The organism is Streptomyces sp. NPDC057950, assembly GCF_042887295.1.
GTDB lineage: Bacteria > Actinomycetota > Actinomycetes > Streptomycetales > Streptomycetaceae > Streptomyces > Streptomyces kaempferi.
Window position 1 is genome coordinate 68,951 of sequence record NZ_JBHVPP010000016.1, and the last position, 115,343, is coordinate 184,293.

Here is a 115,343-nt window from a genome sequence, read left to right on the forward strand (position 1 = left end):
GTGCACCGGGTACCGACGACCCGGTGCACCACGCCGACCCCGGGGCTGGGCCCCGGTCATCCGTCCCACGCGCACGCACACTAGGGAATTCCTCGTGACGAGTGCCGCAGGCTGTCTCCTGCCGAAGTACGGATCATCACGAGAAGGAGACAGACATGCGCTCTCGCTGTGCCGCCGTGGTCACGACCGCGACTCTCGGGGCCCTCGGCCTCATCCTCGCCACGGGGGCCGCCGACGCCGCCTCCCGGCCCGCGGTCACCAAGGCCGAGTGTGCGGCGACAGGGGGCGTGGTCTTCGACATCCCCATGAAGACGACCTTCTGTCTCTATGACAACCACGACGGGACGATCGACATCGCCCCCATCGTCCTGCACTGAGGCATCGAGCGACCACGGTTGGTGACCCGCAGCGGGAAAGCCCGGTGTGTCCGGGCCCGCCGGGCTGTGACCAGGCGGAATCACCACGTGGTCGAATGTCGCCTGATGGCGCCGGGTACGGACTGGCACAGTTGGGCACGGGCCGATCGGGGGTCGACGGGGACCGTCACGACGCCGCCGATTACGGGCCGCCCGGGGTCCGGGGCGAGCATGAGTCCGCGGGGTTGCCGGACCGGTGGCGGCGGCAGGACCGTGCCTGATGCCTGATGCCTGATGCCTGATGCCTGATGCCTGATGCCTGATGCCTGGGCCGGGACATGGATCTGGTCAGCACCTGCGTCGGTGGCTCGGAGGCGCCGATCGCGCGGCTGCCGGCCGCCTCGGAAGGGACGGTGTACCGGGTGGCGCCCGGCGACACGGTCGGCCGGGTCCGGGCCGTGGAGTGATCCGCGGGGTCGTCCCGCAGACGACGTGTCAGTCGGTCAGGGCGGAGGCGAGCTCCCTCGTCGCCTGGACGACCTCCTTGTCCGGCTCCGCGAGCAGGCGCTGGAGGGTCCCGTGATGGTCCCGTACGGCTCGGCGCGCCTCGCGCTCCCAGCCCACGTAGTTCTCACGGCGGTTGAGCAGCTTGGGGTAGGCCATGGCCGTGCTCTCCCACTGCCGGGCGTCGGCGATGTTCTTCAGCAGCCGGAGGATCTGCACGCGGCAGGCGACCTGGGGAAGCTGGGCGAGCTCCCACAGGAAGGGGACCGTGGCGGCGGTCGCCTGGTCCACGACGAAGCCGTACTGGCAGATGCGCTGCCTCAGACGCGCGAGCGCGTCGACGGCGGTCTCCGCGTCGCCCGACGTGATCGCGGTGAGCAGCGAGGGGATGTCCGTGGCCGCTCCGGTGGAGTCCTGGAGCTCGCGCCACGGGACGCGTTCGAGGTCTTTCAGGGCTGTCTCCATGTCCGCTCCCGCGCGAGGAGTTCCGTGACGAGGTGCGACGGGACGCTCCGCCGCAGCGTGCGTCATGTCAGGCCGTGCCAGGCCGAGGGCGTGGGCCGAGGAAGCGCCGGCAGCATGGCCCAGACGGTCTTGCCCGCGGGCGAGAGGGTCCAGCCCCAGTGCTCGGACAGTGCTTCGACGATACGCAGTCCGCGACCGTGGACCTCCAGAGCGCCGTCCGTACGGGGGCACACGGGCGGACTTTCGCTCTGATCGGTGACCGCGCAGACGAGGTGGGCGCGGCGAAGGGTGAGCTTCAGCCACACTCCGGTCTGGTCGGCACCTGGCCGCGGAACCGCGTGCAGCACCGCGTTGGTGGCCAGCTCGGTGACGACGAGGGCGGCGTCGTCACCGCGGTCGCCCAGCGCCCAGCGGCCGAGAGTGCGGCGGGTGAAGTCGCGTGCCTGGGCGAACCCCTGGGGGGATTCGGTGATGCGCAGGCTCGCGGATCTGGGCGCGTTGCCCGCGGGCTCGCTCCTCCCGGGCCGCTCCGGTCCGGTGACACGGGTGGGCGCTCCGTCCGAGGGCGACGCGGCCAGAGGTGTCCGAGCTGCCCACGGCACGGCCTTTCCACCTGCGGGACTTGGTGCTTGGCGTGCGGATAACGACACGACATCTCCCTGATGCGACGTCAGGTCCGGTGCGCCAACGGTGCGGTTGACGCCCGAGCTATTATCCATCCTGTCGACGCCCGTCGTGCAATTTCACGGGAAATTGCACAGGTTGTGGCTGGAACAGGACCGCGCGGTACCGGTCCGACCCAGGGGGCGACCGACGTGTACACCGTGGTGGAACGTGAGCGAGGAGAGTCCGGTGCCATCAGCGCGAAACGGAACGCGGGCCAGTTCGCTGGGTGTCCGCTGGATGAAGAGCCGGCACAGCAACGCCGAGGGCAACTGCGTCGAGGTGGCGCCCCTGGGCGAGGGAGGGGTGGCGTTGCGCAACTCACGTGATCCCGACGGCCCGGCACTCATCTACACGGCCGCCGAACTGGCCGCCTTCCTCGCCGGGGCGAAGGACGGGGAGTTCGATCACCTGGTGTGAAGCGGAGCCATACGGTTCCACTTCTGCCGGAATATGCGAGACAGGGCCGAGAGATGCGAGGATGGGTTCTTCTCGTCTGCCGGTCCACAGGGAGTAAGGATGTCCGCCGAGTCACCTCGTATCTCCCGCCTCGAACCGTATCTGAAGCGGACCGAGCCGGCCCCGACCCTGCTGAAGATGCTGGTCGGCGTCCAACTCGCGGGTATCCGCGAGGATGTCGGCCTCTCGCAGGAACAGGCCGCCCGCGCCATCGGGTTCAGTCCGGCGAAGCTGTCGCGCATCGAGGCGGGCAAGGGCCGTCGGCCTCCGACGGAGGGGGACGTCCGCGCGCTGTTGGACCTCTACGACACCGACGGCCACGAGGCTTCGGTCCTGCTCCAGTTGTTGCTGCGGGCCGGCGAGCCCGGGTGGTGGCAGCGCTACGACAAGCGGTTGATGCCCGAGTGGTTCGACCGGCTGGTGGGGCTGCAGGAGGCCGCTGCGGCCATCCGCACCTTCGAGATCCAGTACGTCCCCGGGCTGCTCCAGACTCCGGCCTATACCAAGGCGGTTGTGGAACGGGGTCTGCCCACGGCACCGGCCGGTGAGGTGCAGCGGCGTGTCGAGCTGCGCACGCGCCGCCGTGAGCTGCTGCGTCGTGACGACGCGCCACAACTGTGGGCGGTCATCGACGAGTCGGTCCTGTGGCGGGTGCTGGGCAGCCGCGACGTGATGCGCGAGCAGTTGCAGTACCTCGTGGACATGGCTCAGCGGCCCCACGTGACGCTGCAGATCGTTCCCCTGGACGTGACGAACGCGTCCGCGCCCGCCATCCCCATCACCTACCTGCGCTTCGGCGGTCTCGACCTGCCCGACATCGTCTACCTGGAGCACATCAGGAGCGCGAACTTCCTGGAGGACCGGGACGAGACCGAGGAGTACCGCCTGGCCCTGGACCGGCTGGGAGACGAGGCTCTCACCCCGCGGGAATCGCTGACGCTGCTTCAGAAGACCGCCGACGAGCGGTATTCCGCCTCGTGAAAGCGCTTCGGCTCCACCGGCCGGCACCGGTGGAGCCGAAGCGCTGACGACATCTCTTACCTGAGCCGTCCGACGCCGCCGAACTCAACCCACTCCTGGGTCAGTTGACGGGGCGCAACCTCGGTGTCGGGGCGCCAGGTGGACACCTCCACCAGACCTGGCTCCAGGACGTCGAGGTCCTCGAACCACTCGGCGACGTCCTTCTCCTCACGGACCCTGCCCCAGTGGCCCTGGGTCGCCTGGTCCATGAAATCGGTGACGAACTCCCGGACTTTCGCGTCCTCGCTGACCAGCTGGCACATCACCATGCAACTGCCGGACACCAGCTGTTCGGCCACCCGGCGTGACACGGCGACAGGGCCGTCGGTCTCGCTGTCCGGGATGCAGTGGAAGACCGAGTTGAACAGCACGGCCACCGGCTTCGAGAAGTCGATCAGGCGCTGGGTGTCCGGGTGGGAGAAGATCTTCTCCGTCTCGCGCAGGTCCGCGTGGATGACCGTGGTGCGGTCGTTCTGGTCCAGCAACGCCCGGCCGTGCACCAGCACCATCGGATCGTTGTCGACATACACGACCCGCGACTCCGGATCGACACGCTGGGCGACCTGGTGGACGTTGTCCTGGGTGGGCAGGCCTGACCCGTGGTCGAGGAACTGCCGGATGCCGTAGTCGGCCGCCAGCGTCCTGACGACCCGCTGCAGGAAGCGCCGGTTGTTCAGCGCCAGGGCGCGGGTGCTCGGAACGACCTTGTCCAGTTCGGCGCAGGCCGTTCGGTCCGCAGCGTAGTTGTCCTTGCCGCCAAGGTAGTGGTCGTACATGCGGGCGGCGGTGGGTACCGTGGCGTCGATCTTCGTGGACAGCTGCTTTCCAGCCTGCATCGTTCCCCCAGCTCCAAGCTGCTTCAGGTGGCTTGGCTTGACAGACAATACATCCTAGGCAAAGGGCATTTGGGGATGCCAGCCTGTTGACCAAGGTTCTCGGAACGGGCTCGGCCGGCCTCCTTCCGCGTTCCGGTCCACCGCGCGGCCCGTCAGTCGGTGGGACCCGGTGCCCGCACGCCACAATCGAGACGGGCGGACACCGGGTCGACGAGAAGGGCTGCAAGAAGGGCTACTGCCTCCGCCGGAGTGGTGCCGGAACCCACGGCCCGCGCGTGTCGGACGCGCAGACCGCCGCGCCGTGCGTGGAAGGTGAGGCCATGCGCGTCGACTTCGATCCAGAGGCCATGGACAGCACGTCCTTCTACGGACTCATGACCTCCGTCGTGGTGCCCCGTCCGATCGCGTGGATCTCCACCGTCACACCGGACGGGGCCACCGAGAACCTCGCACCCCACTCCTTCTTCACCATCGCCAGCACCGATCCGGCGATCGTGCAGTTCACCTCGATCGGTCGCAAGGACTCGCTGCGCAACGTTGAGGACACCGGCGAGTTCGTGGTCAACTTCGCCTCCGAATCCTTGCTCCACCAGGTCAACGCCACCGCCACGGACTTCCCGCGGAGCGTGAGCGAGTTCGGCTACGCGGGGATCGAACGGGAACCCAGCCTGCATGTGCGACCGGCCAGGGTCGCCGCCTCGCCCGTCGTCCTGGAATGCCGGTCGCACACGACGCTCCGTCTGGGGAACTCCACGGTGGTCTTCGGACGGGTGCTCCACATGGCGGTCCACGAGGAGTTCATGGCCGGCCGACGGCCGAGTTCCGCACGCCTGCGCCCGTTGACCAAACTGGGCGGTGACGAGTGGGGGACCCTCGGCGAGGTCCTCCATCTCTCGCGCATTCCCTACGAGGAACTGCGCGGGACGGACTGAGGGCCCCGGCCGTCCCCGCACGGGGAGTGGGCCGGTCCCGCTCCCCGTACGGGAGGCGGGCCGGTCCCGGTCACACCCCCGAGGGACCGTCCGCGCGGTCACCGCCCTTGACGGGGTGCAGGTGGACGGTGAGGTCCTCGTTGGTGGGAGCGGGGGGGAGCGGCCGGGCACCGTCCGGTCGCAGGCCGTCCAGGAAGATGCGCACGTGACGGGCGGCGAGCGCGCTGGCCTGCTCCACGGGGAGGTGGGGGAGCGGGCGGCAGGAGAGCGCTCCGGTGGCGATCAGATCCACCGCTGTCGCGTCCGGACGGATCACGCCCTGGGCGCGGGCCGTGGCCAGGAGCTCCTCCAGGGCGGCCACGATCTCACGTTGCAGGGCCGCGGCCTCGGGATCGTCGGTGACGGGCCCGCCGATCAGCGGCAGGACGAGCATCTCCCGCTCGTCCACCAGGGTGAGCAGGAATTCCCCGATGGCGGACAGCGGGTCGCGGGCCGAGGTGTCGACCGCCCGGCGCACGGTGCGGAGCACCAGGGTGAAACCGTCGACGACGACCTGGCGGATGAGTGCGTCACGGTCGGCGAAACGCCGGTAGAGCGTGGCGATGTTGACCCCCGCGCGGCGGGCGATCTCGTCCAGGGGGGCGGCGGTGCCCAGCTCCCGGAAGGCGGATCGCGCTGCGGCGAGGATCTGGTCACGGTTGCGCGCGGCGTCCGCCCGCAACCGCGGTCGGCCGTCTTCTCGCGATGCGCTGGGAGTCACCGGGGGCCCGTCGCCTTCTGTTCTGTGCGGTCTGTACTTGCGGACGTGTCGAGATTACGGCAGTGGCGGTCCCCACAACGCAACAAGTGCAGGATTTGCTGCGTTTAGTGTACCGTCGACGAGGTCGGCCCGGACGCCACGCCGTGTGTGCGTCCTGTGGTGCGGGGTGCTCCCCCCGCTCCGTGGGCCGGTGTTCGTCGCGGGCGCCGACGGTGTCTCTCGCGGCACTCCTCACCTGTCGCGAGAGAAGAGAAGCGGTGACGGCCGTGCAGTTGGCACAGTGCAAGGGCAGGGCGGCGGCGATCGGCCGGCGTGGCGCCACAGTGGTGATCGGCGCACCGGTCGTCGAGTGCGCGCTTCGGGGCACCGGGCGGTCGCCGTGCGGGCCCACGTCGTCGCTCCGGGGCTGACACCGGCGGCGATCGAACCGTCCGCCGATGGCCGTCCGCCGATGGCCGTGTGACGCCTCTCGTCGGACGCCACCGTCAGACGTCGGCCGCCGGCCCGTTCGTGAGGCCGAAGCCCTCCTGACGCGGGGGTGAGAGGGGCCGCCCGAGGCGCTCATGACAGGCCGGACAGGGGCCATCCATCCCCGTCTGCCCGGATGCGCCGCCCCTGGAACGCCGGCCGCGCCGCGACCCACTCCCACCACGTGGGCATCACCACCCCGCACACCTCCTGACCACCGGTCGCGTCTCGGCCGAGATCACCTCCCGCGCATGCCGCGGACACCCAGAGAGCCCCCTCCTTCATGCAGCCCAGTTCGGAACTCCCCGCCATCGCCTCACCCGACGGCACCCTGCACGACCCGAACGCGCATCCGGCGGGACATCGCCCCGCGCACGCCCGCCACGCGCTGAACGACACCGAGCCGGGCATCCCCGCCCCGGTGCTCGACGCGGCCGCCGGAGTCCGCAAGGCGATGCTGGTGCCGGTCGTCACCGCGCTGGCGATCGGGACGATATTCGTCGCCGTCTATCTGGCCGCCTTCCACGCTCCCAGCGCGCGTCATCAGCCGCTCGGCATCGCCGCGTCGGACACGGTGGCCGCCCGCACGGAACTCGCTCTCAACAGCGCGGCGCCGGACGCCTACACCTTCCACCGCTACGCGGACGCGGCCGCCGCCCGTCGGGCCATCGTCCACGACGAGGTTCCGGCCGCCCTGGTCGGCGACGTCCACGGCATGCGTCTGCTGGCCGCCGGCGCGCAGGGCCCCTCCGTGGTCTCCAGTCTCGCCACGGCCGCCACCCAGGCGGTCGGCCACCCCGTCCCCGTACGGGACGTGCGGCCACTGGCCGCCGGGGACGCCCGCGGACTGTCGGCCTTCTACGCCGCGTTCGGCGTCGTGCTCGCCGGGTTCCTCTTCGCGGTCTCCTCGTACCAGATCGCCCCGCGCCTGGCGCTCTCGGCGCGGGCGGCGTCGATGCTGGTGTTCGCCGCCGCCTCCGGTGTGACGGTGGCGCTCATCGCGCACTCCGGGTTCGGCGCGCTCCCCGCGTCCTTCCTCACCGTCGCCGTCGTGGTGGGACTGCTCGCCTGGGCCACCGCCGCCGCGACCGGGGTGCTGCTGCGGCTGTTCGGCCCGCTCGGCATGCCGGTCGCCTCCGTGCTGCTGCTGATCCTGGGCAACGCCACCTCCGGCGGCATCCTCCCGGCCACCTTCCTGCCCGCCTGGCTCTCCCCACTGGCCGAGCTCCTGGCGCCGGCGGCCGCGATCCAGGCCCTGCGCGACGCCGCCTACTTCGACAACGCGCACCTCACCGGATCGCTGCTCGCCCTGGTCTCCTGGGTCGTGGGCTGCCTGGCCCTCCAGTACCTCCTGGACCGGCTCGCCGCGCGCCGGGAGGCGACCGCGCTCTCCGCCACCGCCGTGCTCGGCCACTGAGGCACCAGCCCTCTTCGCCGGCGGGGAAGCCGGGCGCGGTCGAGGCCGGGGGCACGGATCATCCGTACCCCCGGCCCCGGTGCTCCGACGGACTGGACAGGCTGTGTGAGGAGAGCGCCGCGGCGGTCGCGGTGCCATACCGGAGAGCGGCGAGCACCTCGGCCGTGGCCGTTCCTGACGCGGCCTGGACGCCGTTCCCGCGGGCGGCCGAGCTGGCCATGGTCGGCTGAGTGGCACGGCACGGGATGGACGTACGGGGGGCACGTGGACGGCGACGTGGCGTTCCACGCCGGAGCCGTGCCGATCTGTCAGGGCCTGGGCCGACCCATCACCCGATCATCCGAGCCCGGGGAATCGGACGGTCGCCGGGAGATCGAGCGCGTCCGCGGCGTGATCCTCCCTCAGTTCGTGCGCAGCGTCGCGGCGGCCTTGTAGGTGCGCAGGACCGGCGCGGTCTCGATCCGGGCGATCGCCCGCAACGCCACCTCGCGCGTCAGGTACCGGTGGAGTTCCTCGGCGTCCCGGCACAGCGCGTGCGCGACCAGGTTCGTCGGTCCCGTCGTCGCCGCGACCACCGCCAGCTCCCGGTGTCCGGCCAGCTCGGTGGCGACCGCGTCCAGGTGTGCGGGCGCCACCTGCATCCACAGCAGCGCCGACACGGTCACCCCCAGGTGGGACGGCTCGATGTCCACGTCGAAGAACAGCGCGTCGCGCGCCCTCAGTGCCGTGAGCCTGCGGGCCACGGTGGACGCCGTCGAACCTGTCGCGGCGGCGAGCTCGGCGTAGCTGAGGCGGGCGTCGTCGCGCAACGCGGTCAGCAGGAGCCGGTCGGCGTCGGTGAGCTGGTAGGCGGAGTCGCGCGGGTCGGGTTCCGCCGTGCTGGTGCCGGTGCCGGTGTTCGTGTCGGTGCCTGTGTCTTTTCCCGGAGAAGGGCCTGGCGTACTTTCCGCCCGCAGTCGGGCCTGCTGGGCGGCATCGAGGGTGGCGACGCGTCCGCGCCACGCGGTCGGGCCGCCGAGATAGGTGTGCAGGAGGTAATGCGCGGACACCGCGGTGATCCCGGCGGTACGCGGGATGTCACGCAGCAGCAGTGCGTGCGCGTCGGGGCCCGACGGCGTGGTGTGGATGATCGCGACGATCTCGGTACCGCCGGAGGTCAGCCGTACCCACGAGGTGTCGGGGCGGCGGGCGAGCGCGACCGCGATGTCGTGCGCGGTCCGCGTCGCGGCGGTGAGCCGTACGAACCACTGGTGGGTGCCGGAGCTGCGCGGCGACGGCAGAGCGACCACGCGAAGTCCCGCCTGCGCGTACAGGCGGCGGTAGCGGCGCACGACCGTCTGGGTGGAGGAGCCGAGGATCTCGGCGACGAGCGTGAACGGCGCCCGACCGTCCACCTGGAGGGCATGGATCAGGCCGCGGTCCAGATCGTCCAGCGTGAGCGCATCCATCGATCCGACCCCCGTTGGTGGAAGTAATCGTCGAGTTCCGTCCAGGACATGGAACCACGTGCCTGATGGACGGGACGGTGGTCGTCGGCCGTCGGCCATCGGTCGCAGATCGCCCGCTCGGCGGCCAGCCGTCCAGGACACACAGCGCCCGCTACACAGCGCCCGACAGACCGCGCCCGACCGACCGCGCACGACAAGCCACGTTTCGCACACCCAGGGGGAGACGCATGTCCCACAGCACCGGTCAGGGCACGCCGATCGGCACCGGCACCGGCACCGGCACGAAGGGCGAGGACCAGGGCGGGCAGCCGGCCCGGAAGGCTTACCGGTGGCGGTGGCCCGCGCTGGCCGCGCTGCTGGTCGCCGAGGCGATGAACCTGCTGGACACGACGATCGTCCAGGTCGCGGGCCCGGTCATCCACACCGATCTCGGGGGCGCGGACGCCGCCGTCCCGTGGTTCACCGCGTCCTACACCCTCGTGTTCGCCCTGGGACTGCTCACCGGCGCCCGGCTCGGCGACATCGCGGGGCGCCGTCGTGTCTTCCGCATCGGCGTCGCGGCGTTCGCGGCCCTGTCCCTGGCGTGCGCGCTGGCGCCGAACACCGAGGTGCTGATCGGGCTGCGCGCGCTGCAGGGCGGTGCCGCGGCGCTGGTCGTCCCACAGACGTTCGGCCTGATCCGGGCGATGTTCGACGGCGACGAACTGTCCAGGGCGCTGGGCACGATAGGCCCGGTCATGGGCCTGTCGGCGGTCCTGGGGCCGGTGCTCGGAGGGGTCCTGACACACGCCGACCTGTTCGGCACGTCCTGGCGGGCCTGTCTGTTGGTCAACCTCCCGCTCGCCGGCGTCGTCCTGTTCGTCGCGCGGCGACTGCGTGAGGACCACGCACCGGTCCGGCCACGACTCGACCCGGTGGGGACGCTGCTGGCGATGGCAGGCATCGCGCTGGTGGTGTGCCCCGCGACGACCGGCACACCGGGACCGGCCGGATGGGCGGCGGTGTCCCTGGGCGCGGCCGTCCTGGTGCTGTTCGTCGCCCACCAGCGCCGCGCCGCGCGCCGCGGCCGGGCTCCGCTGATCGAACCGGCTCTGCTGCGCGGTCGTGCGTTCCCCGCCGCGCTGGCCACCTCCACGCTCTTCTTCGCCGTCATGAACGGCGTCATGATCACCGTGGTGCTCCACCTGGAGCTGGGCCTGCACCGGGGCCCGCTCACCGCGGGCCTGACCCTGCTGCCGTGGTCCGCCGGGCTGGCCGTCGCGTCGTGGACCGCGGGCGCGCACCTGGTCCCGCGGTACGGGACCCGTGTCCTGCACGCGGGGGTCGCCGCCCTCGCCGTCGGGCTGGCCGGCGCGGTTCTCGCCTACCGGTCCGCCGCGCTCGACACGTACCCGGCGGCGCTGCCCTTCGCACTCGCCGTCGCGGGCCTGGGCACCGGTCTGTTCACACCGCCGTTCTTCACCGCCGCGCTGAGCGGTGTCGGCGCGCAGGAGACCGGTTCGGCGGCCGGGCTCCTCAACGCCGTCCAGCAACTGGGCGGCACGCTCGGTGTCGCGGTGATCGGCGGTGTGTACCTGGCCGGCGACGGCACCCCGCGCGGCGCGGCGCAGGCGGCGCTCGGCACGGCCGGGGCCGTCCTGGCGGCGACCGCGGTCGCCGCGGCCACGATGACGGCGCGGCCGCGCAACGGGGTCCATGACCGCGGCCGGGCGTGAAACCACCATGGACGCACGGCCTTCACAGGGCGGCGTGCCGCTCCACGGCGTCGTGGATGTGGCGGCCCAGCAGGGCTCCGCCGAAGACGACGAAACCGACGCCGATGAGCCACGACTGCACCACGAGGACGGTGCCGACGGTCCCGTAGCTGATCGCGTTGTTCACGATCAGTGGCGAGAACACGACGTACGAGAACCCGCGCAGGCCGACCAGCCCCGCCATCGTGGCCACCGCGCCCGGCAACAGCGCCGACCACCTCACCCGCTCGCCGAGCAGGAAGTGCTGCCCCCACCAGAAGAAGAGGATGCCGAAGAACACGGTGAGCACGACGCGCACGATGGTCTCCGTGAGGCCGCCGACCAGCACCGCGCCGCTCTCCGCCTCGCCGAACAGATACGCCGTCAGGGCGGCGAGCCACACCACGCGGCGCCACGCGTGGTGCCACGGGCCCGCGGGGATCTCCCAGATGCGCTCGTAGCCGTTCTGCACGCTCGAGGCGAAACTGAGACCGAACAGCGCGACGGCGAGCACACTGAAGGCGCTGGTCGTGCTCAGTACCCTGCGCGGTGCCGAGAACAACTTCTCCACGGCGTCCGCCGGGTGCCCCGACAGGCTCATGCCGTCGATCACCCACAGGGCGAAGCCCCGGTGTTCGAAGGGGGCCGCCGCCGCGACGACGATCAGCAGCGGCGTCAGGGTGACCATGCTCAGTGCGGCGAACCCCATGGCCCGGTGCAGCAGTTCCAGTTCGCCGCCGTGCTGCCAGAGACGTCCGAGGGCCGAGTCGTGCCAGACGGCTCGCGGGGTCCGGCGCCGGCGCCGTCCGTTGCGCGGCACGTCGGAGGAGTCCGTCATGTGCGCCTCGCTTCCCGGTGCCTCCGAGGCCTGTGGTTGCCTCCCGCGCGCCGAAAGGCTCCCGGCATCTGGCGCTCCTTCCCTGAGCCGGCACCCACGGACAGCGGTGCCGGAGGTCCGGCCCAGCCGCCTGGGGGAACGTTGACGGTTTCCCGCCCCGCTCCTGGGCCAAACGTGCCCCGCCGACCGATCACCCTTCCGGCCGGTCGATCACCCTTCCGGCCGGGCGGTCCCCTCCGTCCTGCGCGGCGCGGGGCGGAAGGCCGGGCCGGCGCGTCCGTGCCGTGACGAAGCCGGGTGTCCCGCGGCGTGGGGACCCGAGCCCGTCGGCGGAGTGGCGCCGATGTACCCGGCCTCATCGGCACCCTCCGTGAACTCACCGTCGTCCGCGGTGCGTTGGTCAGGGGATTCCCTGGTGGTCGGGCTCGTGCTCCCGGCGTGCGGGAGGCCGGGGACGTCCCGGACCCTGGAGTTCGATCGCGATGGGGACGGCCGTGAAGACGGAGGAGTACGTGCCGACCGCGAGGCCGATGAGCAGGGCGAGCGCGAAGTCGGTCAGCGAGTCCCCGCCGAGGACGGCCAGCGAGGTGAGGATGAGCGCCGCGCCCATGCCCGTGTTGACGGTACGGGGCAGCGTCTGCAGGATCGCGTGATCGGCGAGGTCCGGCAGCGGTTCGGCGGCGTCGCGCCGGTGCAGTTCCCTGATCCGGTCGAAGACGACGACCGAGTCGTTGACCGAGTAGCCGACGACGGTGAGAAGGGCGGCGAGGAAGACGCCGTCGACGGGCTTGCCCAGCCAGGCGAAGACGCCGACGAGGATGAGAACGTCGTGGGCGAGCGCCGCGACCGCCGCGGTGGCGAACAGCCAGCGGAAGCGGGCCGCGAGGTAGAGCAGCTGGGCGCCGAGGGCCACGGCGAGCGCGATGAGGGCGTTGCGGCGCAGTTCGTCGCCCAGGCTGGGGCCGATCAGCTCGTCGCGGACCTTGTCCGCACCACCGCCGAGCGCGTCGACGGTCCGTGTGACCGTGGCCGCCTCGGTGGCGGTCAACTCCTCTGTGCGTACCGTGAGTCCGGTGTCGCCGGAGGACTGGACGACCGCTCGGGCGACTCCCGCGCGGGCGAGGTCGGCGCGGGCGCGTTCCGGGTCCACGGGGACGCCGGTGGCGTACTCCATCAGGCGGCCGCCGGTGAAGTCGATGCCGAGCTGAAGGCCGCGCACCGCGATGCCCGACGAGGCGAGGACGAGAACGGCGGCCGAGGCGGCCAGCCAGCGGCGCGGTCGGCGCATCAGGGCCGGACCGCGGCGCATGAGCCGGTCGCGGACCCGGCCGGGCGTCGCGATCCCGGTGAGACCAGGATGACGGCGCACCCAGGGGCGGGATGTGGCGTGGTCGGCGAGCACGCGGGTGACCACCAACGCGCTGACCATGGAGGCGACGACGCCGATGCCGAGGGTGACACCGAATCCGCGTACGGGCCCGGAGGCGAGGAAGAACAGCAGCACGGCCGCGATCAGTGTGGTGACGTTGGAGTCGGCGATCGCGCTGAAGGCGTTGCGGAATCCGGCGGTGAGGGCCGAGCGCGTACTGGGTCGTCGCCGGGTGCCGTACTCCTCGCGGGCGCGTTCGAAGACGAGCACGTTGGCGTCCACGGCCATGCCGATCGCCAGCACGAAGCCGGCCAGGCCCGGCAGGGTCAGCGTGGCGCCGACGACGGCCAGGGCGGCGTAGGAGATCAGGGCGTGGCAGAGCAGTGCCACGACCGCCAAGAAGCCCATCAGCCGGTAGACGGCGACGATGAACAGCGAGGTCAGGGCGGTGCCGATGGCCGCGGCCCAGGCGCTGGCCGTGATGGCGCGCGCGCCCAGGGTGGGCCCGACGGTGTGCTGTTCGACGGTCTCGACCGGTACCGGCAGGGCGCCGCCGTTGATGAGCAGGGCCAGCTGCCGGGCCTCGGTGTCGCCGAAGGAGCCGGTGATCCGCGTGGAGCCGCCGGGGATGCCCGTCCCGCAGGACACCGACGGGTCGATCCGCGGAGCGGAGATGATCCTGTCGTCGAGGACGATGGCGACGCGGCGTGCGGGGTCGTCCGCGGGCCGGCAGGCCGCCTGTCCGGTCAGCCGGGCCCACCGGTCACGGCCGGCGTGGTCGAAGTCCAGGGTCACGTGCCAGCCGGCCCCCGTCTCCTGGTCGAAGCGTGCGGCGGCGCCCTCGACGTCCTTTCCGGTCAGGGCACTGTGCGCGGCGAGGCGCAGGGGGTGGCCGGACTCGTCGGGCAGGACGAGGTCCCCGGCGTCCTCGCGCCGGTTCACGGGTCCGTCCGCCGTGCCGAGCACCGGGTGGAAGGCGAGCTGAGCGGTACGGCCCAGTACGTCGGCCGCCTCTTCGGGATCCCGGACGCCCGGCAGTTCGACGATGATCCGGTTGCCGCCCGAGCGGACGAGGGTGGGTTCCGCGACGCCGAGGGCGTCGACGCGCCCGCGCAGCACCTCCAGAGTGCGGTCGGTGGCCTCCCGGTCGGCCTCGGTCGTCGGCGTGGAACGGGTTTCCAGCACGATCTGGGTGCCGCCGCGCAGATCGAGTCCGAGACGGACCGGCACGGTGCGGGCGATGTACAGCGATACGGCGATCACGGCGAGGGCGAGCAGTGCCCTCACCCGGGCGGAGCGGATCAACGGTGGCCTCCGGCGGGCACACCGCGACCGCGGTCGGTGCGGTCGCGGCGCGGGAACGGGGAACGGGACGGGGCGTCAGATGCCGGAGGACGCGGGAGGTGCCCGCCCACGGTCGTGGACCGCGGGGCCGGAGGAGTGGGGCGCGGGCACGGAAACGGGGGGTGTCCGTACGACGGTGGCCGGGGGGACGGCCGTCGCGTCGGCGATGGTGGCGGGGTGGGAGGGCGGCGTCGGCCGTTCGCCGTCGAACCCATGGCGTCCGGACGCCCGGATGGAGCGGACGGCGGCGCACTCCTCGTGCTCGCGCGGGACGACGCCGGGACGGTGATCGGTCGCGTCCGTGCCGGGACGGTCCCCGGTCGCGCCCTGGGGGACGTGGAGGCCGGCCGACACCGTACCGCCGCCTACCCGGTCGGCCCGCCCCGCGGGTGGACCGCCCACGGCGAACGTGGTGAACAGTGCCAGCAGGACGGCCACCAGCAGGGCGCGGACCGTGGGGCGCCGGCCACCGGTCACGTGACGAGCGGTGCCCGAAGCGTCGTGCATGCTCCGTCCTCGTTTCGATCGGGGGGCGTCCGGCGGCGCGGCCGAGGCCGGTCAGGGTTCGACGAGACCGGCCCGGATGGCGTAACGGGTGAGCTCCAGACGATCGCGCAGACCCAGCTTGTGCAGCAGGTTGGCGCGGTGCCGCTGGACGGTCTTGACACTGATGAAGAGGAGGCCGGCGATCTCCTTGGACGAGTGCCCCTCCGCGACGAGTTTGAGGACTTCCTCCTCGCGGGGCGTCACCGCCCCGTCGGAGAGCTCCTCGCCGTGACGGACGCGGTCGAGGTAGTTGCGGATGAGGGCGGCGACCGCGCCGGGATAGAGAAACGGCTCGTCCCGCATCGTGCTCCGGCAGGCGGCCACCAGGTCCCGGTCCGCGACCGACTTCAGCACGTAGCCGCAGGCCCCGGCCTTGAGGGCCTGGAAGAAGTACTGCTCGTTGTCGTGCATCGTCAGCATCAGGACGCGCAGATCCGGCTTCAGCGACGCCAGTTCGCGGGTCGCCTGCAGTCCGGTCAGACGGGGCATCGCGATGTCCAGGACGGCGAGGTCGATGTCGTGGGTGCGGGCCATCGCGATCGCCTCCGCGCCGTCCCCGGCCTCGGCGACCACCTCCAGGTCGGGTTCCCGGTCGAGGATCAGCCGTACCCCGCGCCGTACCAGCGCGTGGTCGTCGGCGAGCAGGATGCGGATCCTGGTGGCGTCGGTCATCGGCACGGCCGTTTCCCGGGGACCGGCGCGGTCAGCCGGATCCGGGTACCGGTGCGGGTCGCGGGGGTGATGTCGAGGGCGGCCCCGATGAGCAGGGCACGCTCGCGCATGCCGCGGATACCGGCACCCTCGCAGGCGGCCTCGATACCGCGGCCGTCGTCGGCGACGGCAAGCACCACGGCGCCGTCCGTGTGACGCAGGCTGACCTCGGCCCGTTCGGCGTCGGCGTGGCGGGCCACGTTGGTCAGGCTCTCCTGCGCGACACGGTAGAGAACCAGCTCCGTCTCCGGCTCCAGGGCGGGCAGATCGGCGTCGAAGTGACGCAGCACGCGCAGCCCGGTGTGGGTGGCGAAGTCGTGGGTGAGCGAGGTCATGGCACTGACGAGACCGAGATCGTCCAGCACGCCGGGGCGCAACCGGCGCACCAGACGACGGACCTCGTCCAGGCTTCCCCGGGTGATCTCCTGAGCCTGGTGCAGCTCGTCACGCAGCGGCCCGTCCGCGTCGTCCGCGGCGCGCTTGAGAGCCAGCAGGATCGCGGTCATGCTCTGGCCCACCTCGTCGTGCAGCTCGTGGGCGATACGGCGCCGCTCGGCCTCCTGGGCGAGCAGGACGCGGGCGCTGCTCGTGGCCCGTTCCTGTTCGAGCCGCTCGAGCATGGCGTTGAACGCGAGGATCAGCTCGGCGACCTCACCGCCACCCCGTGCGGGCAGCCGCTGACCGGGGCGCAGCAGGTCGACGGTGGTCATCAGCCCGGTCAGCCGGACCAGTGGGGCCAGGCCCCAGCTCAGCAGCGCGGCGTTGGCGACCAGCATGACCACCAGACCGCCCACCAGGATGACGGCCTCCGTCAGTACGACCGGTACGGAGACGGTCACCGGAGCCCAGAGCAGCAGCCCGGTGGCCGTACCCAGCACCACCGCGTTGAGCCCGAAGATCCGCCAGAACAGGGACACCGGGGTCGAGCCTCCTTCTGCGACGCGGCCCGTACGGCGGGCATCGCGCACCCCGGACGAGGTGCGGCCCCTGGTCCCGAACCGGCCTGCCGCCAGCCTGCGCGTCCCCGGGCGGCCGGGTCCATGGGGTCCAACGCCCATTTCCCGAGGCCCGGCCCACCCATGCCCGTACGGCGTGGATGCCTCGACCCTATGGGGTTCCGCGGCCCGGACGACCAGGCTCGAGGCATGCCGCAGCCCGCCGCAGACCAGGCCCCGCGAAAGGAACGCACCATGTCGCTCGACGTCACCCGAACCGAACCGCGCCGCGACCGTCCGACGGCTCAGGAGGCCCGCCGGCGTCTCGAGCACGCCCGGGGGACCAGGCTGGTCCAGCTGCGGGCGCTCACCGACACCGGCCCGACCGCCGACGACCATCTGACCTCCGCGCAGAAGTACTCCATCGAACGCGTGCTCAAAGAGATCGACGCGGCCTTCGCCCGCATCGAGGACGGCACGTACGGAACCTGCCTGGGCTGCGCCAGGTCCGTCCCGGCGGAGCGGCTGGAGATCCTCCCGTACACGGGACACTGTGTCGCCTGCCGGCGCCGGGCGGACTGAAGGCCGACCGTCCCCTCTCCGACACCCGTCAACTGCCCTGCCCAAGGGGTGAAGTGATGAACGACCAGATCATCGGCGCCCGCGACACACATCTCCCGCCCGAGGACCTCGACCTCGTGGCACTCCGCGACCACCTGCTCGAACAGCGCCTGTTCCGCCAGGAACAGCTGCGGCAGATCGCCGCCACGGCCCGCTCGGACGCGCCGCCCGGACAGCCGGCCGCCTCGCAGGCGGAGGTGCGCGTCCAACTCGCCGCCTCCGCCCGCATGGTCCTCGCCGACGTCGACGCCGCTCTCGTCCGCATGGACGAGGGCGGGTACGGCGTCTGCGGGCTGTGCCGGCGCCCGATCGAGAGCGAGCGGCTGGCGATCGTGCCGCAGGCGCGCCACTGCACCCGCTGCCAGCAGGCCAGGGAGGCCGGCCGGTGAACAGGGCACGCCGCTTCCGCGTCGGAGTCGGTCCCGCCCGGCACCGGCCGTGGCCCCTCTGCCGGAAGTGCTGCGGGATCGCGCTCGACATGGGCAGCGCCCGCACCCGCGCCTGGATCGCGGGCCGGGGCCTGGTCCTCGACGTCCCCACGGTCACTTTTCCGGGAGCCGGTGTCGTGTACCCGATCCGGCGCGGCACCATCGTCGACACCGCGGGAGCGGCCCGGATGCTGGAGCGTCTGCTCGGCCACCGGCTGCCCGGCGGCACCCGCCCGCTGATCGTCGTGACCGCCCCCGTACTGGACGGCGTCGCCTACCGTACGGCGGCTCGCACGGCCCTGGAGGTGCTGCGGCCGCGCGGTGTGATCACCGTCCCCGGTGCCCGTGCCATCGCGCTGGGCGCGGGCGCCGACCTGTCCCGGCCGCTGCTGGTCATGGACATCGGCGCCCACCTCACCGAAGTGGTGCTCCTGGCCGACGGAGCCGTCGTCGACGCACACCGCACCGCCCTGGGCACCGCCGACCTCGGCACCGTCGCGGCGTCCCGCATCAGTGAGGCGGTGGCCGTCATGGTGACCACGATGTTGCGGCAGGACCCCACGTCACTCACCCTGGACGCCCTGGAAGGGGGCGCGCTGCTGGCCGGCGGAGGCGCCCTGCGCCCGGAGATCACCTATCGCCTGACCCGCAGGTTGCGTACGCCCCTGCGCACCGTCGCCGCGCCGCACACCGCCGCCGTCCGCGGTGCCGCGGCCCTCCTGCAAGCCGCCCACGCCCACCCCTCGGTGACCGGATCCGTCGCCTCGGCGGCGGACCGGCCGTGAGCCCGGCCCCGTCCCCACCGCGCCCCGTCCCCCCCTCTCGTCGCGCCCGCCCCCCCCGCCTCCGCGTCACGAGGTCCGCCCCCCGCCTCCGCGTCACGAGGTCCGGCGCGCGCCACCGCACCCCGGTCCGGCGCGCGCCACCGCACCCCGGTCCGGCGCGCGCCACCGCACCCCGGTCCGGCGCGTGCCACCGCACCCCGGTCCGGCCGCCCGTCCCCTCGTCACGGCGGCTGCCCGAAAGAATGAATCGGCTCCCGATTCCCGCGTGTCCCGGCGCCGGAGACCGCACTGTGAGGCGGCGGCACGGCGGACCTCCGTCCGGCACGGGCCGTCGCCGCGGTCACGCGGTGCGAGGACTAGGGGTGGGGTGGGATTGGAACGGCTGGAGGAGCCGCGGCCGGTTTCGTTGCAGGACCGGGCGCGTTACCGCTTCGACCGTACGCTGGCCCGCAGTACGGGCACCCTGATGGGCTGGCTGGTGATCACTTGCCTGGCCGTCGTGGTCCCGGTGAGCGCGCTGCTCGTGTGGACGGACCCCGGTTCCCCGCGCTCGCTGCCGGGGCGGCTGACCGCGGTGTGGCGGACCAGCGCGGAGACGCTGCGCCTCGGCGCGGTGACGGGCACCCCGTTGCGCATGCTGCTCGCGGCCCTGCTCGGGCTGGTCGCCCTGCTGTGCGTGTCGACTCTCGTCGGGGTCATCACCACGGGCCTGGCCGACCGGCTGGCCGAGTTGAGCCGCGGCAGGTCGAGGGTGATCGAGGAGGGGCATGCCGTCGTACTCGGCTGGTCCGACCAGGTGGCCACGGTGGTCGGCGAACTGATCGCCGCCCAGGCCGCGCACCGGCCGCGGGCCATCGTCCTGCTCGCCGACCGGGACAAGACCGAGATGGAGCGGACGCTGGCCCTCCAGACCGGTCCGCCGGGGCGCGCCCGGATCATCTGTCGCAGCGGCCCGGCCAGCGACCCCGACGTACTCGCGCTGGTCAGCCCGCGCACGGCGAGCACCGTGCTGGTCCTGCCGTCCGGGGAGCCCAGGGCCGACGCCGAGGTCCTGCGCGTCCTGCTGGCACTGCGAGCGGTCCTGGGCGACGGGCCGGACGGGCCACCGGTGCTGGCCGCCGTGCGGGACGACCGCTACCGCGCGCCGGCCCGGCTGGCCGCCGGTGCCCGGGGCACGGTCCTGGAGACCGACACGGTCACGGCGAGGCTGATCGCGCAGTGCGTCGGCCGCCCCGGCCTCTCCGTGGTCCTGCGCGACCTGCTGGACTTCGCCGGCGACGAGTTCCACCTCGCCGACAGTTCCGCGTTCCACGGGAGCCCCTTCGGCACGGTCCTGCTCGGCCACGCCACCTCCTGCCTGGTCGGGCTGCTCACCCCGGAGGGACGTACGCTGCTGAATCCGCCCGCCGACACCGTCGTCGCGCCGGGCAGCCTCCTGATCGTCCTCACCGGTGACGACGACTCGACGCGGCTGGAGGACTGCCGGCACCTCGTCGACCGGGCGGCGATCGTCACCGACCCGCCACCTCCGGACGCCGCCGCCCACTTGTTGCTGCTCGGCTGGAACCGGCGGGCGCCTCTCATCGTGGACCAGCTGCGGCGCACGGCCCACCCGGGTTCGGTGCTGCACGTGGTCACGGACCGGGCCGTGCCGGGACCGGCGCGAGAACCGGAGACGGCGGCCGCCGCCCGGCTGACCGTACGGTTCCAGTCCGCCGATCTGTCGCGCCCCGAGACGCTGCTCGGGTTCGATCTCGCCCCGTACGACGGGATGGTCGTCCTCGGCCCCGATCCGGGCGACGGTCCCGACCGGCCCGACGACCGGACCCTGGTCACCCTGCTGGCCGTGCGGCTGCTGGAGGACCGGACGGGACGGGAGATGCGCGTGGTCACCGAACTCATCGACGACCGCAACCGGCCGCTGGCACCCCTCAACCCCGGTTCCGACGTCATCGTCAGTGGCGAGCTCACCGGACTGCTCATGGCACAGATCGCGCAGAACCGGCACCTCGCGGGCGTCTTCGACGAGTTGTTCTCCGCCGACGGCAGCACCATCTGCCTGCGGCCTGCCGGGTACTACGTCCGTCCGGGTGGCGAGGCGAGTTTCGCCACCGTGGTGGCCGCGGCGCGCGATCGCGGTGAGTGCGCCATCGGGTACCGCCGTCACGACCGGCGCGCCACGCTCCCGGACCTCGGGGTCCGGCTCAATCCCCACAAGGGGGAGCGGCGCGAGTGGAGCGCCGAGGACCAGGTGGTCGTCGTGGCGTCCGAACCGGCCGCTCACGCCGGCCCGTCCGAACGGGACACGGAAGAACTCCGGGCCGAGCGGCGGGACGCCAGGTCACAGCAGCAGTGAGCGGAGGCGAATTCCGGAGAAAGTGACCTAAGTGCATCAGTTGTATCGTGCTATGAGGGACTGACGCCTGCGGGTTGATGAGGGTCGGAGTCGAATTGCGACTGATTGATAGACTCGGCGGTCATGAGAGCTGACGCCGCACGCAACCTTGCCGCGGTCCTGCGCACCGGGGCCCGCCTCCTCGCCGACGATCCGGGCACCTCGATCTCGGCCATCGCCGCCGCGGCGGGCGTGGACCGCACCACCGTCCACCGTCGTTTCGCCACCCGTGAAGCCCTGCTCGACGCCGTGTTCCAGGCGAAACTCGACTCCGCGGCACGAGTCCTCGACGAGGCCCGGCTGACGGAGGCGCCGGTGGCCGTCGCACTGCACCGCTACGTCGAGGGGATCATTCCGGTCAGCCGGGAGTGGCCCGTCGACACACGCCGCATGATGATGGCGGACCCGAAGGCCCGCGGCCGACGTGAGGAACAGAGCCGGCGGCTGGACGACTTCCTCCAGCGCGCGGCCGACGAAGGCTTTCTGCGCACCGACATCCCGGAGGCGTGGGTGAGGGGTGTCCTCGACGACCTGGTGGACAGCGCCGCTCACCGATTCCCCGACGTCGAACCTCCGCAAGCGGCGGACCTGGTCGTGGACATGTTCCTCAACGGGCTCGGCAGGCCCTGACGCCGCACCGGCCCACGCGTGAGGGATCTCGAGGAGTCGGGAGCACCACGGCCGGCGACGGGCTCGGCGGGACCGGCCTGTACCCCGAGCGCGACAAGGTGCCCTTGGGCTTCGCCGCCTGTCCGCCGCAGAGCCGGGCGAACCTGCCGGCGGTCACCCGACGGCCCGCGGCCACCACCGCGTTGTGCGCAGCCGTCACACCCGTCACCCCGCCCCGTCGATCCGCACCGCTCCATGACGCGCATGTGACGATCCATCAAGTCCCGAACCCCATCCCCTGTCGCTCCTCCGTGACTGAACGTACACTGACAAGTCATAGGACTTCGGGCGTGATTGACTGGGGGAGCCGTCATGTCCTGGGATCACAACGACATGCCTGGCACGTTCGCCGTACCGCCGATGCCCACCGCGCCGCCGCGCGCCCCGGCGGACGCCTCGCGCGCGGTCGCGGCGGCGCTGCTGAACCTGTCCGGGCTGGGCCTGGGGTACGCGCTGATGCGCCGTTGGGGCCTGACGGCCGTGTGCTGGGTCGCGACCGCGGTTCTGCTGCTGGTGGCCCTGCCCGCGGACCCCGACGGCGTGCCCGGCACGGCCGTCGTCCTCTACCTGGTTCTGCTCGGGCTGGCAGGCGTCCACGGAGCGATCCTGGGTCTGCGCACCCGCCTCGTGCGGCCGTCGCGCGCCTGGCTCGCGATCGTGCTCGGGGTCGTCCTCCTGGCCGTACCGGCGGGAGGCGTCGCCCTGTACGGCGACGCGCGGGACAGGGCGACGGAGGCGATGCTCATGGACCGGCTGGAGCGGGCGGACAAGCTGGTCCGGGCCTCCGGGCAGCAGTCGTTCACCACGGCGGAGTCCGACTACCGCCGGGCACTGGCCGCTTACCGGGGTCTGCGCAGCGACCACCCCGGCTCGAAGGCGGCCGACCGTGTGCCCGACCGGCTCAAGACCTTCTACGCCACGGTCGGTTCGCCCTACGCCCAGAAGAACTACTGTGACGCCATAGCGCCCTTGAAGTACCTCCGTACGGTCCCGGGAGCCATGGGCAAGAGGGAACTCGGAGCACTGTCCACCTGGCCCGACGACCGGCTGGCCACCTCGCTCTACGAGTGCGCGTCACAGGCCCTCGGTCACGGGGACGCGGACTGGACGACCCACTTCGGCGACCTCCTGTCGACCTTCCCGCGGTCCGCGCCGGCCGGGAAGGTGGAGCCCGCGGTGAGCGCCGAGGTCGACAGGACCGTGAAGCAGGTGGGCGGAAGCGACCCCTGCGCGGCCGTCGAACACCTCAGGAGCCTCGGCACCCAGGTCACCGCACTCCCGGGAGAGCAGGCGGGTGTCGCCGAGGCCCTCGGCAAGGACGCCGACCGGGCGGCGGCGAACGCGGACTCGGGTACGTACGACTGTGGCGTGCGTCAGTACAAGGACGGACGGTTCGCCGAGGCCGTCACCTCCATGAACGAGTTCGTCAAGAACGATCAGCATGCGAGGAACCGGGCCCGCGCACAGAAGATCGCCATCGCGGCGGAGATCGCCCAGACGGTTCCGGCGGCGGGCAGGCGGCTGCCGACGACGGCGTCAGGCGGCAGCATCGCCGTCACCGTCAAGAACGACAGCCCCGACGACATCACGGTGATGTACACCGGGCCCGTGACGGGCAGCTTCTCCCTCAAGGCATGCGGGAGTTGCACCACCTACTCCCTCACCAGCACGTTGCTGGCGGGGTTCACCCCCTGCCACGACAGCGGGAAGAACTATCCGCGGCGGACCATCCGGCTGCCCGTCGGCACCACGTACTTCGTCCACAAGTCCCGGACCGGCACCGGGAAGTCCCCCGCCTCGGACACCGCCAAACTGAGGCCCGGCTACATCTACACCGAGTGTGCCTACATGACGAGTCTCGGCTACTGACGACGGGGCACCGCTCGTGCGCGGGCGGCGCCCCGTCGGACCGGTGGGCCCGCGTGAGCCCCGTCCGTCACCGTTTCGGTCTCGGCCCCGCCAGGATCAGACTTTCGATGGCCTCGTAACGACGGCGTTCGCGGGCGGCTCTGCGGCGTCCGGAGAGCACGCTGCCGAGCCATCCGAAGGCGAATCCCAGGGGGACGGAGACCAGCCCCGTGGTGGTGAACGGGAACCAGTTGAAGTCCGCGTGCGGAAACGCGGACGTCGGTGAGCCGGACACGAGTCTGGTGCCCGGCATCAGCAGAAGGACCGAGAGGGTGCCGCCGATGAGCGTGCTCAACAGGCCGGCGCGCGTGAAGTTGCGCCAGAACAGGCTGTAGATCAGTGCCGGGGCGATCGCCGAGGCTCCCAGACAGAAGGAGAGGGTCGCGAGCGGCTGGAGGCTGCGGTGCTGGACCAGGGCGGCGAGTACGACGATCGGAGCCCCGACGACCACGGCGGAGACGCGGGCCAGCATCGTCTCGTGGTGCGGCGCCATGCCGGAGCCCCGGGTGGCGAACACGTCGTGGGCGAGGGAGTTGGCGCAGGCCAGTGTCATACCGGCCACCGAGGCGAGCAACGTCAGGAAGATCGCCGTGGTGACCGTGGTGAACACGAGGGTCTCCGCCCGCGACATGTCCGCACCGAACGCCGCCCGGGAGCTGAGCAGGTAAGCGGTGTGTCCCCACGGGTCGGCTTTCGCGATGCCCGCCCGGCCGATCAGCGCCGTCGCGCCGATGCCGATGACCGTGGCCACCGCGACGAACAGGGCCACCGACGACACCGCCCACGACATCGAACGCCGCACCTGACGCGCGCTCTTCGCCGTGTACATGCGCATGGTCACATGAGGGAGGCAGGCACCGCCCAGCACGATGGCCAACTGGGTGCTGAGCATGTCGAGGTGCGGATGCGGTCCGCCGGCGAACTCCAGCCCGCCGTGCAGGAACTGCTCCCGCGCACCACTGTGGTCGGCGGCCGCGCCGAACAGGGTCCCCGGGTTCCAGTGGAAGGTCCGCAGGATCAGTACCGCGACGGTCACTCCGGAACCGAGCAGCACGACCATCTTCAGGGTCTGGATCAGCGCGGTGCCCCGCATCCCGCCGATGGCCGCGTAGGTGATCATCAGCGCGCCCACCCCGACGATGCAGCCGGTCTTCATGGCACTGTCGGAGAAGCCGAGGATGAAGGCCAGGAGCTGTCCGGTGCTGGCGAGTTGGACGAGCATCATCGGTACCAGCGCCACGATGGTGACCGCGCACGCCGTGATGCGCACCGTGCGTCCGGGCATGCGCCGGGCGAGGGCGTCACCCATGGTGAACTTGCCCGTGTTCCGCAGGGGTTCGGCCAGCAGGAACATCAACAGCAGAAGGGAGAGCAGGGTACTGAGGGCCAGGACGACGCCGTCGTATCCGCAGAGCGCGATGACCCCGCCGATGGTGAACACGGTCGCGGCCGAGATGTAGTCGCCGGCGATGGCGAGGCCGTTGCGGACGGGGGACAGCGATCGGTAACCGGTGTAGAACTCCTCGAGGTCGTCGCTGTCGGGACCGGTCAGTACACACAGCAGGAGGGTCACGGAGACGGCGATGCAGAAGGCGACGAGGGACCAGGACCGTGCGGAGTCGCTGAAGTCCGTCATCGCTCGCTCTCCTGGTCGCCGCCGGCCCAGGGCGCCTGCCGGTTCACCCGGCGCGCCAGCGGGTCGACGTAGCGGCGAGCCGTGCGCTCGTACAGCGCCACGGCGAGCCAGGTGACGGGGAGTTGGGCGAGGGCGAGGACCAGGCCCGTCGGCAGACCGCCTGTCACGGGTCTCGCGATGATGTCGGGGCGGCCGACGGAGAGGGCGAGGAAGAGGGAGAAGTAACCGAGCGCCGCCAGTGTGGTGAGCCATCGCTGCCGGCGGTAGGCGCGGCGGAGGATTCGTAGGTCGCGGTGGTGTCCGGTCCAGGGGCGAGGCGGGGTGCCGCCGTGTAACGGTTCCCCGGAGGGAGCCGGGGGCGCGGGGTCGCGGGCGGGGGAGGAGTGCTGTCCGTGGTGCGGTCGGGCGGAGTTCGAAGCGGAGCTGTCGTAGGACATTCCGGGTCTCCTGGCGGGTTCGGTACCGACGGACATGGACCGCGCGAAGAGGTGGAGGGAGTTGCTCGGGTCCTCGCACGCTATTCGGCGGGCCGGGCAGTGCAAAGGGTTTTTCCTCAAGTGCCTGGTCGGGCACTGTCCGGGCCTCTGACCTCCTGTGTTACTGCTGTCATGGCTGTGACGGGCGGGGTGCGGGCTTCGAGTGAGGCACATGTGATCGGCGGCTTCCCGGTGCGGGGGTTGGTCGGTCGCGGGGGTGACGGCGGTGTCCTCGACGGGACACCGGTCGGCGGGGTCGGCGGTACGGAACGAACATTTCGCGGCACGCGGGGTATCGGCCGGCTCGGCCCGCCGCGCGGTCTCGGGAGGCGACGGCCGCTCAGGAGGCATCGGTCAGCCGGTGCAGAGGTGTGCCGTGCGCCCAGCTCCTGAGGCGCGGGCCGTCGATGAGGTGGATGTCGCCCTGCCGTCGCGCCCATTGGACGTCGCGGTGACTGAAGGTGCCGCGGTGCACTACGAGTCGCAGGGGAATGCTCGCCCGGCGCCCGGACCGCGCGGGTGCGTCCTCGTCGGGCAGGGGCTCGGCCACGGGGCGGAACGCCACCTCGATGCGGTGTCCCTGACCGTTGCGCGCGCGCACGTGTGGCCGGTCCCGCACCCTGGACGGCGGGAGCACGAACCAGCCGTCCCGGCGCAGCATCCGGGACACGGCCAGGGCGAGCCCCTCCGTGTCCAGTTCCGCGAGTTCCTCGGGTGTGTAGTGCCCCAGCCGCCGACGGGCCAGCGGACGGTGATGCCGGACCGCGAACGGGATGGTGACGGCGAGGAGCGTCAGCGCCCCGACGAGCACGCCGGCACCCAGGGCGCGGAAGGCCACGGCGAATCCCGCCACCACCCCGCACACGACCAGCACGACCACCACGAGCGCGGGCAGCACCTCACGGAGGCCGGGCCCGTAACGCCCTTGGTCGCGCAGTGCACGGATCGCCAGTCGTCGCCGCGTACGGCGTGACGGAATGCTCTCGGGCCCCTGTCCCCTCCATGCCACCCGGGTCGGCTCCTCCCACCCCGCGTGCACCGATGTGCCGGCGGTATGGCTACCCAGCTGAGACGGGCCGGTCGTACGGAGGGCGGGATCCGGCCACTAATCCGGCTGAAGTCTTTCGCCGCGCTTCACTCGCGAGCCACGACGGGCCCCGGGTACGCGAGGTGTCGGGCCCGCCGCGTCAACTCAGCCCCGCGGTGCCGGTAAGCCGGACGGGTGAGCTCACGGGGGCCGGTCGTGCGGTGACCGGTGTTCTCGGCCCGAGGAGGGGAAGACGCACCGCATGCAACTCGGGAACCCCCATGATGCCGGTGATCCGGCGGGCGAGGGGGCGCCCCGGTCGTTCTCGTAAGGAGTTCCCGTGACCACATACGTCATCACTGTCCCCGGCACCTTCGTCCACGGCATGTCCGACGGGGCCCGCTCCGACATCGAGCGCAGGCTTCGGCCCCAGGACCCGAAGAACACCGATCTGGGCGAGAACGAGGAGTTGAGCCTGCTCACCGTGGAGGAGGACGGGAGGTTCGCCGCCCGCGTCGAGGTCGAGGCCGCGGACCGCTCCAGCGCCGAGCACGAGGCCGTACGACTGGTGTCCGGGGCGCTGCGCGACAGCGGGCTCGCCGAGGACGACGCGATGCTGGGGGCGGCGGTCGTGACCGGCATCGACACCGGTATCGACCGCGAACTCTGAGGCGCGGCGCCCGGGAGGGCGGACTCCGTTCCTCCTCCCCGGCCGCGTTCACCGCACCGCGTCCCCACGACATCTCCGCCGAGGACCAAGGAGGTTGCCCCCGAGCGGCCCGCGAACCGCGGGCCCTCCGGGGCGGTGAACACCGCGGACGTCCGGCATGCCGTGCCGCGCTTTCCACGTCCGCGTGCGCCCATGGCATGATCACAGTCGCTTTTGCCGGAAGTCGCTGTGCCGTGCGGGGAGTCGCGTCCCAAGGACCACGGCGCAACTGGTAAATGACCCGCCCGAGAACGGGGTACAGGTATACGTGGTGCCCAGCACCGACGTGCACCCCGCCTCCCCTAACCGAAGGACTGCCGGTCTTGGACCTCGCGTACCCCGAAACACCCGCTGCACGCCGCCCGGGACGGACGTGGATCATCCGGGTCTCCGGCCACAGCGACCGTACCGCCTCCGTGTCGTGCTCGTCGTCGTGCGCAATGCCGCCCCGCTCCCGCGACCTGACGGCACTTCGCCGTTTCGCCGAAGCCCACGCGGCGGCACACGCCCGCGCCGCAACCGTGCGTCCCGACGCGGCCTGCGCCTGCCGCCAGACACAGTGCGCTGCCCACGAGGGCACGCACACGCACTGCGCGGGCGGCGTGGTCCTGGTTCTGCGTCACGACCCCGCGGTCGGGCAGGTCTGGACCCTGCTCGAGGTCTGCACCGCGTGCGCCCCCCTGATGACACTCTCCCGCGTGGTGGGCCGCGTGCTGCCGCGCACCCGCGAGGCCCCCGTGCCGGCCGCCGCCGCGCCGGCGCACGCCGAGCCGGCGACGTCACCAGCGGTGCCCGGCGGCTTCAGCGCCCCCTCCGGACCGGGCTTCAACAGCGCGGACGCTCCTCCCGCGCCGTCGCGTCGCCGCTCCGGCGTCCGCGGGCGCCCGCAGCCACGACAGGGCCGACGGGACCAGGGCGGGTTTCCGGGCTGAGAGAGCGGGCCGGAGTCTCACCGCTCCGGTTCGGCACGCGGGTGCAGGCGCACCCGGCATCGCCCGCACACCCGGTGGCCACCCGTGCCCAACGGCTCCCGGCCCCGAGCGGCCAGGTGCCGGCCCACCGGCCCCGGGCCCGCCGGGGCGGCACCGTCGGCCCTGTTCTTCAGGCCGTGCGGCCTGCCCGGTTTCACGGACCGGCCGGTGCGGTCGGAGGGCGTCACGCGGGCGACGAGGTCGTACCACTCGTCGCTCACCGCGTCACCCCACAAGGGCGCCGTGCGAGCCTGCGGGGGGTCACACGGCATGGGCACGGTGCGACTCGTGCCGGCTCGTTCGGCGACGAGCCGACCGGGCCGGACGTTCCAGCGGCCGTCTCGCAGGGTCAGGGAGACCGTGGACAGGGGTGGCACCTCGAAGTGCCAGAAGGCTGTCGCGGGCGCGGACAGCGCGTGGACGAGCGCGGCCCGGACGACGGCCGGTTCGGTGATGACCAGAGCCTGGTCCATGAACGGCGGCACGGTGCCCATCCAGTGCGCGACGCGGCGGCAGAGCTGTCGTACGGACTCGCCTCCGTGCGGTGTGGCATCCGGGTCCGTGAGCCGACTGGCGTAACCGTAGGGGTCGTGTTCGACGACCTCACGGACGGTGCGGCCACGCCAGGCGCCGTAGTCGACATCGCGCAGTGCGGGCTCGGGCGTGGCGTCCAGTCCGAGCGCGTCGGCGGTCAGCGCGCAGCGGACCGACGGCGCCCGGACGACCGAGGAGTACGGAGGGAGCGTCGCGCAGACGGCACGCGCCTCACCCAGGCCGTGCTCGCTCAGGGGGCCGTCACCGAAGACCGCGCTCCCGCTGGTGCCCCCGGCTGCCGCGCACATGAACGTCAGGCGGACCGACATCGGCGTACCTCCTAGCTGGCCCGGCTCGGGTGCCGGATGGTGTGAGTTCGCCGCCGACCGCGGGTGCCGTCGGGAGGCCGTGCCGCGTCAGGGGGTTCCGGCCGTCCACCGAGGGACCGGCGCCGGGACCCATGTGGACCGCGAACACGCCCAGCACCGCCGGGCGGCGGGCCAGGCCCAGAACGGGCGCCGCCCCGGGCGGTACGGCCTCCGACACGTCGCGCGTCATACGCTCCAGGGTCGAAGACGCCGCGCGCGGCAGACATCCGGCAGGTGTCCGGAACCGCCCCGCCGACTGGCTGGCGCACTCCCCGCCGCCTGACCGTATCCGGTGTCGGACAGCCTCGGGGCGCGTCCGGCATGGTACGAATCGGACAGTGGTCCGACGGCGAGTGGAGCACCTGTGATCCGCGTATTGGTGGTCGACGACGAGGCCATGATCCGTACGGGTTTTCAGCACATCCTCGACGCGGCACACGACATCGAGGTCGCGGCCGCGGTCCCCGGCGGCCAGGCCCTCCGCACGGCCCAGGACACGCACCCTGACGTCGTACTCCTCGACATCCGGATGCCTGACGTCGACGGCCTCACCGTCCTCTCCGGCCTCCGTCGGCTGCCGCACCCCCCGGTGGTGGCCATGCTCACGACCTTCGACATGGACGAATACGTGGCGACGGCGCTGCGCTCGGGCGCGGCGGGCTTCCTGCTCAAGGACACCGACCCCGAGGAGCTCCCGTTCCTGGTCCGGACGCTGGCCGCCGGCGGCACCGTCCTGTCGTCCAAGGTCACCCGGACGGTCGTGGACGGGTACCTGAGCGCGGGCCCCCGGGAAACCGCCGCCCACAGCCTCGCCCGGCTGACCGACCGCGAACGGGCGGTGCTCGTCCTCATCGCCGAGGGGCTGTCCAACGTCGACATCGGCACGCGGATGCACCTCAGTACCGGCACGGTCAAGGACCACGTGAGCGCGATCCTCGGCAAGCTGGAGGTGGACGGACGGGTCCAGGCCGCCCTGCTCGCCGAACGGGCCGGCCTTCTCAAGGAGCCGCGGGGCGAGGAGGGGGGATGAACCTCCGCCGGCTGCGCGCACCGCTGATGCTGGACGCCGCCCTCGTTGCCGCGTCGCTCCTCGACGTCTGGGTCAAGGTCCACATCGACGAGCCGCTCCGGCTGTCCTGTGCCCTGGTCGCCGCCTTCTCCCTCTTTCTGAGACGTCGCCGACCGCTGCTCACCTTTCTGCTCACGCTGCCCGCGGTCCTGGTCTCCGACGCCGTCTTCGCCGCGCTGGCCGCGCTGTACACACTCGCCTCGTTCACCCGGCACCGCGCCATGCTCGCCTTCTGTGTCACGGTGTTCACGATCTGTGACATGACCAGATGGCCGTCACTGAGCTACGACTTCGCGAAGACGGCCACCGTGATCACCTTGGGGTACACCGCGGCGACGGCGGCCGCTCCCGTCTTCCTCGGGCAGCTCGTCCAGGCCCGGCGGGACCTGTCGCGGCAGCTCGCCGAGATCTCCGAGGCGCGCGACCACAAGCGGCTGCTGACCGCGCAGAGCGTGCTGGCCAAGGAACGCGCACAGCTCGCCCGGGAGATGCACGACGTGGTGTCCCACCAGGTCAGTCTGATCGCGGTACGGGCCGGAGCACTTCAGGTCGGTACCCAGGACGCCGAGGTCAAGGACGCGGCCGCCACCATCCGGCGGCTGAGCGTCCAGACACTGGACGAGCTGCGGCACATGGTCAGCGTCCTGCGTGCCTCCGGGGGGCGCCCCACGGAGCTGACACCGCAGCCGTCCCTGGCGGATCTGCATCGGCTGGTCGACAACAGCGGTATCGAGACCGAGCTGCGCACCGACGTGCCCGACGACCTGCCGGCCACCGTGCAGCGAGCCATCTACCGCACGGTCCAGGAAGCGCTGACCAACGCACGCAAGCACGCCCCCGGAACCACCGCGACGGTTCACATCTGCCACCACGACGGCGCCGTGCGTGCCACGGTCACCAACACCGCACCGACCCACCCCCCGCTCCCGCTTCCGAGTGCGCACCACGGACTGGTCGGTCTGCGGCAGCGCGCGGCACTCCTCGGCGGCACCGTCACCGCCGGCCCCACCGCGGACGGCGGCTACGAACTGCGACTGGAGCTCCCGGCCGAGACCCGGCCGTGAGGGCCCCGGCGGTCCGGGGGCCCGCCGACCGTGCTCTCCCCGTGTTTGCGGCTGAATATTTGCGGGGACTCGGCGCTTAGGGGGTCAAGCTTCCCCGACCGGAGGAAAAGATGATCATCCTCGGAGTTATTCTGCTCGTCATCGGCCTCGTGGCAGGCATCGGCATCCTATGGACCATCGGGGTCATCCTGGTGATCATCGGAGCCGTTCTGTGGATCCTGGGAGGCATCGGACACGCGGTCGGCGGCCGACGGCACTACTGGTGACGGCGCGCTCCCGCGCGGCGCGTCGCCGAGCGGGTCGACGCTCCTGGTGAAGGGCGAGGACGAGATCTGAGAGGCGCCGGCGCCTCTCAGATCTCGTCCTCCAGCCGAATGACGTTCCTGAGGTCTTCGTGGGCCTTTCCCGGGCTGCCTTCCTGTGCCTCGAGCAGGGCGGCGGCGATGGCGTCCAGCTTGCGCTGGACAGCGCGGTCCGCCCGGAGTTCCGAGTTCTTCAGCAGGGCGAGGAGCATGAGGGTCACGGCGGTCATGGATTCGCCGGCGAAGAGCAGCCAGGTCAGTTCGACGCCCACGATGTGGAGCACGACGGTAAGGGAGACCAGCGCGAGGCAGAACGCGAAGAAGACCGGTGAACTGGTGAATTTCGACGCGGACTCGGCGAACCGTTCGAACTTTCCGCGTTCGTCGCCGCCGCGGTCCGCGGGGTGCTCGATGGTCATCATCCTCTGTGCTCTCCGTCGCGGGGTTTAGATCCTCCGTCCCCCAGGGCCGGCCGTCCAGGCAGGGGGCGTCATGTCCCCGGCGGGGCGGGGTGTCGTGCGCGCTCCCGCACGACAGCCCTGACGTCCGCCGGACGCAGCGGTGGCGTCGGAGGCCACCCGCCCTCAGTGCTTGGCCCGCCTGCGAATTCGGTCCGCGGCCTTTCCGGTCATCTCATGGGCCTTGCCCCGCAACTGTTCGTTACGGCCCCTCCGCTGCATGGATTTGTCTCCCAGGGCCTTGCCCAGGGTCTCCCGCATCCTGCCCGTGAGCTGTTTCGTCCTGGCGTTTCCCTTGATCATCACGATCGCCCTCTTCTCGAATCGCCGACGCGTGCGTTCCCGTAGGGACGGCGCACCTTTCTTCACCGTGTGGCCGCTGGGCGGGTGACGCAAACCGGCATCGCGCCGGCGGTTCAGCGAGCGCCCGCGGGTCCGGCTTCGCTGATGCGTACCACGCTTCGCGGGCCGCCGCTCCCCGCTGTGAAGCCTCGCCGCCACGGGGATGGGGGCGACGAGGCTCCCCTGGCCGTGTGCCCCGGCCGACGCCGTCCATTCCGCGTGCTTCCCGCCCCGGCGCACGGACCGGCCGGTTGACCCGCCACCGACTGGCTGACGGCCCCGCACGCCCACGTCCGCCGGAACCGGACCGGACGCGGCGGTGCCCCTGTCCCGCCGCCGGTGTGCGGTGGGACAGGGGCACCCTTGTACTGGTCGGTCAGGGCTGCGCGGTGAGCGTGAAGCTCTGCGCGGACGAGCCGTCGCAGGTGCGCTGGGTGAGCTGCACGCTGTTCGTCGCGGCGCTCGCCGCCGTCAGGCACTTGCCGCTGTGCCGGGCGCTGAAGTGGTAGCGCCCGGTGCTCTCCTTGACGGGCAGCCATTGCTGGTTCTGCCCACCCCCGTAACTCCACAGCTGTAGTGGGGCGTTGTCGGCGGTCGAGACGTCGGTCACGTCGATGACCTGCTGCGGGTTGCCGCGGATGCCTGCCTGCCGGTAGCCGCCGTCGGTCGAGCGGAACTGGAACTGCTGTGCCTGCGTGCCGTTGCAGGCGTACTGCTGGATCGCGGTCCCGTTCGCCGTGGCGGCCGCGCGTGCGTCCACACACGTGCCGTTCCCGGCGTTGGTCAGCGAGTACCAGGCCGTCTCGGAGATCGAGTCCGCCGGCGGGGTCGTGTTGTCCGCCCCGCCCAGCCACTTCAGGCCGTCCAGCACGAACCGGTTCTGCGTCTCACTCGCGAAGGTCGACGACAGACGGGTGTTTGTCGAGTAGTCCATCGCGTTGTGACCGAAGTTCGCGTACAGCATCTTGTACTTGGAGTTGGTCCACAAAATCGGGTAATAGCCGCTGTACCAGCTCTGGTTGGGATCCGTGCCCAGCGGGAAGCTGCTGGGATCGACGGACGCCAGGATCTTGATGTCCGGGTTCTTCCGCAGGTCGTTGGACCAGCTGTACCACTCGCTGACCGCCGAGGTGAACGTGGCGGGCAGGTTCTTGGTGGCCGGGTGCGTACGGTCCTCGACCTTGAGGACCGCCGTGGTCGGGCCCCAGGTGTTCGACTGGAAGTTCCCGCTGCCGAGGAACTGGTTGTGGTACCACGGCCAGTCCGAGGCACTGGTGGTGAAGGCCGACACATGGAAGCCCATCCAGGCGCCGCCGTTGCGCATGTACTGCTCGAAGCCGGTCCGTTGGGCCGACGTCTGCGGCAGGTCGTCCAGGAACAGCACGACTTGGTAGGCGTTGACGCCGCCGTTGCCGAGCAGGTCCCAGTTGGTGCTGGCCGTGTAGGTGAAGCCGTTGGCGGCGGCCTGCCTGGGGAACCAGTCGTTCGCCTCCTTCTCGAAGTCGATGTGCGCCGCGTCCCAGGTGCCGCTGTAGAGCGCCAGCACCTTGAACGGGGTAGCCGTCGTGCTGGCCTGCGCGGCGGGCGGTGCCGCCACGGCGAGCAGCGTCGCCAGCAGCAGCAGGACCCGCAGGACCGCGCGTGTCGGTCCGGATCTGTTGGTGTGCATCGGGTGATCAGTCCCCTCTGAGCGGGTCACGGGTAGCTGACGAGGTTGGCGACGTTGCCGGCGGAGTTGGACGGGCCGCCCCGGTCGTTGACGACGTGCCGGATCGTGCCCGTGCCGCCCAGGGAGACCGTCACCATGTCCTTGAACTTCACGTTCGCGTTGTTCGGCGCCTCGATGGCGTGCTCGGCGGCGACGGAGGAGTTGACGTTGAAGTAGCAGTAGCTGCCGAATCCGTACACCTGGTGACTCGTCACCGAGTTCGCCACCTTGTAGGCGGCGTAGCCCTGTGTGGAGCCGTTCATCCAGGCGGCCTGGTTGGGCGGGTCGTACGGCATCTCGTTCTGGTAGAAGTACGTGCGGCCGCCGTTGCCGTTCCAGAGGGTCTGGTACTTCTGGTAGTGCTCGACGAACAGGCCGTACATCGTCACGTCGTCGCCGTTGACGACGAGGCCGGTGTCGGCGGTGTTGCTGGTCCAGCCCACACCGCTGCCGTGGTCGGCGCGCCACAGCCACAGGTGGTCGCCGATGACGTCGTCACTGTTGATGGTCAGGCTGGTGGTGGCCTTGCCGACGCCCGCACCGCCGATGCGGAAGAAGACGTCGTGCAGAGAACTGGGGTCGGCGCTGTGGTCGGCGGAGGAGCCGCTCGGACCCATCTCCACGAGCTGGGCGGAGTTGGTGGTCCCGGCGTCGATCAGCAGACCCGCGAGCTGGATCCCGTCCACGTCCGCGACCGTCATCGCCGTGATGCCGTTGTCGGGGATGAGCGTGGCCAGGCCGAGACCCAGGACGACGGTGTCGGGCCGGGTCACCTTCAGCGTCTGGTCGAGGTGGTAGACCCCGGGCGTCACCAGCAGGTTCTTGCCCTGGGCGAGCGCGTCGTTCATCTGGGCGGCCGTCGCGCCCGGCTTCACGACGAAGAAGTCGGAGAGGGGCAGGGACGCGCCCGCCGGGGTACCCGCGCTCCACGTGGTGCCGCTGGTGTTGGTGCGTACGGAGGGCACGAACACCTTCCAGGCGCCCGCGGAGTCGACGTAGAGGAAGGGCTTCTCACGGGTGACCGGCGCCTGGGCGACCGTGGTGTAGGGCGGGTTGGGGAAGCTGTTGGCGGGGGCGTTCTTGGACCCGACGAAGACCATGTTCCAGTTGGAGCCGGTCCAGCTGCCCCATTCGGTGTTCCGTGACAGCCACTGCTGCTGCGAGCCCGAGTTGACCTGGCCGTCGATCTTCGTGTCGGCCATGTAGCCGCCGCTGGACCAACCGCCGTCGTCCAGGGCGAGGTTGCCGCGCAGATGCATCCGTCGGTACGGGGCGGCCTGCGACACCGCCCAGCGGTCCGAGCCGCCCGTCGGAGTCACCGACAGGTTCTCCGCCGAGCGCCAGAAGTTCTGGGTGGCGTTGCCCTGGAACCAGTCGGCCTCGGCGTGCACCGCGCCGCGGATGTTGACGTCGTCGGGGGAGAGGCCGAGGCCGGCGACCTGGGTGTAGAAGCCGACGTTGGCGTTGGCGTCGTAGGTGCCCGGCTTGAAGAGGAATGCCTTGCGGGCGGTGCCGAACTGGTTGGTCTCCTGCTGCGAGAACGCCGAGTTGAGGCTGCTTTGGATCGTGGCCGCGGGCGTCGACGGATCGAAGACGGTGACGTTCGGGCCGAGGTCCGGGGTGCCGGGGGGCGGTGTCGCGTCGACGGGATTGACGAAGAACGACTGGGCCGCGGTGCCGTTGCACGTGTACTGCTGGAGCTGCACGCTGTCCGCGGTGGACGCGCTGGGCACGTCCAGGCACTTGCCGCTGTTGCGGTTGACGAAGTGGTAGGAGCCGCCGGAGTCCGCCACGGCCTGCCACTGCTGGTTGTTGCCGCCGCTGTACGTCCACAGCTGCACCGGGGCGCTGTCCGCCGTCGAGACATCGGTGACGTCCCACGCCTTGGTGGCGTCGGCGCGGTTGTCGACCTGGGAGTATCCGCCGGACGTGGCCGCGAGCTGCCACTGCTGGGCCTGGCTGCTGTTGCACGCGTACTGCTGGACCGCGGTGCCGTTCGCCGTCGCGGCCGCGCGCGCGTCGACGCACTTTCCGCTGGCCGCGTTGACGACCGTGGCCCAGCCGGTGGGCAGCGCGGCGGCCGCGGCGGTCGCCTCGTTCTGCGTGGCGGCCGCCAGGCCCGAGACGGTGGTCGCCACGAGGGCGACCGCGGTGAGCGCTTTCGGTATCCGGCGACGGCCGGAAGGTCTTGTAGATCGGAACACGGGGCTCTCCTGCGCTGGTGGGGGTGGGGGGAAGGTCAGCCGGTGTACTTCGCGAGGACGCGCGTGTAGTCCCAGTCCTGCTGGCCCACCCCGGAGCAGCTGTCGGCGACGCCGCTCGTGCAGGGGCGGTCGCGGTTGACCGACCAGAAGGTCAGCCGCGCCAGGTGGTGCTGCTGGGCGTAGCCGAGGATGGTCTGGAAGTCGGCGACGGTGACCGTCTCGTTCTGGTCGGTGATCCCGTTCATGGAGGAGATGCCCATGTCCCGGTACGCCTGGTCGTCGCTGTAGCCGTAGGCGTTCTTGAGTGCCGTCTTGAGGCCCTCGGCGGCCCGCTGGGTGAGCGTGCCCATGTTCTGGCCGGCGCCGCCGAAGTCGAACGGCATGATCGTCCAGCTGTCCACGGTCAGGCCGGACGACGCGGCCCGGTTGATGAGTCCCGTGTCGGGGCCGTTCTGCCCGGTTCCGATGGTGACGTACACCTTGATGCCCGGGTTGTTGGCCTTGACGGTCTTGAGCGCGTCCACGGTGCGCTGTTGGACCGTCGTGTTGCTGTAGGCGTCGGCCTCGATGTCGATGTCGATGGCCTTGAGTCCGTACGCGTTGATGACCTTCTGGTACGCCCCCGCCAGTTCCCCGGCACTGGAGCAGGAACTCTCCAGCTTGTTGCCGCTGTAGCCGCCGAACGACGGGATGATGTCACCGCCGCCCGCGCGTACGGTGTTGACCGTCTGCTGGTCGACGCCACCGGTCAGGGCGCGGCCGCCGTCCCACTGCGGGTTGCAGTAGCCGTTGCTGAGCACGAAGGCCAGCGTGAACCACTTGACGCCGGTGGCGTTCATGACGGTGGTGGGGTTCGGCGGGCTGCCCCAGCCGTTGTAGAGGTACGGGGCGACGGCCATCGGCGCGGTGGGATTCGTGCCGCCGCCGCCCGCGGCGGGCGTGGTCCACTTCTGGTTGGCGCCGCCCGTACAGGTCCAGATCTGTATCGGGGCACCGTTCGCCGAGGTGTTGCCCGTGACGTCGGCGCACTTGTCGGCCTGCGGATTGACGATGTCACGGGCCGCGGAGACCGTCCACCTCTGGTTCGCGCCGCCGGAGCAGTCCCACAGCTGGAGCCTGGCCCCGTCCGCGGTCGAGTTGCCGGTGATGTCGAGGCACTTGCCGAGGGCCCGTAGCGTTCCGTCGGAGCCGACCGTCCACTGCTGGGCGGCGGTCCCGTTGCAGTCGTAGAGCTGTACGGCCGTTCCGTTCGCGGAGTTCGCCCCGGCCACGTCGAGGCACTTGCCCGCGAGACCCGTGATCGTTCCGGTGGCCGCGGAGGCGGGTGTCGCGGTCAGGGCACCGGCCGGGAGCGCGAGCAGTGAGGTGGTGAGCGCGGCGCGCAACACGGTTGAGCGCGTGCGGCGTTGGCTGGTCATCAGGGGGGATCACAGCCCTTCAGGTGAGGCTGATGGTGGGGGAGTGTTCACGTTCCTGAACGATGGGTGCATTCATGGAGCCGTGGTGATCGGGAACCTAAAGGTCTGAACCAAAGTCGTCAAGAGATGAAGCAAAGGAGTCTGTGAATTGGGCGCGGAGCGCAAGGAGTTGAACGGGGCGGGGCCCGCTGCCGGGGAGTCGAGGATCCGGCCGCGCGATACCCGGTGCGGTCGCGATTCTGAACGCCCATTGATCGCCTATGCGTTCGAGCCTGGAATCGTCGGCCGCATCTCCCGGAGCTTCGTTCGGGACGCCGCGATCGCGGACGGAGTGGGCCGACCCTGCCTGCCGGTGGCGGGAGGCGGGAGCTCGCAGGTGGGGGCCGGGCGGCATCACCGATCGGATCCGACAGGGTGCGGTGGGAGCGCTTGCGCGCTGTTCACGTGTGCGGTGTTTTCTCGAACGGTCGTCCTCTTTTGCCGTCTTTCGGGTGGCGCACGACTGGCCCAATGAACGTAACGATTCTGCGCTCCCGTTGCTGAGCTGGCCTTTTCCGGTCGATCGGCATCATTGGTTCTTTCGTTCGAATCTCGTCGCGTGGCGAGGTGATCTTGATCCGATCTACAGTCATGCCGCTCGTTCAAGATCACTCCCCACCGAGGCGTGTGTGACTCACCAATTTCCTTGCACCGAAGCTTCTTTGGCGATCCCGCTGCCGGTCCCGCCCACCGAGGCCGCCCGGTGACGACGGCCGTCCTCGAGGGCATCGCCGGATTCGTTCCGCCGCGTACGGTGGCCAACGCCGAGCTGCCCGTCGCCTGGTGTGTCGACGACGCCTGGGTGCGCAGACGCAGTGGCATCGGTGAGCGACGTCGGGTCGCGCCCGGTGTCGCCACGGGCCATCTCGCCCTGGAGGCCGCTCGCAAGGCGTTGTCCGTCGCGGGCCTTCCGCCGGTCGACGCCGTCATCGTCGCTACGTCCACTCCCGACCGGCCCATGCCGGCCACGGCACCCTGGCTGGCCACCCGGCTCGGGCTGGGCGGGGCGGCCGCGTGGGACGTATCCGCCGCGTGCAGCGGATTCGTCTACGGTCTCGCCACGGCCTCCGGTGTCCTGGCGTCCGGGTGTGCCGACCGGGTCCTCCTGGTGGCCGCCGAGGTGTACTCGACCCTGATCGATCCGCAGGACCGTTCCGCCGGAATCGTGTTCGCGGACGGTGCGGCGGCGGCCGTACTACGCGGGGGCGGCAAGGGCGAGCCGGGCAGCGTCGTCGCGTTCGACCTCGGCAGCGACGGCTCGGAGGACACCCTGATCCAGGTGCCCGGCGGCGGAGCGCTGGAGCGTGCCCGCCCCGACGACTACCGGCCGGAGGACCGCTACTTCCGTATGCGCGGACGCGAGGTGTTCCAGCACGCGGTCACCCGGATGGCACAGTCCGCGCGGACCGTGCTCAAGCACGCGGGCTGGTCGGCCGCGGACGTGGACCGGTTCTGCGCCCATCAGGCCAACGCCCGGATCCTTTCCGCCGTCGGAGCCCGCATCCCCGTACCGGCTCACCGGCACGTCACCAACATCGAGCGGGTGGGGAACACGGGCGCCGCCTCCATTCCGCTGGCCCTGGCCGACGCCGCGGCCCGGGGTGAACTGCGCGGCGGGCAGCGCGTACTGCTGACCGCCTTCGGAGCCGGACTGACCTGGGGATCGGCCGCGCTGCTGTGGCCGGAGCTCCCGGCCGTGCCCCAACTCGACGGCGTCATCACGCCGGTGGCGGTCCCCGCCGCTCCGGCCGTCTGACCCTCGGTCTTCCCCGAGGCCCCCTGCCCACCTTCCCCCCTCGTCACCTTCCGTGTCGTCACCGTCAGTTGTGTCGAAAGGACCGTCCATGTCCCCCGTCCAGACCGCCGTCACCACCGTACTGACCGAGAAGTTCGAGGTCAGCCCCGAGAGCATCCGCCCCGAGGCCACCCTTGAGAGCCTCGACCTCGACTCGCTCGCACTCGCCGAACTCGCCCTGGCGCTCCAGGAGCGACTGGGCGTCCCCGTGGAGGAGGACGAGGCGGCCAAGCACAGCACCGTCGGTGGGCTCGTCGCCGCGCTGAACGCCAAGCGACCCCAGCAGGGCGTCTCGTGACGTCACGTCAGCCCGTGGTCTCGATCACCGGCCTGGGGTTGATCACTCCGGCCGGTGTCGGCCGGGAGACGACCTGGGAGGGGATCCTGCGCGGTCGTTCCGCCGCCGCGACGGACCCCGAACTCAAGGACTGCCCCGCCGACTTCTCCTGCCGCATCCCGGCCATGACTCCGGATCAGGCCCGCATCGGCGGCGGCAAGGCCTGGCGCATGGGCCACTTCAGCCGGCTCGCCGTGCTCGCCGCGCGCGAGGCGGTCGCCGACGCCGGCCTCGACCCCACCCGATGGGACGGTACCCGCGTCGCCGTCGTGATCGGTTCCGGGCTCGCCGGAGCGGCGCACCTGGAGGAGCAGACCCTCCGCCACCACCAAGGCGGCCCCGAGCTGGTCTCCCCCGCGCTGGTACCCATGCTGATCCCGAACATGGCAGCCGGAGAGGTGCTGCTGGACCTCGGCGCCCATGGGCCCTCCCTGGCCACGGAGACGGCGTGCGCGTCCGGCGCCAGCGCAGTGGCCACGGCGCGCCAGCTGCTCCTGGCCGGCCTGTGCGACGTCGCGGTCGCGGGTGGCGCGGAGGCGGCCGTCACCCCCGTGATCACCTCCGGCTTCCAGCGGATGGGCGCGCTCTCGGCCCGTACCGGCGACCCCGGAGCGGCGTCGCGGCCCTTCGCGGCGGACCGGGACGGCTTCGTGATCGCCGAGGGCGCCGCCGTACTCGTACTGGAACGGGAGGCGGACGCACGGGCCCGCGGCCGGCGCGCCTACGCACGGCTCGCGGGAGTCGGCCTCTCCTCCGACGCCCACCATCCAACCGCCCCGGCCCCCGGCGGAGTTCACGCCGAGGTGGCGCTGCGGGCGGCGCTCGCCGAAGCGGACCTGCGCGCGGCCGACGTCGATCATGTCAACGCGCACGGCACCTCCACGCCCCTCAACGACCTGACCGAGGCCGAACTGATCGGTCGGGTGCTTCCCCACCGGCCCAGCGTGACCGCGCCCAAGGGAGTGCTCGGACACAGCCTCGGCGCCGCCGGCGCGATCGAGGCGGCGCTCACGGCCCTGACCATCCACCGGTCCACCGTGCCGCCGATCGCCAACCTCACGGCCGACAACCTCCCCTTCGACCTGGACTGCGTGACGGACCGGCCGCGCACCCAGCGCGTCCGCGCCGCCGTGAGCCAGTCCTTCGGGTTCGGCGGGCACAACGTCGTGCTGCTCCTCACCGAGGACTGACGTGCCGCCCTTCAGCGAGGACCGAACCGAGGACTGAACCCATGACCGTTCACAGCAGTATCGTTCACGCGACCGTGCACATCCCCGAGGGACGGCAGAGCGTGGCCGCGGTCGAGGACCGCTTCCGCGAGGGCAGTCCCGCCGTCACGCTGTCCCGCGGAGTGCTCCAGCGCATGTACGGGCTGGCCGAGCGCACCGTGGCCCCCGACCACGACCAGCCCTCCGACCTGGCGGTCCACGCGGCGCGGCGCCTGCTCGCGGACACCGGCACCGATCCGGCCGATGTCGACCTGCTCCTCTACGCGGGCATCCTCGCCGACATGGAGGAGCCCGCCACGGCCCATGTCGTCGCCGACAAGCTGGGCCTCGGGTGTCCCGTGCTCGACCTCAAGAACGCCTGCAACGGCGTCCTCAACGCCCTGGAGGTCGCCGACGCGTTCATCCGGGGCGGCCGGTACCGCAGGGTGCTGGTGACCACCGCGGAGGTCAGCACCCGCGAAAGCCGCTGGGAGGTCGACGACCCGGCGGACATCCTGAGCGCGCTGCCCAGCCTCAGCACCGGCGACATGGGCTCCGCCCTGCTGGTGGAAGCGAGCGGCCGGCCCGGCATCGTCGGTTCGCGCTTCTTCGCCAACTCCTGGGGCTGGCGCGCGGCGACGCTGCCCAACCCCTACGCGCAGCACCGCAGGCTCGGCCATCTGCGCATCGACTCACAGCAGTTGGTGGACTCCTTCGAGGGACTGCCCGACAAGGTGCGCGGAGCGCTGAAGGAGATCGGCGTCGAGAGCGACGACCTGGACCTCGTCTGTGTGCACCAGCCGTCGGTGCCGTTCACCCGGGTCGTCTGTGGCTGGGTGGGCGTGGACCCGGCCCGCATCCTGGCCACCTTCCCGGCCCACGGCAACGTGGCGACCAACACCATCCCGCTCCAGCTGGCCACCGCCCTGGGGAACGGGCGACTGCGACGCGGGGACCTGGTGGGCATGTTCGGCTTCGCGAGCGGGGCCAGCGCGGGAGTCGTCGTCTGCAGGTGGTGAGCCGCTGTCGCCCCCGGGAACACCCCCCCGTCCGACTCCGTACGCATCCGAAAGGCACCCTCATGACCTCATCACCCGCATCCGTCCGGGTGGCCGGCCCTCCCCGTATTCCCCCGCTCCCGCCGTCCGAGTGGCCCGCGTCGCTCCGGTCCCTCCTGGCCGACTCCCACAAGGACGGTGCCGGGCGGGTCAACCTCTTCGGTACCCTCGCCCACCACCCCGTCCTGGCCCACGCCTGGCTGTCCCTCGCCCGTGTGCTCACCCATGAAGGAACGCTCGGTGACCGCCGGCGCGAGCTGATCGTCCTGCGCACCGCCCACCGGCTCCGCGGGACCTTCGTCCACGAGCGCCACCGCACGCCGGCGACCGAGGCCGGGCTGACGGCGGAGGAGATCCGAGCCACGGCTGCGGCCCCGGACGCCCACCCATGGACGGACGAGGAGCGCGCACTTCTGGAGACCTGCGACCTGCTCGCCGCCAACTCCACGCTGCCCGACGGCCTGTGGCAGCGCCTTGCCCGCGAACTGGACCCGGAGCAACTGATCGAACTGCTGGTCCTCGCCGGCCAGACCGCGGCCATGTCCACCACCCTCGGCGTCCTGCGCACCCCCTGCGACGACGCCGGGACGGGAGGCCCGCACCTCACCGTGCGCCTGGACAGGGAACGCTGCCGCGGCGCCGGACGGTGCGCCGGATCCGCGCCCGAGGTGTTCGAGCGGAGCGACACGGACGGGCGCGTCACCCTCCTCGTACCGGAGCCCGGTCAGAAGTACGCCGACGATGTGCGCCTTGCCGCGGACCGGTGCCCCAGCCGTGCCATCACCCTCATGGACGCCACGTGACCCCCCACCAGGAGACGACCCGGCTCATGACCGTCACCGCGCCCGCTCCCTTGCTGAACCTCCCCGGCTCCTACGGCACTTGTCCGTTCGATCCACCCCCCGCGTACACGGCCGCCGCGCAGGACGCCGCCGTCACCCGAGCCGTACTGCCGGACGGCACGGCGTGCTGGCTCGTCACCGGCTACGAGGAGGTACGCGCCGTGCTGGCCGACCCCCGCTTCAGTGCCGACGCGCGCACCCCCGGCTTCCCGTTCCTCTCCGCGGGTCAGCGCGAACTGGCGACCGCGAGGCCCAGCTTCATCCGCATGGACGACCCCGAACACGCTCGTCTGCGACGCATGGTCACCAAGGACTTCCTGGTCAAGCGCGTCGAGGAACTCCGCCCCGGAATCCAGGACATCGTCGACAGGGCCGTGGACCACATGACGGACGGACGCACCTCGGCCGACCTCGTGGCCGACTTCGCCCTTCCGATCCCGTCGCTGGCCATCTGCCTGATGCTGGGAGTGCCCTACGAGGACCACGATCTGTTCCAGTCGCTCAGCCGCACCCTGCTCGACAACCGCACGACCCCCCAGCGGGCCGCCCGGACGCATGCCCGACTCATGGACTATCTGGCCGAGTTGGCCGAACACAAGCGTCGTCACCCGGCGGACGACATTCTCAGCCGACTGGTGGCACGCGACGACCTGACTCCTCAGGAGACGGCGTCACTCGGGTTCCTGCTGCTGGTCACCGGACACGAGAGCACCGCGAACATGGCGGCCATCAGCGTGCTCGCGCTGCTGCGCGACCCCGCGCAGACGGCACTCCTGCGCGACGATCCGCAACTCGTCCGCGGAGCCGTCGAGGAGCTCCTGCGCCACCTCACCATCATCCATCTCGGCCTGGGCCGCGCGGCGACGCGCTCCGTCGAGGTCGGCGGGGTCACCATCCCGGCGGGCGACGGCGTGATCTGCATGCTGTCCACCGCAAACCGAGACCCGTCGCTCTTCGAGACGGAGGGCGGCACCTGTCCCTCCGACTTGGACGTCACGCGGGACGCGCGGCGCCATGTGGCCTTCGGTCACGGAATCCACCAGTGCCTGGGCCAGACCCTGGCCAGGGTCGAGCTTCAGATCATCCTCGCCACCTTGCTGCGCCGCCTGCCCGGTCTGCGCCTGGCGACACCGCCGGACCAGCTCGTCTACCACCAGGACGCCATCGTGTACGGCCTTCGCGCCCTGCCGGTGACCTGGTAGCCGTGAGCGGAACGCGCCGGGCAAGGAGTGCTGCCCGGCGGCTGGTTCGTGCCGCGCGCATCGCCCGGGGCGCGGCATCCCGTCCGCGTCAGTCGTCCGGTGCCCCGTGGCGGCGCGCGCTGCCGGTCCGCGCCTCCAGTGCGTGCAGTACGGCCACCATGTCCTCACCGCCGTGGCCCTGGACCACCGTCTCGTCGAAGAGCGCGTGGCAGACGTCGAGGAGCGGGGAGGCGAGGCCGGCCTTTCGGGCGGCCTCCGCGATCAGGCGGTTGTTCTTGAGGACGTCCGTGGTCGCCGCCTGGACGGTGAAGTCGCGCGCGAGCAGTTTGGGCGCCTTCACGCGGGACACGGCGCTGGCCATCGGGCCCGCGTCCAGGACGTTCTGGAGCAGGCGTTGGTCCAGCCCGTGCCCGTCGGCGAAGTGGAAAGCCTCTGTCAGACCGGTGACGAGCGTGATCAGGAACAGGTTCACCGAGAACTTCATCAGCAACGCGCCGGGGACGGGACCGCAGTCGAACTCCTCACGGCACAGGGGAGCGAGCAGCGGGCGCACGGCCCTCAAGGCTTCGGTGTCGCCGGCCAGCATCGCCACCAACTGCCCACGCTCCGCCGGGACTCGGGATCCGGAGACCGGCGCCTCGACGTACCTTCCGCCCGCGGACCCGATGTCGTCCCGCAGGCCGACGGAGTACTCCGGAGAGACCGTGCCCATGTGGACGACGGTGTGTCCGGCGACGCGGGCGGCGAAGTCCGGGGTGCCTCGCCCGAGGACGGTGTCGACGGCGGTCTCGTCGGCCAGCATGAGAATGACGGAGTCCGCCCTGTCGAACACCTCACCCGGGTTCGAGGCGACCTCGACTCCGGCGGAGCGCAGGGGGTCGCATCTCGCCGGGCTGCGGTTCCAGACGACGAGGGGGGTGCCCGCACGGGCGAGGTTGAGGGCCATGGGCTGTCCCATGACCCCGAGGCCGACGAAACCCACGTACACCATGCGCCACCGCTTCCGCTCCACGCCGAGGACACCGGGGACACACCGGGGACACCGAGGACACCGACGACACCGGGGACACCGAGAACACGGGGCCGCCGCCCTTCGTGATTATGACAGCGGTCATAGTAGTCGTTCTATGGCGGCGGTCATAGGGTGGATCCGGAGAGTTCACGGAACGGTGGTGGAGGTCAGGGATGGCGGTGTCCGAACGGGGGCCACGGGAGCGGATGGTCTTCAGCGCGGCCCAGCTCATCCGGCGCCAGGGGGTCGCCGCCGCGGGGATGCGGGAGGTCGCCGCGCACGCCGGGGCGCCGCGCGGTTCGCTCCAGCACTATTTCCCCGGTGGCAAGGAACAGCTCGTCAACGAGGCGGTCGGTTGGGCGGGTCGGTACGCGGGCAACCGTGTCGCCCGCTTTCTCGCCGCGCTGCCCGAGCCCACGCCCAGTGGCCTCTTCGCCGAGATGGTCCGCCAGTGGACCGAGGAGTACCGGACGGCCGGTTTCGCGGGAGGCTGCCCGGTGGCCGCGGCCACGGTGGACTGCGCGGAGCCCACCGCCTCCACACGGGAGGCCGCGTCCGCTGCCTTCACCACCTGGACCGGCGCGGTGTCCCGGGCGCTGGCGGACATGGGGGTGCCCGAAGGGCGCGCCGACGCACTCGCCACGCTCATGATCAGCGCCCTGGAGGGGGCGATCCTCATGGCCAGAGCCGAACATGACCTCCGCGCTCTGACGACCGTGTGCCAGGAACTCGGCCCTCTTCTCGATGCCGCGGCCGGCAGGGCGGAGTGACCGCCGTCTTCACTTGGGGCGCCACAAGGGAGTGTTGGGGGAGTGGCCGGGGCGGGACGTGATGCTTCGTGACGCGTCGTGACAGGACGGGGCCGCGGTGGCGGTCAGGGAAGAACACCCGCGGTGGTCCCCGCGGTGTGACGCAGGCGGGCGGCGTCCTGGCTGGGAGGCGCCCCGAACTGGCGGCGGTATTCCCGGCTGAACTGTGACGGGCTGTCATACCCGACGCGATGGCCGACCCCGGTGACGTCATGGGGATGGACGGCGAGCAGCAGCCGGGCCTCCTGCAGCCGGATCTGCTTCTGGAAGCGGATGGGGCTCATCGCGGTCACCGCCTGGAAGTTGCGGTAGAAGGCGGAGACGCTCATGCCCGACAGCTGCGCCACGTCCTCGACCCGGAACGGCTGCGCATAGTGTTCGCGGATCCAGCGCACGGCCCGCGCGACGTGGCTGAGGCTGCTGTCGGCGAGTCCGAGCTGGCGCACGATGCCGCCCTGCTCACCGGTGATCAGCCGCCACAGGATCTCGCGCTTGACCATCGGAGCGAGCACCGTCCGGTCGCGCGGCTCGTCGAGCAGGCGCAGCAGCCGGACCACCGCGTCGAGCAGCTGGTCCGAGGCGTCGCTGACGGCGATGCCCGGCAGCGCACCCCCGCCGGTGCGGGGAGAGTCCGCGGATCCCGCCTGCAACAGCAGTTCGGCGACGGCCGACGGTTCCAGCGTCAGGCCGAATCCCAGTGCCGGGCGCTCGATGGAGGCTCCGACGAACTGGCCGGTCACGGGCAGGTCCACCGACGCGACGAGGTACTGCCCAGCCCGGTACTCGAACATCCGGTCGCCCAGTGCGAGACGTTTGGCGCCCTGGGCGATGACCGCCAGCACCGTGCCGGACATGGAGGGTGCCGGTGGGTCGGAGCGCTCCACCTTCGAGATGAGCACGCCGTCGATGGCCGTGGTCCAGTCGGGCCGCACATGCCGGTCCAGCAGGGTGCGGAGCTCTTCGAGGTACATGCCCCCATTGCAGCACACGCCGCGCTCATCGCTCCCGTAAACGAGAGGATCGTGCAAGCGGTTGGCAGCATCGTTCTACCGTTTATGCAGGTCAGGCAGATTCAATGGAGTCACTGGAATCCCGGATGAGGGCGGAAACGCTCCACTTCGGGACAACAGACGTCCAACCCTCGTCCACGGAAGAAGGCAGTCATGACCGCCCGCTACGGATTCAACGCCACCCTGACCGCGAAGCCCGGAACGGGTGCGCGGCTGACGGACCTCCTGCTCACCGGTCTGAGCGCCGGCAATCCCGGCGCGAGCGAGTACTGCGTCGTCTATCTCGTCTGCCGATCGGCGTCCCACCCCGACGTCGTGCACGTCACCGAGGGCTGGACCAGCGAGGAGGACCACCACCGGATCTTCGCGGGCGACGCCGCGCAGGCGATCGTGAAGCGGATCGACGGGATGCTGGCCAAGGAGCCCGAGTACACGGACTACGTACCGGTACGCGGCAAGGCCACCTTCTGAGAACCCGCCGCTCGGTCCCGCCCGGCCCTCACCCACCCCACCCCTCACCCGCCCCACCCCTCACCCGCCCGGACCGCCGCCCCTGCCCGTTGGTCCTGAACATCACTCCGGCACAGCCCGACGAAAGGTGACCCCGTGACGACCGTACGACCCGACATGGACCCCGAACTGCGCGTTCTGCTCGCCGACATGCCGCTCATGACGCGGCTCGACCCCGAAGTGCTCGCCCAGCTGCGCCGGTTGCCGTCGGCACCGGTCGAATCCCTCCTCGAAGGCCGCCAGATCGACCGGCGCGAGGTCACCGTGCCCGGTGAGGGCGGTGCGCGGATTCCCCTGTCGGTCCTCAGGCCGTCCGGTGCCACCCACGTCACCGGGGCGCCGTGCGTCCTGTGGATGCACGGCGGCGGAATGGTCATGGGAGACCGCTTCTCCCAGATCGACATACCGCTGGAGTGGCTCGACCTGTTCGGTGCCGTGATCATCTCCGTGGACTACCGGCTGGCGCCGGAAGCAGGTGGCACGACACCGGTCGACGACTGCTACCGGAGTCTCCTCTGGGTCGTGGAGCACGCCGACGAGCTGGGCATCGATCCCGCCCGTGTCGTCGTGGCGGGAGTCAGTGCCGGCGGCGGCCTCGCCGCGGGAGTCACGCTGATGGCACGCGACCGGGGTGCACCGCCGATCGCGGCACAGATGCTCGTCTGTCCCATGCTCGACCATCGCAACGTCACCACGTCGAGTCGGCAGTACTCCGGCGGCCCCGGTGTCTGGACCCGTGAGATGAACGAGTTCGGCTGGCGCTCGGTTCTGGGGGGCCTCCGCGACGACGAGGTGCCCGGCCATGTCTCACCCGCGGTGGCCGAAGACCTCTCCGGGTTGCCGACCACGTACATCGACGCCGGCTCGGCCGAGGTGTTCCGGGACGAGGGCGTCGCCTACGCCACCCGGATCTGGGCGGCCGGCGGCCAGGCGGAACTGCACATCTGGGCGGGAGGATTCCACGGATTCGACGCGCTGTACCCGCGGGCCCGCATCTCGGCCGATGCCCGCCGGACACGCAACGACTGGCTGGCTCGAGTGCTGTCGCCGGCGGAAAGAGCCTCGTAGTGCCCCGACGGCCATCGGATGATCGGAGCACGGGACGATCAAGGGGCCGAAATCGGGAAGGCGTGCGCCGCGCCGGACGTTGATCCTTGTGACACCGGCCCTCCGGCGTCACCGCTCACCGCGAAGATCCTCCACATCTTCCAGAAAATGGAAAGAAGATTCCATGTTCCAGCGCATCCTGGTCGCCGTCGATCCCAGCCCCAGCCGGCTCTCCGCAGTACGCCTGGCCGGTGACCTGGCCCGGCAGTCGGACGCACAGGTCCGGGTCGTGCACGTCGTGGCCTCCACCGCGACCCTCGCGGCCGTCGTCCCGCTCGAGGACGACGCCCAGGCGAAGGTCATCGTCGACGAGGCCCTGGCCGCGCTGCGCGACAAGGGTGTCAAGGCCGACGCGGCCCTCGCCCACGGACTGACCACCCAGATCGCCACGGCCATCTCCGAGGCGGCGGCGGAGTTCGACGCCGACCTCATCGTGCTGAGCCCCCATCACCGCGGAACCGTCGAGGCGTTGTTCAACCCCCGGATCAGCGACGCCGTCGCGCACGCGAGCCGCGCCGCAGTCCTGCTGGCCCCGGAGGACGGCACGGAGGCCTGATCCCACCGAGGAACACGCCGGTGTCAGGCGACGGACACCGACCACGAGGCCACGGCCCGCCCCGGAAGTGATGTCCGGGGCGGCCCGGCACCGGCCACCCGTGCACCGGCGGACCGGGACGGACGAGCCTGCCGCGGGGCCGTTCAGGGGCGGCGGCCGGGGCTCGTCTTCGACGGCCTTCGACGGGCAGGGTGCTGAGCTCGCCGCCGGCGCCGAACAGGATCGAGCCGTCGAGGGTCATCGGGGCAGGTCCGCCGGCGTACACCGGGGTTCGAGGCTCTTTCGCGCGGCCGTTCAGGGGCGGCGGCCGGGAGGGTACCCGCCCCGGCATGACTGTCCACGGCTTACAGGCCCCGCACGAACAAGTCCCGCCCGCGGACCTGCTCGACGCCGTGGTGCGGGCGGAACACGCGGGATTCGCCGCCGCCATGTGCTCGGACCGCTTCTCCCCGTGGAGCGTCCGCCCGGGGGAGTCCGGATTCGCCTGGTCATGGCTCGGCGCCGCGCTCCGGGCCGCCGAACAGATGCCGTTGGGCGTGGTGAACGCCCCGGCCAGCGCTACCATCCCGCGATCATCGCCCAGGCGGTCGCCAGCCTCGCGTCCATGTACCCGGGCCGGTTCTGGGTTCCGGCTGTTCGCCGAGCGCTACCGAGAGGCTCCCGAGCCGGCCTGGGGCGAGTACCGCGTGGTCGAGGCGGGGGAGCGCGCCCTGCTCGCACACATCGGGTGCACCACCGACGGGACGATCCTGGCCGTCCACAACTTCGCGGACCGGCCCGTCACCGCGCGGTTGCGGCTGCCCGAGGCCGGACCCGGCGGAAGGCTCACGGATCTGCTCGACGAAGGACATGCCGGGATCACGGTGCCCGACGACGGCCCGCTCCCCATCGAACCGCCCTCTACGGGTACCGGTGGCTGCGCGTCGGTACCCCGGCGGACGAATCCGAAAGGGTCGCGGCCGACTGACACGGCGTCCTGGAAAGGATCATGCGGTGAGCGGCTGTGATCGTGCCGGCCCACTCACCGTTTCATCGTGCCCGTACCCTGGCAACATGCGCATGCGCCCGACTCTGAGCTGGACTCCAACCGGGGACCTGCCGCCCGCCACCATGGATCTGGCGCCGATCACGGACATGCTGACCACCGGCGGTGTGCTGGTGCTCAGCGGAGCGGGTATCTCCACGGAGTCGGGCATACCCGACTACCGGGGAGAGAACGGCAGCCTGAGCCGGCACACCCCGATGACCTACCAGGACTTCACCGCGGGCGCCCAGGCCCGCCGTCGGTACTGGGCGCGCAGCCACCTCGGCTGGCGGACCTTCGGCCGCGCCCGCCCCAATGACGGACACCGGGCTGTCGCCGCGTTCGGGCGGCACGGCCTGCTCTCCGGGGTGATCACCCAGAACGTCGACGGACTGCACCAGTTCGCCGGCAGCGAGGGTGTCGTGGAACTCCACGGAAGCCTGGACCGCGTCGTCTGCCTCTCCTGCCGCGACTCCAGCTCGCGCCGTGAACTCGCCCGGCGTCTGGAGGAGGCCAACCCGGGCTTCGAGCCGGTGGCCGCGGCGATCAACCCGGACGGTGACGCCGACCTCGCCGATGAACAGGTGGGCGACTTCCAGGTCGTGCCCTGCACGGTCTGCGGCGGCATCCTCAAGCCGGACGTGGTGTTCTTCGGGGAGACCGTCCCACCGTCGCGGGTCGAGCACTGCCGCCGCCTGGTCCGCGACGCCACGTCGCTTCTGGTGCTGGGTTCGTCGCTGACGGTGATGTCCGGTTTCCGGTTCGTCCGCGAGGCGGCCCAGGCCGGGAAGCCGGTGTTGATCGTCAACCGGGACCCGACCCGGGGCGACCAGCACGCCCTCACCCGGGTCGCGGTTCCCCTGGGAGCAGCCCTCACGACCGTGGCCGGCCGACTGGACATCCCGCTGGTGGGCTGAGGCCGTCGCGTGGGCGGCGGCAGATGGTCCCCCGAGCGTGGCGGCGGCGCGGACGGCGCGCCCCGACCGACGGAGCGCGGCCGGGGCCCGGTTCACACGGGCTGATTCCGGCACGCCGCCGGGTCTGTGTGGGCCTGCGTGAGCGCGGCGACCGTGACACGCGGGTCGTCGGCGTGAAACCGGAGAGTGCGGGCGCAGCCCCGCGCACCGAGTGGCCGTACGAACTCCACCGGTTCTGTCGGTTCCACCGTCGCCGTGGTCTGGCCGCCCACGGCGAGGTCGAGCACCCCGTCCGCGCTCAGTCGCACCAACCCTCCGTGCGGGTACCGCCGCTCGACCCGGGCGGTGGCGATGGCGGCGGCCGGACCTACAGGTCGAACAGCGTGCCGTAGCGCAGCCGCGGCGAGCCGTCCGGTCCCACGACATGGGGCCGGACCACGCAGCCCGCGCGCAGGGCGAGGAGCAGCACCACTGCGTACACGTCCGCGACGAGCAGGACCGCGTGAACGAGCGGCCACGGGATCACCATGGCCGGCAGGGTGGTTTCGATGACGGAGACGAAGAGCAGCCCGTACATCATGGCGGTCCGGGGTCCGGTGTACGCCACGGCCCGTGCGTCGTCGGGGACCTGGTGGCGTCGGCGCAGCACCCACAGGCCCAGGCCGTGCAGGGCCCGGACCTCGTGCGCGACGAGCCGGCACGCGACCACCGGGACCAGGGTGTGCGGCGACTTCCCAGCGGCGTCCCGGCGGCCCACGCCGGTCCGTCGTCCGGTGGCGTAGAGCCGCCACAGGACCACGGCCTCCCCCGCGAGCACGGTCGTCACCAGCGCTTCGGCTCCCACGAGAACCGCTCCGGGTATCCGTACGCCTGCGACCGCGCACACCGGGAGAGCCGCCTCGGCGGGAAGCGACACCCACACGGCTGCCCGAGCGATCCGCGTCCTCATGACGGCCTCTGGTTCATCCGGGCGGTCAGCTCCGGCAGCACCCGGCGCACCATCTCGGCCTGGGTGGGCGGGCAGTCCGCGAGCAGCGCCTGTGCGATCCCCGTCCGGGACCGCCGCCACCACCTCGTCCGGCACGGCCGCGGCCAGGTCGCCGGCCAGTGGCGCGATCCGCGGATCGTCCACCGCGGCTTCGTTCAGTTGGTCCAGCCGGTCGTACAGCCGGAGCATCGCGGGGTGGTCCTCGGCCAGCGGCCGCAGAGCCGCTCACACCGGGTGCCCGCCGGTTGTCGCGTCCAGCAGAGCCAGGAGTTCGCGGTCCTTGGCGGCTGCGGGCGATCCGGTGGCGGGCGCGGTCTTCAGGAGCTCGACGAGTGCGGGAGACAGCGGCGCGTCCGGTGTGAGCGGGCCTTCCAGCAAGCCTGCCGGCACCCTGCGACGCTGCTGGACCTCGTGCTCCTGGCGGGCCAGGTCGGCGTCGAGTTCGCCCAGGACCTCGGCCAGTTCGCGTCCGGCGTCGTCCGCGAGGACGTCCCTCACCTCGTCCAGGGAGAGCCCGAGTTCGGTCAGCCGTCGGATCCGGGCGGGAAGAACGGTGTCACGAAGGCTGTACGCGCGGTATCCGTCGGCCTGCCGCAGCGGCTCAGGCAGAAGGCCGATGTGATGGTAGTGCCGCACGGTTCGGGAAGTGACTCCCACGAGCGCGGCGATCTCTCCGATGCGCATGCCGCCAGTAGAAACCCTGCCGCTGCGACAAGGTCAAGTACGGCACGGGCGGCCATGCCGACCTCGGCACTTGTGGAGGACGGCGGCTTCGCGTCCCGTAGGTAAGCGGATCGGGGCCCCAAAGCGTAGGAGGAGTGTGAAGCACCTGGATTTCGAGGAGTTCTACCAAGCCGACCGGGACGTATGCCTGCGGGCAGTCCTGGCGAGCGTGGGTGACCGCCAACTGGCCGAGGATCTGGTGGCCGAGGCCTTCACCCGCGCGTGGACGTCCTGGACGAAAGTGGGCCGGCATCCGTCACCGCGGGCGTGGGTCGTACGGACCGCGCTCAACACCCGTGTGTCCTGGTGGCGGCGCCGACGGCGGGAGGTGCGGCTGGCCGAGGACCACGAGGTCGTGGATCCCACGGCCACCGACGCCGGACTTGACCCCACGTTGCTGAACGCACTGCGCCAACTGCCGCGACGGCAGCGGGAGGTGGTCGCGTTCCGGGTCTTCCTAGATCAGGACACCGCGGCCACCGCCCACGCCCTGGGGATCGCTCCGGGAACCGTGACCGCCCATCTCGCGCGGGCCGTCGCCGCGTTGCGCGGGGAACTCGTATCCGTACCGCGACAGGAGGACCTGACATGAACGACACGGAAACCACCCGGCTGCTGGACGCACTGAAGCGTTCACTGGACGACGTCCGTCTCACCACGCCGGTCGAGGAGATCGTTGCCGAGGGGCACGCACGCAAGCGGCGCCGCCGGGTCGTGGGCGTCACCGCGGTCGCTCTCACCGCCGGCCTGGCCGTCGGAGCGTCGGTCCTCTCGCGCCCGTCGGCCGCGCCACCGGCCGTCGCCACGTCGGGTGCGGACGTGCACATCCACACCGTCGCGTACACCGTGGACACCCAGAAGGACGGGACCATCCACGCCACCTTCGACAAGCAGCGGTACTTCACCGACCACGCCGGCCTGGAGGCGGCCCTGCGCAAGGCGGGGTTCCCCGTCCTCATCAAGACCGGTGTCTTCTGCAAGGGACCTGACGACGACGGGAAACTGACCCCGTCGGGCGAGGGAGCCGGGGTGGATCGCGTACGGGAAGGAGTGCGCGAGGACGACGGGAGGGTCACGTTCATCTTCAAGCCGGAGCACATGCCGCCGAACACCCAACTGTTCATCGGCTACCTCGATCCGGCACAACTGGCGGCCGTGCACGGCAATCCCGGGTCGGTCGAGCGCCTGGTGCCCAGGAACACCAAGCTGATCTGCGACACGGTCGCACCCCCGGAGCACGTGTACCGGTAGGGCCACCCCTGCTTGAAGAGGCCGCCCGGCGCTTCGGCCCCGGCCACCATCTGGGCGGCACCCGGCCCGGACCGTCACTTCACCGTCCGGCGGGGACGGCGCGCGGAAGAGCAGGTCCGGGACGTACCGCGCCCACCGCGCCCGGCCGATGGGCTCGCGGCCGCTCAGGGGTCCCGACGGGCCGGGGACCGGCGGGCCCCCGGTGCCCGGCGACGGGCTCGTCCCGCGCCGAGGTCCGCCGGCGTACGAGGCCCACGAGAGGCATCGGCTGACGGTGCCTCACCCCGGGGGTTCCACAACCGGGTGCCGCGCACGTCGTCTTCGCGGCGCCCGGCGCGCGCACGATGTACGAATGATGTTCGCCCACTGGACGCCTTCTGCGTGTCTGATGGCGGACGGTCGTGAACGCGGCGGGGTGCAATCCGGTGAGACGGTGCAATCCTGGGTGTCCACTTCCGTCTCACTCTGGGTCGCACGCCCGGTGCCCCGAGCTGACAACGTTGTCTTCTGGTGAGCCCCTACCGTGCGTGCGTACAGCGACGCTGGAGAGGTTACGTGCCCATCAGATCCCAACCACCCGTCCCCCGCGCGATCGTTCCGAGAACCGGGCGGCACCGCCGGCCACTGCGCGCGGCGGTCGCCGCGCTGCTCACCGGGGCGCTCGGCGTCGCCGCACTGGCGGGTGGCGGCGCGGCCGCCGCGTTGCCCGCCACCACCAAGTCCGCGGGGACGTCCGGCGGTACGGACTACACGCGACTCGTCGACCCGTTCGTGTCGACCGCCGGTGACGACGGCAACGATCTGCCGGGCGCCCAGGCACCGCACGGTCTGGCCAAGGTCAACCCGATGACCACGCCGGACCGCAACCACACCGGGTACGACTACAACGAGGACCACATCGCGGGCTTCACCGCGACGAACCTCGACGGCGTCGGCGGCTCGGGAGGCGGCGGCGACCTGCTCGTCGTCCCGACCTCCGTGCAGTACGACAAGCGTCCCGCCCCCGGCACGTACGCACACACGTACCGCCACGACGACGAGAGCGCGACGCCCGGTTCCTACCAGGTGGGGCTCGGATCGCTCTCCGGGACCGCGTCGTCGGTGACGCAGGACCCCGGCACCGTCAAGGCGGAGATGACCGCGACGACGCGCACGGCGCTCGAACGGTACAGCTTCCCCGCCGGGTCGAACCCCGAACTCGTCCTGGACCTGGCGAACAACTTCACCAGCCGCACCCGTTCGACGATGAAGGCGACGAAGCTCCCCGACGGGACCTCCTCGATCTCCGGGCTCATCGCGGGATCGTTCAACGGCGCCGCCTACCAGCTGTACTACAACGCCACCACGAACGTCCCGGTGACCTCGCTGAAGAGCTGGGGCAACGACGGCAGGCTGAGCGACGCGACCACGCAGGACGGCTCCGACACCGGCGCGGTCCTCGGGTTCGACAAGGCCGCCGGGAACGACGTCGAACTGCGCATCACGCTGTCGCCGATCAGCGCGGAACAGGCGGCGACCGACCAGCGGAACGAGGTGGGCAAGCTCACCTTCGACCAGGCCCGCGCGCAGACGAAGGCGGCCTGGAACAGCGCGCTCGGCGCGGTCGACGTGCGCTCCTCGGCGAAGTCCGACCCCGGGTCGACGCTCACCAAGGAGTTCTACACGCACCTCTACCGCATGTACGCGCTGCCGGTGAACGCCACCAGCACCAGCGGGACGTACCGCGGCGCCGACGGAGCGGTGCACAAGGCGAACGGCTTCACGTACTACGACGGTTGGTCCACCTGGGACGACTTCCGCAAGTACTCCGTCGAGGCGTACATCGACCCGGCCACCTACCGGGACATGGTGCAGTCGCTCGTCGAGCTCTTCGCCGACGCGCGCGCCTCCGGCAAGAGCCTCGGCAGCCTCACCCACTCGGTCCTGACCGTGCGCTGGGAGCGCTCGGCCGTGCTGGTCGCCGACGCGCTGTCGAAGGGCTTCAAGAACTTCGACCGGCTCGACGAGGCGTACCCGGCGCTGTTGGCCTACTCCGGGTACTACACAGGGGCGCAACTTCGTCAGGGGTACGTCACCGGGGATCCCGGTACGACCGTCCAGCGTGGCTACGACCAGTGGGCTCTCTCCGTCATCGCCGACGCGCTCGGCAAGAAGGCGGACGCGAAGAAGCTGCGTACCCAGTCGACCATGGCGATCGACAACCTCGTGAAGTCCGACGCCTGGACCGCGGCCGCCGGCACCAAGGTCGGTCTGCTCACCCCGCGCGCGTCCGGCGGCGACTGGCAGGGCGTGGACTACGAGAAGTTCGAGGCGGCCGGCCTGTACCAGGGCACGCTCTGGCAGTACCACTGGTACGACGCCTACGACATGGGCGGCCTCATCAAGGCCATGGGCGGAGACAAGGCCGGCAAGGCCGCGGTCAAGCACATGTTCGGCGAGGACTCCGGCGTCGACGACGGCTCGACCATGCTGCACTCCAACGCGAACGAGATCGACCTTCAGGCTCCGTACCTCTTCAACTACGTCGGTGAGCCGAGCCTGACCCAGAAGTGGGTGCGTGCCATCTACACCGGCACGACCTGGAACCGCTACATCGCGACGGGTTCCACGAACGAAGCCCCCAGCTCCGGCGGTCAGTTCACCCCGCCGGTCAAGACCCAGGTCTACAAGCTCTCCCCGAACGGCTTCCTGCCGACCATGGACAACGACGCCGGCACCATGTCGACCATGTTCGTCGGTGCCGCCCTGGGCCTGTTCCCGGTGACCGCCGGTTCCAGCCAGTTCCAGATCGGCAGCCCGTTCTTCGACTCCACGACGATCAGCTACGCCAACGGCAGCCGGTTCACGGTCAAGGCCGACGGCGTGTCGCCGAGCGACTACTACGTGCAGAGCGCGACCCTCAACGGCAAGCGGTTCGACAACACGTGGCTCGACTACTCGCAGATCATCTCCGGCGGGACCCTGGACTTCACCATGGGTTCCAAGCCCTCACAGTGGGGCGCCCGCACGAAGCCGGCGTACTCCCTGAACACCGACTCGGGCGACACGGGTGACGGCGGCGCGGGAACGGGCAAGGGCGACACCGTCGTCTCCGCCCGTCCCGGCACCGTGCGCACCGCCGCGGACGGCACCGTCGACGGCGGCGTGCGGCTCACCCTGTCCGGACCGGCGTCCTTCGCCGCCCGCAAGGGAACGAGCCTCACCAGGACGGGGGCGGCGACCGTGACCGGCCTGCCGGGCGGTGTCACCGCGGACCTCCGTGTCACCGGCTCGCGCACGGCCACGCTGTCGCTCACCGGCACCACGCAGGTCGACGCGCACCTCGGCATCACGTTCGCCGACGCGGCCTTCGCCCACGGCGTGCGGGCCTCGACGGTGCGCGGCACCGGAATATCCCCGACCGACCCGCTCGTCATCTCCGCCGCCGCGGTGCACCGCGAGGCCCTCGGCGCACTCGTCGACCAGGCGTCCCTGGTGCGCAGCGGCAATTACTCCGACGGTTCCTGGAACCTGTTCCGGTCGGCGCTCGAACGCGCGCGGACCGTCCTCGCGGACACCGCCTCCGCGACGGGCACGATCATGGCCGCAAACGACGCGCTGCGGTCCGCGGTCGACACGCTCACCATCGACGAGGGCGGCTACGCCGTCCTGCAGGCCGAGTCCCCCGACCAGAAGGAGGGCCCCAGCCTCGTCAGTGAGCGGAACAACTCGGACGGCAACCTCGGTGGCGTCACCGAGGGCTCGTGGGAGCGCTACTCCAAGCTGGACTTCGGCGGGGTCGCCCCGCGGACCGTCTCGGTCCGCTACGCCAACTCGCAGGCGACCAACGCGAAGCCGAGCAGCGTCGACATCCACGCCGGCGCCGCCGACGGTCCCGTCGTCGCCACCGTCCAGCTCCCCGGAACCGGCGGCTGGCAGTACTACAGCACGGTGCAGGCGGCCGTCACCGACCCGGACGCCCTGCTGAACGCGTCGAGCGCGACGCTCGTGTTCCACGCGCCGGCCGGCCAGCAGTGGGTGTCGAACTTCGACTGGTACCAGTTCTCGCCGTACGAGGTCTCCACGTCCCCGACGACCACGCTCGCCACGCTGTCCGCGGTCAACAGCACCGCGACCGGCGGCGGTTCGGCCCCGCTCAACCTCTCGAACGGCATCTTCGAGAACGTGACGAACGGCGCGTGGGCCGAATGGAAGGACACCGACCTCCGCGACGGCGCCGACACCGTCACCGTCCGCTATGACAAGCCCCAGTCGCGTGCGGCCTCGGACTCGCACATCGAACTGCACCTGGGTTCGAAGGACGGCCCGAAGACCGTGTCCGTCCCGCTCGACTACAGCGGTGCGGGCTGGGGAACCATCGCCACCACGAGCGTGCGTCTCGACCCGAGCGTCTTCAGCGGTGTCCAGGACGTGTACGCCGACTTCGTCTCCAGCACGCAGTCCGCGTCCCAGCCCTACGTGGGCAACGTCTACTCGCTGACGCTGACGCAGGACACCAACGCCCCCGTCGGTTTCGACGCCACCGCGTTCCGCGCGAACAGCGGCGGCGGGCTCAAGAGCGAGCCGGTCGGCTGGACCGGCTCGGGCTCCACCACCGACCTCGGCGGCACCTACAACGGAGCCTGGCTCACCTACGGGGACGTCGACTTCGGCGCCTCCCCGAAGAGCACCGTCACGATCACCTACGTCAACAACTCCGCCCGCTGCGGCACCGGTTCCGCCGTCCAGCTCTACCTGGACTCCTTCGACACGGCCAACCCCGGCACGCCGTACGCGACCGTACCGCTGCCGGTCACGGGAGCCGCGTGGTCGTCCGGAGGGACGACCAGTCTGACGCTGCCCAAGGCGATCACCGGCACGCACACCGTCCACCTGCGGCTGACGACGACCCCGGACTCCTCGCACCCGTACGTCGCGAACCTGGGCCGGATCACCTTCAACCACGTCGAGACACCCGCCGTCACGGACAAGTCCGCCCTGCGGAAGGCGATCGAGCAGTACGAGGGGCTCTCCGCCGACGCGGCGCGCTACGACACGATCGACTTCGGTGTGTACCGGCGCGAACTCGCCGCCGCCCGCACCCTCGTCGACGCCGACGGCGTGACCCAGCTCGAGGTCGACACCCGGACCCGCAGCCTCACCCTCGCCGCCAAGCAGCTCATCCCGGTGCCGAGACTGCGACTTGAGGACCTGGTCACGACCGCGTCGGCCCTCCAGGACGCGCGCTACACGGACGCGTCGTGGAAGGCGTTCACCCACGCACTCGCCGAGGCGAGGACCGAGGTCGCGAGCGACACGGCCACGGACGCGACCCTGGGGGCGCGGTACGACGCGCTCCAGCGGGCCATGTCCGCGCTCGCCACGAAGCCCAGGACGGTGCCTGCCACGCCTGACACGGTGTCGGCGACGTCGTCCGGCACGAGCGTGACCGTCGCCTGGGCCGCGCCCAAGGACACCGGCGGCTCACCGGTCACCGGCTACAAGGTCACTCTGGACGACGGCCACCAGGTCGAGATCCGCGATCCGGACAGCCGGAGCACGACGTTCACCTGGCTGCGGGCGGGCAAGTCGTACACGGCACGCGTCCGCGCGGTGAACACGGTCGGTACCTCGAGCCCGAGCGCCGCCACCGCGCCCGTGGTGACCGCGGGCGGCAAGCCGCAGAAGCCGACCGTCACGGGCGTGGTCACCGACGGCAAGCAGGTCCGGGTGACCTGGCGGCCGGCCGGCGACGGCGGGTTCCCGGTCATCGGCTACACCGTGGCCCTCGGCGACGGAACCACCGCGCACCTCTCCGCCACGACGGACACGGCGCTGCTCACGACCGCGGGCAAGGCGAAGGCGCATACGGCCACCGTCACCGCGATCACCCTGGCCGGCACCTCGGACGACCCCGTCGTCACCGACCCGGCGGACAACTCCGTCGCGACCGCCCCGGCGGACGCCTCCGACCCGTCGTACGTGCCGTCCCCCTTCCCGGCCGAGACGCTGAACGCGGCCTACACGTCGGACAAGTGGCCGGGGACCGGCGACGGGACCGACTACTTCTACGACCTGCTCAACGGTATCGGTGACCTCGGCTCCGGCATCCTCGGCGCCAACACCAAGGTGTCCCAGGGCACGCGGCCGACCGCTGAGAACGACCGGATCGCCGTGCGGATCAACAACGCGGCGACACAGAAGGAGGTGGACCGGGCCGAGGTCGACGCGACGAACAGCTCCACCGTCACGATGGCCGACAGCCTCGGATCCAGGCTCGGCCAGATCTACGGCGACGCCCTGAAGGGCGGTCAACTGCCCAAGACCGACGCCCTGTTCTCCCGCGTCACGCAGAACCTCGACAAGGTCGACGCGGCGAAGAACCACTACGGCTACCTGCGCCCGTACGTGCGCCTCGGGTTCGTCGGCGACGGCGGTTCCGTCTACGAGTCGCAGGACGGCTCGTTCGGCAGCCTCGCCACCAGCGGCTCCTACCCGAGCGGCCACACCTACGGCGGCTACGAGGCCGGCACCATCCTGGCCACGCTCCTGCCGGAGCTGGCCCCGTCGATCCTCGCGCGTACCTCCGAGTACGGGGACAACCGCATCGTGCTCGGGTTCCACTACCCGCTGGACGTCATGGGCGGCCGGATCTCCGGCCAGGCCACCGTGGCGCACCGGTGGGCGGACCCCGACTTCGCGAAGTTGCTGACCCAGGCCCACACCGAGATGGAGAACGTGCTGCTCGCGCAGTGCGAGAAGGAGGGATACGGCGACACGCTCGCGGCCTGCGAGGGCGACTCGTACGCCGGTCTGAGCAAGGCGCAGGACGTCGACCTGTACACGCGGCGCCTGACCTACGGGTTCTCCCAGGTGGGCAAGGCCGGGCAGGCTCTCAAGACGCCGTCCGACGCGGCGGCGCTGCTGATCACGGCCTTCCCGGACCTCACCACCGAGCAGCGCACCCAGATCCTGGAGCAGACCGCGACGGACTCCGGTTACCCGCTCGACCTCACCGCCGACGGCGGAGCGAGCTGGCAGCGGATCAACCTCGCGGCGGCCATGGCGGCGAAGGTGGTCGTGGGCGCCGACGGGTCGGTCACGGTGAAGAACTTCGCGGACGCCACCAAGGCCAGTGTCGCCGACGCGAAGGCGGTCACCGTCGGAGGTACGGCGATCGACGGGTTCGACCCGAACGTGTCCACATACGTCGTCGACTGGCCGAAGAACGCCAGGATCCCGGCCGTCTCCGCCGTGCCGGCCCAGCCCGGCGCGCGGGTGAAGGTCACCGACGGCAGTTCGGTCCTCTCGTCGAGCGGGCACAAGTTCACGACCCGCACCATCAAGGTGACCTCGGCCAACGGTTCGGTCATCCGGACCTATACGGTCCGGTTCCAGCCCACGGACCGGGACGACCGGCCGGTCGCGGCCGGCGGCACCAGCGGATACCGCGACGCCGAAGGGGCGAGCCTGTGGTCCCTCTCCGGTCTGCCGGGAGCCGCAGGCACCGGCGCGGGACTCGTCGGCGGCGCCGGAATCTGGTCGCCGGGCGCGGAGTGGGCGCGACCCATGGGTGTTCGCGGGGTGAAGGGCACGATGTGACCGCCTGACGCGCCGTGAGCCGCGAAGCCGGGGCGGGATCCTGCCGGGCTTCGGGTGTCACAGCCGTACGGCCGGCCCCTCCGGAAGAACCACTGAGGTTCTTGCGGAGGGGCCGTTGTCGTGACGGCACGGCCGTTGACGCCCGGATCGTCGGTCCCGGAGGGTTCGGGCATTGGCCGGGGGTTGTGCGAAGGAGCGGAGGCCGTCGCCGGCGGTCCCCGTGGAGATGTCCAGGGCGACGGGATCGGCGGGCAACGGAGCGGCGCCGTCGCTGACTTGCGTCACGGCGGCCGGCCTCGGGGCCGACGGCAGGCGGGTCGACGCGGTCGACCGCGGGGCCGTCGACCCTACGGTGTGGTGGCCGCGGTGCGGTAGAACTCGGCGGCGGTCACGGTGGCGGGGACGCCGAGTTCGGCGGCGACCGCGGTGATCGCGGCGGCTCCGACGGTGAGGTCGGCCTGGCCGTCCGTCGTGAAATGCGGGGCGATGAACGTGTCGTAGTGGGCCCGGACCTCGTCCGCGGTGTGTCCGCCGAGGAACGTCCGCATGTGCCGCACCGTGGTGTCGGGGTCGTTGCGGATCACCTGCAGAGCACGCCGGTGGGCTCGTAGGACGGCCTGGACGGCGGGGCCGTCCGGGTCCGTGTACGTGGGGTCGACGGCCAGGCCCACGGTGGGGATCTGGAGGTGGTCGCCGACCCATGCCAGTACGTTCCAGCCGTGTTCGGCGGCCACGGCCTCCGGTGCCATGGTGCTGCCGACCAGGGCGGCGTCGATCTTGCCCTCGTGCAGCAGGCGCAGGTCCATGCCGTAGTCGCCGGGCGGGCGGACGACGGTGTGGAGGTCGCGGTCGGGGTCGAGACCGGCCCGGCGCAGCACGATCCGGGTGAAACAACCGGGTGCGGTGTGCGGGGCGTGGACCGCCAGTCGCCGGCCGGCCAGGTCGGCCAGCGAGGTCAGGCCGGGGCGGGCGAGGAACCAGAACAGCGGGCGGGCGGTGTTGACGTTGAGCGCGACCCAGGGGGTGCCGTCGGTCAGGCGGGACAGCAGTGCCCTGCCGAGTCCGATGGTGGCGCCGCGGCGCAGCCGCTCTTCGCCCCAGGTGCAGCCGTCGCGCAGTGCGACGTGGACGCCCTCGTCGGCGTAGTAGTCCTGCTGGTCGGCGATGTAGGCGGCCAGTTCCTCGTGCAGGCCCCGCCCGACGTAGGCGAGATCGATCGTGTGCATGAACGCCTTTCCTTGATCGTGTAGCCGCGCTGTGCCCGTGCGTGCCGCAGGGGGAGGGCGCCGCGGCCCGTGGTGCCTTGGTGACGGTGTGCTGGAAGCGGTGCGGCCGAAAGCCGAAAGCCGAGAGCCGAGAGCCCACTGACGGATCCGGGTGGTGGTGCGGCGCCGTGCGTGCGGGACGGACGGGTGTCAGTACATGGCCATCCCGCCGTTGACCGCGGCCGTGGTTCCGGTCATGAAGGAGTTGTCCTCGGCGGCGTAGAAGGCGATCGCCTGGGCGACGTCGTCCGGATGGGCCAGGCGGCCCAGAGGAGTGGCGGCGATCTGCCGCTGCTTGTGCGCGTCGTCGAACACATCCGTCATGCGGGCCATGCGGGTGTCCTCCACCGGGCCGGCCGCGACGATGTTGACCGTGATGCCCTGCGGGCCCAGTTCCTGGGCGACGTACCGGGCGAACTGCTCCAGTGCGGCCTTGGCCGTGCCCAGGGCGATCATGTTCTCCCGCGGCCGGCGGCTGAGGCCGGTACTGATGTAGATGAGACGTCCCCAGCCCTGTGCGGCCATGGCGGGCAGGACCGCTTTCGTGACCGCGAACGCCGCGTGCATCTCCGCGTCGAGCTTGCCGCCCAGTTCGTCCCACGTCATGTCCTGGAACGACTTGACCGCGAACGGGATCAGCGCGTTGTGCACGAGCACGTCCACGCCGCCCCAGGTCGCCCGTACCTGCTCGACCATGCTGTCGATCGCGGCCACCTCGCGCACGTCTGCCTGCACGGCCATGGCCCGGCCGCCCGCGGCCTCGATGCCGGCCACGACCTCCTCGGCCGCCGTGGCGTTGCGGAGGTAGTTGACCACCACGCGCATCCCCCGCGCCGCCAGAAGGCTCGCGGTGGCCGCACCGATTCCGCTGCTGGCCCCTGTCACCAATGCCACCCTGCCGGTAGCCCCGGTCATGAGCTCACCTCCTGCTGGTCATCGCGGGCTGTCGGAATGACCGCCTCGCGTCGTGCGTCGTCGGGATGTGCCGGGCGTATCGCCCCGTGGAGCACGGTGTCCACGGTCGCCCGCAGCAGATCGGCCGCGGTCCAGTCGAGTTCGCGCGGCAACTGCGAGCTGAGCAGCCGCTCCACCGCGCCGCGGGTGATCTCACCGAGCAACTCGGGCGCCGTCGCCAGCAGACCCTGCCGGTGCCCTTCACGGAACAGTTCGTCGAGCCGTCCGTAGACCACCGCGTCCACACGCTGCTCCACGTACTGGCGGAGCATCACATCGCCCACCCCCGAGGCGAGTTGGGCCGCGCCGATGCGTCCGAGCTCACCGCCCGCCGCGAGCAGGAACCGCTGCACCCGCACGCCGAACGGCCGGCCTTCCGTCTCCGCGGCAGCAGCCATCAGCTTGGCCTCCACCGCCGCGAACTGCCGGTCGAGCACCGCGGTCAGCAGGCTGCGCTTGTCCGGGAAGTGACGGTAGATCGTCTTCTTGCTCATCCCGAGCTCACGGGCGAGATCGTCCATGCTCACGCGGGCGAGACCCGGTGCGAAGAACAGTCGGCCGGCAGCCTCCACGATCACGTCGGCACGCCGCTCGCCCTTCTCGGAAACTTGCGAAACTGCTTGAGTTTCCATAGTTTCCATGCTTGCTTTCCGTTCCTCCGCTGTCAAGGCATGAGAAGCGGACCGAGGCGAAGGGGGTCCCGGCGACACCGCGGACGCCGGGCGCCCTTGCGGGTGTCCTATCCGGCGGCGACGAGCCCGATGAGCAGCAGGGCGATGTCGTCCGTCCGGGTCGCGGTCCGTCGCGCATCGTCGATCAGGGCTGTGGCGAGGCGGTCCATGGGCTGGGGCCGGTCTGCCTGGGCGAGTTGGACGGCGAGCCCGCTCATGGCGGCGTCCAGGTCGACTCCGGGCGTCTCGACGAGTCCGTCGGTGTACAGGGCGAGGACGGTCCCGGGTGGCAGCGGGATCTCGGTGGTGGGAAAGTCCGCGTCGGGGTCGATGCCGAGCAGCAGTCCGGGCGGCAGGGCGAGGACCTCGGCGTGTCCGTCCGGGTGACGCACGACCGGCGGGGGATGCCCGGCAGTGGCCAGGACGGCCCGATGATGTGCGAGGTCGAGATGGGCGTACAGGCAGCTGACGAACCGGCCCGGGTCCATGTCGACCAGCAGACGGTTGGCCTGTGTGAGGGCGTGCGCCGGTGTGGCCCCGGCGAGGGCCTGGGAGCGGATCGCGGGGCGGACGCGGCCCACGAGTGCGGCGGCGGTGGCGTTGTGGCCCTGGACGTCGCCGATGACCGCGGCCGCGGTGGTGTCGTCCACCCGGACCAGGTCGTAGAAGTCGCCGCCGATGTCCATGCCGCGGACGCTGGGCAGATAGCGGGCGGCCGCGTCCAGTCCCGGAAGGTCGGGCAGCGAGTCGGGGAGCAGGGCCGCCTGAAGGGTCTGCGCGAGATCCTTGCTGGTGTCGTAGAGGCGGGCCCTTTCCAGCGCCTGCGCGATCAGCCCCGCGAGTGCGGTGAAGACGACCCGCTGCCGGGCGGGGAACGAGCGGGGACTGTCGAAGGCGAACACGCACGAACCCACCGGGCGCCCGGAGGCGATCAGCGGCAGAAAGGCCCAGGCGTGCAGACCGTCCTGGGGGAGGACGGCGGGATAGGCCCGGGACAGCTCTTCGAAGGTGGTGAAGAAACTGGGCACGCCGGTGGCGAGGACCCGGACCGCGGGTACCGGGAAGGTCAGCGGCGCTCCGTCGAACTGCTGCAGGAGCCGGGCCTGGTATCCGCGGCAGCCCATGACCCGCATGCGGCCGTCCTCGGCGGCGAGCAGGGCGACGGTCCGGGCCCCGAAGGCCGGCAGCATCTCTTCGGTGATCAGATCGATCACGTCGCACACGCCCACGGCTTCGGAGAGGGCGGCGGCCAGGTGCAGCACCCGGTAGACCTCACCCAGCCGGATCGGCTCGCCCTGGAGGGCCCCCGTCCACGCGGGCGCACCCGGCGGGGCCCGGTCCGGATCGGTGGGTGAGATGCGGATGCTCACCCCGGATCCGTCGGGATAGAGCTCGAACGCGAGCCACCGGTCCGGCGGGGCCATGGCGGTGTAGTAGCCGGGCTCCCGGCTCACCACGGCGGCGCGGTAGTGGTCCTCGAAGGCGGGGTCGGCGCACCAGGACAACGACTGCCAGGGGTGCGTGCCGATCAGATCGGGGACGCTGCCGCCGAGGAGGGCGGCGGCGGTGGCGCTGACATAGGTGAATCTGCCCTCGAGGTCGAGGGAGCAGCTGCCCTCCGGCAGGCGTTCGACGAAGGCCGCCGCGGCCAGTGCCTCGGCCGGCCCCCGGCTGCGGGCGGGCGGCTGCTGCAGGCTGCGTGGTGCCGGTCCGGGTCGGACGGCGTGGCCGGTGCCGGCGGCGTCACGCAGGAACCGCCCCAGGCGCCGGCCGGCGGCACGGACCCGCTCGGGGCTCGGGCCGGCGGGCCCGGCGGTGTCCGAGCCGGGCCAGATCAGCAGCAGCGCGCCCCAGTCCGCGGTGCCGGTGAGGATCGGCGCCGCTGCCACCGCGTGGTGGTACGGCAGGGCGATGGCCGCGCGCGGGTACCGCCGGGCGATCTCCTGGGGATCGCCGAGCCAGACCAGCCTGCGTTCGCGCAGCGCGTCCGCCACCGGAACGGGACTGGACAGCGCCACCCCGAACCAGGGGGCGAGGTACTCCGCCGGGATGCCCGCGGTCACCTCCAGTCGCAATGCCTGCCGGTCGGACGTCAGCAGGAAGACCGCTCCGGCGTGCACGCCCGTGTCACGCACGGCGAGTTCCAGCAGCCTGTCCAGCTCGGCGCGGTGTGCCGATTCGCTCGGCGCAGGGGGGTGGGACCCGTGGGGCTGTGCGGCACCGTCTTCCCGTATGGCGCACATACCAGCACCCTACGTCCGCACCGGCCGGCCCCGCGCGGGAGGCCGGCCACGCCGTCGGGGAGGTCCGGCTACGCCGCCTGGGTGGTCCGGCCGTCGGGCTCACCGGCTCTTCCGGCCGCCCCGCCGCGCCCGCCCCGCCACGCCGCCCCCGGCTCAGGGTCGGCGGCTCCGGCCCCGGCTTCGGCATGGCTTCCCCCGCTCAGACCGTGATCCAGGTGGTGCCCCTGCGCTCGTGCTGTCACACGGGCACACGGGCATACGGGCATATGGGCATATGGGCACGCAGGCAGACGGCCACACGGAACCGATCCCGGAGGGGTCCAACGCTGCTGCGTCGACGAGGAGTTGACCAAGGGCGCGTGCGGCCGGCCGGCGTGCTCCGGGGGATCGGCTCCCCCCGAACCCGCGCACCGCCGACGTCGCACCCTCCGGCGGCGCACCCGGCACCGCCTTCAAATCCTTGGCCACCAATTCAGTCGCCCTTTTTCACTCCGAGTCTCGCCGAAACGGACCCGTCGGACGCCCTTTTTCGCGCAATGTCAAGAATGCGGCCAGGTTCTGTAATGTTTCCGTGGGTGTCCCGGGAATTGCGGGAGCGGCGCAGCGGGTCCGCCGTGGACATGTCCGTCTCACCCGCATCTCACCCGGACGACACCTGGGCCCACGGTCCAGCGCCCTGGCGTCCCGCCGGCATCCCGCAGACGGGTGATATCGCCCGTGATCCCCGGGCCGCTCCTCCGATGGGCGTTGCGCGAACAAGGTATTCGCTCACCGATTCCCGCTATCACTCGCGGATTCCGTTGACGCGCACCATCCGAGTGCCGACGCTTTCCCCATGAACACGGGATCGTCGGGACCGAGGAAATTCTCATGAAGACGTTCGTGCATCAGGGACAGACAACCAAGGTGGTCTTCGGCAGCGGGACGCGCAGCCGAGTCCCCGAGGAGGCCGACGCCCTCGGATGCCGTCGGGTGCTCATCCTGTGCACACCTGGTCAGCAGGACCAGGCGGCGGAGTTGCGGGACCTGCTGGGTGCGGCAGCCGTGGGTACCTTCGCCGAAGCGGCGCCGCACACTCCTGTCGAGGTCACACGCAAGGCGGTCACGTACGCCCGATCCGTGGAAGCGGACTGTGTCCTCGCCATCGGCGGTGGATCGACCATCGGCCTCGGCAAGGCGATCGCCGTCCGGACCGGTCTCCCGCAACTGGCCCTGCCCACCACCTACGCCGGCTCCGAGATGACGCCGATCCTCGGAGAGACCGAAGGCCGCAGGAAGACCACCCGGCGGCTGTCGGAGGCGATGCCCGACACGGTGGTCTACGACGTCGACCTGACGCTCACGTTCCCCGCGGCGCCATCGGTGGTCAGCGGCGTCAACGCGATGGCGCACGCCGTGGAGGCCCTCTACGCACAGGGCCGGGACCCGATCGCCTTCCTGATGGCCGGTGAGGCTCTCGACTCTCTCGCCCGGTCCCTTCCGGTTCTCGCGCGGCGGCCGGACGACCACGAGGCACGGACCGACGCGCTGTACGGGGCGTGGCTTGCGGGCACCTGCCTCGGCACGGTGGGCATGGCCCTGCACCACAAGGTGTGCCACGTGCTGGGCGGCACCTTCGGACTCCCGCACGCCGAGACCCACACGGTCGTCCTGCCCCACGTCGTCGCCTACAACGGGCCGGCGGCCCCCGAAGCCATGGCACGCATCACGCGGGCGCTGCCGGCGGACGACGCCGCGAGCGGCCTCTTCGACTTCGCCGGAAGGCTCGGCGCCCCAAGGGCACTGCGAGACCTCGGCATGCCCGAACCGGGGATCGAGGAGGCGGTCGAACTCATCGTGCGGGACGGCTACTGGAATCCGCGTCCGGTGGACCGGACAGCCGTCCGTGCCCTCCTGACCCGCGCCTGGGCCGGAGAGACGCCGTGGACGCCACCGGACGACGAACATCCCCGGACCGACTCCGCCATCGAACCCTCCGACACCACGGGAGCGCGCCATGCGTGATCTGACCGGCGACACCATCACCGATGCTGTCATCGCGACCATGCGGGACACCAAGGACGCCCGCGTCGCGGAGATCCTGGCATCGCTGGTGCGGCATCTCCACGACTTCGTCCGGGACGTCGAATTGACGGAGGAGGAGTGGGCCAGGGGAATCGACTTCCTGACGTGCACCGGGCAGATGTGCACACCCACGCGCCAGGAATTCATCCTGCTGTCCGACGTGTTGGGCGTCACGATGCTGGTCGACGCCCTGAGCAACCGACGCCCCGCCGAAGCCACCCAGAACAGCGTCCTGGGCCCCTTCTTCAGGGAGGACAGGCCGCGGCTCGCCGACGCCGCCGACATCTCCGCCGGCCTGCCCGGCACCCCGCTGTTCTTCGAGGGACGGGTCGTGAACCGCGAGGGAACGCCGGTGACCGCCGCCGCGGTGGACGTCTGGCACAGCGACTCCGACGGCCACTACGACGTGGACGTGCCGGGCCAGGTCGACACGGCCATGCGCGCCCTCTTCCGTACCGACGGGACGGGCCGCTTCAGCTTCCGTTCCATCCGACCGTCCAGCTACCCGATACCGGCCGACGGCCCGGTCGGCGAACTCCTGAACGCGACCAGCAGGTCGCCCATGCGTCCCGCCCACGTGCACCTGCTGATCGAGGCTCCGGGATTCCAGCGCGTGACCAGCATGCTGTTCCCCTCGGACGACCCGTACCTGGACAGCGATCCGGTGTTCGGGGTCAAGGAGTCGCTCCTCGAGTCCTACGACACGTACGCGGCCGACGCAGGGCCCTACCGCGGGCTGACCGACGTCGCCTACACGCTGCTGCGCCACACCTTCGTCCTCGAACCCCTCCCCGCGGCCTGAGGACCAAACGGCTCGGAGCGCCGGCCACCCGCCACCCGCCACCCGCCATCCGTCACCGGTCCCCAGCCACCCGTCACCCGCCATCCGTCACCAGCCGCCAGCCGCCAGCCGCCAGCCCCCAGCCCCCAGCCGCCCGCCGACTTCCGACGCCTGGCCGACCGGCTGCGCCGCCGGGACGGCAGACCGTGGCGACCCCCGGCACCGCCCCGGCCCGCGACTCCGCCCGGAACTCGGCGAAGCGCGATCCGCCCACCACGTACGCGACGACTCCGCGCACGTCACATGGCAGCCGCTCCCGCTCCCGCCCCGCCCTCACGACATACCCGCCAACCCACCCGGTGGGGCGGTGAGTTCATCCATTGACCTGTGCAACAGGCCCACGCTCGTCCGACGTTCACGGAGGTCCTACGATGTCCGAAACCCTTGACATGACAGTCGAATTCCGAGCCACGATGAGCCGGCTCGCCACGGGTGTCAGCGTGATCACCACGTGCTCCGGAAGCACACCCATCGGTATGACGGCGAGCGCCGTGTCCGCCCTCTCGCTGGACCCGCTCCAACTGCTCGTATGCATCGGCAACCACCTCTACACGCGGACCGCGATCGCGGCGCACGGCCGCTTCGCCGTCAATGTGCTCGGCGAGGACAGCGAGCACCTGGCACGGAACTTCGCCGCTTCCAAAGCGGACAAGTTCGCCGGCGTCGAGACCGTCGACGACTACGGCGTGCCGGTGCTGAAGGACGCCATCGCGGCCGTCGTGTGCGACGTAGCCGAGGCGCTCCCCGGGGGAGACCACACCATCTTCGTGGGCGACGTCCGCCACTGGGCACACAAGGCGGAGTGCCGACCGCTGCTCCACTTCGCGGGCGGCTTCGGCATGCTCAGGGCCGCGTACTAGGGCGTGGGGGGGGGTGGGCGCCGGGGCGGGGGGGGGGCGCCGCGGCCCACCCCCCCCCCCCCCCCCCCCCGCCCCCGGCGGCGGAGGGCGCGGGGTTGGCGCGCGCCCCTTAGGGGGGGGGGCGCCGGCCGCCCGGCGGCCGCCGGGCGGCCCCCCCCACCCCCCCCCCCACGCCCCAGCGCCGCGGCACCGGTCCTGAAGGCGGCGGTCCTGGAGGCAGCCGTTCGAAGCAGGCCGCCGCCGGGCCCATGACCGGCCCGCCGGGACCACCGCCCCCGATGCCCGGCTCCCGCGAGGCGAGCCATGGGCGTCGGGGGCTCCGCCCGTCCCGACGACTCCACGGAAAGTGCCATGACCAGCTCCGTTGCGACCTTCAAGCTGCATCCCCCGGCCCAGCCCCCGCATCTGCTGACACGCCCGCGCCTGCTGCGCCGGCTCGACTCGGCGACCGAGCCCGTCGTGGTGCTCTCCGCGCCGGCCGGTGCCGGGAAGACGGTGCTCCTGACCGAATGGTCGCAAGTCCTGGCGGCCCGTGGAGAGTGCGCCTGGCTCAGTCTGGACGCGTACGACAACGCCCCGGGCCGGCTGTGGTCCTGCATCCTGCGAGCGGTGCACCACGTACGACCGAACCTGCCCGGCCGCCTCGACAGCGACGGGTGGACGGTCGAGTCGTGGATCGAGGAGATCCTGCCGGGCCTGGTGACCGGACTGGGCGGGGAGGAACCGCTCACGCTGATCCTCGACGGACTGGAATCCATCACGGACGCCGACGCGGTGCGCAGCCTCGCCGACTTCCTGACCAGGCTTCCCCCCGGTCTCCGTGTCGTCCTGTCGACCCGGCACATTCCCGGAAGTCCTCTGCCGACCCTGCGCGCCCGGGGGCTGATCGCCGAACTCACCCTGCACGAACTGGCCTTCACCCCCGAGGAGGCACAGGCCCTGCTCGCCGGTCTCCTCGGGTCCGCCCCGATGGAGGACGCCTCGCGCTCGCTCTACGAGGCCACGGAGGGATGGGCGGCGGGGCTCTGCATCATGGGGCGTACCCTCGCCCGCCCGGCGAACGAGGCCGCCACGGAAGGGAATCTGGCCCGCGGTGGCCAAGCCGTCACCGAGTATCTGGCCACCGAGGTGCTCGACCGGCTCACCGCCGAACAGCGCCGGTTCCTGCTGCGCACCAGTGTGCTCGACGAATTGAGTGCCGGGCCGTGCCAGGCCCTGGCCGGGGACCGGGCGGGCGTACTGCTGCGCGAGCTCGCACGGACCGTGCAACTGCTGGTGCCCGTAGCCGCCGATCCGTCGGTGTACCGGCACCACCCAGGACTGTCCGCGCTGCTGTCGGACGTCCTGGGGTCCGAGGGGTCCGACACCGTCGCGTCCCTGCACCGTTCGGCGGCTCAGTGGTATTCCCGGCGGGGGGAGACAACCGCGGCCGTACGGCACTGGACGCTGGGCGGCGCCGAGTCCTCGGCCGTCGCGTCGGTTCTCGACGGCTGGGAGAAGGCGGTGTCGGCAGGCCGTGGCGCGCAGGTCTCGCAGTGGCTGGACCTCCTGCCGGCCCGCACGGTCGCCGCCGACGCGCGACTGTGCGTCGTGGCGGCGATGGCGGCTCTCTCGGGAGGCGCCCCGGAAACGGCCCGGCGCTGGCTGGACGTGGCCCGGCTGAGGCAGACGGGATCGCGGGCGATCGGTGAAGGCGGCACCGTGTCCGACGCCGCGGCCGTCGCTCAGGTCGTCGCCTGCTGCCTCAAGGGGGAGATGCTGACCGCCGGCCGTCTCGGCGAAGCCGCCGTCGCAGGCACCCTCCCGCTGACCGCCTGGCGCGCCCTCGCCTGCGCGGCACGCGGTGCCGCGCTGCTGTGGACCTGCCGGTACGAGGAGGCGGAGGCGCTGCTCGCCGAGGCGACCAGGGACGCGCATGCCGCCGGGCACGGACTGGCGCTCGTCCGCGCGCTGGGGCTGCGGACGCTGTGCGCGCTCCTGTCCGGACGGCACGAACTGGCACGCGTCCTCGGTGACGAGGCCGTCGAGGCGGTCGAGTCCCTCGGGCTGGGCCGGCACTTCGTCTCCGTGGCCGCCTACATCGGCCGGGCCGCCCTGCTCCTGGAGGAGGGAGAGACCGAGGAGGCCGAACGGGTCCTGGCCGCCGCGGAAGCGGTGCTGGCGGGCTCCACCCGTCCGGGAGGCGAACCCCACGTACGCGCCCTCTGCCACTTCACGCGGTCGCGGCTCGAGAGCGCGCGGCGCAACACGGACGCGGCGCGAGAGGCCCGCGAGGCGGCCGAACGGGCGGCGGCCCGGTGCGAGGCGCCCGGGATACTGACGGACCTGCTCGGCCGAACGGACGGGGACACGGTCATGACACCCGCCACCCCCCGCCCCCAGGACCTCTCGGTGGGGGAGCGGAGGGTGCTCCGTGCCCTGTGCGGCCCGCTGACCCTGCGTGAGATCGCGTCCGAGCTCTACGTGTCCCACAACACCGTCAAGACACAGGTACGGGCGATCTTCCGCAAACTCGACGCGCACGACAGGGGCGGTGCGGTGGCCAGGGCCCGGGAGTGCGGTGTGCTCTGATCCGGGCCCTGGCCCCTTGCCAGGGCGTGTTGCGAAAGTCCCGCCCGCCTCGCGACACGGCCTACGAGGCGTCGGGGCGTGCGGCGTCCTGGCGCCGGGCGTAGTTCGCCTGAGCCGTGTACACGGTCTCCTGCTCGTCGCTCACGCTCTCGATGCCGCAGACCTTGCGCGCGAGGTCGGCCATGCTGCCGCTCGGGGACATCTCGGCGCGCTTCATGGTGAGACTCCGGATGGCGAGCAGAGGCGTGCCGTTGAAGTTCTCGAAGGTGCTGATGCGGCCGCCCCAGTCGGACAGGAACATGTCGCGGATCACTCGGCTGATCTTGAGCCGGTCGTAGGGCCTGCCGACCGGCCCGGTCTGCAACGCCTCCAGCCACGGCCGCAGTTCGGGCTGCCGCCACTGCCCCTCGGTCGGATAGATGAGTGCGGAACGACCCGCCAGGTCGAGGAGCTCGTGGACCATGTCGGTGATGTGCTCGATGTAGTACGCCCGCCCGAAGTCGAACATCAGGACGTTCGGCTTGAAGATGCCGCCGGGGGTGAAGAACCCCTCGTCCTCGGAACCGACCGTATGCGCCTTGAGCGTCTGGTGGAAGCCGGCGAACCGGGCGACCCGGGCCTGGACCGGCGGCAGCTGGTAGGTGCCGATGTGCTCGGTGATCAGCAGGGCCAGGCCGAGCATCAGCTCGGCCTTCACCATCGCACGCACCAGCGAGTGGTAGTGCAGCCAGTCGAAGACACGCTGCGGGTACAGCGCCGCGTGCTGGGGGTTACCGATGTGGAAGACGCGGTTCCAGGGGATGAACACGTCCTCGAACACGATGACGCTGTCCAGCTCGTCACCCCGCGAGGCGAGCGGGTGCTCGATCTCCTCGCCGTCGTGGACGTTGCTCTCCCGGCAGATGATGGTGACCCCGGGGGTGTCGGGCTTCACCGCCCCGTAGATGATCTGTTCCGCGACGATTCCGGGGCGGTAGAAGACGCCGATGTGGATCCAGTCGCCGAAGGCAGCGCCGGTGCTGATCGCCTTCACACCCCGCACGGTGATGCCCTCGTCCGACGTGGCGACCACCCGCAGGGCGGGCGACTCGGCCTGGGCGGAATCGCGCGAGCGGTCCGCCTGGGGGTCGACGAAGGCCGGCGTGGCGTTGAGGTCACCGTCCCGTACCACGTTCCAGAAGTCTAGGATCCCCTCGGTGAGGTCCCTCCCACCGGTCCCGACGGACTGGCTGCTCCACGGCTCCGGGTCGTCGACGTAGGTCAGCAGGACGTAGTTGTTGACGTCCGGTGTACGCGGGATCGCCCCGCCGCCGAGCTCCCGCTGCACCGTCTCCAGGTAGTGGCGCTTACGCCGCAGGTCCTCCTTGGAACGGTGCTCGAACCACGTCATGGACCGCCGCACGCCACCCTCGTCCACGAACGTCATGGCGTCCTGGAGATCGGGGCGGTGGTGCAGGTCGTAGAAGGCCGCGAGGCTCTGGGCGTACGCCCTGGTCTTCGGGTGCGTGGCCACGTTGTCGACGAGCTCGTCACCCACCCACACCTTGCGGCCGTCGTTCAGCGCTGCCAGGTATTCCTTGCCTGTACGCACGTCGTGCTCCTCTCCAGGGGCAAGAGATCCGGATGCCACGGAGCGTGCGTCGCGACGGGGTGACAGGACGGCGTGCGGCCGACGATCACCCGGGTGAAACCGGCGGTCACCGGGAAACCGGCGTTGAGGGTGGACGCGGCCGTGAGCGATGCTTGCCCCATGAGCAGCACAGACGCCGGCGCCCAGGCGGGCGGGCGCGGGAACCACGCTCTGACCGGCCTGCGCCTGCGAGGACGGGACCGCGAGATCACCGCTGTCCGTGAAGCCCTGGACACGGTGCGTGGCGGACGAGGGGCCTGCGTCGTGGTGGAAGGCGCGCCGGGCGTCGGCAAGAGCCGGCTGCTCAGGGAACTGGACGAGATGGGGCGGCGGTCCGGGTTCGACGTGGTGTCGGTACGGGCCGACGAACTCGACCAGTACGCGGCGGGAGCCGCACTGCAGTCCGCGCTGCAGTCCTCCGACGGTTCCCACCGAGCCGCCGCGGCCACCGACGACCAGCGTCTCTGGCTGCTGGACAGCATCACGGACGCTCTGGAGGACCGGGCTCAGCACGCCCCGGTGGCGGTTCTCGTGGACGACGCGCAATGGGCCGACCCGGCCACGCTCTTCGTCCTCCGCACCCTGCCCGGACGTCTGGACGCCTCACGGATCCTGTGGGTGCTGGCCGTACGGTCGGACACCGAGCGACCCACCGTGGCCAGGGTGCGGGACGACCTCGAACGCCTCGGAGCCCGCTGGCTGACCCTCGGCCCCCTGCCACTGGGGGACCTGCAGGACATCGCGGCAGACGTCCTCGGGACGAGGCCGTCACCCGGTCTGGCCAGGCTCCTGCGAGCCGTCGCGGGAAATCCCTTCCTGGCCATCGAGCTGGTCCGCGCGTTCGCCGACACGGATTCCGCCAGAACGGAGGCGGGCGAGGCGAGCCTCCTGCACGACGGAATACCCGTCAGTTTCCGGCGGAGCATCGCGGCGCGGCTGGACATGCTCCCCGAGGATGCCGTACGCCTGCTCCAGATCGGGTCCGTCCTCGGCCGCGAATTCGACCTCGGCACGGCCGCCCGCATGCTCGGCCGACAGGTCGGCAGCCTGCTGTCGGGTGTCGAGGGCGCCCTGCGCGCCGGTCTGCTCTCGGCCGACGGCCCGCGACTCGCCTTCCGCCACGACCTCATCCGGCAGGCCGTCCACGAGAACCTGCCCCTGGCCGTACGCATGGCTCTGCACCGGGAAGCGGCCGACAGTCTGCGCGGCATCGGAGCACGATCGGCGGAGGTGGCCTGGCACGTCGTCATGTCGGGCGGCCCGGTCGACGACGATGCCGTGACCACACTGACCACGGCCGTACGGGAACTGTCGTCGTCCGCGCCCGACGCGGCCGCGGACCTGGCCCAGCGGGTCGCCGGACTGCTGCCCCCGCACGACCCCCGCCGCATCACCCTGCTGACCGGCGCCGCCGAGTATCTGGGCAGGACCCGCCGGGTTCACGAGGCGCTCGACCTGGTCGACGCCACCCTGCCGGAAGGCCTCGAGCCGCTCCAGGAGGCGAACCTGCGCCTGGTGGCCGCCGAGATCCACCAGGCCGCCGGCGACGACGCCGCCGCGATGACCCACCTCCAGCGGGCCCTGGACCTTCCCGCGCTGCCGTCCGACCTGCGCGTCCGGCTGCTGAAGACCAAGGCCACGGGCCATGTGTACCTCGGAGACATCGCCGCTGCCGAGCAGACCGGCCCCTGGCTGGTCGATGTCTCCTACCGCAGCCATGACCCGGCCGTCGTCGTCAGCGCCATGGTGTTCCAGTCGCAGACGTCCTTCTACCGAGGACGGATGGCCCGCGCCCTCGAGCTCGCCGAGGCAGCCACCCGACGCGCCGCCACCCAGTCCGCCGCGCTCTACCTGCGGCCCCCGCGGATCCCGGCGTTGTGGCTGGCGACCGTGCTCACCGCCACCGACCGGCTCGCGGACACCGAGCGGATCCTGCGGGAGGGACAGCGTGAAGCGGAGGCACTGGGCCTGGGCTGGTCACTGCCCCACTGGCATGCCGCCCGTGCCTGCGCACTCCTCGAACAGGGGGCGCTGGACGACGCGGCCGTGGAGGCCGAGGCCAGCCTGATGGTGGCGGCCGAACTCGAGATCACACTGCAGAACCCGCAGGCCCGCTCCGTACTGGCGTTGGTGGAGATCAGACGCGGTGACCTCACCAGGGCCAGGGACCACCTACGCGCCGCCGACACCGTTTTCGGCACGAACACGGCGCAGCGGTACGGCCCTTGGGTGTCTCTCGCGCGCGCCGGACTGGCGGACGCGGAGGGCGCGAACGGCGAAGCGGCGGCGGCACTCACGGCAGGCTTCCAGAGCCCTGAGCCGGCGCGGCTGCTGGCGGTGCCCCCGTCCCACTGGCCCGGCATCGTACGCATCGCGCTCCGCGCCGCGGACCCGTCGCTCGCGCGGGCCGTGTCCGGCGCCCTGGGCGGCCTGGCCGCACAGGACGAGAGCCGGCAGATCATCGGGGCGGTCCGCGCCCATGTGGACGGCCTGCTCCACGGCGACCTCGGTGCGCTGGAGTCCGCCATCACGGCCTACCGGAGCACCGGCAGGCCGTTGGCCCTGGCGGCGGCCTGCGAGGACCTCGGCGAACTCATGGCGGAATCGGCCGGCACGACACCGGCGGTCCCGTACTTCGAGGAAGCAGGCCGGCTGGCAGCGGCCTCGGGAGCCGGGCGCGACCAGGAACGGATCAGGGGGCGCCTGCGCCGGCTCGGTGTGCGCACCGCACCCGTACGGATCCACACGGCCGGCCCCCCGGGACTGGGAAGCCTGACCGAATCCGAACGGAAACTGATCCCGCTCGTCGTCGAGGGCCTCACCAACCGGGCGATGGCCGACCAGTTGTACGTGTCCGTGCACACCGTCAACACGCACATGAAGCACATCTTCACCAAGCTCGGCATCAACTCGCGGGTCGAGCTGACCCGACTGGCGATCGAGGGGGCCATCAGCGCCGACGGAGCCGACCGAAGCGGTGCACCGACCGTCGGACGCGACGGCAAGGATCCCTTGAATGGGTGACGCCCGACTCCCGCACCACCCGTGATGCTGGCAGCAACGGCGTGGCCTCCAGGACGGCACCGTCGCTCATCGGGAGGTGACCGCCTCATGAACACGACGCACCGCGACGCACCCCACTCCGTCCGGGCCCGCCCGGCGTACGGGGTGCCCGAGACGGAGCACGCGCATGGCGAGGCCGTCATCCATGTCGCGGACGGATAGCCGGCCACAGCCCAGGACGGCCGGACCCGGTGCCCGTACCGGCCCGCAGCGCGGATACCGCGGCCGACTCCGGGACGCTGTGAGCGCGAGCGCGGCCCCGCACGGCTACACCCTGGCGCTGTGGACAGCCACCGCGGTGACGTCGTCCGACCGTGGCGCCCCGGGGAAAGCCGACGTCCTGGCGCTCCTTGCCGGCGCGACGTGCGCCTTCGTCGCACTGGCCGCTGTCGCACACGGCGGCGCGTCCATGACGCCGGGCAATTCCGCTCCGGCAGGCACGCGGATCTGGGCGGCCTTCCACCTGCCGATGGCGGCCTGTGCCGCACTGGCCGGTCTGTTGCTGGCCCGGTGCTGTTCAGGGCCCCTCCTGTGGGGGCTCGTCGGGACGACCACGACCGCCGTGTACCTGCTGGGTGTCAGCGCCCAGTTCCTCTGCTTCGCAGTTCGCCGGCACCCAGAAACCACAGACACTCGACCCTGAAGAGGTTCACCATGTCCCTCACACTCGATTCCGCCGCCCAGGACCTCCTGTTCAGGGAGGCACGGACCGCCAACACCTTCACCGACGAGCCGGTGACGGACGACCAGGTCGAGGCCATCTACGACCTGGTCAAGTACGGCCCCACCTCCATGAACCAGCAGCCGCTGCGTATCGTGCTGGTCCGTTCCGCCGAGGCGCGCGAGCGTCTGGTCGGGTACCTGTCCGAAGGCAACCGCAAGAAGACAGCGGCCGCCCCGCTCGTCGCCATCCTCGCCGCGGACCTCGAGTTCCACGAGGAACTGCCCACTCAGTTCCCGCACTTCCCGCAGGCCAAGAGCCTCTTCGTCGAGCGAGCGGTCCGCGAACCGTCCGCGAGGCTGAACGCGTCCCTGCAGGTGGGCTACTTCGTCATCGGCGTCCGCGCCGCCGGCCTGGCCGCGGGTCCGATGACCGGTTTCGACGCGGAGGGCATCGACAAGGAGTTCTTCAGCGACGGCGAGCACTCGGTCCTCGCCGTCGTCAACATCGGCAGACCGGGGGAGGACGCGTGGTTCGCACGCTCTCCACGGCTGGCCTACGAGCAGGTGGTCACCACCGTCTGACCGGGGGATGACGGTCGGCCGGCGGCGCACCCTCGCCCAAGAGCGTCTTGTTCCGTCGGCTTCGCCCGGCGCTGGGCTCGGTGACTGCGAAGGTGGTTGCCGACGCGGCGATGAGTCCGACGGAGTCCACGGGTCTACCTTCCGACCAAGTCGACCGACTCATCGGGAGCAAGGCATGGGCCTCATCCATATCGAGCTGTTCGCGACCCTCGACCTCGTCGGGCAGGCGCCGGGCGGTCCTGAAGAGGACCCGGTGGGGTTCCCGTTCGGCGGCTGGCAGGCGCCACTGGTGGACGAGGTCTCGGGGGCGCAGATCGGTGCGGCGTACGAGGGCACGGACGCCCTTCTGCTCGGCCGGCGGACGTACGACATCTTCGCCGCCTACTGGCCGTACCAGGAGGGCGGCGAGGACAACGGGATCGCCACGCTCTTCAACAGCGTCCCGAAGTACGTGGCCTCCCGCGGCAGGCCCGACCTCTCGTGGGCCGGGTCCACTCAGCTCGGCCCGGATCTGCCCGGCGCGGTGCGCGAGATGCGTGACCGGCACGAGCACGTGAAGGTCGTCGGGAGCCTGGACCTGGTGCAGACCCTCCTGCGCGAGAAACTCTTCGACCGTCTCGACCTCTGGGTGCACCCGGTCGTGCTCGGCGTCGGGAAGAAGGTGTTCGACGGTGGCGCGGTGCCCACGAACCTCACACTCCTCGAACCGCCGGCAGCCGGTCCGAAAGGCACCGTGTACCTGCGTTACGGGCTCGCCGACGGCACGCCCAGGACCGGGGACATGAGCGCACCCGATCGTGGTGCCGGGCGCGACGACTGAAACCGCCCCGAGGAGCACCACCACATCCTCGGCACCGGCCTCCCGCGCGCCGCCGCTGCGCGAGAACCGTGTCGGTCCATCCCCTGGACGACAAAAACGAAGGCAAGGAGAACTCGGTCTCCTTGCCACTCTCAAGATATAGCGCACCGGGGGGCTTGCCACAAGCCCCCCGGTGCGGCGCAGAATCGTCGGCCGATGCCACAACCAGCGGAAACGGGGAGCACTACGTGCGTGTGTGTTGTCGACGTAACGGGGACGCGGTGACGTCGAACCAGTGGCGGGACCGGCCGCCGCGGCCGCGAGCACTCGGGGCGGCGGGGACGGGGACGTGCTCGGCAAGAGGGAGGACGTGCCCGGCGAGAGGTTCGACGGAGCGGGAGGCGCCGGTGATCCGATCGGTCGCGGCGGTGCGAGGGAACACGGCCGCCTCGGAGGTGTCGCGATGATCGAGCAGTACGTGTGGGATCTCCAAGAGGTCGACGGCATGCCGGTCGCGGCCGTCGGCGGCAAGGGTGCCCATCTGGGCGGGCTGTCGCGGATCGAAGGCATCCGTGTGCCGGCCGGCTTCTGCGTGACGACGGACGCCTTCCGGCGGATCATGGCCGGCGTGCCGTCGATCGACGAGCGGCTCGACCGGTTGTCGCGCCTGGACCCGGACGACGGGGAGGCGATCCGCACGCTCGGCGCGCAGATCCGCCGGACCATCGAGGAGATCGCCGTCCCGGACGATCTCTCCGACGCGATCACCCGCGCGCTCGCCCGGCTCGGCGAGCGGGCCGCCTACGCCGTCCGGTCCAGCGCGACGGCGGAGGACCTGCCGACGGCCTCCTTCGCCGGCCAGCAGGACACGTACCTGAACGTCGTGGGGCCGACGGCGATCCTCCAGCACGTCAGCCGGTGCTGGGCCTCACTGTTCACCGAGCGGGCGGTGACCTACCGCCGGCGCAACGGTATCGACCACCGCGCGGTCCACATGGCCGTGGTCGTGCAGCAGATGGTCTTCCCGCGGGCGGCCGGCGTCCTGTTCACGGCGGACCCCGTCACGGGCAACCGGAAGGTCGCCACCGTGGACGCCGGCTTCGGCCTCGGCGAGGCTCTGGTCTCCGGCCTGGTGAACCCGGACGTCTTCAAGGTGCGACACGGCGAAGTCGTCACCAGGGCGATCGCCGTCAAACAGCGTGCCGTTCACGCCCTGCCCGCCGGAGGTACGGAGGAGGTGGCGATCGACTCGCGGCTCCAGGAGCAGCCGGCGCTGACGGACGCGCAGGCCCTGGAGCTCGTGCGGCTCGGGCGGCGGATCGAAGCGCGCTTCGGTCGCCCGCAGGACATCGAATGGTGCCTGGTCGATGACGAATTCGAGATCGTTCAGAGCCGGCCGATCACGACGCTGTTCCCCATCCCGGAGAGCGGCGACCAGGAGAACCACGTCTACGTCTCCGTCGGTCATCAGCAGATGATGACCGATCCCATGAAGCCTCTGGGCGTGTCCATGTGGCAGCTGACGGCCATGGCGCCGATGCACGAGGCCGGCGGGAGACTGTTCGTCGACGTCGCCCGGCGCCTGGCCTCGCCCGCGGGCCGCGCTGCCCTCCTGGACGTCATGGGGAGAGGCGATCCGCTGGTCAGGGACGCTCTGGAGACCGTCCTCGAGCGCGACGGTTTCGTCCCGGCGCTCCCGGACACGGGTCCCGGCGGGCCGCCGCCCGCCCGTGCCTCCGCCTCGATCGAGACCGATCCGGCCATCGTCACCGAGCTGGTCGAGCGTAGCCGGACGTCCACCGCGGCCCTGGAGCGCGACATCCGGACGAAGACCGGACCGGCGTTGTTCGACTTCCTGCTGGAGGCATTCCAGGAGCACAAGCGCGTCCTCGGTGATCCGCTGAGCATGCAGGCGATCATGGCGGGGATGGAGGCCACCTGGTGGCTCAACGACAAGCTGGGGGAGTGGCTGGGCGAGAAGAACGCGGCTGACACGCTCACGCTGTCGGCGCCGGGCAACGTCACGTCGGAGATGGGACTGGCGCTGCTCGATGTCGCGGACGTGATCCGCCCGTGGCCGCAGGTGGTGGCCTTCCTGCGGAGTGTCGAGGACGAGGGCTTCCTGGACGAACTGTCGAAGCTCGCGGGCGGGACCGAGGCGCGCGACGCCATCGAGTCCTACCTCGACAGGTACGGCATGCGCTGCGTCGGCGAGATCGACATCACGAGGCCACGGTGGAGCGAGCGTCCCACCACGCTCGTGCCAGTGATCCTCGACAACGTCAGGAACTTCGAGCCGGGCGCCGCCGGGCGGCGCTTCGCGCAAGGGCGGCAGAAGGCGCAGGAGAAGGAACAGGACGTGCTGTCACGCCTGCGGGCCCTCCCGGACGGGGACCGGAAAGCCGAAGAGGCCCAGCGGATGATCGACCGGGTCAGGACCTTCATCGGGTACCGGGAATATCCGAAGTACGGCATCATCAGCCGCTACTTCGTCTACAAGCAGGCCCTGTTGGCGGAGGCCGAGCGCCTCGTGCGGGCCGACGTGCTCCCTGAGCGGGAGGACATCTTCTACCTCACGTTCCAGGAACTCCACGACGTCGTGCGCTCGAACCGGGTGGACGGCCGGCTCATCCAGCAGCGCAAGGAGGCGTTCCGGTCGTACCACGCGCTCACACCACCCCGGGTGCTCACATCGGACGGTGAGGCCGTCACCGGGGCGTACCGGCGCGACGACGTGCCGCCGGGCGCCCTGAGCGGCCTGCCGGTCTCCGCCGGGACCATCGAGGGAAGGGCCCGCGTCATCCTCGACATGGCGCAGGCCGATCTCGAGGCGGGCGACATCCTGGTCACGACCTTCACGGACCCCAGCTGGTCGCCGCTGTTCGTCGGGATCGCGGGCCTGGTGACGGAGGTGGGCGGCCTGATGACCCATGGCGCTGTGATCGCCAGGGAGTACGGTTTGCCGGCCGTCGTCGGCGTGGACCGGGCCACCCGGCTGATCCGGGACGGGCAGCGGATCCGGGTGCACGGCACCGACGGGTACGTCGAGTTCCTGCCGTGACCGACCACACCGAGAAGCCTCATCCGTAGCTGCCGACCCACCGGCGCGGGGCGGTTGACGACCGGTTGTCCTCAGGCGGTGAGCGAGGCCGCGTCTCCCATGACGATCACCGGGTGCTGAGCGGGGTCGAGGATGCGCAGCCGGGCCCCACACCAGGGAGCTTCCTCGGGACCGGCGTCACCGGTGGACCGGTAGTGGGGGATGCGGACGGCTCCCGAGTACGTGTCTCCTGTCCCGCGTTCGCGTCGTCCTCCCGCACGGACATCCGCTCACCGTGGCCGGTTCCTGCCGCGAGGGCTACGCACCCGCTCACCATGGCGGAGAGGGCAACGGTCGCGGCCACAACCCGCTGCGGGCGGTGTGAGGCACTGTGCCCGCCTCCGAGCCGCTGCCTTCTTGCAGGGCGAGCCGAAATTCGTGCGATGTGGTCTGCACCACGCCCCCATCCGGCCACAGGGCGTGGGGAAGGCGCCAAGTGCTCCGATCCTTCCCGGCGGCGATGGACGACTACCGGCGGCAGGACTCGGGACCAGCCGATCACCGTGCCCGCGAACACACGGGCACACGGGCACACGCGGACCGTGACCCCGGACCGCCACAGCAGAACACGGGCCGCGCTGCGTCGAACGACCCTTGGCGATGCGGCGATGCGGCGATGCGGCGATGCGCCGGCCGGGAACGGTGGCGAGCCCGCGGAGCGACTTGGCCGTCCTCGCCGGGTGGCGGCGAGGACGGCCGTTCGGCTGAACGTCTTCCGGCGACCGCATCGCCGCGACGAGCGCCTGGCGGATCACTGCTTCGGGAAGAAGAGTCCCCCCACGGACACGGCATGCGCCACAGCTACCGAGGGGCGGCCGAAGGTCCACCCACTGCACGCGTTCAGGGCCGTCGCCGTGAACACCTCGCGCCTCGGGAGCGGTTCGTCGCGGGCGCGGGATGCCTCGCATGAGGCGTACGCGGCACACGGATGGTGGTTCGGGGCGCCGGCGAAGAGTGCGGCCGACGACATCTTGTCGCCGTCGTGACGCCTGTGGTTGAGTGACATACGAGGGGATTGAAACGTTTCAATCATTCGGGAGACGGCGCACGCATCGCACGCCGATCCGTCCGCCGTCGAGGGAGGCAAGCGTGAGGAAGCGCAGGATGGCCGTGGGGCTGATGCTGTCGTTCATAGCGGCCGCGTCAGGGCTTGGGGCCACGCCGGGGGCGGCGGCGGTGTCCGTTCCGGATCTCCAGCGGGGCCTGGCGGCAGGCGGGTCGGCGCTCGTGGTGAGCGACCTCGAAGTCGAGCACCAGGCGCAGCCACTGGGGGTCGACGTCCCCCGGCCGAGGCTGAGCTGGCGGGCGGCCCCGGGCCGTGGCGCGGCCGGTCGCACCGCTGACGAGCAAGTGGCTTACGAGCAAGTGGCTTACGAGGTCGAGGTGTCGACGTCGCCCGGTGGCCGGGGAGAGGTGTGGGACAGCGGGCGCGTGCGCTCCTCCCGGTCCTTCGACGTGACGTACGGCGGTCCCGCTCTCGTGTCCCGTACGCGCTACTACTGGCGCGTACGGGCCTGGGACCGCGCCGGGAAGGCGTCGCCGTGGAGTGGTGAAGCGCGGTTCGAGACGGCTTTCGTCGACCCCGGCGACTTCCGTGGGGCATGGATCGGGGCGCACGCCAAGGCTCCCGCACTGCGACTCGACGACGCCCACTGGATCTGGTACCCCGAAGGCAACCCGTCCGACTCCGCTCCCGCCGGCACGCGTTACCTGCGCCGGAGCTTCGACCTGCCCGCCGGGGCACAGATCAGCACGGCGGAGATGCAACTGACCGCCGATGACCACTTCACGCTGTTCGTCGACGGCGCCGAGGTGACGAGCTCCGCGCGCGTCGCGGACTCCTGGAGGACGGCGAGCGTCATCGACATCGCCCCGTACCTGCACGCGGGCACCAACGTGCTGGCGGTGGAGGCGACGAACTCCAGTCAGGGACCGGCCGGAGTGCTCGGGAGTCTGCACATCGAGGGGGCGGGATCACCGGCCGACCTCGTCACCGACAGCGGTTGGAAGGCATCGAACGCCGCGGACGACGGCTGGAAGCAGCCCGGGTACGACGACGCGGCCTGGCCGCACGCCCTCGACGCCGCCCCCTACGGCTCAGGCCCCTGGGGCCGGTCGGTGTCGGCACCGCCCCCACCGGAGACGCTGCTGCGGGACGAGTTCACCGCGGGCAAGCGCGTCGCCTCGGCGCGGGCCCATGTCGCGGGCCTGGGTTACAACAAGCTCTACCTGAACGGCCGGCGCATCGGTGACCGGGAGCTCGAACCCGGATTCACGGTGTACGACAAGACCGTCCTGTACTCGACGTACGACGTCACGGACGCGCTGCGCACCGGCGGCAACGCCATCGGGGTCAGCCTGGGCCGCGGGTTCTACGCCATGACCAACCCGGACGAGTGGCAGGCGTCCTCCTGGTGGGGCGAGCCCAAGCTGAAGCTGGAACTGGACATCACCTACACCGACGGCACGCACCAGCGAATAGTCAGCGACAACGGATGGAAGGTGTCCGACGGGCCGACGACCACGCAGTCGCTCTGGTTCGGGGAGACCTACGACGCCCGCGTGGAGCAGCCCGGCTGGAACCGTCCCGGCTTCGACGACAGCACCTGGCGCCCCGCACTGGGCGTCGACGGACCCAAGGGCACGCTTCGCTCGGAAAGCTTCCCGCCCGTCAAGGTGACGGATCACCTGAAGGCCGAACACACCACCGCTCCGGCCGAGGGCACACACGTCTACGACTACGGCAGCCCCACGGCCGGCTGGGCGCGCATCGGGGTCCAGGGCCCGGCCGGAGCGACGGTCACCGTCACCTACGGCGAGAAGCTGCGCGCCGACGGCACCGTCGACAACACCGGCGCCTTCGGAATGGCTCTGCAGACCTACTCGTACACCCTCAAGGGCGACGGGGTGGAGCAGTACCGGCCGAGCTACAGCTACGCCGGTTTCCGCTATGCCCAGGTCGTCGTCCCCCAGGGCGTCACCCTCCGGTCGGTCGACGGGATGAGGGTCCACACGGCGGTGGCGTCCACCGGCGACTTCACCAGCTCGAGCGATCTGCTGAACCGCTACCAGGACGCGCAGGCCGACACGATCCTCAACAACCTGCACTCGATCCCGACCGACACACCCATGTACGAGAAGCGCCCCTACACGGCCGACGGCTTCCTGTACGCGGACTCGGCGATCGCGAACTTCGACATGCGGAACTTCTACGAGAGCTGGATGCGCTCCCACCGCGATGACCAGAACAGTGACGGATCGATCGGCCCGACCGTGCCCACCACCGAGTCCGGCAAGAAGGTCAAGGACCCCGTCTGGTCGGCCAGTTACGTGCTCGGCAACTGGGACCTGTACTGGTATTACGGCGACACCAAGGCGGTAGCCGAGAACTACGACGGGATGAAGGCCTGGCTGGCCTACTACGAGCACGACATCGCCGGCACCGGCGGCATCTACACCGGCTTCAGCTACGGCGACTGGCTCTCCCCGGAAGGCGCCAACGCGCCGGAGGGCACCCGGCTTTCAGGAACCGCGTACATCTACCTCACCGCGACACGGCTCGCGACGATGGCGAAGGCGCTGGGCCACGACGCCGACGCGCGGCACTTCGACGGGTTCGCCGCCAAGGTCAAGGACACCTTCAACGCCACCTTCTACGACCGGGACAAGGGGGCCTACTACGACGACGAGGCCGCCGGCTACCGGCAGACGTCGAACCTGCTCCCGCTGAGCTTCGGCCTGGTGCCCAAGGAGCACCGCCGAGCGGTGATCGACAACCTCGTCGCCGACATCCACGCCCGCGCCGACCACCTGGACACCGGCGCGCTCGGCACCAAGGTGCTCCTTCCGGTCCTCACCGACGCCGGGCACGCCGATCTGGCCTACACGGTGGCCACCAACCCGACCTACCCCGGCTGGGGGTACTGGTTCGAGGGCCTGGGAGCCACGACCATGTGGGAGGAGTGGAACGCGAACTCGCGCTCGCACGACCACGCCTTCCTCGGAACGGTGGACGACTGGCTCTACCAGGATGTCGCCGGCATCGAACCCACCGCGCCCGGCTACACGAAGGTGACGATTCACCCCCGTGTCGTCGGCGATCTGACACACGCCTCCGCCCATGTCGAGTCACCGCTCGGCCGGATCACCTCGTCGTGGACGCGGACCCGGGGACACCTCACCCTGCGCGTCGACGTGCCGGTGGGGTCGACCGCCGATGTTCTCGTACCGGTCGGCGGCCGTCAGAAGGTACACGCACCCGCGGCCGCGACGGCCGGCGAACGCGGGGGCGGCTACGCCCACTTCACGGTTGGCGCGGGGAGCCACCTGTTCCGTGTGACGGACTAGGTTCCGTCCTGTGCCGGCGCCGCCCGCCGGCGACACGGTCTAGGTGCGGCGTGCTGCCCAGACGGTGCGTTCGGTGCGCACCGTCAGGTCGTCGCGGCGCAGGATGCTGTGCGGGCCGCCGGTGTCGAGGAGTTGGTCGAGTGCGGTGAGGTCGTCGGGGGAGAGCGCATCCGCGGCGGCGCCGCGGATGCGCCGCAGGCTGCCGAGGGCGTAGCGGCCGATGGCTTCGCTGCGGGAGCCGTCGATGTCCACGGTGATGGTGCGTTCGCTCTCGACCGTGAATCCGGCGGCGGTCAGCATCGGCCCCCAGTCGGCGCCGCGGTGGGGTACGTGCTCGGCGTGGAAGCGGTCGCTCGCGGTGTGGCAGCGCTCTTCCAGGCCGGGCCGTTCCGCGGGGGCGTTTTCGGGCAGGAAACGGGGGAAGCCGGCCAGCTCGACGACGGCGAACAGGCCGCCGGGCGCGAGCGCGTCGTGGACGGTGCGCAGTGTGCGATCCGGGTGGGCCATGTGGTGCATGGAGGCCGACGCCCACACCAGTTCCGGTGATCCGAGGTCGGGCCACGCGGGGTGGTCGAGGTCGGCCTGCACGGTGCGTACGTGCTCCTCCACACCGCGGGCGCGAGCCTTTTCGCGCAGGTGCCGGAGGTGTTCGGCGGACGCGTCGACGGCGGTGACGTGCGCGTCGGGGAAGCGGTCGAGGAGGGCGAAGGTGCCCGCGCCCGTGCCGCAGCCCAGATCCACGATCCGGCGCGGGCCGGTCCTGAGCGGCAGCCACGCGGTGATGGAGGCGATGTGCTCCGCGAGGACCTCGGCGTCGAGATCGAGGATCTCCGCCTGGCCGTCGGTTCCCTGTTCCTGCCGGCGGTCGTGCGGGGCGCCGTGGTGGGGCGTGTGCGGGTGAGCTCGGTTCATGCGTGCACGCTAGGACAGCCATGCGCCTGCGGCACGGTCTCTTGCCGTCTGCGCAAGGAGATGGTCGGGTGTGCTGCCCCACGCGCAAGATTGCCACCGCTCCGGGACCCGCGCCGTCGTTCGCGAGTGTCCCGGGCGTCAGTCGCCGTCCTCGCGCAGGTGGCCGCGGCGGGCGTCGCGGTCGAAGATGCCCAGGATCTCGCAGGGTCCGCCCTCGGCGCCGATCGCGTGCGGCATCATCGTGGGGAACTCGGCGGCCTGGTTGGTCTCGATGCGGAAGCGGCGGTGGCCGAGCATGAGGATCGCCGTGCCGGAGAGGACGACGAGCCATTCGCGCCCCGGGTGGGCACGCATGCGCGCCGGGTTCTCCGGTGGTGGTTCGGTCATGCGCTGGCGCACCACGTTCATACCGGGATCACCCTTCACGGGCCAGCGCATCAGGCTGTGTGCGCTGTCGATCATCGGGCTGGTGACCACGTCGTCGGCGGCGGTCTCCACGAGCTGGTCCAACGTGGTGTCCAGGGCGCGGGCGAGGATGACCAGCTGATCCAGTGCGAGGCGGCGCCGGCCGTTCTCGATCCGGCTCAGTGAGGACTGGCTGAGGCGGGCGCGGGTGGCCAGCTCCTCCAGGGACCAGCCCTGCGCCACACGCAGAGCGCGGATGCGTTTGCGTACGAGGCTGTCCAGCTCCCCATCGTCTTGCGTCATGGGCAACATCGTATGCCCGACGCGCGGTACGGGTCCGGCGTCGCGTGTGCGGACGCGGACGGCCCCCGAGGTCTGGGACCACGTACAAGGCGGACGGCCCCCGAGGTCTGGGACCACGTACAAGGCGGACGGCCCGCGAGGTCTGGGACCACGTACAAGGCGGACGGCCCGCGAGGTCTGGGACCACGTACAAGGAGGAAAAAGGTTCGAGGACATGCCGTGACGACTTCTCCGCACGTGAGCGCCGGCATCGGCGAAGGCGCGGCCGCCGGAACCGTTGCGCACACGTCCTGATCCCGCTCCGGAGCGGGATCAGGACGGTGAAGGACGGGCGGGCCGGTCCGCGAGGACCGGCCCGCCCTTCAGGCCCGGCGTGCGCCGACAGCGCGGTTCCAGGAGCTGTCGGCGCCCTGTCGTGGTCTTCCGCGCTACTTGCGCTTCAGGGTGAAGTTGCTGGTGACCGTCGCTCCCTTCTGGATCTTCACCGTGGCCACGGTCGGCTGGTAGCCGTCCTTGGCGACGATGACGGTCAGCGGATTGTTGCGGGCGTCGAGCCACAGGGCGTACGTGCCGTCCGCAGCGGTGGTGAGGGTGTACGTCGAGGCCCAGCTGTCGATCTGGACGGTCGCCCCGGCCAGCGGCGCGGTGCCGCCGGACGACGTTGCCCCCAGGACGGTTCCGGTGATCTTGCCCCAGGTCTTGGGCGGGTTGACGTGCAGGCTGACCGGTACGCGCGGCACGGAGTACGGCGTGTCGGTGCCCACGGTGAGGGCGGCGGTCAGGTCACCGGGCTGGGTCACCTCGGGGACCGAGGCGTCCAGGGAGACGGTGACGGTCGCCTTCGCGCCGGGCTCCAGGGTGAGCTGCCGGGTGCTTTCGCCCAGCCAGGTGATGTCGCCCGATCCGGTCTGGTCGTAGCCGGGAAGCAGCTCGGCCTTCGATGTCGGGGTGCTGGGCGCGGTGCCGCCGCCGACCTTGTAGAAGCCGGGGGCGCCGCCGCCCCGGTACGTGGGCACGGTGGGATTGGGAAGCGCGCTCCAGGTGCCCGCCTTCGGGTCGAAGGCCTGGCTGCGGTTGGTGAGCGCGTTGTTGCCGACACCGCCGGCCAGCAGCAGCTGCCCGTTGGCCGCGGTGGAGGCCGAACCCCACTGCGCGGCGGGCATGTCGGCGAGCTGGGACCAGCTGTCGGCCCCCGGGTCGTAGACGTAGGTGTGGGTCACATCGCTGTTGCCGGAGCCCAGACCGCCCGCGCAGTAGAGCAGGTCGTCGATGGCGCCGCAGGCCTGCCACGAGATCGGCTCGGGGTAGGCGGCGATCTTGGACCAGGTGTCGGCCTTGGGGTCGTAGACACTGGCGTCGGTGGTGCCGCAGGAGTCGGCGCCGCATCCGCCGATCATGTAGAGCTTGCCGTCGAGGACGGTGCTCCCGGAGCCGGCGTACGGCTTGGGCGCGGACGCGCCGGTGGTCCAGCTGTCCGAACCCGGGTCGTAGATCTCCAGCTTCGCGTCGGGGTTGCCGGACGAGGCCCAGCCGCCGACGGCATAGAACTTGCCGTCGATGAAGCCGTGCGCGGGGTCCTCGCGGGTGTCGGACGCGCTCGCCAGCTTCGTCCAGCCGCCGGCGACCGGGTCCAGGACGTACATGTCCTTGCTGTCGGCCGATCCCGTGTACCCGAAGGCCGAGTAGACCTTGCCGTCATACGCGCTGACAGCGTTGTCCATGATGGCGCCCGGGAAGTCCGGGACCGCCTGCCACGGGCCGTCGGCCGGGACGGCGGCGGGCTTGGCCGTGCCGCTCTTGGCGTGGGCCTTGCTGGACAGCGGGGTGAAGTCACCCTTGACGGTCCGCAGGGCCGCGCCCTCGCCCTGCTGGGTGAAGGCGCCGGACTGCTCGCCGAGCTTGACCGTCGCGGGCGCGCCGCCCGTGTTCTTCACCGTCAGGTTCTGCGTCTTGGACCCACCCCAGGCGACGGTGGCGGCGACGGAGGCCGGGGTGATGGTGATTTTCCCGGCCTTGAGTGCGAAGTCGGCCGTGACCGTGCTGTCGGCGCCGACCTTCGCCGCCTTGGAGAGGGAGGTGTACTTGGACTTGGCCGCGGTGAAGGTGTGGCTGCCGAAGGTGGTCGAGAGGAGTGAGTAGAAGCCGTCGGGGAGGTTGGGGTCGTCCGGGGTGGCGACCGTCGTGGTCCGCTCGGCGGGCTTGTCCTGGCTCGTGACGGTGGCACCGACCACGCCGGTGGCGGTGTTCGCGTCGGTCACGGTGCCGACGACGAGGCCACCGGGTGTGGGTGTGACCTCGCGGTCTCCGATGAGAACGTTGTCGACGGACCACCACCAGCCGAAGTGCGAGGTGAAGTGGAAGCGCAACCGCACCGCGGACTTGCCCGCGAAGTCGGTGAGGGGGACGGTGATCCGCTGACCGGGGAGGATCGATGAACCCGCGGTCCAGACCTTGGTCCAGGTCTTGCCGCCGTCCCCGGTCGCCTCGACCTCGGCGGTCTGGTTGGTGAACTGCTGGTACTGGGTGTTGAAGGCCAGTTCGGGGTTGTCCTTGCCGCTGAAGTCGTAGACCGGGGTCATCAGCGAGGTGTCCTGGGAGGCCGCGCCACCGAAGTGGTCGCTGTCGACGACGGCGAACGCGCCGTCACCGCCGGTGCCGTTGCCGCGGTTGCCGGGGTCGTCGAACTGCCAACCCCCCTCTGTCCCGTCCGCGTTGACCACGCTCCAGCCTGTCGGCGGGGCGTCGGTGGCGTCGAAGGGCTCGGTGCTGCCGGTGTCGTGGACCTGATATCCGGGCGTGCTGGTGGCCCACGAGTCGACGGGGACGGAGAAGCCGACGGTCTGGTCGGAGCCGCCGACGTCGATCTTCTTGGTGACGGCGCGGTAGCCGGTGGAGGCCGTGGCGACGTGCAGGGTGTACGTGTGCCCCTCGGGCAGGTCGAGGCTGTAGGAGCCGGTGGCCGGGTCGGTCCACACGGAGCCGGGCACGCCGTCCGCGGTGATCTTGGCGTAGAGCGGCCATCCGTGACCGGAGCCGTCGACGACCTTGCCTGCGACGGTCCGGCTGGGCACCGGGGTGAGGGAGAAGCTCTTGGTGAGCGTGGCGCCGTCGTCGACCACGACCTTGTCGGCCGAGCCGTCGGCGTATCCGAACGCCTGGACGGTGACGTCGTAGGTGCCGGTCGGCACCGTCAGGGAGTACGCGCCGGAGGCGTCGGTTTGGGCGACGTTGGTGCCCGCGCTGACGGTGGCCCCGCCGACGGGCTTGCCGGTGGTGGTGTCCGTCACGCTGCCGGAGATCACGCCGTGCGGGCCGCTGCGGAACGCGGACAGACCGGCGGGCGTGCCGAGACCGGTGGGACCGTCGTAGCCGTCGGTGCCGTTGCACAGGTACGACGGGGAGCAACTGCCGTTGCTGCCGGTGGTGATGTCGTTGATCCCGGCGTGCGTCGCGTAGGGGTAGGAGTTCGGGTAGGTGCCGGCTACGGGGGTTCCGGCGTCGGCGTACACCGACGCGATGATGGGCGCGGAGACGCTGGTGCCGCCGTAGACGGCCCAGCCGCCATTGCCGTAGGTCTGGTAGACCGCCACGTCCTCCGCGACGGCGGAGACGTCGGCGAGCGCCCGGTTGTCACAGCCGGTGTCGTGCTGGAACGCCGGCTTGGGCTCGTAGAGGGAGCAGCCGGAGCCGGCGAGGTTCCAGGCGGACTCGGTCCAGCCGCGCGGGGTGGAGGGGGCCCGGGTCAGCGTGGTGCCGCCCACGGAGGTCACGTACTGGGAGGCCGCCGGGTAGCCGACGCCGTAGGCGTAGTCGCCCGTGGACGCGGTGATCGCGACACCCGGGTGGTTGTAGTGGGCGTCCAGCGTGGTGGTCTCGGAGGGGTCCTCACCGTTGCCGCCGCGGTAGTCGCTGCCGTAGGAGTTGGAGACGAACTTCGCGCCGAGCGCGACGGCTTCGTCGACCGCCGAGGACAGACTCTCGAAGCTGTTGTCGTCCGCCTCGACCAGCAGGATGTGGGCGTTGGGCGCGACCGCGGAGACCATGTCGAGGTCGAGGGAGATCTCGCCGGCCCAGCCGGGGTCGGGATCGGGATAGTCGGTCCCGCCCCGCTGACTGACCTTGTGGAAGCAGCCGTTGTCCGTGGTGCAGGCCGGCAGTCCGTACTGCTCGCGGTAGACGGCGAGGTCCGCCTCCGCGCTGGGGTCGTCGAAGGCGTCGACGATGGCGACGGTCTGCCCGCCACCGCCGTCGGCGGCCAGGTTGTAGGCGCTCTGCAGATCGGCGGCCCCGTAGCCGTTGGGTGTGTCCGCCGACCGCATAACGCCCTTGACCGACTTCACGTCGGAGCGGCGCAGGGCGAAGCAGGAGAAGTGGCTGCGCTTGGGTACGGCGCAGGTCGGCTCGAAGAGCGGGCGTGCGCCGTTCGAGGCGGCGGAGGCGGCGACGGAGGCGGGCGCGGCGTCCGAGGCGGACGCCGGTGCCTGCAGGCCGAGCAGCGCCATCGCGGTGGCGCCGAGGACGGCCAGGCCGGTGGATATCGTTCGTCTGAGAGGGGATCTGGTTCGCGTTGTCGTGCCTGTGGTGCGCAACGTGTGACTCCCATGCGTGGTTGCTGGGGTCGACCCGTACACGGCTCTCGGGCGACGGTGAATGTCTCGGTATTCACCGGGGGCTATTAGCGGGACCAGTAATTCGTGTGTCAATCATCTGCTTTCTGTGACCGTGGTGACTGAACGTCAATATTGAGGTGCCGTCCCGGTATCTTCCGGTCGTGATTCAGTCGCGTTTCGCAGGGAATGCGCGATTCCTTCTGTCCGTTGAGCGGACACAAAACGCCTGCTGCAGGCCCGTGTTCACCGGAATGTGTCGAAGGCGTGAATACGACACGGCGTCAAACCGCCAGCCGTCCGCGTTGACCGGCCGATGCGAATGGATGGACTTTTGTGCTGGTCAACACGTCTCTTCCGCTGAACGCCCGTGTGCCGAACGAAGCCGGGCCCACGGGCCCCCGCCCCGTCACCTCTGGAGCCGTCCTTGCTGCACAGATCGCCCGCCGGACCAGGGCGGCGCAGACCGTCTCGCCCCCGGTCCGTCGCGGCCGCGGTGGCCGCCGCCGTCCTTGCCGTCCTGGTGGCACTGCTGCCCGGACGGGCCCTCGCCGCGCCCTCCACGTCCGGGCCGTCCGCCTCCTCGGCGACCGCCGTCTCCGCCGAGCCCGCCTGCGGCACACCCCGACCCGGCTCCTTCACGTGTTTCGCCCTGCGCCGCACCGACGTCCCCGCCACACTCGGCCTGCGCCGCGCCGCGGCCGGCCAGACGGACCCCGACGGCTACTCCCCGTCCGAACTGCGCGCGGCCTACGGGCTGCCGGCCGACGGCGGGGCCGGGGCCACGATCGCCATCGTCGACGCCTACGACAACCCCGGTGCCGAGGCCGATCTCGCCGTCTACCGCGGGCAGTACGGGCTGCCCGCCTGCACCTCGGACAACGGCTGCTTCCGCAAGGTGGACGAACACGGCGCCGCCGCCTACCCGGCCGCGGACGACGGCTGGGCGGGCGAGATCTCCCTCGACCTCGACATGGTCTCGGCGATCGCACCCGACGCGCACCTCCTGCTCGTCGAGGCCGACAGCGCGTCCTCCGACGATCTGGGCACGGCCGAGAACACCGCCGTGTCCCTGGGCGCGCGCTACGTCTCCAACTCCTGGGGCGGCTACAGCGACGACAGTGGCCAACTGGCTTACGACGAGGCGTACTTCAACCACCCAGGAGTCGCGGTCGTCTTCAGCTCCGGTGACGACGGCTACGGCGCCAGCTACCCGGCGTCGTCACCGTACGTGACGGCGGTGGGCGGCACCTCGCTGGTGCGCGACGGCAGTACCCGCGGCTGGAACGAGTCGGTGTGGAACGCGACCACCGTCGACGGCGGAGGTCAGCAGCACTGGGGCGCGCCCGGATCGGGCTGCTCGGACGTCGAGCCCAAACCCGCCTTCCAGTCGGCCGTCGACTGCGCGGGCCGCTCGGTCGCGGATGTCAGCGCCGTCGCGGACCCGGCCACCGGCGTGGCGGTCTACAACTCCTTCTCCGACGGCGGCTGGAACGTCTACGGGGGCACCAGCGCCTCCGCGCCGATCATCGCCGGCGTGTACGCGCTGGCCGGCACCCCCGTCTCCGGAACATACCCGGCCGCCTACCCGTACCAGGCGCCCGGCGCCCTCCACGACGTGACCCGGGGCGACGACGCCAGTTGCGCCGACCGCTCGGTGTGCGGCCACGGCCCGACCCCCGACTGCACGCCCGCCTTCACCTGCTCCGCGCAGCCCGGCTACGACGGACCGAGCGGGCTGGGCACACCGGACGGCACCACCGCGTTCCGCCCCGGTCCGCACGGCACCGTCTCCGGCTCGGTCACCGACGCGGGCACCGGCCGGCCGGTGCCCGGCGCCACGGTCGCGCTCGGCGACCACCGGGCGACCACCGACGCGCAGGGCGCCTACCGGCTGGACATACCGGCGGGCTCGTACGCTCTGACGATCAGCGCCTTCGGCTACAAGGACACCGGCCTCGGCACGGTCCGCGTGGACGACGGTGCCACACTGACCAAGAACGTGGCGCTGACCGCCCTGCCCTCACAGACCTTGTCCGGCACCGTCCGCGACGGCGGGCGGCACGGCTGGGGCGTCTACGCCCGGCTCACGGTCGACGGTGTGCCCGGCACGTTCTTCACCGACCCGGCGACCGGCCGGTACGCGGTCCGCGTGCCCGAGAACCACACCTACACGCTGCACGCCACGGCGCTCTATCCCGGCTATCGCGCCGCCGACACCACTGCCCCGGTGAGGTCCGCCCCGCGGACCGCCGACCTGACACTGCCGCTCGACACCACGGGCACACTGGCTCCCGGCTACGAAATGACCTACCACGGTGGCGAGTCGCAGTCCTTCCCGACCGCGGCCAGGCCCGACGGGTGGACGGTCCGCGACAACACCGCCGCCGGCGGCTGGCAGTTCGACGACCCGCTCAACCGGGGCAACCAGACCGGCGGTACCGGCCGGTTCGCCGAAGTGGACGACTTCGCGCTGGGCTGGGCACCCGCCGACACCGAACTCATCAGCCCCAGCTACGACTTCAGCGCCGAGCGGGCCCCCGAGCTGCAGTTCGACACGGCGTTGCCCTCGCTCTACCGGGTCGGCGACCTGACCGCGGACGTGGACGCGAGCACCGACGGCGGCGCGACCTGGACCACCCTGTGGCACCACACGGACATCGTCTCCGGTCCGGCTCACGAAGCGGTGCCGCTGACTTCGTACGCGGGCAAGAAGTCGGTACGCGTCAGATTCCACTTCGAGGGCTCACTGACCGGCATCTGGCAGATCGACGACGTGAGAGTCGGAACCCCGGCCCTGGTCACCCGCCCCGGCGGGCTGCTGGTCGGACGGATCGACGACGCCAACTCCGGTCACGGCGTCCTCGGCGCGACCGTCGCCGCCGCCGCGGTCGCCGCCGACAATGGCCGCATGGTGGCCGCGCCGGGCGACCCGGCACGCGGCGACGGCCTCTACTGGCTGTTCTCGTCGCGCACGGGCCCGCAGAAATTCACCGCGGGTCTGCCCGGCTTCGGATACCCGCCTGTCACCGACACGGTCAGGGTGCGGGCCGACACCGTCACGACGGCCGACTTCACCCTGCACCCGGCTCAACTGCGCTACGACGTCCGGTCGGTGACGGCCGACGTGCCCTGGGGTGCCAGGAAGAACGTCACGGTGACGGTTCACAACACCGGCGGCACGCCCGCCACCGTCTCGCTCGGTGAGCAGAACCTCGGCGGCACTCCGGCGGCATCGACCGGTGTCCCCGCCCGGCACGCCAGAGCGGCACTCACCCCGAACACCCTGCCGCGCACCGCCGCCGCACCGGCGTCCGCAACCCCCACCCCGGCCGGGCAGGGATGGTCCGCGCTGACCGACCTGCCGACCGGGACCTTCGCGGGGATCGCCGCGGTCGACGACGGCACGCTGTACGCCGGCCTCGGTGAGGCACCGGGTGGCCAGTGGAGCGGTGCCTTCTCCGCCTACGATCCGGGCACCGCGACCTGGCGCGCACTCACGGCGCCGGCCACCAGGCGCCTCGGGCCCGCCTACGGTTTCATCCGGGGCAAGCTGTACGTCACCGGCGGACGCGACGCCTCGGGGGCGCCCATCGCGGGCGGCGAGGTCTACGACCCGGTCACCGACACCTGGTCGCAGATCGCGGACGCGCCCGAGGCGTACGGCGCCGCGGGCTCGGTCGTCCTCGGTGACCGGCTGTACGTGATCGGCGGCTGCGACCGGACCGACTGCGGCAGCGCCGACGTCCAGGTCTACGACCCCGCGACCGACACCTGGTCGGCAGGCAAGCCCTACCCGGAGCCGATCTCGTACCCGGTGTGCGGCGTCGCGGACGGCGTGGCCTACTGCGCGGGCGGTGCCTACGAGCCCAACGGCCACTCCCCACAGGCCACCGACCACGCCTACGCGCTGGACCGGGCGAGCGGGACCTGGCACCGGGTGGCCGACGCCCCGGCCGATGTCTGGGGCGCCACCGGGACGGCGGCCGACGGCCAACTGCTGGTCGCCGGTGGCTTCGAGGTCAGCGCCGGCGCGCTGACCAACGAGGCACACGCCTACGACCCGGCCACCGACACCTGGTCCGCGCTGCCCAACCTGGCCGAACCCGTGCTCGGCGCCCAGTCCGCGCCCGGCTGGTTCGCGATCGGCGGCATGGACGCCTACAGCGTGCCGCAGCGGGCCGTGCGCGAACTGCCGGGCTGGGACCAGGCACATGGCGACGTGCCGTGGCTCGCGGAATCGGCCGGGAAGCTCACGGTCGAAGCGCACGGGTCGGCCCGGATACGGCTGACCCTCGACGCCGGGGCGATGACCGCCGCCGACGCCGGCGCACACCGGGCCGCGCTCGTCGTCGACACGGACACCCCGTACGGCGCGGTGTCACTGCCGGTGGCCATGACGGTGGTACCGCCGGCCGGCTGGGGCCGATTGACCGGGACCGTCTCCGGTTCGACGCCCGCGGGCGGGGTGGCGCCCCTCGAGGGTGCCACGATCGACATCGACGGCCCGGCCGGCGCTCTGACCGCGACGACCGCTCAGGACGGCACGTACTCCGCGTGGTCGCCGGTGAAGGGCGGCCCCGTGCGGGTGGTCGTGCGGGCCGACGGCTACCGGCCCGCGACCCGGTCGATCCGGCTGGTGAAGGGGGGAGTGGTCACGTCGGACTTCCGCCTGCGGGCGAGGTGAGACGGGGCCGGCCGGAACACGGCCGGCCGGCCCGGCCCGGCGGAGCGCCTCGCGCACCGCCGGGCCACGGCTGCTCGCGCACCGCGCCTCACGGACCGGCGCGACCGGGCTCGGCGCTCAACGCCAGGGGCGCGGCGCGCTGTTCATGATCCGGCCGCCACCAGCCGCGGCTGGCGGCGAGCACTCCGGCCTGGAACCGGCTCGCCGCCCCCAGCCGGCCTAGCAGTGCCTGGACCCGGCGTTGCACCGTGCGGTGGCCGATTCCCAGTTGGCGGGCGATGGCCTCGTCCGACATACCCATGGCTAACAGGGAGATGATCCGCCGCTCCTCGTCGTTGACGAACTCGTTCGGGCCGACCGACGCCGGTCTTCCCGGCAGGTAGGGCTGCGCCTGCTCCCACAGTGACTCGAAGAGGGTGGACAGCGCGTCGAGCAGGGCGGAGGGATGGACCAGAATGCACGCGTCCAGAACCTGAGGTGTGGCCAGCAGCGGAATCAGCGCCGCCTGGTCGTCCGCGATGATCAGCTTCATCGGGGCCTCGGGCAGGAACCGGACCTCCTCGCCCGCCGAGATGTCGACCTCCACCCGCTCCACGACACCGGGCATGCTGAGGGTGTCCCGGGCATGGATGAAGCGGCTGCGAACGCTGCGTCCGGCCACGGCGGTGGCGGAGTTGACGCGTTCGCCGTCACTGGCCTGGGCGTAGGGAGGCGCGTCGATGCCACGGATCTCCCGCTCGGCCCGTTTGAACAACTGCTGCCCGCAGCGGGCGACGCCGTCGCGGCCCGTGACCACCTGGATCAGCGACGTCGAGTCCCGGCCGCGACGAGCCTCGCGGTGCCGCTGTGTCAGCCGCTCGGTCAGCGCACGCACCCGGTGGATGTCGCGTTCGCGAGCGAGCAGAAGTACTTCCAGGGCGTGGTCGGGTGGCATCGCGGTGTACATGGGAGGGCTGCCGGGCAGCCGGGATATCAGCCCGCCGTCCTCCAGCCGCACCAGGGCGGCGACGGCGGTGTCGGGCTCGATGCCGGTACGGCGGTACAACTCCTCGACGGACATGGGCGGGTTGTCGACCAGGATGATGTACAACGCCTCGGCAGGCTGGTCCAGCCCGAGAACTTCCAGCATGGTCACCTCCGACCACAACCTAGCGCCCTCATGATCACACCGCTGACGATCACTGATCCTGGTCGTTCTTCGGCTCGAAAGGCGCAAGAACCGGCCACCGGTGACCTCGCGCTTCATCCGCTGGAGGGGCTGTTCTTCGATCTCGAGAACATCCAGCCGGAGGCCGGCCGGTGCGAGCGGGTGCTCGCGCTCGGCTCGCCGGCGGCGGGACTCACGCACGGGCTCGGCAACCCGGCCGCGGCCTTCCCGACGGTGTCGGCATAAGCCCAGGTAGGAGAGGTGCGGACGGGACGCCGCGAGTAGATTGGGAGCATGGTGGTGCCGGGGCGTCCCGCGGATCTGCTGGGCCGGCGTGCCGAGTGCGCGTTGTTCGACCGCTGGCAGGATGCCGTCAAGGCCGGACGGGGTGGCGCTCTCGTGGTCGTCGGTGAGCCCGGTATCGGCAAGTCCGCGCTGCTCGACCACATGGCCTCGACCGCGGTCGGCTTCCACGTGGTGCGAGCCGCCGGCGTGGAAGCGGAGGCGGAACTGCCGTTCGGGGGGTTGCATCAGGTCTGCGCGCCGTTCCTGGCCACGCTGGAGCACCTGCCCGGACCGCAGCAGGACGCGCTGTCCGCGGCATTCGGGCTGCGGACCGGAGCGGCGCCGGACCGCCTCATGCTGAGCCTGGCCGTACTGGGGTTGCTGTCCGAGGCGGCCGCCCGCCAACCGCTGATCTGTGTGATCGACGACGCCCAGTGGCTCGATCCCGGTTCGGCCCAGGCGCTCACGTTCGTGGCGCACCGCGTCGGCGCCGAGCCCCTCGGCCTCGTGTTCGCCACTCGCCGCGCCGCCGGCGGTCTACGCGGGTTGCAGGAGGTGGTGCTGACCGGACTCGGCCCCGGGGACGCCCGCGCCTTGCTGCACTCGGCGCTGCACGTGCCGTTGGACGAGGTGGTCGTGGAGAGGATCGCCGCCGAGGCCCGGGGCAGTCCGCTGGCCCTGCTCGAACTGCCCCGGACCCTGACGGCCGCCGGCTTCGCGGGCGGTTTCGGTCCGACCGACACCTCAGCCGTGCCGGGGCGCATCGAGGACAGTTTCCGTAGCAGGGTCCTCCGCCTTCCGGCGGCCACCCGCATGCTGCTCCTGGTGGCCGCGGCGGAACCGACGGGCGACTCCGCACTGCTGTGGCGCGCGGCCGCCCGCCTGGGAATCGGGGTCTCGGCCGCAGCGGCGGCCGAGACGGACGGGCTGCTCTCCATCGGCACGCGGGTGGTCTTCCGCCATCCCCTGGTGCGGTCGGCCGTCTATCAGGCGGTGCCGCCGTCGCAGCGGCGGGCCGCGCACCGGGCTCTGGCGGACGTCACCGCCCCCTCGGAACCGGACCGGCGCGCCTGGCACCGCGCGCAGGCGGCCGTCGGCTTCGACGAGGAAGCCGCGGCGGAGCTCGAGGGGTCGGCACACCGGGCCCTGGCCCGTGGTGGTGTGGCAGCCGCCGGGGCATTCCTGGAGCGGTCGGTCGCGCTCACCGCCGACCCCGCATCCAGGGCGGAGCGGGCGCTGCGTGCGGCACGCGCCAAGCAGCAGGCCGGCGCGTACGACAGCGCTCTCGGCCTCCTCGCGCTGGCCGACCGGGGACCCGAGAACGAGCTGCGGGCCGCCAACAGTGAACTGTTGCGAGGGCAGATCGCCTTCGCCCGCAGTTTCGGTGGTGGAGCCGCCCCTTTGCTGCTGCGCGCGGCCCGCCGATTCGAGTCCATCGACGTCTCCCGCGCGAGGGATGTCTATCTGCAAGCCCTGGCCGCGGCGATGCTCGCCGGCCGGCTCGGTGACGAGTGCCGGATCACGGAGATCGCCCGCAGCGCTCGCCGGGTGCCCGCGGCGTCGGTGCCGCGCGCCTCGGACCTCCTGCTGGACGGACTGACGCTGGTCATCGTCGAAGGCCGCGGCGCCGGGGTTCCCGTATTGCGCAGGGCGGTATCGGCGTTCACCACCGAGGAACTGGCGCCGGAGGAGGAACTTTATTGGCTGTGGCTGGCCGGCCATGGCGCCGGCCTGTTGTGGGACGACGAGGCCTGGCGACTGCTGGCCACGCGGCTGCTGCGATCGTGTGAGATGCGCGGGGCGATCAGCATCCTCCCGGTCGCCGCGGCCACCCGCGCGGGACTGCACCTGCTGGGCGGGGAACTCCTGCAGGCCGCGTCGTTGGCCGAGATGGCTGCCGACGTCACGTTGATGACCGGCGCCGGGCCGGTCGCCTACGCCGAGGTGGGGCTCGCCGTCTTCCGTGGCCGGGACGACGAGGCCCTCGCCACGATCCGCACCGCGACCCGGGACGCGGTGGCGCGCGGCGAAGGCATGGCGCTGACTTACCTCCAGTGGGCCGGCGCCGTCCTCCACAACGGTGCGTGCCGATACGAGCAGGCGCTGGAATCCGCGCGCCTGGCCGGCTCCGATTCCAGCGTCCAGCGCATCCGCAACTGGGCGCTGGCCGAGCTCGTAGAGGCGGCCGTACGTACCGGACACCAGGACCTGGCCGACGAGGCACTGGAGGAGCTGTGCCGGACGACCGGGCCCTGCTCCAGCCACTGGGCGGCGGGCGTCGAGGCTCATTGCCGGGCCCTGCTCGCCGTCGGCCAGGATGCCGAGGACCTGTACCGCACGGCGTTGGAACGGCTCGAGCGCACCGGACTGCGTGCCGCGGTGGCCCGTGTCCACCTTCTGTACGGGGAGTGGCTGCGGCGCGAGCGCCGCCACCTCGAGGCACGGGACCAACTACGGCGGGCACACGAGATGTTCGTGCGGTTCGGCATGGACGGTTTCGCCGAACGGGCCCGTAGCGAACTGTCGGCGGCCGGCGAGCCCACCCTCAAACGCCGGTCCCGGTTCGGTGACCAGCTCACCCCCCAGGAGAGACGGGTCGCGATGCTGGCGGCCGAGGGAGCCACCAACTCCGAGATCGCGTCGCGGCTCTTCATCAGCGCCAGCACGGTGGACTACCATCTGCGCAAGGTCTTCCGCAAGCTCAAGGTCACCACGCGTACACAGCTTGCCCGGCTGCTGCGAGACGGCGGGCCGGTTCCCGGAGTCGCAGAGCGTCCCTGACGCCGCTACCGGACATGACTACGCATTCACGCGATGCCCCCGGACGGGGGCGTGTGCCTACCGTTGCCAGTGATGCGGTTACCAGTGATGCGGCACCAGGTCGTGCCGGCGGTACACCGTCGGGCGTGCCCCGCGTGCTGCACCACGTGCGCGGCGATGGCCACCACCGTCGCGCGAACACAAGAACCAAGAAAGGCGGCGGGCGCATGCCCTCCCCACCCATCGGCGCGGCCCAGCGCGTGGTCGAGACCCTCTCCCAGTACGGCGTGCCGTACGTCTTCGCTGTCCCGGGAAGCGCGAGCGACGCCGTTCACGATGCCCTGGCCGTCGCGGGCCCCGAACTTGTGATGTGCCACCACGAACAGAACGCGGCCGTGATGGCCGCCGCGGTAGGGCTGTTGACCGGCACCCCCGGAGCGGTCCTGGCCACCTCAGGAGCCGGCACCGCCAATCTGATGACCGGCCTGCTCCTGGCGACGAGTGAGCAGCACCCCATGATCGCGGTGTGCGCAGCGCCGACCGGCCGGGACCGGTTCAAGGCAACCCAGCGGTCGCTGGACGCCCTCGCCGCACTGAGACTGGTCACCACCTACACCTGCGAGGTCCGCGACCCCGACCATGTGCCCGAAGCCATCGCCAACGCCCTGCGCGCAGCGGTCACCCCACCCCGCGGCGCGGCCGCGGTGGTGATACCGGACGACATCGCGGGAGCGCCCACGGCCGCGAGCGTCGTCCAGCCGCACAGGCACCCGTCCCACGGTCCGGCTCCCGCCGAGTGCGTCCACCGTGCCGCACAGATCATCCGCGCCGCGCGGCAGCCCGTCCTCCTCGTCGGGGCGCGCGGTGCGGACACCGAGGCGTGCACCGCGCTGCGTGAACTGATCCGCGTCACCGGCCTGCCCGTGGTGGAGACCTTCCAGGCCGCGGGCGTCGTCCCGCGCGCGCTGGAGGAGCAGTACGCCGGCCGGGTCGGCCTCTTCCGCGACCAGCCGGGGGACGCCATGGTGACGTACGCCGACGCGCTCATCACCGTCGGCTACGACCCCGTGGAGTACGCCCCACGCCTCTGGAACACCGACCCGGCCCGAACGATCGTCCACATCGACGCGCTGCCGGCCGAGATCGGCAGCCACTACCAGCCCGCTCTCGAACTGCGGGGCGATGTGGCCGCGACCGTCTATGAGCTGTCGGGGGAGCTGTCCGGGCTGCCGGTCGGCGACCGGACCCGAGCCGCCCTGGCCGAACAGCACACGGCCCTGGCCCGCATCGAGGAGGAGGCCGGGACGGCACCGGCCACCGCCGCCGGCCTCGATCCCGGCGCGGTGATCCAGAAGATCTCCGAGGTCGTGGACGACGATGCCACCGTGGTGTCCGACACCGGCTCGCACATCTACCTGGCCCGTCACTTCCGCGGACACCAGCCGCGCCGCGTCCTGCTCTCCAATGGCCCTCAGACACCGGGAGTCGGCCTGCCACGGGCGATGACCGCCGCGCTGCTGCGGCCAGGGACGCAGGTGGTGTCGGTCTCCGGGGAGGGCGGGTTCCTGGCCGGCGCACCGGAAATGGAGACCGCCACCCGGCTGGGCCTCCACGCCACGCATGTGATCATGCGGGACAACGCCTACGACACGGTGGCCTTCCAGGAGCATCGCCGATACGGCAGAGCCTCCGGCGTCCGGTCCGGCGCCTGCGACATCACCCTGTACGCCTGCGCGTTCGGCGCCAGGGGGATTCGGACCGAGACCATGGACGCCTTCGAGACCGAACTGCGCGGGTCTCTCGACCCGGTCGGGCTCTGCGACCCCGGCATCACGGTCATCGACGTCCCGGTCGACTACACGCACGACGCGGAACTCTTCGCGCAGCTCCACGACAGCGTTCCGCGATGACGCGCCGACGACCGCGGCTCCGGCGCGGCGCGACCTCCCGCCGGTACCCCGAGGCTTCCGGTCAAGGCGCCGTGAGCGCCCGCTGCTCGCAGTCGGGCAGTCGCGGGCCCGCCGGACGGTCGTGCGCCGTGCCGGGGAAACCGACCACGCAGTCGCGCCGGACACGCAGATCCTCCGAGCGGCAGCGGCGTGCCCGCTCCCGGAACCCACGAGGGGCCGCCGCGCCGTCGCGACGCGGCCGTCGCAGGGCGGGAAACAGCCGACCCCCGGCCTGACCGGAGGCCCGCGCTCCGCGGTCGCGACTGTCGACCAGCGGGCCAACCGGCCGGTCCGGCCACCGCGTTGCCCGATCAGCCACGGTAAGGCGACGCGCATGACACGACACACGACCGAGGCTTCCCACCGGCGCCGGCGGACACCTGCCACGCCGGCCGGACCGGCCAGATGTCGTACGTGGCAGGAGGTTCTCATGACGAAGCAGACACAGATAGTGACAGGCACGCCCCACGTCGCGACTGCCGGGGGACTCGCCGTCGGCTTCCCGGCGGTACGGCCACGAACACTCATCGCGGTCGTGGTCGCCTCGGCCGTACTGCTCGGCGTCACCCTGTGGGGTGTGATCGTCCCCGCGGACGTCCACATGGCAGTGTTGTTGGTGGCGGTGCCGGCGCTCACCGCCGCCGCGGACAACACGCGTACCACCGTCGGCATGACCGCCCTCGCCTGTCTCGGTGTGGTGGCGGTCGACGCCGACGACGGCCTGCGCAGCTCACCGATCCTCCCGATCGACGTCCTGGGCCTGCTGGTCGTCTGCGCCCTGGTCCTCGTCGTCCGGCGCTTGCGCGACGTGGACCATCGAACGCTCTGTGCGGTGCGCTCCGTCTCGGAGACAGCGCAGAAGGCGGTGCTCCCCCCGTTGCCCTGCCGTATGGCGGGGCTTGAGATCGCCACGGCCTATCGCTCGGCGGCCGCCCACGCACACATCGGCGGTGACGTGTACGCCGCCGAACGCGTGGGCCGTACGGTGCGCCTGCTGATCGGCGACGTGCGGGGCAACGGCCTGGCGGCAGTCGACGACGCAGCGGCGGTCATCGGCGCGTTCCGCGAAGCCGCGCACCGCGACGTGCAACTGGAGCATGTCGCCGTCTCCTTGGACGCAGGCGCGCGCCGCCGTTTCGACCAGGTCGGGGAGACGGACAGCAACGCGGCGGAGCGGTTCATCACCGCTCTCGTCCTGGAGATACCCGACGACCTGCCCGTCGTCCGCGTGATCAGCTGCGGCCACCCCGACTCGATGCGCTCCCACGGCGCGGACGTCGACTTCCTCGAAGTGCCGCAGCCGGCACCACCGCTCGGGCTGGGCGGCGAGCGCGCGGCCTATCAGGTCAACACCTTCCGATTCGAGCCGGAGGACACGCTGCTCCTGCACACCGACGGCCTCCTGGAGACCCGCGACGGGGCGGGTGAGTTCTACCCGGCACTGGACCGTTTCGCGCTCCTCGCCGAGGGCGAACCGCAGTACCTGATCGAACGCCTCATGAGTGACCTGACCGTCCACGCGGGTGGGGAGGTGCAGGACGACGTGGCCATGGTCGCGGTGCGCCGCCTGGCCGCGACGACCACCGAGGGCACGGACGCGGACGGCCGGCATGCGTGCCCCGTCGTCACCGAGTCCGGCTCATGGCCCGAGTAGACATCCACCCATCGGTGGCCTCGGCGCGCCTCGCCGAGGACGGCAGTGAGGCCGCCGCCGACGGGGAGCCCGCCGAGCCGCGGGGCAGCAAGGCCACGGCCTCCCGCCGGCCTGGCTCACGAAACCGCTGTCCGCGCCGCGACCTCGCCGGACCCCACGGGATCCAGGATCTGCTCGGCCCAGATGGTCTTGCCGGCAAGGGCGTGGCGGGTCCCCCAGCGATGGGAACACTGAGCGACCAGGAAGAGTCCCCGTCCTCCTTCGTCCGTGGAGGCCGCCCGGCGAATGTGCGGCGCGGTGCTCGCCGTGTCGCTGACCTCACAGATCAGCGTCCGGTCGAGGACCAACCGGAGTTGTATCGGATCATGGCCGTAGCGGATGGCGTTGGTGATGAGTTCGCTGACGATGAGTTCAGTGGTGAAGGCCAGGCCCTCCAGATCCCACTGGTCGAGTTGCCGTAGGACGAGCGAGCGCATGTCACCAACGGCCGCCGGGACAGGGGGCACGGTCCACGTGGCCACCTTCTCGGAGTTCAAGGAATGCGTACGGGCGAGGAGAACAGCCAGGCCGCCCTCCACCGTGAGGTGGGGAGCGATCAAGTCCGCTATGGCGCGGCACGTCACGTCGAGTGGGCGGCTGTGACCCGCGATGACGGTGCTGAGTCGGGCGGTCAGCGCGTCGGGCTTGTTCGCCTGGCGCAGGACGTCCTGGCTGCAGAGCACCACGGTACTGCCTTCGGCGAGCTCGACCTCCAGGGGTTCGAAGACCGGGTCGCCGAGACCGAGTGGCCTGTTGGTCGGCAGATCGGGAAAGGACACCGCCCCGTCCCGGCCCACGATGGCCGGTGAGGGATGACCGGCGCTCGCCATCACGCAGCGCCGCGAGACCGGGTCGTAGACGGCGTACAGACAGGTCGAGCCCATCAATGCCTCCACCACGGGCGCGGGACCGGACCCGCTGGCGTGTTCGCGCTCCAGGAGCCGCGGCACCATGTCGTCGATCTGGCCGAGCAACTCGTCCGGAGCGAGATCCAGTTGAGCCAGCGTACGAACGGCGGAGCAGATGTGCCCCATGCAGGCGGCCGCCTGGAATCCGGTGCCCGGTACCGCGCCGACGACGAGAGCGACCCGAGCGCCGGAGAGTGGGATCACATCGAACCAGTCGCCACTGACTCCCGCGTGCACTCGCGACGGCTGGTAATGGTGTGCCACCTCCACGGCGCTCTGGTCCGCGACGCTGCGGGGCAACATGCTCGCATGCAGGGTGAGGGCCGCCCGGTGTTCGTTGGTGTAGCGGCGGGCATTGTCCAGGCAGACGGCGGCGCGCGCGACGATGTCCTGGGCGAGCACAAGATCACCGGGTTCGAAGGGCTCCGCATGACGCGCCCGGTACAGATGCACCAAGCCCAGGGTCGTGTCCCTGGCGCGCAGCGGTACGAGGATCGACGAGCCGTCCCCGTATTCGCGCATGCCCCGGTTGCGCGGGTCAGAAGAGTCCCGCAGCCATTCGGTGTCGGGGCCGAGGCCGGGAATCAGCCTCGGTCGGCCGTCGGCGAGGCATCGCACGTGAGGTGAGTCGGGCGGGTAGTTCTGCAGTTCCCCGGGCGGCGGCGCGTCACCGATGCCCACCGTGTCGGCGGCCTTGCGGGCGAGGCAAAGCAGCGAGACCGGGCTCGCGCCCATCGGCCCCGGTTCCGCGCCGTCCACGACGCTGTCCAGGAGGTCTGTCGTCGCCACGTCGGCGAGCCGCGGAACCAGTATGTCCACGAGTTCCCCCGCCGTGCGCTGCACATCGAGTGTCGTACCGACCCGGACCGCGGCCTCGCCGAGGAGCGCGAGGCGTTCCCGGGTCTGGTGGCGGTCCGTGATGTCGATGATCAGATCGGTTACCCCGAGGACATTTCCGTCCGGCCCGGTCAGGACGACCGAGGACACGTCCCATACGTGTTCCCTGTCCGGTTCGGCAGGGGTGCGCCCGTGATGGACGGCATTGATGATCGGCTCCCTGGTTTCCAGAACCCTCTTGAGCCTCCACTCGATCGCCTTGGCGTCGAGCCCGGGAAGGACATCCCCGATGGGACGGCCGAGAGTCTGTTCCGCAGGGAGGCCGTGGATACGCTCCAGGGCGGCGTTGACCCGTACGAAATGCAGATTCCGGTCGTACACGGCGATCCCGATCGGCGCCTGCGTGAAGAGTGCTTCCAGGATCGCCTGTCCCTCCGAACCCGCGGACAGAGAGACGGGGGACGCGATGACCAGGGAGCCTTCATCGAAGGATCCGCCGGACCCGAGGAGTTGGGTGGTGCGGAAAGCGACCTCGACAGGACACCTGCCCGGAAGGTCGATCACGGTGGGGCGGCCCGAAGGCGAGACCTGAGCGCTTCCGGCGTATTCGGTGAACGCCTCCGGCCACAGCACGGCGGCCGACTGTCCGATGACGTCGGTGGCACTGCGTCCGAAGAGCTTCTCGGCGGAGGCGCTCCACGCCGAGACGACGCCGTGGCCGTCGAGAACGAAGCCGGCTGTCGTCCCGCCGCCGGCCGCGTCCGGGAGACGGTGCGCGGAAGAAGCCTCGGAGGGATTGCCCATGCCCAGTCCCGTCACGCGAGGCGACGCCTACGGGCCCGGCGGCGCCTGCAGGTCAGCGCTGACCGGTGGCCTTGCTTCAAGGCCACCGACTGATGGTGCCGATTTCAGACTAGCCAGACTTCCCGCGTCCCGCCTCGTCGGTGCCGGTGGGCGCGGCCCACTGGTCGTTCGCACCGCCTTCGGGGCGCGGTCGAGGTGAGGTGCTGGTGGGTGTTCAGGTCTTCACGGACGGCCCGGTCGAGGTCCGCGTCGCTTCGGACGTGCTCACCGGGCAGCAGCTCGCCCGCCGAACCGCGCCGACGGTACGACGGGGGGCAGGTCCCGGCACGCGGTGGCCGCCGCCCTGGCACGGGACCTGAAAGAGCGTCAACTCCGCCCTGCGCGAATCGTTGACATGCTCCTGCCGCATGGCTAACTTCGCGAAGAGTTCCCGTATGTGCCCCCGGGCGCTCGTGACCCCGGGGCTCCGTCACCGCGTTCGCATCGCCAGGCACCCCGTCTCAGTGATGGGACAACGTTGTCATCCTCGGCCCGTGACCCGAGCGTCGCGTTTCCGACCGGAAGGCAACGTTGTCAAGTGCCGCTTCCTGCTTACGAGTAGAGGAGAGACCGTGATGAAACGACTGCCGAGACCGCCCGGAACCAGCGCGATCGGCTTGTTCGCCGTCGCCGCGCTGGCCGCGGCCGGCCTGTGCGCACCCGCGTCAGCGGCCGAGAAGGCCGCGCTCGTCACGTCGCCCGCCACCGTGGTCAACCCGTTCATCGGGACGTCGAACCAGGCGGACGACTTCCCCGGGGCCGACGTGCCGTTCGGCATGGTGCAGTGGAGCCCGGACACGCCGTCCCGTCCGTCCGGCGGCGGATATGAGTACAACGACTCGTCCATCACCGGCTTCAGCCTCACCCACATCGCCGGACCCGGCTGCGGCGCCGCCGGCGACATACCGGTGCTGCCCACGGTCGGTACCGTCAACACCGGTGCGACGGAAGCGTTCTCGCACGCCAACGAGTCGGCGTCGGCCGGCTCCTACAAGGTCGCCCTCAACAACCAGGTGACCACCGAGCTGACCACCACGACACGCAGCGGCATGGCGCGCTTCACCTTCCCCTCGAGCAGCCAGGCCAACCTGATCTTCAAACTCACCGGAAGCCAGAACGGCGCCACCTCGACGCAGTTCACCAAGGTCTCGAACACCGAGGTGAGCGGTCAGGTCACCAGCGGCCACTTCTGCGGCGCGGGGAACACGTACAGCGTGTACTTCGACATGGTCTTCGACCAGCCGTTCACCTCCCAGGGCGCCTCGGTCGCGAAGACGCCGGCCACCGTCCCGGCGAAGTCCGGCACGGCGTCCACGAACGCGGCCGAGCAGCCCGGCAAGCCGGTACTTCACGGCAAGGTCCCCACCGCGACGGCCCCCAAGGCCGCCAAGGCCGGCGCCTCCCCGAACGCCGCCGCCTCCAACGGCTACGTCACCTTCAACACCACCGCCAACCCGGTGGTGCAGGCCAAGGTCGGCATCTCCTACGTCTCGGTCGCCAACGCGACGGCCAACCGGGCCGCGGAGAACACCGGGTGGGACTTCAACGCGACACGCACCGCCGCGCAGAACGCCTGGAACAGCGCACTCGGCAAGATACAGATCGCCGGCGGGACGGCCGCACAGCAACAGAGCTTCTACACCGCGCTCTACCACTCGCTGCTGCACCCGAACGTCATCAGCGACACCAACGGCCAGTACTACGGCTTCGACGGCAGAACGCACACCGTGGACACCGGCCACCGAGCGGCGTACGCCAACTACTCAGGCTGGGACATCTACCGCTCGCAGGCCCAACTCGAAGCCCTGGTGGCCCCCCAGGCCGCCTCGGACACCGCGCAGTCGATGGTCGACGACTACGCCCAGACCGGAGTCTTCCCCAAGTGGTCGGAGAACAACGGCGAGTCCTACGTCATGGTGGGCGACCCTGCGGACGCCATCCTCGCCGACTACTACGCCTTCGGCGCCCGGGACTTCGACACCTCGGCCGCCCTGGCCGACATGGTCAGACAGGCGAGCACGGCCAACAACGACCGGCCGGGCCTGAACTACCTGAACTCACCCGGATACATGCCGCACGACGGCAGTTACGGCTGCTGCAACTTCTACGGCCCGGTGGCCACCACGCTGGAGTACAACACCGCCGACTTCGCCATCTCGGCGATGGCCGGGGCACTCGGCGACACCGGTGACCAGAGGACGTACGCCAACCGTGCCCAGGGCTGGCGCAACGTACTCAACCCGGCCTCCGGCTTCGTCGAACCCCGCAACGCCGGCGGTTCCTGGACCGGCGGCTTCGACCCCACCAGCGGCACCGACATGGTCGAGGCCGACTCCTGGATCTACACCGGGATGGTGCCGTTCAACATCGGCGGCCTGGCGCGTGCCAAGGGCGGCAACACGGCGATGAACCACTACCTGGACACCGTGCTGCGCAGCTACACCGGCGACAAGGGCTACGCGTGGGTCGGCAACGAACCCAGCATCGAACTGCCCTGGGAGTACGACTACACCGGACAGCCCTACAAGACGCAGGGAACCGTCCGGGCGATCCAGGACCAGATCTGGGCCAACACCCCCGGCGGCCTGGCGGACGGCAACGACGATCTCGGCGCGATGAGCGCCTGGTACGTGTGGTCCGCACTCGGCATGTATCCCGAGACCCCGGGCACCTCCGACCTCGCCCTGGGCTCCCCCCTGTTCACCCAGGCCGTGGTCACACTCCCGTCGGGCAAAACGCTGACGGTCAATGGCAACGGCGCCGCCGACAACGCCCCCTACGTGCAGTCCGCGGCATGGAACGGCACCGCCTGGAACAACGCCTACGCCCCCACCACGGCGATCACCGCGGGCGGCACGCTGGACTTCACGCTCGGCACCACCGCCAACACCTCCTGGGCGACGGCCGCTTCCGCGGCCCCACCCTCCTACGCCGGTGACACCGCGGCCCCGGCCTCGCCCCGCATCGGCACCATCACCTCCGCGGTGGCCGCCAACCTGTGCGTGGACGACGCGAGTTCCTCCACCACCGACGGCACCCACGTCCAGATCTGGGGCTGCAACAACACCTACGCCCAGGACTGGATCGTCGCAGGCGACGGAACGGTCCGGACCCTCGGCAAATGCCTGGACGCCGACCACAGCGGAACCACCAACGGCACACTGGTCCAACTGTGGACGTGCAACGGCAGCGGAGCTCAGCAATGGACCGCGGGCGCCAACGGATCGCTGATCAACCCCCAGTCCAAGTTGTGCCTGGACGACCCCAACTCCACCACCACGAACGGCACCCAACTCCAGCTCTACGCCTGCAACGGCTCAAATGCCCAGAACTGGAAGCTGCCGAGCTGAGCCTTCGACACCGATGGATCCGGCACCACCGGGCAACTCCCGCGCGGTGCGACCCGTGTGCCCCGGCCACTCGGCCGGGGCACACGGGCAGGGGCCGTTCAGGCCGCGGTGGTGGGACGGTCGGGTGCGTGACTGTGTTCGGCCCAGATGGTCTTGCCGTGATGGCTGTGTCGGGTTCCCCAGCGTTCGGCGAGTTGCGCGACGATGAACAGTCCGCGTCCGTTCTCGTCGAAGGTGCGGGCGCGGCGCAGGTGTGGCGAGGTGCTGCTGCCGTCGGCGACCTCGCAGACCAGGCTGCCCGCGTGGTGGATCAGGCGCAATTGGATGGGGGGTTGTGCGTGGCGGATCGCGTTGGTGACCAGTTCACTGACGATGAGTTCGGTGGTGGGGGCGGCGTCCGGGAGGCCCCAGGACGCCAGCTTCTCCGCGATGTGGGCGCGGGCGTAGGACACGGCGGCCGGGTCGGCCGGCAGGTCCCAGGTGGCGACGGTACGGGTGTCCAGGGCGTGGGTGCGCACGGCGAGGACCGCGACCTGGGCGTGCGGCGCGTGGAGCAGGGCCTTGACGGCGGATTGGCAGGTGGCGTCCAGGCAGGGCTGGGGCCGGGCGAGTGCGCTGAGCAACTCCTCGTTGCCGGAGTCCTGCGCACCCTTGCCTCCGGTGTGGGTGTGCAGGAGGAGCAGGCTCCCCTCAGGGAGGTCTATCTCGGTGGATTCGAAGGGCAGGTCCGTCTGCCCCAGGGGCGGGCCCTGGGGCAGGTCGAGGCAGGTGACCGTGCCCTCGGGGGTGATGACGGCGGGCGGAGGGCTGCCGGCGCCGGCCAGCGTGCAGCGGCAGGAGGCGGGATCGTAGACCGCGTACAGGCATTGGGCGCTGACGGCGCCGGCGCTGCTCCCTCCCGTCCGGGTGTCGGGGCTGGGGCGGACGTCGGGCCGGAGCCGGGCGAGGACGTCGGCGAGATGGGTGAGCAGTTCGTCCGGTTGCAGATCGACGTCGGCCAGGGTGCGTACCGCGGCGCGTAGTTCGGAGGCGGTGGCGTCCGCGTCCGGTCCGGCCACGGCACCCGCGACGAGCCCGACCCGGGCGCCGGACAGCGGGATGGCGTCGAGCCACTGGGCGCGCGTCCCGAGCCGGCCGGACCCGGTCCGGTAGTGGCCGGCCAGCTCCACCACCGCGGGTTGCGGCAGTGCGTCGGGCAGGGCGGACACCGTGCCGGCCGGTGGGGCCGGGACGGCATGCGGGGCTTCGGGGACACGACCGGCCCGGCCGTCGGCGGGGCCAGGCGGACAGGACCGGTTCCGGGTGACGGCGACGGGCGGGTTCATCAGAAGCCGCACCCGGCAGACGACGAGACTCAGGGCGAAGGACAGGGCGACCGCGGTGATGACGACCGTCCGGCCGCCGGCCGACACTCCGTGAATGGCGAAGCCGTAGGTGGCGACGCTGGCGGCCAGGGTGCAGACGCCGATGATCAGGGAGCGCCGGACGGGCAGGAGCGCGGCGGCGGTGACGGGGACGAGCACCGAGAATCCCGACCAGCGGACCAGGCCGCCCGCGGAATCCTGGAGCTGTACTACGCACGACGCGATGACATAGACGACGAGGAACACACTCAGCCACCTTTTCAGTCGCGTGGCAGTCATCGTCGTCATCGCCTCTCCATGGATGATGCGTCGTGTCGGGAGCATCTGACGAGTCACGGGTCGACCTCCCTCGGATGGTGTGGCTGGGACGGGCGTGGACCCTGACCGCTGCCCGTAGTGGGCGTGCGCCGGATGGCCACCAGGGCGAGGTCGTCCTCCAGATGGCCGTCGGCATGGAGGTCCACGTCGTCGTTGACGCGCCGCAGCAGGCTGTGCGGGCAATCCCACGGCCAGCCGGAGGCCCGCTCGAGGATCGGATAGAAGACGCCGGTGGTGGAGCGGGCTTCGACGACGCCGTCGGTGTAGAGCAGCAGGGTGTCCGCGGGCCCGAACGCGAAGGTGTCGACGTGGTAGGAGTCGGGAGAGACGCCGGCCAGCCCGAGGGGTGGCGCGGGACGGGGGATCGGCAGGGCGGCCACCTTGCCGCGGCGGCCCCGCAAGGGTGAGGGGTGCCCGCAGCTGATGACCTGGACGAGAGCCGCCTCGTCGGGGATCTCCACCAGCAGCGCGGTGATGAAACGCTCGCCACTCTCGGGGTCGCTCTCGGTGAGCTGCGCCAGATGCCTGCGGACACTGATCTCCAGGGCGGCGGCCAGCTCGGGAAGGGCGGCGTGCTGATACGCGGCCTCCCGGAAGGCGCCCAGGAGCGCCGAGGCGTCCTCGACGGCGGGCAGGCCCTTGCCGCGGACATCGCCGATGAGGAAGCGGGTCGCGCGACCGGTCCGGGCGGCGGCGTACAGATCACCGCCCACCAGGGCGTGGGCCGCGGCGGCGCGGTACGTGGAGGCGACGCGCAGCGGACCGAGCTGCCGGGGCAGCGGGCGCAGCAGGACCCGCTGGGCCACCTCCGCCACCGCCCGAACCTGGGTCAGCTCCCGCAGGTCGCGGTCGTGCAGGGACCGGGCGGCGACGACGAAGACCGACACCATCAGCAGGGCCGCGATGTGGATCGGCAGAAGCGGCGAATGGAGCAGGCCGTCATGGCGGTCGATGACGAACATGGCCCCGCTGGCCGCCAGGGCGGTGCCGGCGGTGAAACGGGAGCCGGCGAACGCCGCCGTGGAGGTGGGGGCGGCGACGAGGAGCGGGGACAGGTGGACGGCCAGGGGAGCGAAGGTGGCGGCCAGCGTGATGACGGTGATCAGCGTGACCGGGACCGCCGACCGGGCGAGGACGCCGCCGCCCGTCCGGGGGCCACGACGCGCGCGGGAGAGGCGCCACTCATCGCGCGCACGGCCGCAGCCGGTACCCCACTCGGCGACCGGGCGCTTCGGCCTGCCCGCGCAGGCTCGGAAGAGCGGGAGGGGTGAACGGGTCATGGCGGCCGCCTCGGGAGAGGGGTAGTACGTGGGGTCTCTTCGAGCATCCGCCCGCACGGCGGCGGGCACATCGGTGCGGGCCCGCACTTCGCATCCGTAGGACCCGGCACCCGGCACCGCAGGTCCTCCGGCCTCCGCTGCACCATCCCCGCGCATCTGTCTGCGGGTTTCCCGCAC

The 115,343-nt window shown here is 71.3% G+C and carries 84 protein-coding genes and 1 pseudogene; 49 read left to right on the forward strand and 36 right to left on the reverse strand.

From position 1 onward, the window contains the following. The first annotated feature begins 155 nt into the window (after positions 1-155). The gene (locus tag ACFVTC_RS25520; protein ID WP_390130662.1) at positions 156-377 is read left to right on the forward strand and encodes a hypothetical protein; all 222 of its coding nucleotides are present in this window, start codon (positions 156-158) and stop codon (positions 375-377) included. A gap of 317 nt (positions 378-694) precedes the next feature. Next, positions 695-823, forward strand: a complete 129-nt coding sequence (locus ACFVTC_RS25525) for a hypothetical protein (protein ID WP_390130664.1) — start codon at positions 695-697, stop codon at positions 821-823. Positions 824-851: 28 nt separating this feature from the next. On the opposite strand, the gene ACFVTC_RS25530 is transcribed toward ACFVTC_RS25525, so the two are convergent. Together ACFVTC_RS25530 and ACFVTC_RS25535 are read right to left on the reverse strand one after the other, a co-directional pair. Next, entirely contained in the window at positions 852-1,391 is a 540-nt protein-coding gene (locus tag ACFVTC_RS25530) for a hypothetical protein (protein ID WP_390130666.1), read from the reverse strand. Then, positions 1,388-1,927 carry an ATP-binding protein gene (locus ACFVTC_RS25535; protein WP_390130668.1) on the reverse strand — a complete coding sequence of 180 codons (540 nt, stop codon included), beginning with the start codon at positions 1,925-1,927 and terminating at the stop codon, positions 1,388-1,390. Before ACFVTC_RS25535 ends, ACFVTC_RS25530 begins: the two co-directional genes overlap by 4 nt. A gap of 301 nt (positions 1,928-2,228) precedes the next feature. Here ACFVTC_RS25535 and ACFVTC_RS25540 point away from each other — a divergent pair, with 301 nt between their 5' ends. Together ACFVTC_RS25540 and ACFVTC_RS25545 are read left to right on the forward strand one after the other, a co-directional pair. Beyond that, positions 2,229-2,408: a DUF397 domain-containing protein gene (locus ACFVTC_RS25540; protein ID WP_390130890.1), complete on the forward strand. Its 180-nt coding sequence runs from the start codon at positions 2,229-2,231 to the stop codon at positions 2,406-2,408. Positions 2,409-2,507: 99 nt separating this feature from the next. Beyond that, complete coding sequence (locus ACFVTC_RS25545; protein WP_390130669.1) at positions 2,508-3,428, forward strand: helix-turn-helix domain-containing protein; 921 nt, start codon at positions 2,508-2,510, stop codon at positions 3,426-3,428. A gap of 56 nt (positions 3,429-3,484) precedes the next feature. On the opposite strand, the gene ACFVTC_RS25550 is transcribed toward ACFVTC_RS25545, so the two are convergent. Continuing rightward, positions 3,485-4,303 carry an SAM-dependent methyltransferase gene (locus tag ACFVTC_RS25550; protein ID WP_390130670.1) on the reverse strand — a complete coding sequence of 273 codons (819 nt, stop codon included), beginning with the start codon at positions 4,301-4,303 and terminating at the stop codon, positions 3,485-3,487. A 320-nt stretch (positions 4,304-4,623) separates the two neighbouring features. On the opposite strand from ACFVTC_RS25550, the gene ACFVTC_RS25555 reads away from it, so the two are divergent. Then, positions 4,624-5,235: a flavin reductase family protein gene (locus ACFVTC_RS25555; protein ID WP_168525991.1), complete on the forward strand. Its 612-nt coding sequence runs from the start codon at positions 4,624-4,626 to the stop codon at positions 5,233-5,235. A 70-nt stretch (positions 5,236-5,305) separates the two neighbouring features. On the opposite strand, the gene ACFVTC_RS25560 is transcribed toward ACFVTC_RS25555, so the two are convergent. After that, positions 5,306-5,995, reverse strand: coding sequence for a TetR/AcrR family transcriptional regulator (locus ACFVTC_RS25560; protein WP_390130673.1), 690 nt, complete (start codon positions 5,993-5,995; stop codon positions 5,306-5,308). A gap of 751 nt (positions 5,996-6,746) precedes the next feature. Here ACFVTC_RS25560 and ACFVTC_RS25565 point away from each other — a divergent pair. Beyond that, on the forward strand, positions 6,747-7,880 hold the full coding sequence (locus ACFVTC_RS25565; protein ID WP_390130674.1) for an ABC transporter permease: 1,134 nt from the start codon (positions 6,747-6,749) through the stop codon (positions 7,878-7,880). Positions 7,881-8,281: 401 nt separating this feature from the next. On the opposite strand, the gene ACFVTC_RS25570 is transcribed toward ACFVTC_RS25565, so the two are convergent. After that, positions 8,282-9,328, reverse strand: a complete 1,047-nt coding sequence (locus tag ACFVTC_RS25570) for an Lrp/AsnC family transcriptional regulator (RefSeq protein ID WP_390130675.1) — start codon at positions 9,326-9,328, stop codon at positions 8,282-8,284. 227 nt (positions 9,329-9,555) lie between these two features. Between ACFVTC_RS25570 and ACFVTC_RS25575 the strand changes: the two genes are divergently transcribed. Beyond that, complete coding sequence (locus ACFVTC_RS25575; protein ID WP_390130676.1) at positions 9,556-11,043, forward strand: MFS transporter; 1,488 nt, start codon at positions 9,556-9,558, stop codon at positions 11,041-11,043. A 22-nt stretch (positions 11,044-11,065) separates the two neighbouring features. Here ACFVTC_RS25575 and ACFVTC_RS25580 read toward each other — a convergent pair whose 3' ends face one another. The 5 genes from ACFVTC_RS25580 to ACFVTC_RS25600 form a co-directional block, all read right to left on the reverse strand. Next, positions 11,066-11,899, reverse strand: a complete 834-nt coding sequence (locus tag ACFVTC_RS25580) for a ribonuclease BN (RefSeq protein WP_390130677.1) — start codon at positions 11,897-11,899, stop codon at positions 11,066-11,068. A 400-nt stretch (positions 11,900-12,299) separates the two neighbouring features. Beyond that, complete coding sequence (gene secD, locus ACFVTC_RS25585) at positions 12,300-14,573, reverse strand: protein translocase subunit SecD (protein ID WP_390130678.1); 2,274 nt, start codon at positions 14,571-14,573, stop codon at positions 12,300-12,302. Between the two features lie 75 nt (positions 14,574-14,648). Next, positions 14,649-15,119: a hypothetical protein gene (locus tag ACFVTC_RS25590; protein ID WP_390130680.1), complete on the reverse strand. Its 471-nt coding sequence runs from the start codon at positions 15,117-15,119 to the stop codon at positions 14,649-14,651. A 51-nt stretch (positions 15,120-15,170) separates the two neighbouring features. Further along, positions 15,171-15,830 (reverse strand): response regulator, encoded by a 660-nt coding sequence (locus ACFVTC_RS25595; protein ID WP_390130682.1) that lies wholly within the window; start codon positions 15,828-15,830, stop codon positions 15,171-15,173. Then, positions 15,827-16,786: a HAMP domain-containing sensor histidine kinase gene (locus ACFVTC_RS25600; RefSeq protein WP_390130683.1), complete on the reverse strand. Its 960-nt coding sequence runs from the start codon at positions 16,784-16,786 to the stop codon at positions 15,827-15,829. The genes ACFVTC_RS25595 and ACFVTC_RS25600 overlap by 4 nt, the downstream gene beginning before the upstream one ends. Positions 16,787-17,059: 273 nt before the next feature. Between ACFVTC_RS25600 and ACFVTC_RS25605 the strand changes: the two genes are divergently transcribed. The 6 genes from ACFVTC_RS25605 (at position 17,060) to ACFVTC_RS25630 (ending at position 23,571) form a co-directional block, all read left to right on the forward strand. Further along, complete coding sequence (locus ACFVTC_RS25605; RefSeq protein ID WP_390130684.1) at positions 17,060-17,386, forward strand: TraR/DksA C4-type zinc finger protein; 327 nt, start codon at positions 17,060-17,062, stop codon at positions 17,384-17,386. Between the two features lie 56 nt (positions 17,387-17,442). Then, entirely contained in the window at positions 17,443-17,814 is a 372-nt protein-coding gene (locus tag ACFVTC_RS25610; RefSeq protein WP_390130686.1) for a TraR/DksA family transcriptional regulator, read from the forward strand. Positions 17,815-17,903: 89 nt separating this feature from the next. Continuing rightward, positions 17,904-18,638: a rod shape-determining protein gene (locus ACFVTC_RS25615; protein ID WP_390130892.1), complete on the forward strand. Its 735-nt coding sequence runs from the start codon at positions 17,904-17,906 to the stop codon at positions 18,636-18,638. Between the two features lie 466 nt (positions 18,639-19,104). After that, positions 19,105-20,994, forward strand: a complete 1,890-nt coding sequence (locus ACFVTC_RS25620; protein WP_390130893.1) for an NAD-binding lipoprotein — start codon at positions 19,105-19,107, stop codon at positions 20,992-20,994. Between the two features lie 123 nt (positions 20,995-21,117). Continuing rightward, positions 21,118-21,663: a TetR/AcrR family transcriptional regulator gene (locus ACFVTC_RS25625; protein ID WP_390130688.1), complete on the forward strand. Its 546-nt coding sequence runs from the start codon at positions 21,118-21,120 to the stop codon at positions 21,661-21,663. A 351-nt stretch (positions 21,664-22,014) separates the two neighbouring features. Further along, positions 22,015-23,571, forward strand: a complete 1,557-nt coding sequence (locus ACFVTC_RS25630; RefSeq protein WP_390130690.1) for a hypothetical protein — start codon at positions 22,015-22,017, stop codon at positions 23,569-23,571. 67 nt (positions 23,572-23,638) lie between these two features. Here ACFVTC_RS25630 and ACFVTC_RS25635 read toward each other — a convergent pair whose 3' ends face one another. The 3 genes from ACFVTC_RS25635 to ACFVTC_RS25645 form a co-directional block, all read right to left on the reverse strand. Beyond that, positions 23,639-25,246 (reverse strand): cation acetate symporter, encoded by a 1,608-nt coding sequence (locus ACFVTC_RS25635; protein ID WP_390130692.1) that lies wholly within the window; start codon positions 25,244-25,246, stop codon positions 23,639-23,641. Continuing rightward, positions 25,243-25,683: a DUF485 domain-containing protein gene (locus tag ACFVTC_RS25640; protein WP_390130694.1), complete on the reverse strand. Its 441-nt coding sequence runs from the start codon at positions 25,681-25,683 to the stop codon at positions 25,243-25,245. Before ACFVTC_RS25640 ends, ACFVTC_RS25635 begins: the two co-directional genes overlap by 4 nt. 379 nt (positions 25,684-26,062) lie before the next feature. After that, a complete protein-coding gene (locus ACFVTC_RS25645) occupies positions 26,063-26,731 on the reverse strand; it encodes a hypothetical protein (protein WP_390130695.1) in 669 nt (222 codons plus the stop codon). Between the two features lie 358 nt (positions 26,732-27,089). Between ACFVTC_RS25645 and ACFVTC_RS25650 the strand changes: the two genes are divergently transcribed. Together ACFVTC_RS25650 and ACFVTC_RS25655 are read left to right on the forward strand one after the other, a co-directional pair. Beyond that, positions 27,090-27,419 carry a hypothetical protein gene (locus ACFVTC_RS25650; protein WP_168525960.1) on the forward strand — a complete coding sequence of 110 codons (330 nt, stop codon included), beginning with the start codon at positions 27,090-27,092 and terminating at the stop codon, positions 27,417-27,419. A gap of 479 nt (positions 27,420-27,898) precedes the next feature. Then, positions 27,899-28,390, forward strand: a complete 492-nt coding sequence (locus ACFVTC_RS25655; RefSeq protein WP_390130697.1) for a hypothetical protein — start codon at positions 27,899-27,901, stop codon at positions 28,388-28,390. A 17-nt stretch (positions 28,391-28,407) separates the two neighbouring features. Here ACFVTC_RS25655 and ACFVTC_RS25660 read toward each other — a convergent pair whose 3' ends face one another. After that, entirely contained in the window at positions 28,408-29,292 is an 885-nt protein-coding gene (locus tag ACFVTC_RS25660) for a histidine phosphatase family protein (protein WP_390130699.1), read from the reverse strand. A gap of 403 nt (positions 29,293-29,695) precedes the next feature. Between ACFVTC_RS25660 and ACFVTC_RS25665 the strand changes: the two genes are divergently transcribed. The 3 genes from ACFVTC_RS25665 (at position 29,696) to ACFVTC_RS25675 (ending at position 31,730) form a co-directional block, all read left to right on the forward strand. Continuing rightward, the gene (locus tag ACFVTC_RS25665; RefSeq protein WP_390130700.1) at positions 29,696-30,361 is read left to right on the forward strand and encodes a response regulator; all 666 of its coding nucleotides are present in this window, start codon (positions 29,696-29,698) and stop codon (positions 30,359-30,361) included. Continuing rightward, positions 30,358-31,464 (forward strand): sensor histidine kinase, encoded by a 1,107-nt coding sequence (locus ACFVTC_RS25670; RefSeq protein WP_390130702.1) that lies wholly within the window; start codon positions 30,358-30,360, stop codon positions 31,462-31,464. Before ACFVTC_RS25665 ends, ACFVTC_RS25670 begins: the two co-directional genes overlap by 4 nt. A gap of 110 nt (positions 31,465-31,574) precedes the next feature. Beyond that, positions 31,575-31,730: a DUF6131 family protein gene (locus tag ACFVTC_RS25675; RefSeq protein WP_390130704.1), complete on the forward strand. Its 156-nt coding sequence runs from the start codon at positions 31,575-31,577 to the stop codon at positions 31,728-31,730. Positions 31,731-31,816: 86 nt separating this feature from the next. Here ACFVTC_RS25675 and ACFVTC_RS25680 read toward each other — a convergent pair whose 3' ends face one another. From ACFVTC_RS25680 to ACFVTC_RS25700, 5 genes are all read right to left on the reverse strand, one after another. Then, on the reverse strand, positions 31,817-32,188 hold the full coding sequence (locus ACFVTC_RS25680) for a low affinity iron permease family protein (RefSeq protein WP_390130705.1): 372 nt from the start codon (positions 32,186-32,188) through the stop codon (positions 31,817-31,819). Between the two features lie 162 nt (positions 32,189-32,350). After that, positions 32,351-32,527, reverse strand: coding sequence for a CsbD family protein (locus tag ACFVTC_RS25685; protein WP_390130895.1), 177 nt, complete (start codon positions 32,525-32,527; stop codon positions 32,351-32,353). Positions 32,528-32,942: 415 nt separating this feature from the next. Next, on the reverse strand, positions 32,943-34,235 hold the full coding sequence (locus ACFVTC_RS25690) for an RICIN domain-containing protein (RefSeq protein WP_390130706.1): 1,293 nt from the start codon (positions 34,233-34,235) through the stop codon (positions 32,943-32,945). 26 nt (positions 34,236-34,261) lie between these two features. Further along, the gene (locus ACFVTC_RS25695) at positions 34,262-36,478 is read right to left on the reverse strand and encodes an RICIN domain-containing protein (protein WP_390130707.1); all 2,217 of its coding nucleotides are present in this window, start codon (positions 36,476-36,478) and stop codon (positions 34,262-34,264) included. A 35-nt stretch (positions 36,479-36,513) separates the two neighbouring features. Further along, on the reverse strand, positions 36,514-37,896 hold the full coding sequence (locus ACFVTC_RS25700) for a lectin (protein ID WP_390130709.1): 1,383 nt from the start codon (positions 37,894-37,896) through the stop codon (positions 36,514-36,516). A gap of 742 nt (positions 37,897-38,638) precedes the next feature. Here ACFVTC_RS25700 and ACFVTC_RS25705 point away from each other — a divergent pair. The 6 genes from ACFVTC_RS25705 to ACFVTC_RS25730 all read left to right on the forward strand — a co-directional run bounded on the left by ACFVTC_RS25705 (position 38,639) and on the right by ACFVTC_RS25730 (position 44,377). Continuing rightward, a complete protein-coding gene (locus ACFVTC_RS25705) occupies positions 38,639-39,691 on the forward strand; it encodes a beta-ketoacyl-ACP synthase III (RefSeq protein WP_390130711.1) in 1,053 nt (350 codons plus the stop codon). Positions 39,692-39,779: 88 nt separating this feature from the next. Beyond that, positions 39,780-40,028 carry an acyl carrier protein gene (locus tag ACFVTC_RS25710; protein WP_390130713.1) on the forward strand — a complete coding sequence of 83 codons (249 nt, stop codon included), beginning with the start codon at positions 39,780-39,782 and terminating at the stop codon, positions 40,026-40,028. Next, positions 40,025-41,257 carry a beta-ketoacyl-[acyl-carrier-protein] synthase family protein gene (locus tag ACFVTC_RS25715; protein ID WP_390130715.1) on the forward strand — a complete coding sequence of 411 codons (1,233 nt, stop codon included), beginning with the start codon at positions 40,025-40,027 and terminating at the stop codon, positions 41,255-41,257. Before ACFVTC_RS25710 ends, ACFVTC_RS25715 begins: the two co-directional genes overlap by 4 nt. A 41-nt stretch (positions 41,258-41,298) precedes the next feature. Next, on the forward strand, positions 41,299-42,294 hold the full coding sequence (locus ACFVTC_RS25720; RefSeq protein ID WP_390130717.1) for a 3-oxoacyl-ACP synthase III family protein: 996 nt from the start codon (positions 41,299-41,301) through the stop codon (positions 42,292-42,294). Positions 42,295-42,356: 62 nt separating this feature from the next. Further along, positions 42,357-43,136, forward strand: a complete 780-nt coding sequence (locus tag ACFVTC_RS25725) for a ferredoxin (protein ID WP_390130719.1) — start codon at positions 42,357-42,359, stop codon at positions 43,134-43,136. A gap of 26 nt (positions 43,137-43,162) precedes the next feature. Continuing rightward, positions 43,163-44,377, forward strand: coding sequence for a cytochrome P450 (locus ACFVTC_RS25730; RefSeq protein WP_390130897.1), 1,215 nt, complete (start codon positions 43,163-43,165; stop codon positions 44,375-44,377). Between the two features lie 88 nt (positions 44,378-44,465). Here the strand turns inward: ACFVTC_RS25730 and ACFVTC_RS25735 are convergent, their stop codons facing one another. After that, complete coding sequence (locus ACFVTC_RS25735; protein ID WP_390130898.1) at positions 44,466-45,365, reverse strand: NAD(P)-dependent oxidoreductase; 900 nt, start codon at positions 45,363-45,365, stop codon at positions 44,466-44,468. Between the two features lie 197 nt (positions 45,366-45,562). On the opposite strand from ACFVTC_RS25735, the gene ACFVTC_RS25740 reads away from it, so the two are divergent. Next, on the forward strand, positions 45,563-46,159 hold the full coding sequence (locus ACFVTC_RS25740; protein ID WP_390130721.1) for a TetR/AcrR family transcriptional regulator: 597 nt from the start codon (positions 45,563-45,565) through the stop codon (positions 46,157-46,159). A gap of 104 nt (positions 46,160-46,263) precedes the next feature. Here ACFVTC_RS25740 and ACFVTC_RS25745 read toward each other — a convergent pair whose 3' ends face one another. After that, positions 46,264-47,169: an AraC family transcriptional regulator N-terminal domain-containing protein gene (locus ACFVTC_RS25745; protein ID WP_390130723.1), complete on the reverse strand. Its 906-nt coding sequence runs from the start codon at positions 47,167-47,169 to the stop codon at positions 46,264-46,266. Positions 47,170-47,361: 192 nt separating this feature from the next. Here ACFVTC_RS25745 and ACFVTC_RS25750 point away from each other — a divergent pair, with 192 nt between their 5' ends. From ACFVTC_RS25750 to ACFVTC_RS25770, 5 genes are all read left to right on the forward strand, one after another. Then, positions 47,362-47,679, forward strand: a complete 318-nt coding sequence (locus ACFVTC_RS25750; RefSeq protein WP_390130724.1) for a putative quinol monooxygenase — start codon at positions 47,362-47,364, stop codon at positions 47,677-47,679. 135 nt (positions 47,680-47,814) lie between these two features. Continuing rightward, positions 47,815-48,786, forward strand: a complete 972-nt coding sequence (locus ACFVTC_RS25755) for an alpha/beta hydrolase (RefSeq protein WP_390130726.1) — start codon at positions 47,815-47,817, stop codon at positions 48,784-48,786. A gap of 163 nt (positions 48,787-48,949) precedes the next feature. Then, positions 48,950-49,381 carry a universal stress protein gene (locus ACFVTC_RS25760; RefSeq protein ID WP_390130728.1) on the forward strand — a complete coding sequence of 144 codons (432 nt, stop codon included), beginning with the start codon at positions 48,950-48,952 and terminating at the stop codon, positions 49,379-49,381. 329 nt (positions 49,382-49,710) lie between these two features. After that, positions 49,711-50,388, forward strand: coding sequence for a hypothetical protein (locus ACFVTC_RS25765; protein ID WP_390130730.1), 678 nt, complete (start codon positions 49,711-49,713; stop codon positions 50,386-50,388). Positions 50,389-50,434: 46 nt separating this feature from the next. Next, complete coding sequence (locus ACFVTC_RS25770; RefSeq protein ID WP_390130731.1) at positions 50,435-51,322, forward strand: NAD-dependent protein deacetylase; 888 nt, start codon at positions 50,435-50,437, stop codon at positions 51,320-51,322. Positions 51,323-51,414: 92 nt separating this feature from the next. On the opposite strand, the gene ACFVTC_RS25775 is transcribed toward ACFVTC_RS25770, so the two are convergent. From ACFVTC_RS25775 to ACFVTC_RS25785, 3 genes and pseudogenes are all read right to left on the reverse strand, one after another. After that, positions 51,415-51,630 (reverse strand): hypothetical protein, encoded by a 216-nt coding sequence (locus ACFVTC_RS25775; RefSeq protein ID WP_390130733.1) that lies wholly within the window; start codon positions 51,628-51,630, stop codon positions 51,415-51,417. Positions 51,631-51,689: 59 nt separating this feature from the next. After that, the gene (locus ACFVTC_RS25780; RefSeq protein ID WP_390130735.1) at positions 51,690-52,166 is read right to left on the reverse strand and encodes a hypothetical protein; all 477 of its coding nucleotides are present in this window, start codon (positions 52,164-52,166) and stop codon (positions 51,690-51,692) included. 101 nt (positions 52,167-52,267) lie between these two features. Next, a pseudogene (locus tag ACFVTC_RS25785) lies at positions 52,268-52,994 on the reverse strand (MerR family transcriptional regulator). A gap of 136 nt (positions 52,995-53,130) precedes the next feature. On the opposite strand from ACFVTC_RS25785, the gene ACFVTC_RS25790 reads away from it, so the two are divergent. The 3 genes from ACFVTC_RS25790 to ACFVTC_RS25800 all read left to right on the forward strand — a co-directional run bounded on the left by ACFVTC_RS25790 (position 53,131) and on the right by ACFVTC_RS25800 (position 61,865). Further along, a complete protein-coding gene (locus ACFVTC_RS25790; protein ID WP_390130737.1) occupies positions 53,131-53,625 on the forward strand; it encodes a sigma-70 family RNA polymerase sigma factor in 495 nt (164 codons plus the stop codon). Beyond that, positions 53,622-54,284, forward strand: coding sequence for a hypothetical protein (locus tag ACFVTC_RS25795; protein WP_390130739.1), 663 nt, complete (start codon positions 53,622-53,624; stop codon positions 54,282-54,284). Before ACFVTC_RS25790 ends, ACFVTC_RS25795 begins: the two co-directional genes overlap by 4 nt. A gap of 555 nt (positions 54,285-54,839) precedes the next feature. Next, a complete protein-coding gene (locus tag ACFVTC_RS25800) occupies positions 54,840-61,865 on the forward strand; it encodes a glycoside hydrolase domain-containing protein (RefSeq protein WP_390130741.1) in 7,026 nt (2,341 codons plus the stop codon). A 347-nt stretch (positions 61,866-62,212) separates the two neighbouring features. Here ACFVTC_RS25800 and ACFVTC_RS25805 read toward each other — a convergent pair whose 3' ends face one another. The 4 genes from ACFVTC_RS25805 to ACFVTC_RS25820 all read right to left on the reverse strand — a co-directional run bounded on the left by ACFVTC_RS25805 (position 62,213) and on the right by ACFVTC_RS25820 (position 66,998). Next, complete coding sequence (locus ACFVTC_RS25805) at positions 62,213-63,091, reverse strand: ABC transporter substrate-binding protein (protein ID WP_390130743.1); 879 nt, start codon at positions 63,089-63,091, stop codon at positions 62,213-62,215. A gap of 189 nt (positions 63,092-63,280) precedes the next feature. Beyond that, the gene (locus ACFVTC_RS25810; protein ID WP_390130745.1) at positions 63,281-64,045 is read right to left on the reverse strand and encodes an SDR family NAD(P)-dependent oxidoreductase; all 765 of its coding nucleotides are present in this window, start codon (positions 64,043-64,045) and stop codon (positions 63,281-63,283) included. Continuing rightward, on the reverse strand, positions 64,042-64,725 hold the full coding sequence (locus ACFVTC_RS25815; RefSeq protein ID WP_390130746.1) for a TetR/AcrR family transcriptional regulator: 684 nt from the start codon (positions 64,723-64,725) through the stop codon (positions 64,042-64,044). The genes ACFVTC_RS25810 and ACFVTC_RS25815 overlap by 4 nt, the downstream gene beginning before the upstream one ends. Before the next feature lie 98 nt (positions 64,726-64,823). Continuing rightward, positions 64,824-66,998: a SpoIIE family protein phosphatase gene (locus tag ACFVTC_RS25820; RefSeq protein WP_390130748.1), complete on the reverse strand. Its 2,175-nt coding sequence runs from the start codon at positions 66,996-66,998 to the stop codon at positions 64,824-64,826. 870 nt (positions 66,999-67,868) lie between these two features. Here ACFVTC_RS25820 and ACFVTC_RS25825 point away from each other — a divergent pair. The 4 genes from ACFVTC_RS25825 (at position 67,869) to ACFVTC_RS25840 (ending at position 73,334) form a co-directional block, all read left to right on the forward strand. Beyond that, positions 67,869-69,002 (forward strand): maleylacetate reductase, encoded by a 1,134-nt coding sequence (locus ACFVTC_RS25825; protein WP_390130750.1) that lies wholly within the window; start codon positions 67,869-67,871, stop codon positions 69,000-69,002. Next, on the forward strand, positions 68,995-69,864 hold the full coding sequence (locus ACFVTC_RS25830; protein WP_390130752.1) for a dioxygenase: 870 nt from the start codon (positions 68,995-68,997) through the stop codon (positions 69,862-69,864). The genes ACFVTC_RS25825 and ACFVTC_RS25830 overlap by 8 nt, the downstream gene beginning before the upstream one ends. A gap of 428 nt (positions 69,865-70,292) precedes the next feature. Further along, positions 70,293-70,763, forward strand: a complete 471-nt coding sequence (locus ACFVTC_RS25835; RefSeq protein ID WP_390130754.1) for a flavin reductase family protein — start codon at positions 70,293-70,295, stop codon at positions 70,761-70,763. Positions 70,764-71,114: 351 nt separating this feature from the next. Further along, on the forward strand, positions 71,115-73,334 hold the full coding sequence (locus ACFVTC_RS25840; protein ID WP_390130755.1) for a LuxR C-terminal-related transcriptional regulator: 2,220 nt from the start codon (positions 71,115-71,117) through the stop codon (positions 73,332-73,334). 61 nt (positions 73,335-73,395) lie between these two features. Here the strand turns inward: ACFVTC_RS25840 and ACFVTC_RS25845 are convergent, their stop codons facing one another. Next, positions 73,396-74,925, reverse strand: coding sequence for a 4-hydroxyphenylacetate 3-hydroxylase family protein (locus tag ACFVTC_RS25845; protein ID WP_390130756.1), 1,530 nt, complete (start codon positions 74,923-74,925; stop codon positions 73,396-73,398). Between the two features lie 159 nt (positions 74,926-75,084). Between ACFVTC_RS25845 and ACFVTC_RS25850 the strand changes: the two genes are divergently transcribed. From ACFVTC_RS25850 to ACFVTC_RS25875, 6 genes are all read left to right on the forward strand, one after another. Continuing rightward, positions 75,085-77,988: an AAA family ATPase gene (locus ACFVTC_RS25850; RefSeq protein ID WP_390130758.1), complete on the forward strand. Its 2,904-nt coding sequence runs from the start codon at positions 75,085-75,087 to the stop codon at positions 77,986-77,988. A 280-nt stretch (positions 77,989-78,268) separates the two neighbouring features. Continuing rightward, on the forward strand, positions 78,269-78,670 hold the full coding sequence (locus ACFVTC_RS25855; protein ID WP_390130760.1) for a hypothetical protein: 402 nt from the start codon (positions 78,269-78,271) through the stop codon (positions 78,668-78,670). A gap of 11 nt (positions 78,671-78,681) precedes the next feature. Then, positions 78,682-79,272: a malonic semialdehyde reductase gene (locus ACFVTC_RS25860; RefSeq protein WP_390130762.1), complete on the forward strand. Its 591-nt coding sequence runs from the start codon at positions 78,682-78,684 to the stop codon at positions 79,270-79,272. A 175-nt stretch (positions 79,273-79,447) separates the two neighbouring features. Further along, positions 79,448-80,092 carry a dihydrofolate reductase family protein gene (locus ACFVTC_RS25865; protein ID WP_390130763.1) on the forward strand — a complete coding sequence of 215 codons (645 nt, stop codon included), beginning with the start codon at positions 79,448-79,450 and terminating at the stop codon, positions 80,090-80,092. 442 nt (positions 80,093-80,534) lie between these two features. Continuing rightward, positions 80,535-83,132 carry a rifamycin-inactivating phosphotransferase gene (gene rph / locus ACFVTC_RS25870; RefSeq protein ID WP_390130765.1) on the forward strand — a complete coding sequence of 866 codons (2,598 nt, stop codon included), beginning with the start codon at positions 80,535-80,537 and terminating at the stop codon, positions 83,130-83,132. Positions 83,133-84,260: 1,128 nt separating this feature from the next. After that, positions 84,261-87,518 carry a family 78 glycoside hydrolase catalytic domain gene (locus tag ACFVTC_RS25875; RefSeq protein ID WP_390130767.1) on the forward strand — a complete coding sequence of 1,086 codons (3,258 nt, stop codon included), beginning with the start codon at positions 84,261-84,263 and terminating at the stop codon, positions 87,516-87,518. A 39-nt stretch (positions 87,519-87,557) separates the two neighbouring features. Here ACFVTC_RS25875 and ACFVTC_RS25880 read toward each other — a convergent pair whose 3' ends face one another. From ACFVTC_RS25880 to ACFVTC_RS25890, 3 genes are all read right to left on the reverse strand, one after another. Continuing rightward, positions 87,558-88,430: a class I SAM-dependent methyltransferase gene (locus ACFVTC_RS25880; RefSeq protein WP_390130769.1), complete on the reverse strand. Its 873-nt coding sequence runs from the start codon at positions 88,428-88,430 to the stop codon at positions 87,558-87,560. A gap of 138 nt (positions 88,431-88,568) precedes the next feature. Then, positions 88,569-89,138 carry a helix-turn-helix domain-containing protein gene (locus tag ACFVTC_RS25885; RefSeq protein ID WP_390130771.1) on the reverse strand — a complete coding sequence of 190 codons (570 nt, stop codon included), beginning with the start codon at positions 89,136-89,138 and terminating at the stop codon, positions 88,569-88,571. A 428-nt stretch (positions 89,139-89,566) separates the two neighbouring features. Further along, positions 89,567-93,727, reverse strand: coding sequence for a carboxypeptidase regulatory-like domain-containing protein (locus ACFVTC_RS25890; RefSeq protein ID WP_390130773.1), 4,161 nt, complete (start codon positions 93,725-93,727; stop codon positions 89,567-89,569). 445 nt (positions 93,728-94,172) lie between these two features. Between ACFVTC_RS25890 and ACFVTC_RS25895 the strand changes: the two genes are divergently transcribed. Continuing rightward, the gene (locus tag ACFVTC_RS25895; protein WP_390130775.1) at positions 94,173-98,432 is read left to right on the forward strand and encodes a carboxypeptidase regulatory-like domain-containing protein; all 4,260 of its coding nucleotides are present in this window, start codon (positions 94,173-94,175) and stop codon (positions 98,430-98,432) included. An 88-nt stretch (positions 98,433-98,520) separates the two neighbouring features. On the opposite strand, the gene ACFVTC_RS25900 is transcribed toward ACFVTC_RS25895, so the two are convergent. Beyond that, positions 98,521-99,561 carry a helix-turn-helix domain-containing protein gene (locus ACFVTC_RS25900; protein ID WP_390130777.1) on the reverse strand — a complete coding sequence of 347 codons (1,041 nt, stop codon included), beginning with the start codon at positions 99,559-99,561 and terminating at the stop codon, positions 98,521-98,523. 30 nt (positions 99,562-99,591) lie between these two features. Here ACFVTC_RS25900 and ACFVTC_RS25905 point away from each other — a divergent pair, with 30 nt between their 5' ends. From ACFVTC_RS25905 to ACFVTC_RS25920, 4 genes are all read left to right on the forward strand, one after another. Continuing rightward, positions 99,592-99,825 (forward strand): hypothetical protein, encoded by a 234-nt coding sequence (locus ACFVTC_RS25905; RefSeq protein WP_390130901.1) that lies wholly within the window; start codon positions 99,592-99,594, stop codon positions 99,823-99,825. A gap of 48 nt (positions 99,826-99,873) precedes the next feature. After that, on the forward strand, positions 99,874-102,645 hold the full coding sequence (locus ACFVTC_RS25910) for an AAA family ATPase (protein WP_390130779.1): 2,772 nt from the start codon (positions 99,874-99,876) through the stop codon (positions 102,643-102,645). Between the two features lie 206 nt (positions 102,646-102,851). Further along, positions 102,852-104,534, forward strand: coding sequence for an acetolactate synthase AlsS (gene alsS / locus ACFVTC_RS25915; RefSeq protein WP_390130781.1), 1,683 nt, complete (start codon positions 102,852-102,854; stop codon positions 104,532-104,534). Between the two features lie 469 nt (positions 104,535-105,003). After that, on the forward strand, positions 105,004-106,227 hold the full coding sequence (locus ACFVTC_RS25920) for a PP2C family protein-serine/threonine phosphatase (RefSeq protein ID WP_390130783.1): 1,224 nt from the start codon (positions 105,004-105,006) through the stop codon (positions 106,225-106,227). Positions 106,228-106,343: 116 nt separating this feature from the next. On the opposite strand, the gene ACFVTC_RS25925 is transcribed toward ACFVTC_RS25920, so the two are convergent. After that, positions 106,344-108,815, reverse strand: coding sequence for a SpoIIE family protein phosphatase (locus tag ACFVTC_RS25925; RefSeq protein ID WP_390130785.1), 2,472 nt, complete (start codon positions 108,813-108,815; stop codon positions 106,344-106,346). Positions 108,816-109,429: 614 nt separating this feature from the next. Between ACFVTC_RS25925 and ACFVTC_RS25930 the strand changes: the two genes are divergently transcribed. Next, a complete protein-coding gene (locus ACFVTC_RS25930; RefSeq protein ID WP_390130787.1) occupies positions 109,430-112,204 on the forward strand; it encodes a lectin in 2,775 nt (924 codons plus the stop codon). A gap of 98 nt (positions 112,205-112,302) precedes the next feature. Here the strand turns inward: ACFVTC_RS25930 and ACFVTC_RS25935 are convergent, their stop codons facing one another. Together ACFVTC_RS25935 and ACFVTC_RS25940 are read right to left on the reverse strand one after the other, a co-directional pair. Next, positions 112,303-113,856: a SpoIIE family protein phosphatase gene (locus ACFVTC_RS25935; RefSeq protein ID WP_390130789.1), complete on the reverse strand. Its 1,554-nt coding sequence runs from the start codon at positions 113,854-113,856 to the stop codon at positions 112,303-112,305. A 44-nt stretch (positions 113,857-113,900) separates the two neighbouring features. After that, complete coding sequence (locus ACFVTC_RS25940; RefSeq protein ID WP_390130791.1) at positions 113,901-115,166, reverse strand: PP2C family protein-serine/threonine phosphatase; 1,266 nt, start codon at positions 115,164-115,166, stop codon at positions 113,901-113,903. Positions 115,167-115,343 lie beyond the last annotated feature (177 nt).

What these genes read in the sequence shown, in the direction of transcription:
- ACFVTC_RS25520 (WP_390130662.1), top strand. Translation starts at nt 156, where the DNA reads ATGCGCTCTCGCTGTGCCGCCGTGGTCACGACCGCGACTCTCGGGGCC.
- ACFVTC_RS25525 (WP_390130664.1), top strand. Translation starts at nt 695, where the DNA reads ATGGATCTGGTCAGCACCTGCGTCGGTGGCTCGGAGGCGCCGATCGCG.
- ACFVTC_RS25530 (WP_390130666.1), bottom strand. Translation starts at nt 1,391, where the DNA reads ATGACGCACGCTGCGGCGGAGCGTCCCGTCGCACCTCGTCACGGAACT.
- ACFVTC_RS25540 (WP_390130890.1), top strand. Translation starts at nt 2,229, where the DNA reads ATGAAGAGCCGGCACAGCAACGCCGAGGGCAACTGCGTCGAGGTGGCG.
- ACFVTC_RS25545 (WP_390130669.1), top strand. Translation starts at nt 2,508, where the DNA reads ATGTCCGCCGAGTCACCTCGTATCTCCCGCCTCGAACCGTATCTGAAG.
- ACFVTC_RS25550 (WP_390130670.1), bottom strand. Translation starts at nt 4,303, where the DNA reads ATGCAGGCTGGAAAGCAGCTGTCCACGAAGATCGACGCCACGGTACCC.
- ACFVTC_RS25555 (WP_168525991.1), top strand. Translation starts at nt 4,624, where the DNA reads ATGCGCGTCGACTTCGATCCAGAGGCCATGGACAGCACGTCCTTCTAC.
- ACFVTC_RS25565 (WP_390130674.1), top strand. Translation starts at nt 6,747, where the DNA reads ATGCAGCCCAGTTCGGAACTCCCCGCCATCGCCTCACCCGACGGCACC.
- ACFVTC_RS25570 (WP_390130675.1), bottom strand. Translation starts at nt 9,328, where the DNA reads ATGGATGCGCTCACGCTGGACGATCTGGACCGCGGCCTGATCCATGCC.
- ACFVTC_RS25575 (WP_390130676.1), top strand. Translation starts at nt 9,556, where the DNA reads ATGTCCCACAGCACCGGTCAGGGCACGCCGATCGGCACCGGCACCGGC.
- ACFVTC_RS25580 (WP_390130677.1), bottom strand. Translation starts at nt 11,899, where the DNA reads ATGACGGACTCCTCCGACGTGCCGCGCAACGGACGGCGCCGGCGCCGG.
- ACFVTC_RS25590 (WP_390130680.1), bottom strand. Translation starts at nt 15,119, where the DNA reads ATGCACGACGCTTCGGGCACCGCTCGTCACGTGACCGGTGGCCGGCGC.
- ACFVTC_RS25595 (WP_390130682.1), bottom strand. Translation starts at nt 15,830, where the DNA reads ATGACCGACGCCACCAGGATCCGCATCCTGCTCGCCGACGACCACGCG.
- ACFVTC_RS25605 (WP_390130684.1), top strand. Translation starts at nt 17,060, where the DNA reads ATGTCGCTCGACGTCACCCGAACCGAACCGCGCCGCGACCGTCCGACG.
- ACFVTC_RS25610 (WP_390130686.1), top strand. Translation starts at nt 17,443, where the DNA reads ATGAACGACCAGATCATCGGCGCCCGCGACACACATCTCCCGCCCGAG.
- ACFVTC_RS25615 (WP_390130892.1), top strand. Translation starts at nt 17,904, where the DNA reads ATGGGCAGCGCCCGCACCCGCGCCTGGATCGCGGGCCGGGGCCTGGTC.
- ACFVTC_RS25620 (WP_390130893.1), top strand. Translation starts at nt 19,105, where the DNA reads ATGGGCTGGCTGGTGATCACTTGCCTGGCCGTCGTGGTCCCGGTGAGC.
- ACFVTC_RS25625 (WP_390130688.1), top strand. Translation starts at nt 21,118, where the DNA reads ATGAGAGCTGACGCCGCACGCAACCTTGCCGCGGTCCTGCGCACCGGG.
- ACFVTC_RS25630 (WP_390130690.1), top strand. Translation starts at nt 22,015, where the DNA reads ATGTCCTGGGATCACAACGACATGCCTGGCACGTTCGCCGTACCGCCG.
- ACFVTC_RS25635 (WP_390130692.1), bottom strand. Translation starts at nt 25,246, where the DNA reads ATGACGGACTTCAGCGACTCCGCACGGTCCTGGTCCCTCGTCGCCTTC.
- ACFVTC_RS25640 (WP_390130694.1), bottom strand. Translation starts at nt 25,683, where the DNA reads ATGTCCTACGACAGCTCCGCTTCGAACTCCGCCCGACCGCACCACGGA.
- ACFVTC_RS25655 (WP_390130697.1), top strand. Translation starts at nt 27,899, where the DNA reads ATGCCGCCCCGCTCCCGCGACCTGACGGCACTTCGCCGTTTCGCCGAA.
- ACFVTC_RS25660 (WP_390130699.1), bottom strand. Translation starts at nt 29,292, where the DNA reads ATGTCGGTCCGCCTGACGTTCATGTGCGCGGCAGCCGGGGGCACCAGC.
- ACFVTC_RS25670 (WP_390130702.1), top strand. Translation starts at nt 30,358, where the DNA reads ATGAACCTCCGCCGGCTGCGCGCACCGCTGATGCTGGACGCCGCCCTC.
- ACFVTC_RS25675 (WP_390130704.1), top strand. Translation starts at nt 31,575, where the DNA reads ATGATCATCCTCGGAGTTATTCTGCTCGTCATCGGCCTCGTGGCAGGC.
- ACFVTC_RS25680 (WP_390130705.1), bottom strand. Translation starts at nt 32,188, where the DNA reads ATGATGACCATCGAGCACCCCGCGGACCGCGGCGGCGACGAACGCGGA.
- ACFVTC_RS25685 (WP_390130895.1), bottom strand. Translation starts at nt 32,527, where the DNA reads ATGATCAAGGGAAACGCCAGGACGAAACAGCTCACGGGCAGGATGCGG.
- ACFVTC_RS25690 (WP_390130706.1), bottom strand. Translation starts at nt 34,235, where the DNA reads ATGCACACCAACAGATCCGGACCGACACGCGCGGTCCTGCGGGTCCTG.
- ACFVTC_RS25700 (WP_390130709.1), bottom strand. Translation starts at nt 37,896, where the DNA reads ATGACCAGCCAACGCCGCACGCGCTCAACCGTGTTGCGCGCCGCGCTC.
- ACFVTC_RS25710 (WP_390130713.1), top strand. Translation starts at nt 39,780, where the DNA reads ATGTCCCCCGTCCAGACCGCCGTCACCACCGTACTGACCGAGAAGTTC.
- ACFVTC_RS25720 (WP_390130717.1), top strand. Translation starts at nt 41,299, where the DNA reads ATGACCGTTCACAGCAGTATCGTTCACGCGACCGTGCACATCCCCGAG.
- ACFVTC_RS25725 (WP_390130719.1), top strand. Translation starts at nt 42,357, where the DNA reads ATGACCTCATCACCCGCATCCGTCCGGGTGGCCGGCCCTCCCCGTATT.
- ACFVTC_RS25730 (WP_390130897.1), top strand. Translation starts at nt 43,163, where the DNA reads ATGACCGTCACCGCGCCCGCTCCCTTGCTGAACCTCCCCGGCTCCTAC.
- ACFVTC_RS25740 (WP_390130721.1), top strand. Translation starts at nt 45,563, where the DNA reads ATGGCGGTGTCCGAACGGGGGCCACGGGAGCGGATGGTCTTCAGCGCG.
- ACFVTC_RS25745 (WP_390130723.1), bottom strand. Translation starts at nt 47,169, where the DNA reads ATGTACCTCGAAGAGCTCCGCACCCTGCTGGACCGGCATGTGCGGCCC.
- ACFVTC_RS25750 (WP_390130724.1), top strand. Translation starts at nt 47,362, where the DNA reads ATGACCGCCCGCTACGGATTCAACGCCACCCTGACCGCGAAGCCCGGA.
- ACFVTC_RS25760 (WP_390130728.1), top strand. Translation starts at nt 48,950, where the DNA reads ATGTTCCAGCGCATCCTGGTCGCCGTCGATCCCAGCCCCAGCCGGCTC.
- ACFVTC_RS25765 (WP_390130730.1), top strand. Translation starts at nt 49,711, where the DNA reads ATGACTGTCCACGGCTTACAGGCCCCGCACGAACAAGTCCCGCCCGCG.
- ACFVTC_RS25770 (WP_390130731.1), top strand. Translation starts at nt 50,435, where the DNA reads ATGCGCATGCGCCCGACTCTGAGCTGGACTCCAACCGGGGACCTGCCG.
- ACFVTC_RS25795 (WP_390130739.1), top strand. Translation starts at nt 53,622, where the DNA reads ATGAACGACACGGAAACCACCCGGCTGCTGGACGCACTGAAGCGTTCA.
- ACFVTC_RS25805 (WP_390130743.1), bottom strand. Translation starts at nt 63,091, where the DNA reads ATGCACACGATCGATCTCGCCTACGTCGGGCGGGGCCTGCACGAGGAA.
- ACFVTC_RS25810 (WP_390130745.1), bottom strand. Translation starts at nt 64,045, where the DNA reads ATGACCGGGGCTACCGGCAGGGTGGCATTGGTGACAGGGGCCAGCAGC.
- ACFVTC_RS25815 (WP_390130746.1), bottom strand. Translation starts at nt 64,725, where the DNA reads ATGGAAACTATGGAAACTCAAGCAGTTTCGCAAGTTTCCGAGAAGGGC.
- ACFVTC_RS25820 (WP_390130748.1), bottom strand. Translation starts at nt 66,998, where the DNA reads ATGTGCGCCATACGGGAAGACGGTGCCGCACAGCCCCACGGGTCCCAC.
- ACFVTC_RS25825 (WP_390130750.1), top strand. Translation starts at nt 67,869, where the DNA reads ATGAAGACGTTCGTGCATCAGGGACAGACAACCAAGGTGGTCTTCGGC.
- ACFVTC_RS25830 (WP_390130752.1), top strand. Translation starts at nt 68,995, where the DNA reads ATGCGTGATCTGACCGGCGACACCATCACCGATGCTGTCATCGCGACC.
- ACFVTC_RS25835 (WP_390130754.1), top strand. Translation starts at nt 70,293, where the DNA reads ATGACAGTCGAATTCCGAGCCACGATGAGCCGGCTCGCCACGGGTGTC.
- ACFVTC_RS25840 (WP_390130755.1), top strand. Translation starts at nt 71,115, where the DNA reads ATGACCAGCTCCGTTGCGACCTTCAAGCTGCATCCCCCGGCCCAGCCC.
- ACFVTC_RS25850 (WP_390130758.1), top strand. Translation starts at nt 75,085, where the DNA reads ATGAGCAGCACAGACGCCGGCGCCCAGGCGGGCGGGCGCGGGAACCAC.
- ACFVTC_RS25860 (WP_390130762.1), top strand. Translation starts at nt 78,682, where the DNA reads ATGTCCCTCACACTCGATTCCGCCGCCCAGGACCTCCTGTTCAGGGAG.
- ACFVTC_RS25865 (WP_390130763.1), top strand. Translation starts at nt 79,448, where the DNA reads ATGGGCCTCATCCATATCGAGCTGTTCGCGACCCTCGACCTCGTCGGG.
- rph (WP_390130765.1), top strand. Translation starts at nt 80,535, where the DNA reads ATGATCGAGCAGTACGTGTGGGATCTCCAAGAGGTCGACGGCATGCCG.
- ACFVTC_RS25880 (WP_390130769.1), bottom strand. Translation starts at nt 88,430, where the DNA reads ATGAACCGAGCTCACCCGCACACGCCCCACCACGGCGCCCCGCACGAC.
- ACFVTC_RS25885 (WP_390130771.1), bottom strand. Translation starts at nt 89,138, where the DNA reads ATGACGCAAGACGATGGGGAGCTGGACAGCCTCGTACGCAAACGCATC.
- ACFVTC_RS25900 (WP_390130777.1), bottom strand. Translation starts at nt 99,561, where the DNA reads ATGCTGGAAGTTCTCGGGCTGGACCAGCCTGCCGAGGCGTTGTACATC.
- ACFVTC_RS25905 (WP_390130901.1), top strand. Translation starts at nt 99,592, where the DNA reads ATGATCACACCGCTGACGATCACTGATCCTGGTCGTTCTTCGGCTCGA.
- ACFVTC_RS25910 (WP_390130779.1), top strand. Translation starts at nt 99,874, where the DNA reads ATGGTGGTGCCGGGGCGTCCCGCGGATCTGCTGGGCCGGCGTGCCGAG.
- alsS (WP_390130781.1), top strand. Translation starts at nt 102,852, where the DNA reads ATGCCCTCCCCACCCATCGGCGCGGCCCAGCGCGTGGTCGAGACCCTC.
- ACFVTC_RS25920 (WP_390130783.1), top strand. Translation starts at nt 105,004, where the DNA reads ATGACGAAGCAGACACAGATAGTGACAGGCACGCCCCACGTCGCGACT.
- ACFVTC_RS25925 (WP_390130785.1), bottom strand. Translation starts at nt 108,815, where the DNA reads ATGGGCAATCCCTCCGAGGCTTCTTCCGCGCACCGTCTCCCGGACGCG.
- ACFVTC_RS25930 (WP_390130787.1), top strand. Translation starts at nt 109,430, where the DNA reads ATGAAACGACTGCCGAGACCGCCCGGAACCAGCGCGATCGGCTTGTTC.
- ACFVTC_RS25935 (WP_390130789.1), bottom strand. Translation starts at nt 113,856, where the DNA reads ATGACGACGATGACTGCCACGCGACTGAAAAGGTGGCTGAGTGTGTTC.
- ACFVTC_RS25940 (WP_390130791.1), bottom strand. Translation starts at nt 115,166, where the DNA reads ATGACCCGTTCACCCCTCCCGCTCTTCCGAGCCTGCGCGGGCAGGCCG.